The following is a 97,617-nucleotide window of genomic DNA, read 5'->3' on the forward strand; positions in this document are numbered from 1 at the left end:
AACGCCCGACTGCACCGCTCCGCGTCCACTGTCCTGCCGCCATTCCAATACCGGGCCTTCCGCGTCCGGCGTTGGCGGATGCTTACGCGGGGGCCGGTCCGTCGGCGTCGACTCGTTCGCCGCAAAATTTGTCGGTGCGCGCGGCGGACGCGGTTGTCCAGTCTCGAGGTCTGGCTGAGGGGGCAAGCCGGAAGCAGTCATGGTCGGTCGTCTTTCCCGTCAGAAGATCGAGGAGAAGAAGTGGCCAACTGAGTGCGCAGCACTGGACACGCCATGACCGATGTCGGACGCCGTGTTCTCGGCCCAGTGTGAAACCTCCGGCCAGTGATTCACCACTTCCCCAACTCCATACGCCACCCCCACGCCGACGCCGACTGCGGCCAGGGTCACTGGACCTCCCGCCAGACCGACTGCAGCGAATCCGGCGAGAGTACCTTCTGTGGCCAGGGATCCCGCGACGTAACCGCCAAGGTCCGCGCCCACGGCCTTTGCCACGTCGCCAGGGTTCTTTGCGTTCCGGCTGTCCCATGCCGTCTGGCCTAGCGCGATGACGCCACCTACGACTGGAAGCTTTTCGGCGATTTCCGGCAGCTTGGAGCCAATGCTTGGGATGTCTTTCAGACTTGCCGAAAGGACGTCGCCAACTTTTATTCCGGAGAGCCCTTCGGCCCACTTCAAGTTTCCGTCGAGTGCGGCTTGCGCTTTTGTCGCTCCTGGTTCAAAAACTCCAGCGGCGCGGGCTGCCGCCGCCTCTTCGAAGGGATCCTCCGCGTTCGCGGCGATGCGCTTGAACAGTTCAACCTGCGCGTTGCGCGCAGATGCGATCTTTCCCCACTTGTCGGCTTGGCTGATCGCTGTGCCGACCATGCCGGTGACGGTGCCGGCGGCGATCCAGCAACGCTGATCGGCGGCGTCTCTGAGCATGGTGTCCCATGCATTCATTTTTTGTTCAAGCGTGTTGTGCGCGTTCTGTTCCAGCTTGCGCGCGTCCGATGCGGTCTCTTGCGCTTGCTTGAACGCCGCCTGCTTGCGCTGATAATCCTGTTGCGCCTGGACGGCACCGGGGTTCGGCGCGGATGAATTGCCACCCGGCGCACTTGGTTGCGCCGGAGGTGACGGCGGGGCGACGGGATCGGCGATCGTATCGCCATTTACTGTCAACCCAGCGCTCGCTGCGATATTGCGCGCCTGAGCCATCCGCGCCTTGACCGTAGTCAAGTCATCCGCAAACGCGTGGAGATTCCGCGCAGCGGTGCGGCTGCTGTCGGCGACATCGTCGGTCTTCTCACCGGCCGGTTGCATCCGTTCGCGGAACGCGTCTCCTGCCTGGCCCGTCCACAAGGTCTCGGATTCGCTGCGAGCCGTGTGAAACGCTGTTCCGCCCTGCGTTATCCCGTCTGCGAGGCTCATTAGTTGATCGGCCGCGCTACGGCACGAGTTCTCGTCACCAACGACCTTCAAATCAATCGGCATCAGAGCGCCCTCCGTGTGCCGTTCATGGACTCACGGGCGTTGTCGTCAGCAGACTGATATTCCTTCGCTCCCGCCTGGGCGCGATCGGCAGCGCCGGCGGCCGTTTGTACGACCTTTGACATCACGTCGCCGAGAGCCGCCAGGCAACTTCCAACTGCGGCCGTCGATGTGCCGGCGTCGGGTATCGTCGGCGCTTTTCCTGCCAGACCTTCCAATTGTTCTGCCCCCTGAGCGAGCGTCCCGGCCAAGCGGTTCAGGTCCTTGATATCGAAGCCACCGCTCATCGGACGTCACCTTCTGCTGCAGAACCCGCCACGCGCCACTCTTCAGGTACGTCGACGTCGACAGCGACCACGTCAAAGCCGACCAACTGCTGCAAACCGACCAACTGCTCACTTGGGACGGCGATCCAGCCCTGTTCCGGTCCGCAGCCTGCCACGAGCAAGTCTTTCGAGCTGTACGCAAGAAGAGCCGTACGACCGTCCTGCATGTGTCGCAGCTGAACTTGCGCTTGGACATCGCCCGGCATCACGGGGTTGGTCGGGACAAACACGGCTCGGGCAAGTTCTTGAACTCCGGACGACTCCCCGCTCGACTCGTCTGTCATGTCGGTTCTCTCCCCGCAATCACAACCACCCCTGCCGCGAGTGGCCCACTCCTACCCTCAGTTCTCGAATGGCTTCGTCAGGTGACACTAACAGAGACATACCGTTAGCGAGCGCGATTCCTGAGCGGTCCGAAGTCGCCTGGGGAGGTCGGCGCCCATATCGTTGCCAGGCTGCTTGAACCACATGGTTGCACCATGGGGCAAATTGATCGCGGGTGCCCAACTTGGTGATGACTTTCCATACGTCTTTAAACCGCTCCAGCAAGTCGCGGATGGACATGCACCGCAAAGGCGACAGCCCGGCACCTCTGTTTCGCGCCGGGGCCGGACCCTCCTGGCAACTGCGACAATCGTGCCGCCGACAGGCGTGTTGATAGCGTGTGAATTTATGCAGAGCTATCATATTGCGCGCAATCTTAATTGCGCGGTGTGCTTCCCCGCTTGCCGAGAGGATCTTCACGGATTCAGCCGGCATCAACCCGCTGCGCGCCCGATCCCCGCTGATGGTCTTGTTGAGCAGGTCGGCAATGGTGTCCGCGGGGTTCAGCAGCGGGGATCAGGGTTCCGGGTTGACGCCGACCGAGCCTGTTAAGACGCAGCAAGGATCGCGGGAATGGCGGGCCCCGCAGCGCGACAACGGGGCTGCCCCGCTCACGCCGGGCCCGGTTCCAGCGCTCGATCAGCAACTCGAAGCCGCCAGGGCGTCGCCTGCACGCACCGAGCAACGAATCGACATATCGAGCGGGGCCGTCACACCAGGAGCGGCAGCGGCCTTCCCAGTGTCCGCTCCACGCCCCGAACTGCCACCCGGCTGCCGCAGCGTGCCACCGGCAGGCCGACCGCCTGGACGACCGTCAAAATCGACAGTGAATCGCCCCCGCTCCCGGGCAACGAAAAAAGCCCAGGTCTAAGACCTGGGCTTTGGCTCCCCCGCTTGGACTCGAACCAAGAACCCTCCGGTTAACAGCCGAATGCTCTGCCAGTTGAGCTACAGGGGATCGTGCTCTGCCGGTCCGGATCACTCCGGGCTGACAGGAAGAACTTTAGCCCATGCCGTTCCGCCCTCGCACAGGGGGGTGGGTTTTCGGCGGCTCCGCACGGGAGGCGGTTGTGTTGGACAATGGACAGTCGGAAGTCCTGCTGAGGAAGAGGTGTGGCCGTCGATGAAGAAGTTCCTGCTGGGCGTGGGCCTGGGATACGTGCTGGGCACCAAGGCCGGCCGGGGACGGTACGAGCAGATCGTGCGCACCTATCGCAAGCTGGCCGACCATCCGATGGTCCAGGGGGCCGCCGGGGTGGCGCGGGCGAAGCTCGGCGAGAGGTTCGGGCGCGGGAACGGCTGAGAGGTCCCGGTTCAGGCCGGTTTGCGCCAGGTGAGCGAGTACCGGCGCAGCACGTGTCTGCGGTAGCGCACTCCGGGCAGCACGCGCGCCGCGGACGTGCGGACTTCCCGGTAGCTCATGCTCGGCCGCATCGCCGGCATGCCTTCCGGGCCGCGGGCGCGGCGGAGCGTCTTCACGATGCGCACGATCGGTGCGGCCGCGATCGTCGCTGCCCGGTCCGCCGCGGTCGCGTCGCGGGCCAGGCCGACCACCACCAGGGCGCCGCCGGGGTTCAGGAGGTCTCGCATCCGGGTGAGGGCCGCTTCGAAGTCCAGGTGGTGGATGGTGGCCACTGAGCAGATGAAGTCGTAGGTGCCCAGGTCAGCGGAGAGAAAGTCGCCTTCGATGAAGGTGTCGGAGGACCGCGAACGAGCCTGGGCGACCATCTCCGGCGACTGGTCGATGCCGGTGACCTCGGCCGCCGCGAGAGCCAGTTTCCGTACCAGCAGACCGTCTCCGCAGCCGACGTCCAGCGCCGTCGAGCATCCGGCGGGCACCGCGCGCAGGATGCCGGGATGGCGGGCGACGTTAGTGTTCCAGTACGGCATCAGCCGGGGATCTTGGCGACGAAGAAGATCCGCCGGAATTCGAACCAGGTCGTGCCGTCCGGGCGCGGCGGGTAGGCCTCGTCCAGGAGCGGGGCGAGGTCGTCCTGGAAGGCCGCCCAGTCCTCGTCGCTCAGGGCCGCGCGAATCGGGCGCAGTGCGGTTCCGGTGATCCACTCCAGCACCGCGCGCGGGCCGGAAAGCCGTTGCACATAGGTGGTTTCCCAGGCGTCGACCACGCATCCGGCATCGGCGAGCAGGTTCGCGTAGTCGCGGGGTTCGCCGACGGCGTCTTCCGCCCGCAAAGTCACCGACGAGAGGCGCGAGGCCCAGGCCGGAGAGGCCGCCAGCTGACGGCTGATGGCGTGCGAAGGGGCCGAGAAATTGCCGGGGACCTGCACCGCCAGCACCGCGCCGGCGGGAAGTTCCGCGGCCCAGCGGCGCAGCAGGTCCTCGTGCCCGGGCACCCACTGCAGGACGGCGTTCGAGACGACCACGTCGGTGTCCGGTTTCGGCGTCCACGTCCGCACGTCGCCGACCTCGGCGGCCACCCCGCGTTCGCGGGCCGCGGCGACCATCTCCGGCGAGCTGTCCAGTGCCTCCAGGACCGCGTCGGGCCAGCGCAGCGCCAGGTCGAGGGTCAGGGTGCCGGGGCCGCAGCCCAGGTCGACCACCCGGCGGGGCGAGTCCGCCGAAATGCGCCCGATCAGGTCGTAGAACGGCCGGCCGCGCAGGTCGGAGTAGTCGAGATACTTCGCCGGATCCCACATGAGCAGCCTCCCGCCAGTAACAGTACAGACGTACTGAGTACGAGCGTACTGCTACTCCGCGCGCTTGGCCAGCTTCTCCGCGACCTCCGCCGCGACCGCCTCGACCAGCTCCGGATCGGTCCCCGGATCCGGGCGGACCTGCAGCTCCACGCCGTCGCGGCCGGGAACCTTGCGCTGCACGAACCACGCGCCGCCTTCGGGGAACTCGTGCCGGTGCCTTCCCCGCACCGAGCCGTCGACGCGCAGCCGCACCTGCTGCGGCACCTTCCCCGGCCGCGGCAGCCGGAACCGCACTGGCTGGCGGTCGGCCAGCACCGCGACCGCGCCGGCCCGCCCGGTCTCCTCCGATTCGGTCAGCGTGAACACGCCGTCGCCCCAGGTCGCCTTGCCCACCAGGTGCCAGCCGACCCGCCGCGCGCCGTCGCCGGACGGGATCCACAGGCCCAGCGACGTCACGACCAGGTGCCCGCCGGATTCGACCGGCGCGACCGCGACCGGCTCCTCGCCCTCGGCCAGCTCGCCGGGGAACCCCTCGGGCAGCCCGCGGCCGAAGAACCGGTTCAGCAGTCCCACGTCACTCCCACCCGCTCGCGGCCTGCTCGCGCAGCGACTTCCGGTACTGCTCCAGCGCGACCAGGTCGCCGAACAACGCCCGGTAGTCGTCCGGGGCCTCGACCGGCGACAGGCGCTGCAGCTTCGACTTGATCTCGCCGATCTGCCTGCCGACCAGGTTCTCCTGGACGCCCGCGAGCACGCCGGAGATGTAGCGCGAGTCCACTTCTCCCAAGGCGCGCAACGGTTCCACCGCCAGTTCGCTGAGCACGCGGCGGACCGTCCCTTCCGGACAGTGCGCCGACGCGGCGTCCAGCAGCGCGGGCCCGGTGAGCCCGGAAGCCGCCCCGCCCGCCTTCAGCACGGCCTGGTGCACCGCGATGTACACCGGGTGCGTGAACGCCTCTTCCGGCAGCGAGTCGTACTCCGGACCGGCGATCGCGGGCTGCTGCAGCGCGGCCTTGAGCGCTTCGCGCTGCCCGACGAACCGCGGGTCGTTCGGCGCGGGACGCGGCAGATCCTGCTTCTCCGGCTCGGGAGCCGGGGCTTCCTGCCGGGCCGCGGACCGCCGCGGCTGCGGTTCGACCGGGCCGCGCCGCGCCGCCGCCCCGGCCGCGCCGCGCACCCGGTTGACCACCTGCGCGACGTCCTGCCAGCCGACCCACCAGGCGAGCTTGGACGCGTACCCGTCCCGGCTCGCCCGGTCCTTGATCGCGGCGACCATCGGCACGGTCTTCTGCAGCGCGGCGACCTGTCCGTCGACCGAATCCAGGTCGAACTGCTTCAGCATGCTCTTGATCACGAACTCGAACAGCGGCGTGCGCCGGGCCACCAGGTCGCGCACCGCGGCGTCGCCCTTCGCGATGCGCAGCTCGCACGGGTCCATCCCGTCCGGCGCGACCGCGATGTAGGTCTGCCCGGCGAACGTCTGGTCGCCCTCGAACGCCTTGAGCGCGGCCTTCTGCCCCGCCTCGTCGCCGTCGAAGGTGAAGATCACTTCGCCGCGGAAGGCGTCGTCGTCCATCATCAGCCGGCGCAGGACCTTCATGTGGTCCTCGCCGAACGCGGTGCCCGAGGACGCGACCGCCGTCGGCACGCCCGCCGCGTGCATCGCCATCACGTCGGTGTAGCCCTCGACCACCACGACCTGGTGCCGTTGCGCGATCTCCCGCTTGGCCTGGTCGAGGCCGAACAGCACCTGCGACTTCTTGTAGATCTGCGTTTCGGACGTGTTGAGGTACTTCGCCGAGATCCGGTCGTCGTCGAACAGCCGCCGTGCGCCGAAGCCGACGACGTCGTTGCCGAGGTCGCGGATCGGCCACACCAGCCGCCGGTGGAACCGGTCCATCGGCCCGCGCTGGCCCTCTTTCGACAGGCCGGACGCGAGCAGTTCCTTCACCTCGAACCCGCGGCCCAGCAGGTGCTTGGTGAGCTTGTCCCAGCCGCCCGGCGCGAACCCGCAGCCGAACTGCTTGGCCGCCGCGGCGTCGAACCCGCGCTCGGTCAGGAAGTCCCGGGCCGCGCGCGCCTCCTCGGTGCCGAGCTGCTCGACGTAGAACTCGGCGGCCGCGCGGTGCGCCTCGATCAGCCGGGACCGGGTGCCGCGGTCGCGCTGCACCGACGCGCCGCCGCCCTCGTAGGTCAGCCGGATCCCGACCCGGTCGGCGAGCCGCTCGACCGCCTCCACGAACGACACGAGGTCGATCTTCTGAATGAACTTGATGACGTCGCCGCCCTCGCCACAGCCGAAGCAGTGGAAGGTCCCGTGAGTGGGGCGCACGTTGAACGACGGGGTCTTCTCGTTGTGGAACGGGCACAGGCCCTTCAGGCTGCCCCCGCCGGCACGGCGCAGCGCGACGTACTCCCCCACGACCTCGTCGATCCGGTTGCGCTCACGCACCTCCGCGATATCGCTCTCCCGAATCCGTCCTGCCACGCGACCACAATAGTTCTCCCTCCCGCCGCGCCGTGCGGCACACTCGGGACATGAGCACCACGACCGCGCTGGAGGACCTCGCCGCCGAGTTCGACGCGCACCGGCCGCACCTGATCGCCGCCGCCTACCGGCTCACCGGCACCCGCGCGGACGCCGAGGACGCGACGCAGGAGGCCTGGCTGCGGCTGTCCGGGCTCGACGACGCGGGCCGCGCCGGGATCCGCGACCTGCGCGGCTGGCTGACCGCCGTGGTCGGCCGGATCTGCCTCGACCGGCTGCGGTCGGCGGCCGTGCGCCGCGAGAAGTACGTGGGCGAATGGCTGCCCGAACCGATCGTCACGCCGTTCGGCGCGCCGGCGAGCGAGGATCCGCTCGAGGCGGCGGTGCGCGACGACGGCCTGCGCATGGCCGCGATGGTGGTGCTCGACCGGCTCACGCCCGAGCAGCGCGTGGCGTTCGTGCTGCACGACGCGTTCGCGGTGCCGTTCGCCGAGATCGCCGACGTCCTGGGCTGCAGCCCGGCGGCCGCGCGCCAGCACGCCTCCCGCGGCCGCCGCGCGGTCGAGGACGCCGACCCGCCCGCCCGGATCGACCTGGCGCAGCAGCAGCCGGTGCTGGAGAAATTCGTGGTGGCGCTGCTGGCGGGCGACCTCCGAGCGGTCACCGAACTGCTGCACCCGGACGTGGTGATGATCGGCGATTCCGACGGCCGCTCGCGCACCAGCCGCCGGATGATCGTCGGACCGGACAAGGTCGCCCGCTTCGTGCTCGGGGTGCTGGCGAAATACGCGCCGGGCACGATGGACCACGGGCGGCCGGTGCTCGTCAACGGCGACCTCGGCCTGTGGCTGCCGCGGCTGCCCGCGGTCGACGGCTATCTGGCCCTCGACGAGCGCGTGCAGACGTTCAGCGTGCGCGACGGCCGCATCGCCGGCGTCTACGACCAGGTCAACCCGGAGAAGCTCGCCCGGATCACCCGGCCGGAGCAGTAGTCTGTGAAGGGCTCCTTGAGGGAATCAGATTCCCTCAAGGAGCCCTTCACGGACCTTTCCGGGGTCAGGGAATCGGGACGCGGCAGGCGTCGCCGGAGGTGAAGCCCTGGTCGACGATGCCGAGCGCGCTGTTCATCCGCGCCCGCGAGTTCTCCAGGCCGATCTGGTAGGTCAGCTCGACGACGCCCTTCTCGCCGAATTCGGCCACCAGCTCGGCGATCTGCTCGTCGGTGACCGTGACGGTCGGGCCGGACATCGCGTCCGCCAGCGCCAGCGCCAGCCGCTCCTGGCGGGTGAACAGCGGCGACGTCGCGTACTCGTCGATGTGCTTGAGCCGGTCGATGTCGAGGCCGTCGTGGCGCTGCAGCATGGTGCCGAAGTCGACGCACCACGAGCAGCCGATCTGCGTGGCGACGCGGTACACCGCGAGCTCGCGCACGTTGGCGGGCAGGTGCTTGGACGCCTTCTCCGCCAGCAGCTCGTGCGCGATGCTGGTCCGCAGCAGCCCGCGGTGGTGCGCCACGACGGCCATCGGCTCCGGCACCGCGCCGTACCGCTTGCCGGCGATCCGGTAGAAGAGCTTGAGCACCGGGCCGCCGTCAGCGGCTCGTTTGACCGGGATACGAGGCATGTCGGGTCCTCCTTCTGAGTCGTTCGACAGGAGGAACGGGACAGCCGCGCGGGATGTGACAGCGTCAGCGATGCCCGGTGATCGGGCGCACATCCCAGATCCAGACGCCGTCGATGTACTGCGCGGGTTTGCGCAGCAGGAGGTCGACGGTGGCGCGGTAGGCGTCGCTGTGCTCGCGCGGGATCAGCACGAGCACGCTGGCGTTCCAGTAGCGCAGGTCCTCGATCGCCTGGTTCCGGTCGGCGTCGGTGACCGGCTGCGCCTCCTTGGTGTCGCGGACCCGGTCCAGCAGCGTCGAGGTCGGCCGCTGGTAGGAGCCGTAGCGGCCGCGTTTGTCGTTCGGGCCCTGCGGTCCGACGAAGTAGCCCTCGGGCATCGCGTACCGCAGGCCGGCGTCCATCTGCCAATGCAGCGGCTCCGACTCCCCCGAGCTCGGCAGCGGCACCGGCACCACGGTGCCGCCGGGCGCGACGTAGCTCTCCCAGGTGCCGTCGGCGAAGAACGCGGGCGTCGGCGGGCGTTGCTGCACGAGCAGCTGGGTCGGCGCGATCGGCAGCAGCACGGCCGCGACCGCACCGAGCCAGATCAGCCGCACCGGCAGTTTCGTCTCTCCCTTTTCGGCGGCGGTGAACACGCGGTCGGTGGCGATCGCCAGCAGCGCGCCGATCGCGGGCACGCACGCCATCGCCAGCCGGGATTCCAGCAGCGATTCGAACAACGGCAGGCCCGCCAGCAGTTTCCACGGACCGGGCACGCCGGTGTTCTCGTGCAGCACGGTGATTTCCGAGCCGAGCGAAAGCCAGGCCATCAGGAACATCGAGATCGCCAGCGAACGGGCCACGACCTCGCGCCACAGCCACGCCGTGACCACGACCATCAGCACGATCAGCGGCCAGCCGAAGAACGCGTTCTCCTCGGTGCGGTTCAGCGACACCGCGGCCGCCGCCTCCGGCTGCCCGGACACCGACTGGGTCGCGAACCGGGTCATCGCGGCGGTGTCGTTGCCGACCTGGCCGTGCTCCAGCCCGGTGTAGCTGTCCGGGCCGAAGAACTGCCACCACAACGGGAACGCGACGACCACCAGCGTCAGCGCGACCGCGATGCCGCCGCCGAGCAGCACCGGCCGCACCATCGCCTTGACCTCGCGTCGTCGCGAAACGCAATACGCGACCGCGAAGATCAGGAAGCCGAGCGCGAAGATCAGCAACGGCTCTTCGCCGAGGAAAATCTGGTACGCGGTGAGCACGCCGAGCCAGATCCCGTTGCGCACCGGGCGTTGGCCCTGCGCCAACTGGATCACTTTGAGCGCGATGAACGGCAGCAGGAACCACGCGACGAAGTTCGGATGCGCGTTGGCGTGCGAAATCATCGGCGGCGCGAACCCGGCGAAGGCGCCGCCGATCGCAGCGGACACCCGGTGCCGCACGAGGTGTCGCGAGAACACCCAGTACCAGGCCGCCGCGCTGCCGGCGAGGCTGCCGGTGAGCACGATCGTCCAGGTGACCGTGGGGCCGAAGGCGAGCGTGATCGGGGCGAGCGGGATGCCGACGCCCAGCATGGCCGTGTTGGCCATCATGTTCACGCCGAGCGGGTAGTTCTGCAGGCTGCTGGTGAGCGGGTTTTCCAGGTGCTGCACCGATTTCGCGGTGACCGCGAAGAACCATTCCCACAGGTTCTGGTCCGACGCGCTGTTCCACAGGTAGCCCTGGCCGAGGTCGGCCCACAGGCCGCCGAACAGGAGCACCGAGAACGCCAGGTACGCGCCGATGATCCCGGCGTCGGCCCAGGACTGGCGCATCCGCGGTTCGGCGGCGACCGCTGGTTCGCGCGGCGGTGCTTCGCGTTTCGCGTCGGGGTTTGCTTCGGGCCGGAACACGCTCACGCGGGGCGCACCACCCGGGCGAAGAAGTACACCGCGCCGGTTTCGGCGTGCCGCACCAGCAGCAGGAACGGCCGGTCGAACCGGACTTCCAGCGGTTCGCCGGAGATGAGCGACATCGTGCGCATCTGGACCGCGGTGGCGGCGGCACCCTCGAGGCCTTGTTCGTCCAGCCGGAGGACGGCCTGGTGCAGGATGCTGTCCACCCACAGCGGACGGTCCGGCGTCAGGCCGGTGAGATCCGCGTCCTCGGTGAACAGTTCGCGCACGCCGAGGCCCTGCAACGCCCGTTCGAGATCAGTGCGTACGTCGAGGGAGATCTTGGGCAGCGACAGCTTGATTTTGTGCTGCTTCGGGCTTTCCACGAGCGCTCGCAACGACGGTCCGTCGAGCGCGGATTCGGCGCTTTCGAGGTCGTCGTCGGGCAGCAGGAGCACGGTTTCGACGCCGCCCTCGGCCGCCAGCCGGACGACCTGCCAGCCGTCTTCGTGGGCGTAGCCGACGGATTCGTCCAGGTGCATCGTCGGCACCTGGCGCACGCCGTCGGGAGTGTGGAAGTCGGCGTCCGCGGTGGCGTGCTCGGGGAACGGGTGCCGCCAGGCGGTTTTCAGGTAGAGCGCGTTGACCAGGCTGGCCCGCGTGTTCGGGTGGATCGCGCCTTCGGGCAGCAGCTCCGGGATCAGCCCGTGAGTGGTCTGGTCCACGTCGGCGTTGATCCGCCCGCGCGAGCCCTCGGGATCGGTCTCGAACGGCGCGGTCTCGGCCTTGCCGCCGGGCCAGCGCAGAAGGGCTGTCCGGAAGCTGTCCTCGACGGTGATCCGGTCCGAAGCCCAGAGCGTGTTCGCGACGGCCAGCCGGACGTCGTCGCCCAGCTCCGAGGCGGCGTGCAGCAGCCCGCTCTGGTCCCGGCCCAGCACAGCGGCCAGCTCTTCCGCGGTGCGCCCGCGCGCGGCCTGCTCGGCGAGACCGAGCGCGCTGGCCGCCGAGTAGGGCGAGAAGCACGCGTCGCTTCCCGGGGTCGCGGTCGCACCGTGCAACGCCAGGGTGAAGGTCAGGTGGCTGTCCAGGGCCATGCGGCGACCGTACCGGAACGGGTGGTTCCCCTGCTCCCGGTTCGGCAGGTGCTGCTGTTTGGTGCCGTCGGGTGGGTCCGGTTCGGCACCACACGGGTCGCTGGACGGCACCACCACGCACGGCGTTGCGCGGCCCGGGCTCGGCGAGCAGCACCGCTCGACGCCGCCCACTTCCCCGGGCACCGCACCGCACCGATCACCGGACAGCACCGCGCCCGCCCCCAGGCTTCGCATCCACCTTCAGCAGGCGGCATCGCTCCACGCCACGTTCCGCCGCGCAGGCTCCGCAAGAAGCACCGCTCCACGCCGCCCACCTCCCCAGGCCCCGATCACAGGGCAGCACCGCGCCCGCCGCCAGGCTGCGCACCTACCGTTCAGCAGGCGGCACCGCTCCTACCGCCCGCCGCGCCGCGCTTCACACCGCACCGTTCGGCAGATGGCATCGCTGCACACCACGTTCCGCGGCCCCGTTCGGCAAGAAGCACCACTCCCAACACCTGCCGCACCAAGGCCCGTACCTCGCCCCGGTCGCCAGGCACCGCCCCTCGCACCCCGCCGTGCCCCAGCCGCACCCAGGTCCGTACCTCACCCAGCCACGAGGCTGTGCGCACCCCGCCGTTCCCCTAGGCGACCGTCCCGCGTCGCCTGCCGCGCCAGGCTCCGCGCGCAACCGTTCAACGGGCGGCGCCGCTCTAGACCACCCGCCGCAACCACGGCCCTCTCACCGCTCGGCAGGCGGTGCCGTGCCGTGGCGTCCGGTGTGCCAGCGATGCCATTCGTAGGCCTGCGCGTCGGTGAGCGAGGCCACCTGGTCGACCACGACCCGCAGCCGGGCCGCGTCGTCCGGGGCCGCGTTCCATGCCGGGGCCAGCAGCGGGTCGAGGGCATCCGGCGCGCGCCGGCACAGCGCCGCGACCAGTTCGGTGATCACCTCGCGTTGCCCGTCCTGCATCGCCAGCCGGCGGCGGTCGCTCATCACGTACCGCAACGCCAGCGCCTTGAGCAGCGCCACCTCCGCGCCGACCTGCTCCGGCACCGCCAGCCGCGCGGCGTACCGGGTGAGCGGGCCCTCGCCGTAGCCCGCGCGCGTGCCGGTGACCGCGGCCGAGGCGAACCGGCCGACCAGTTCGCTCGTGAGCCGTTTCAGCGCGACCTGGGCGCGCAGCGAACCGTCCGGCTCCGCCCGCACCAGTTCGGCGACCACCGGCAGGTCGAGCAGTTCCTTCGCCGCACCCTCCAAAGTGGACACCGACAGCGTGGAGAAATGCCGCGCCGCCGCCTCGGCGACCGCCGCGCGTTCCTCCGGATCGGCCAGCACCCGCAACCGGATCCGCCCGGCCAGCACCCCGTCCTCGACGTCGTGCACCGAGTACGCCACGTCGTCCGCCCAGTCCATGATCTGCGCTTCCAGACACCGGCGCAGGCCCGGCGCGCCCTCGCGGATCCAGCCGAACACGGGGAGGTCGTCCGGGTACACGCCGTATTTCGGCTCCCCGGACCGGCGCGGCCACGGGTACTTCGTGGCGGCGTCGAGACACGCCCGGGTGAGGTTGAGCCCGGCCGTCGCGCCGTCCGGCCCGACCGCCTTCGGCTCCAGCCTCGTGAGGATGCGCAGCGTCTGCGCGTTGCCCTCGAAGCCGCCGCACGCTTGCGCCGCCTGATCGAGCGCGCGCTCGCCGTTGTGGCCGAACGGCGGGTGCCCGATGTCGTGCGCCAGCCCCGCGGTGTCGACCAGGTCCGGGTCCGCGCCCAGCTCCTCGGCGATGCCGCGGCCGATCTGCGCGACCTCCAGCGAATGCGTGAGCCGCGTGCGCGGCGCACCGCTGACCTCCGCGCCCTCGCCCGGCCCGACCACCTGCGTCTTGCCCGCCAGCCGGCGCAGCGCGGCGGAATGCAGCACCCGCGCGCGGTCGCGGGCGAACGCGCTGCGCCCGTCCGGCCGCGCACCGGCCAGCGCCGCGCCCTTGGGTTCCTCGGCCAGCACGCGGGCGCGGTCGTGCTCGCGGTAGCCGTCGCTCACCCCGCCAGCTTAGGCGCGGGGACCGACAATTCAGCCCATCGTCGTGCCGAACAGGTCGTCCGCGGGCGACTTGGTGAGCTCGTAGAACAGCAGCGCGCCGGTTTCGCGGAAAATGTAGCGGACCTGCGTCGAGCGTTCCTGCACGATCGGTCCGCTGTGCGTCGGCGCGGTCCACGCCTCCAGCCCGAGGTCCTCGGACATCGTCCGCGACCGGTAGGAATGCCACGGATCGCTGACCAGCACCACCGAACGCCAGCCGCGCGCTTTCACCTGATCGGCGACCGCGCGGAGGCTGCGCAGGGTGTCGTTGCCCTCGCCGACCGGCAGCGTCGCGGCTTCCGGCACGCCGTGCTTGGTCAGCCAGCGCGCCCCCGCGGTCGCCTCGGTGTAGTTGTCGCGGCTCTTCTTGCCGCCCGCCGTGATGACGGTCTTGGCGACCCCTGCGGCGTAAAGCTGCCGCGCCTTCTCCAGCCGCGCGGTGAAAATCTCCGAGGGCTTGCCGTTGTACTGAGCGGCGCCCAGCACGACGATCGCGTCGGCCGGCGTCCGGTCGTTCTCGCGCGCGACCTGCCACACGCGGAACGCGGTGCCGCCGATGACCGCGACCAGGGCCAGCACCGCACCGAAAACGATGCGGCGCACCCAGTTTCCCGCAGCAGGACCTGTCCGCGCCTCCATGGCGGCCATCCTCCCAGAGCCGCCCTCCGGGGACGGGAAGGCACCCCGAAGCCGCTTTGGTTCTTCCACTCCGACGCGGCACGAAGTGCGTCCAGCGCTTCCTTCGCGGCCGCTGCCGACGGACCCGGCACGATCTCATCGGGTCCTGCGGCGCGGAACCCTTAGAGCCAACCGCGTTCCTCCGACAACCGCACCGCCTCCGCGCGCGTGCGCGCACCGGTCTTCCCGATCGCCGACGACAGGTGGTTGCGCACCGTTCCGTCCGACAGGAACAGGGCTTTCGCGATGTCCGCGACCGTGCTGCCGTCCTTGGCCGCGCTGAGCACGTCGCGTTCCCGGGCGGTCAGCGGGCTGGTTCCGGTGGCGAGCGATTCCGCGGCGAGCGCCGGATCGACCACCCGCAGTCCACTGTGGACTCGGCGCACCGCCTCGACGAGCTGTTCCGGCGGCGCGTCCTTCACGACGAACCCGGCCGCGCCCGCGGCCATCGCCCGGGCGAGGTAGCCGGGGCGGCCGAAGGTCGTGCAGATGATCACCCGGCACGCCGGAAGCGCGGTTTTCAGCTCGGCCGCCGCGGTGAGGCCGTCCATGCCGGGCATCTGCACGTCGAGCAGCGCGACGTCCGGCGCCGTTTCCTTCGCCGCGGCCACGACCTCGTCGCCGGTGCCGACCTGGGCCACCACCTCGATGTCGGCTTCCAGGCCGAGCACCGTGGCCAGCGCGCCGCGCACCATCGCCTGGTCGTCGGCCAGCAGCACCCGGATCACGCCAATCCTCCCGCGGGTTCGGCCCGCACCGCGACGGCGGACCCGTCCGGCTTCGGCTCCGGGACCTCGGCCCGGACCACCCATCCGCCCCCGGGCCTCGTCCGCGTGGTCAGCGTGCCCCCGATCGCGGCCAGCCGTTCGGACAAGCCGCGCAGGCCGTTGCCCGGCACGACGTCCCCCGCGGCGCGGCCGTTGTCCTCGATCTCCAGCCAGTCACGCCCCAGCCGGACCTTCACCTGTTTCGCCCCGGAATGCCGCAGCACGTTGGTGATCGCCTCGCGCAGCACGTAGCCGAACGTGCTCTGCAACTCCGTCCGGACGTTGTCCACCGCGTGCGGCAGATCGGCCTCGACCTCGGCCGCGCGCAACGCCGCCCGCGCCCCGGCGATCTCGGCGGGCAGCGAAACCTCGCGATACTCCGACACCGTGGCCCGCACATCCGACAGCGCCGACCGCGTGAGCCCCTCGACCTCGCGGATCTCCTGCACCGCGCGGTCGAGGTCGCCGGAGCTTTCCAGCACCCGCCGCGCCAGCCCCGCCTTGACCGTGATCGTGGTGAGACTGTGCCCCAGCAGGTCGTGCAGATCCCGGGCGACCCGCTCGCGTTCGTTGGCGACCGCCAGCGTCCCGATCTCCTGATTCGCCAGCTCCAGCCTGCGGATCACCCGGATCAGGTTGGACATGAAGAACATCGCCGACGTGACCGAGACGACCGTGATGACGTCGGAGACGTGCTCGGCCAGATCCCCGCGCAGCCACAGGACCAGCACGAGCACGCTCAACGCCGTCCCGTTGAAGATCAGCGACCAGGCGGCCGGGAACAGGAAGGCCAGCGTCGCGGTGGCGTAGAGCAGGATGTACGGGCTGGCACCGGCGATCAGCGCGCACAGCAGGCCCAGCGCCAGCATGACCCCGCCGAACCAGAACCGCACCGGCCGGGGCTTGCCGAAAACCACCGGAAACACGACATAACAGAGCGCGTAGACGGCGATCAGCGCGAAAAGCAGGATCCGGATCCACAGCGGCCCGGGGTCCTGAATCAGGCCGCGGGTCGCGGGGATCAGGTACGGCAGCAGGAAGCCCGCTGCGAAGATCGGCCACCCGACCCGGTGCGGACCGCGGCCCGGGCGCGCCGGCGGGTCCTCCCACCAGGACGCCCGGTCCTTCAGCCCGAACCGGTGCTCCGGGGCCCCGCCGGGCACGGCCTCCCGTCCGAGTGGCGACACGTCGTTCTTCCCTCCCCACCCGGTCAAACCCGGGCGCTGTCCTTACGGTATCGCCTGACCACGACAATCCCGAGCACGAGCGTCCAGGCGCCCAGCACCCCGAGCGCGGTCGGCATGCTCACCAGCAACTGGTTCGCCACGACCGGCCGGACAAGGCCGAGGACCCAGTAGGTCGGCATGAGCTGCGCGACGTCGTGCATCCAGGACGGCATGCCCTCCAGCGGAATCCAGAGCCCGCCGAGGAAACCCATGCCGAGGGTGACGATCATGCTGATCGGCTGCATCGACTCCGGAGTGCCGAACTGGCCCAGCAGCAGCCCGAGCAGCACCAGCGGAATGGTGCCGAGGAAAATGCCGAGGACGATGCGCAGCCAGCCGGCCGGGTCGAGGTGCACGCCCTGGGAGAACGCGGCGATGGCCGGCACGAGGATCAGCGCGGGAAGCCCGGCCAGCATCCCGGAGAGCGCTTTGCCGCCGAGGTAGCCCGCGCCGGACAGCGGGGTCAGCCGCAGCTGCCGCTGCCAGCCGCCGGCCCGCTCGATGGCGAGCCGGCCGCCGTTCGTGATGGCCGCCGCGAAGGAGCCGAACGTCATCATGTTGACCATGAGCACGCCCGCGACCGCGACATGGTCCGGCGCGGACGGGTTGGTGAACACCGTGGCCTGCAACAGGAACATGAGGACCGGGAAGGCCACGACGAAGATCAGGAACCGGGGCGAGCGGAACAGCCTGCGGGTTTCGACGACCAGGTAGGCGGGGTTCATCGGACTGCTCCTTCCGTTTCGTCGGAGGTCAGGGAAAGGAAGGCGCCTTCGAGGCCGACCGCGCCGATCTCGATGTCGCGCACGGCCGGAACGGCGGCGAGCAGGGCGCGCAAGGTGGTGTCGGAGTCCGAACTGGACAGTGCGACGCGTTCGCCGCGCAGTTCGAAGGAGGTGACCGCGGGCAGGGTCGAGACCAGGTGCTCGCTGACCCCGCCGGGCAGCACGGCGCGGATGGTGCGGCCGCCGGCGAGCGCGCGGACCTCCGCGACGGACCCGTCGGCGGCGATTTCCCCGGCCCGCATCAGCACGACCCGGTCGGCGAATTCCTCGGCTTCTTCCAGGTAATGCGTCGCGAACAGCACCGTCCGGCCGGTGTCGGTGAACGAGTACATCGACTTCCAGAACTCGCGCCGGCTGCCGACGTCCATCGCCGCGGTCGGCTCGTCCAGCACGAGCAGATCGGGATCCGACACCAGCGCGACCGCGAACCGCACGCGCTGTTTTTGCCCGCCGGAAAGCTTGTTCGCCCGCCGGTCGGCTATGTCCTCGACGCCCGCGCGGCGCAGCGCGTCGCGCACCGGCATCGGACGGCGGTGCAGTTTCGCGACGAGACCGACGGTTTCGCGCACGGTCAGGTCGTCCAGCAGCGTGCCGCCCTGCAGCATCGCGCCGATCATGCCCGCGCGCACGGCGTCGGCGGGCGTCCGGCCGAACACCGAAACGGTGCCCTCGTCCGGTGTGGTGAGCCCCAGAATCATGTCGACGGTGGTCGATTTGCCCGCCCCGTTCGGGCCGAGCAGCGCCACCACTTCCCCCGGCGCGATGGTCAGGTCGACGTGGCCGACCGCGCGCACGTCGCCGTAGCGCTTCGCGATGCCGCCCAGCCGGATCGCCGCCCCCGCCGCGATTTCCTGTGTGTTGTCCATGGCTTGAAGCGTGCCGCGCCGGGGCGGTCCGCACGCAGGCCGAGCGTCACGACCCGACCGTGACAGGTGTCAGGGGCGCCAAGGGCGGAAACGCCGGACGGCCCTCCCCGGCGAGGCGGGAAAGGGCCGTCCGGAACGGATCGCGCGGCGGTCAGCAGCCGAGCAGGCGACCGGCCAGGTACGACTCGACCTGGTCGATCGAGATGCGCTCCTGCTTCATGCTGTCGCGCTCGCGGATGGTCACCGCGTCGTCCTCGAGCGTGTCGAAGTCGACCGTGACGCAGTACGGCGTGCCGATCTCGTCCTGGCGGCGGTAGCGGCGGCCGATCGCCTGCGCGTCGTCGAAGTCGACGTTCCAGTGCTTGCGCAGCCGCGCGGCCAGGTCGCGCGCCTTCGGCGACAGGTCGGCGTTGCGCGACAGCGGCAGCACCGCGGCCTTGAACGGCGCCAGCCGCGGGTCGAGGTGCAGCACGGTCCGCTTGTCGGTGCCGCCCTTGGCGTTCGGCACCTCTTCCTCGTCGTACGCGTCGACCAGGAACGCCATCATCGAACGGCCGACGCCCGCGGCCGGCTCGATCACGAACGGCCGGTAGCGCTGGCCCGAGGCCTGGTCGAAGAACGACAGGTCCACGCCCGAGTGGTTCGAGTGCGTGGTCAGGTCGAAGTCGGTGCGGTTGGCGATGCCTTCCAGCTCGCCCCACTCCTGGCCGGCGTTGAAGGAGAACCGGTACTCGATGTCGACGGTGCGCTTCGCGTAGTGCGAGAGCTTTTCCTTCGGGTGCTCGTAGTGGCGCAGGTTCTCGGCCTTGATGCCGAGATCCTCGTACCACTCGGTGCGCGTGTCGATCCAGTACTGGTGCCAGTGCTCGTCCTCGCCCGGCTCGACGAAGAACTCCATCTCCATCTGCTCGAACTCGCGCGTGCGGAAGATGAAGTTGCCCGGCGTGATCTCGTTGCGGAAGGACTTGCCGATCTGGCCGATGCCGAACGGCGGCTTCTTGCGCGACGCGGTCTGCACGTTGAGGAAGTTCACGAAGATGCCCTGCGCGGTCTCCGGTCGGAGGTAGTGCAGGCCTTCCTCGGACTCGACCGGGCCGAGGTGCGTCTTCAGCATCATGTTGAAGTCGCGCGGCTCGGTGTACTTGCCCCGGGTGCCGCAGTTCGGGCACGGCACCTCGGACAGGTCGTCCTCGGTGGTGGTCTTGCCGGTGCGCGCCTCGAAGTCCTCGGCGAGCTGGTCGGCGCGGAACCGCTTGTGGCACGAGAGGCACTCGATCAGCGGGTCGGTGAACACGTTCACGTGCCCCGAGGCGACCCAGACCTGGCGCGGCAGGATGACCGAGGAGTCGATGCCGACCACGTCCTCGCGGCCCTGCACGACGGTCTTCCACCACTGGCGCTTGATGTTGTCCTTCAGCTCGACGCCGAGCGGCCCGTAGTCCCACGCCGACCTGGTGCCGCCGTAGATCTCTCCCGACGGGAAGACGAAGCCACGGCGCTTGCACAGACTGACGACGGTTTCGATGGTATTGGCGGGCACTCCACGCTCCGGACGCATGCGGGGACGGTTATCGGACTTGAAGGTCCAGCGTATCCGGCCCGTCCCCGGGGCCTCCGCGCAGGTCGGAGGTCACGAACGGGTGACCGGCGAGGCGGTCGCGACCCGGTTGTCGTCGTAGCCTTCCTGGCCGCCCACGTAGTCGCCGCCGCACGTGACGAGCACGAGCCGGTGCGGTCCGTCGGGGTCGAAGAGTTTCGCGGATTCGGCGGCCAGGTCCGTTTTGTGGATCGTGCGCACCTCGTCGACCCGGTACTGCCACTGCTTGCCCGTGGTGTCGGACACGGTGACGACCTGCCCGGGCTTCATCCGCCAGAGCTCCTGGAACGGCCCGGACCTGCCCGCCCAGTTGACGTGCCCGGACAGCAGCGCGACGCCCCGCGCGGCCCCGAGCCCGGAGCCCCACCAGGCCGCTTCGGAGAGACTCTTCGGGATCGGCAGCGCGCCGTCCGCGCCGACCTCCTCGGCGATCAGCTTCGCCTGCCCGCCGCCGGGCAGCTTGACGGTGCCGGGGGTCTGTCCGGGGTCCGGCTGGGCGTTCCCGGCTTGGCTGTTCCCGGCCTGGCCGGTGCCGGCCTGCGCGGTGCCGGTCGGCTGCTGCGGCTGCGCCGCGGTGTCCTTGCCGGCGAAGAAGATCAGCATCGCGGCGATGACGGCCGCGACTGCCGCGACGGCGGCCACGACGATCAGTGCGCCGCGTTTGCGTGCTGGTTGGGCTTGTGTCCCCTGCATCGTGCTCCCCTGGTCCGGAGGTTTCTCCAGGGAGACATGCCGCGGGGCGGCGGCGGGGTTGCACGGATTTCGCGCGGGCTCCCGTGGCTTGCCGGAGGAGGACCGGCCGGGTTCAGTCCGGCCGCGAGACCAGGTCCGCCGTGACGATCCGGTTCTCGTCGTAGCCCGCGGTGCCGCCGACGTAGTCGCCGCCGCAGGTGACCAGGACCAGCCGGTGCGGGCCGGTCTGGGCGAACCAGCCGGGGGCCTGCGCGGGCAGCTGGTCCTTCGGGATCGTGGTCGCGCCGGTGACGCGGTAGAGCCAGCGGCCGCCGGAAGAGTCGACGATGCTCACGTTGTCGCCGGTGCGGACGCGCCACAGGTCGTCGAAGGGCCCCTTCGTGCCGGCCCAGTTGACGTGTCCGGACAGCACCGCGGCGCCCTGTGGCGCGCCGAGCCGGGCGCCCCACCACGCGGCGTCGCCGAGGCCGCGCGGGATCGGCAGGATGCCGTTCTGGGTGATCTCGGTGCGTTTGAGCCGGGCCTCGGAGCCGTCCGGAAGCCGGATGCTGCCGGGGCGTTGCAGGCCGATCGCCTGGCCGTCGGAGGGCAGTTCGGCAGGAGCGCCGTCCTCGCCGGGAAGCGAACCGGGCGGCGGGTCGGCGACGGCGGCCGGCGACGGGGCGGGCACCCAGGTCAGGACGATCACGCCGGCCGCGATCGCCAGGACGGCGATCACCGCCGACGCGACCGTCAGCACGGTGCGCGGCACGGCCTAGTCGCCGCGGGTGCGAACGGCCCGCGCCGCCGCCCGGCGCCGGCCGAGAACGATCGCGACGGCCCCGAACAGCAGCCCGCCGCCGAGCAGGCCGAAGCCGAGCGGCAAGCGCACGTCGTCGGACGGCGCGGCGGCCTGCGGGCCGAGGTAGCCGGCCGGGACCTCGGTGGGCACCGACGGCTGCTGCACGGTGCCTCCGCTGCCCGAGCCGTTTCCGGCCGCGGCGACGAAGTTCTTCGGGATCGAGCAGCTGACGCCGCCGAGCACCATGCTGGTCTGCACGTCGCTCAGCTTGGCGTTGTTGGCGTCGCGCGCGTGCGTGGTGATCTCGACGCGCCAGCCCGCCTGGGCGGTGACGTCGCCGGAGCGCCAGCCGTCCTGCTTGATCAGCTGGTCGAACGACGAAACGCGGGACAGGGCGAGGTCCGAGGTGGTCTTGCCGGGGTCGCTCTGCGGCACGGAAGTGGGCGAGCCCATCTTGAGGCCGGTGATGTTCAGGGTCCCGCTGGCGGGCATCGGAACCTGCTTCAGCGCGTCGTCGTCGCCGCGCACCCAGACGCGCGCGGCCGTGGTGGTGCCAGTGGCCTTGCCGGGCCCGGAGCAGTCGACCGAGCTGCGCGCGCCTTCGAGGACCAGCATGGTGTTGTCGACCGGCTTCGGCTTGCCGCGGCTGTTGTCGCGCAGCGCGTAGTTGGTTTCCGCGACGGCGGTGGGCACGTGGGTGGTTTGCAGCGCGGCGACGACCTGGTGGTCGCGGCTCGCGATGCCCGCCGGGTACGGGCTGGCGGAGGCGTCCGCGTACTTGCCGAGGTCGATCTCGTAGTTGGGGCCGAAAGTGTTGCGCTCGCCCTGGTCCTTCGGCACGGCGACCCGGTCCGTGCCGAGCTGCGACTGGCCGGGGGTGAGCGGGGACCGCTGGGTCTCGGTGATCAGCGCGCCGCCGTGCTGCGGGTCGCCGCCGAGCCGGACCGAAGCCACGTTGGCGAACGAGACCGGACCGGTCTTCTCGTCGACCGCCTGCCCGGCCTGTGTCTGCGCCGCAGCGGCCGGGGCCAGCGCCGGCAGTGCCACCAGGGCCGCGACCGCGGCCTTCGTCACGAAACGAGTCATGTCTCCCCACTGCCCTCCGGCAACCCCGAGCGGCCCGCCACTGTCCGAGACGCGACGGAGCGCCCCCGCGACAACCTTGCACCGTCCGCCACGCCTTGCGAAGCCGACAAGCCAAATCTTCACGAACTCACCCGATCGGGTCAATCCGGATCGCCGGTCCCCCGCGCCCCGGCGATCACCGAGCCCGGCGATGGGAACACTACGATGGCGGCGAAGGTTATCGGCAATGACATCCGGCTTCGGAACCGCCACCCTCCTTGGTTCGCCGGCCTTGGGACCTTGGGACAGGGGCGGGACGAAGCGGGCGGCGGGACGCGAGTGGAGGCAACGATGACGTCGGCACCTTCGAGCGCCCTGTCCGACGGCCTGGGGACGGGATCCGCGGGCGAGGCCACGGCCGGGTCGGCTGGGGACTTCGCGTCGTCTGGGGGGAGTGCTGTGGCCAACGAGGCGGGTGCGATCGGTGGGGGCTCCGCGGCGGCCGGGAAGTTCGCCCCCTCCGGGAACAGCGTCGCGGCCACCGACACGGGTGCGACGGGACCGGCCAGTCCGGGTCGCGCGGCGGTCGGGAACGCTGAGGCATCCGCGGTGAATGACGTTCCTGCCGAGGCCAGCTCGGTGCCAGCCGGAGCCGCCGAGACGCCTGTGGTCGCGGCCGGGCACGTCGCTTCGGCTGAGTCGGACGAGGCAGTCGCCGGGCAGGCGGAGCTGCCCGCGGACCCGCCGCATCCCGTCGGCGCGGATAGCTCTGCTGGGGGGCCCGGACCTGCGGTTTTGCCGCCGGGCGTGCTGGCCGACGCGGGAGAACTGCTCCGGGCGCTCGCCGCTCCGGTGCGGATCGCTATCGTGCTGCAGTTGCGGGAGGCGGACCGGTGCGTGCACGAACTCGTGGACGAGCTCGACGTCGCCCAGCCGTTGATCAGCCAGCACCTCCGCGTTCTCAAGACCGCGGGCGTGGTCCAGGGCGAGCGGCGCGGCCGCGAGGTCGTCTACCGGCTGGTGGACGACCACTTGGCGCACATCGTCGTCGACGCGGTCGCCCACGTGCAGGAAGGGAAGTGACGATGTCCTCGGTCCCCAAACCGGCCCCGGTGCCCGGCCGCCGGTCCACGAAGCAGCGCGCGGCGGTGGTCGACCTGCTCAGCACCGTCGACGACTTCCGCTCGGCCCAGGAACTCCACGACGAACTTCGCAAGCGCGGCGACGGCATCGGCCTGACCACCGTCTACCGGACGCTGCAGTCGCTCTCCGAAGCGGGCGAGATCGACGTCCTGCGCACCGACTCCGGAGAGGCGATCTACCGCCGGTGCTCGTCCCACCACCACCATCACCTCGTGTGCCGCGTGTGCGGGCGCACGGTGGAGGTCGAGGGTCCCGCGGTGGAGCGCTGGGCGGAGAAAATCGCGGCGGAGCACGGGTTCACCGACATCAGTCACACGGTGGAAATCACCGGGACCTGCGCCGAGCACTCGAGCTGACCTGCGCCTGGCCAGCCCGCGCCGCGGCTGAGCGGAGGGCTGCCGAGCGTGCGCGCTGGCTGTCATTCCGGACGTCGGTCGCACCGTGCTTGGCCCGCGCACGCCAGGCTGGGCGAGCCCCGCGTTGCGGGTGAGCGGAGCGTTTCTGGCCGCCGAGCACGCGCGCTGACCGTCGTACTGACGTGGGCCGCCGGGTGCCAGGCCGCCGAACACGCGAGATGACTTGGGCTGGACGAGCGCCGCTGGCTGAGCGGAGCGCTCCCGGTCACCCAGCACGCGCACTGACCGTTGTCCAGACAACGGGCCACACGGTGTTTAGCCCGAGTGTCGGGCGCGCCGAACACCCGAGCTGACTTGGGCTGGACGAGCGCCGCTGGCTGAGCGGAGCGCTCCCGGTCACCCAGCACGCGCACTGACCGTTGTCCGGGCGTGGGCCGCACGGGCGTTTAGCCCCGGTGCCAGGCGGGCAGGGCACGCGAGATGACCTGCGCCAGGACGAGCCCCGCGCTGTGGCTGAGCGGAGCGCTCCGGGTCGCCAAGCACGCGCGCTGACCGTTGTCCGGGCGTGGGCCGCACGGGCGTTTAGCCCCGGTGCCAGGCGGGCCGGGCACGCGAGGTGGCCTCCGTCCGGCGCGACCTGCTGCGGGTGGGCCGAGCGGTTCCGGCTCGTCGAGCGGTTGGCTCCGGAATCTCGCGGGCTGCGGAGCGAGGAGCCACAACGCGCACAGCTGCCGGGCGGGCTTCGGCTCAGCCGGGGTCGTGGACCAGGACTGCGGTGCCAACGATGGCCTGCTCCGGCGGCGGCTGGAGCGGTCCGGTCTGTTGGACATCTGAACCGGGCTCGGTGTGTGGTGGCGGGCCGTTCCGAGCTGGCTGGCGGCGCGTGGTTCATCCAGGGTTCGACGGGCAAGCGGAGCTGCGGCGAGCGTCTGGCTGCGGGGTTTCGCAACTCTGAGCGGACTCGGGCCGATCGCGATCCAGGGGCGGTTCGGGCACGTCTCAAGCGACGGGCTTGAGCGGGCACGCGAAGCCGGGCTGCTTCGGGCGAGGGAGCTCAGGTGCACCGGGCGGGTTGGCTCGGCGGTCCGCGCTCCGAAGGGGTCGGGGCGTAGGGGTCGAGAGCGCCGGTCCGTTCAGTATTCATACGGGTCCTTCGGCGCGGTGATCCGCTCGACGGTCGCTGGGATCAGGTCCGGCGTGTAGCTGTTGGCTTCGGTCGCGGTGCCCGGCACGATCTGGCCGGCGACGCGCAGCCAGGTGTCGCTCGGGAAGCGGTCGGCACCACCGCCCTTTAGGTGCACGGTGACGGGGGCCGCGTCGGCGGCGCAGCAGCTGATCACCATGCGGGCCAACAAGGTTTGGCCTCCGGTGTGCACGACGAATCCGGAGATTTGAACCGTGCGTCCGTTCATGGTTCCGTTGGCGTCCCAGCCCGCGCGCGTGACGACCTCGTTCATCGCCATCGGCACCACTGCTCCGGCGGGGAGCGGCGGGAACGCGGCGGCGGACGTGGTCGCGGCGCTGGCGGGCAGGCGTGCTTCGGTGCGGGTGACCGAATCCGCGCCGAGTGCGGGCGGGGCGACCAGGAATACCGCCAGTACCGGAACGACCAGCAGCCAGGCCGAGCGCGCCGGGTGATGGTGGTGGCCGTGCGCGTCTGGATGTTCGGTGTGTGCTTCGGACTCGTGGACGGCTTTTGCCGCGGCGCGCGCGGTTGCGATGTCGCGGATGATGGCTGTCGCGCCCAGCAGCAGCATCACCGCACCGCCGGCGATGATCCATGGTTGCTGGGCTGGTTTTACGTAGCGCAAGTAGTCGCCGTTGAGCGCGATCTTCACGAGGGCACCGCCGAGGAGAATCAGCAGCACGTTCTGGGTTTCGCGCCTCATCGGACGCCTCCGAGGAAAATCACGCCCGCTACGGTGCCGCAGGCGATCGCCACCACGAAGGTGACCGGGGCGAACCGCGTGGCGAAGGAGCGGCCGAAAGTGCCTGTCTGCAAAGCGAAAAGCTTGACGTCGATAGCCGGGCCGACCACCAGGAACACCAGCTTCGGCAGCAACGGCACCGCGGTGAGCGAAGCGGCGACGAACGCGTCGGCCTCGCTGCACAACGCGAGGACAACAGCCAGGACCGCCATCACCACGACGCCGACGATGATCTGCCCGGACAACACTTCGAACCACTTCGCGGGCACGAGAACGTTGAGCGAGGCGGAAATCAGCGCGCCGAGGACGAGAAAACCGCCGGCTTCCACGAGATCGGTGCGAGCGGTTTCGGCGAAGACGCGCCATCGCTGTCCCGGTTGGACGTCGGGCAAACGGCGCAGCGCCCGCTCGGTGATCCAGGAGAGCTTGCCCCAGCGGGCCCAGATCCAGCCCATCGCCATCGCGGTGGCGAGCGAGCCGGCGAACCGGGCGAACACCATTTCCGGGCGGCCGGGGAACGCGACCGCGGTGGCCACCAGCACGACCGGGTTCACCGCGGGTGCGGCGAGCAGGAACGTGAGCGCGGCTGCAGGCGCGACGCCTTGGCCGATCAACCGGCGTGCCACCGGCACCGACGCGCATTCGCAACCGGGCAAGGCGACTCCGGCCAGCCCGGCGACTCCGACTGCGGCCGGCGCTTTCTTCGGCAGCACCCGTTCCAGCGCGCGGGCGGGCACGAACGCGGCGATCGCACCGCTGATCAGCACGCCGAGCACGAGAAACGGCAGCGCCTGCACGCACACCGCGACGAACACGGTGGATCCGGTGCGCAGCGCGGGCACGTCGAAGAGATCCTGAAGCTTGCTCTGGCCGAGGACGGCGACCAACAGCACGGCGCACAGGATTTCGACGGAGCTGATCCGGAACCGCCGCGTGCGGGGGCGCTTCTCGGCGGCGTTGCTGGAAAGAGTTTCCACGACGGCGATGATGCCAGCCGGGTCCGACAGAACCCCAGCCGCCGGTGTCGCGAAGGGTCCCCTCGCGCCGGTTTTGCGGAATGTCACCCGATTGGGAGGGAGAAACGGGGCGGAATCGGGCGCGGTGGAGAAGGGAACGCGGCGTGGATCTCTTGACTGGAAGAGGTTGGCGGCGCATCGAGGGAGACGAGCAGGCTCAGGCGCGAGCGTCGGAGGCGGTCACGAGAGGTCCTCGGCGATTCCGACGGCACATCACAAAACCGGACGGACCTCGCGCGGGGATTCCGCCGCAACAGCGAAGCTACCGACGAGACGCGCCCGACCAAGCGGGCCGCAGCAACCGCGCAGAAGCAACCGCCGCGAACTGCAGAGCCAGCAACGAGAGAGCCGCACGGGCCGTAATTAGAAGCCGAACGCACGCCGAGCAGAAGCATCCACTGCGAACTGCAGAGCCAGCAACGAGAGAGCCGCACGGGCCGTAGTCAGAAGCCAAACGCACGCCGCGCGGCAACACCCACCGCAATCGGAAGCGCCGACAGCGAGATGTCCACGGCGATGCAGGCGCAACCAAGCACCTACCGGACGGGGCTTTCGCCGCGAGCAGCAAAGGCGGTAACCAGAGGCCGCAGCCAAGCAGACCGCGATCAGCGGGGCGACGGCGAAACCGGAGACCCCCGAGCCGGTGCGGGAAGAAGAGCCGCTCGCGCCGCCGGAGCGGCCGCAGCCCAGCACGCCGCCGACCAACGAAACCGAACGCGCACCAACTGAACCAGACCCGAGAGGTCCCCAGCCAAGCAAGCGGCAAGACGGCGGAAGCGAGCGGCCGACCGGCCAAGAACGCGAAGCGAGCCCCAACCGGAAGCAACTGGCCAACTCGCGAAAACCCGGCCAACTGCACCGCAGGAAGCGAACCCCCACGAACAGCCTCAGGCCTCCACTCCCGGCAACTCCGTCCGAAGCTGCGAAGCAGTCGAAACCACCAGCATCAGCAACGTCCCCAGCGGCGAAGGATCCATCCCTTCCGCCGGGAACGCGTATCGCAGCGTCACGTCCATCCCGCGCTCCGTGTGGCCCACGCCCAGCGTCCCGAACAACCCCTGTCCGGCCCGCTCGGCGACCGCCGCGGCGAGGCCTGGGTCGTCGGGCTGGTCCCAGGCCACCACGCAGGTCAGGCTGAGCACCGTCAGGCCGTCGGCGAGGCGGGTGGCCTGGATGACGCACGGGACGTCCGCGTGGGAGAACGTGATCGCGCCGTCGTCGTCGACGTGGACTTCCAGGTAGCGTTCCAGTGCTTCGCGCGCCCGGGCGAGCAGTGCGCCGGTCTCGGCGGCTTCCGCGGTGCTCATTTCGCGCTCCCTGCCTGGTCCACCGCACCGCCGAACCGGCGATCGCGTTTCGCGAAGTCGAGGCACGCCTGCCACAGGTGGGTCCGGTCGAAGTCCGGGAACAGCGTGTCCTGGTACACCATCTCCGCGTATGCCGACTGCCACAGCAGGAAGTTCGAGGTCCGCTGTTCCCCGGACGGCCGCAGGAACAGGTCCACGTCCGGCATTTCCGGCTGGTACAGGTACTTCGCGACGGTGCGCTCGTCGATCTTGTCCGGGTTGATCTTCCCCGCCGCGACGTCCTGGCCGATCCGGCGCATCGCGTCGCCCAGTTCGGCGCGGCCGCCGTAGTTGACGCACATCGTCATGTTGAGCTTGGTGTTGTGCTTGGTTTTCTCTTCCGCGATCTGCAGTTCCTTGATCACGCTCGCCCACAGCTTCGGCCGCCGCCCGGCCCAGCGGATGCGCACGCCGATCGAGCCGAGGTAGTCGACCTGGCGGCGGATGGTGTCGCGGTTGAAGCCCATGAGGAACCGCACTTCCTCGGGGCTCCGCTTCCAGTTCTCCGTCGAGAAGGCGTACACCGACAGCCACTTCACGCCGATTTCGACCGCGCCGCTCGCGACGTCGATCATCACGGCCTCGCCGCGTTTGTGGCCCTCGATCCGCGGCAGGCCGCGCTGGTTGGCCCAGCGGCCGTTGCCGTCCATGACGAGCGCGACGTGCTTCGGCACCAGGTCCGGCGGGATTTCCGGCGGCTTCGCGCCGGAGGGATGCGGATCCGGCGCCCGCAGCTCGTACCCGGTCGAGCGGGTCTCCCGTCCCCTGCGCAGCACTCGCGGCCTCCTGAAGAATGGACTTCCTACCCGGCCGACCCTACTGGGCCCGGCCCGGCGGCCTCCCGGGCACGCCGCTCCACGAGCGGGAGCGACCGCAACTGCCGCTCCAGATGCCACTGCAGATGCGCCGCGACCAGGCCGGACGCGTCCCGGCGGGTGATCCCCGGCGCCGCTTCCGCGACCGCCCACTCCCCCTGCAGCAGCGCGTCCAGCAGAGTCAGCACCTCGGGTGCGGGATGCACCGAACCGGCGATGCGGCAGTCCGGGCACATCGAGCCGCCCGCGGCGACGTTGAACGCGGCGTGCGGGCCGGGCAGGCCGCAGCGGGCGCATTCGGTGATCGCCGGGGCCCAGCCGGCGTAGGCCATGGCCCGGAGGAAGAACGCGTCGAGCACCAGGGACGCGTCCCGCTGTCCGCCGGCCAGGGCCCGCAACGCGCCCACGACCAGCAGATACAGCTTCAGAACCGGTTCGCCCTCTTCAGCCGAGAGCCGGTCCGCGGTTTCCGCGATCGCGCTCGCCGCGGTGTAGCGCTGGTAGTCGGCCACCAGCGGCAGGGCGAACGCGTCGACGGTCTCGACCTGGGTGATGACGTCGAGCGACCGGCCCGGATAGAACTGCACGTCCACGTGCCCGAACGGCTCCAGCCGCGCCCCGAACCGCGACGACGTGCGCCGCACGCCCTTCGCGACGGCCCGGACCTTGCCGTGCCGCCTCGTGAGCAGGGTGACGATCCGGTCGGCCTCGCCCAGCTTGTGCGTGCGCAGCACCACCCCGGTGTCGCGGTAGAGGTTCACCACCCCGACATCGTCGCACTTCGCCGTCGATGCCGGGGCGGGACACCCTGGATCAGCAGTAGCTGCCGGTGCAGTAGTAGCTGTGCACCTCGGACGCGGCCGTGATGCCGATGATGATCATGATGATCGCGACGAGCCAGCCCAGCGCCCCGAGGATGGTGGCGATCAGGCACAGCGTCTTCGTCGTCTGCGACGCCTGCTGGGCCATCGCGTAGTTGCCCTGCATCTTGTACGACTGGACCTCGTTCGACTTCATGATCGCGAAGATCGCGAGGATCCACATCAGGAAGATGCAGCCGATCGCCCAGCCCTTGTAGTCCTTGATGGCGTTCAGGTCGCCGCCGGGCGCGCCGCCGAAACCAGGCTGGCCGTACGGCGCGGGCTGGCCGTAGGGCTGCTGCGGGTACGGCTGCGCGGGCGTCGGGCCGGACTGCGGGTACGGCTGCTGGCCGTAAGGCTGCTGCGGCTGGCCGCCGTAGGGCTGCTGGGGCTGGCCGTAGGGATTGGTCATCTGGGTTCCCCCGAGTTCCTCGTACTTACCGTGATCCGGTGCGGATCAGGACTGGGCCGGACCGGGCTTCGGCGTATCCGGCTTGATCATCTGCGTCGCTTCCGGCTCGCCGGCCGGCGGCACGACCTGGGTGCGCTCGGCGGAGCCGGGCGCTTCGGACGGTGGCTGGGGTGCGGGCGGGCGCACGACCTGCGTCGGCTCGGGCTGGTCGAACGGCGCGGGACCGGGCGGCTGCGGCGCGGCGGGCGGCTGCCCGAAACCCGGCTGCGGCTGACCGGGCTGGCTGAACGGCAGCTGCGGCTGGCCGGGCTGGCCGAACGCGGGCTGCGGCTGGCCGGGCTGCCCGAACGCGGGCTGCGGCTGGCCGAATCCTTGCTGCGGCGGGGTTCCCGGGACCGGCGGCTGGCCGAAGCCCGGCTGCGGGGCGGCGAATCCGGGCTGCGCGGCGGGAGAACCGGGGTGCGGCTGGGCGGGGAACCCGCCCGAGGCGGGCTGCCCGAATCCCGGCTGTCCCGGGAGTCCGCCCGGCTGGCCCGGCTGCCCGAATCCGCCGGGCTGACCGGGAAATCCACCGGGCTGACCGGGTTGGCCGGGCTGGCCGAAACCACCGGGCTGCCCCGGGAATCCGCCGGGCTGCCCCGGCTGACCGAACCCGCCAGGCTGGGCGGAATACCCGCCCGGCTGGCCGATGCCGCCCGGCGCGCCCGCGGGCTCGGCGGGCACCACGATCGTGCTGAGGATCTTGTCCGAGAACGTCTGCGCTTTGTCGTCCCACAGCGGCCACAGGTAGCCGAGGGCGAACGCCATGCTGTCCAGCGCGTGCGCGACGTCGCGGACGAACGCCATCCCGGCGCCGATCGGTTCGCCGGTGGCCTCGCTGACGAGTTTGATGCCGACGATCCTCTTGCCCAGCGACTGGCCGGTGTTGCCGCCGTTGATCCAGCGGTTGAAGACCGTCCAGGCGAGATTGCCGAGAATCGCGAGGGCGTAGACGATCGCGCCCGCGATGCCGGACGCGATCGACACGAGCAGTGCGACGATGATCCCGCCGAGGAGCGGGGCGAAGTCGATGAGGTAGGCGCCGGCGCGCTGGCCCCAGTCCGCGTAGACCCGGGCGGGACCGTACGGCTGGGGGTAGCCCGGCGGCTGCTGTCCCGGCGGCGCGCCGAACGACGGTCCGCTTTGCGGCGGGCCGCCGGGCTGGCCGTAGGGATAGGTCATCGAGTGTCCCCCTCGTCGCTGCGAACTGGGCCTGGCCGGGTCCACGGTGGACACGTCAGTGCGCGGGAGCGTACCTCGTGCGGCGACGCGAGGCCGAGCAGGTGTCCGCTTCGGGTGACTCGTTGGACGCGAAGACCGCCGAATCGGTTCCAGGGACAGCGAAAACGAGGCGAACTCACACGAACAGGCTGGTGAACGGCGCGAACGGAAGGTTGCGCACCACGAACCACACGACGAACACGACCGCGACGACGTGCGGTGTCCAGCGCCAGTGCAGCCACGACCGCACCATGCGGCCGCGCAGCCGTCCCGTCGTCCAAGCGAGGCCGCTCCACGCGAACAACGCGACGAACGCCAAGGCCACCGCGTTGTAGTGCAGCGCCGCGGAAAAATCGCCGTGCAGCACGCTGTAGGCCATGCGCAGGCCGCCGCAGCCGGGGCAGTCGATCCCGAAAAGCAGCTTCGTCGGGCACACCGGGAGCGGGCCGCCGGGAGTGGTCGGATCGCCGAACCACACCGCGACGCAGCCGAGGCCGATCCCGCCCGCCGCGGCCGCGGGACCGGCGAGAGCCCTTGCCACCGCACGGGTTCCGCGCGCCGGCAGTCCGGTGTAGACGGTGTTCAGTGCCACCAGAGCACGTTCCCGGCGACCAGCAGCACGATGAGCGCGACGAGCACGTACAGCCCGATCAGGATGGCGACGCTGAGCGCCGACCACATCGCCCACTTGCGCGCCTCGTCCGCCGCGCGGTGCGCTTCGGCCGCGTATCCCTGGTACCACAACGTGTTCACCTGGCTGGCCTTGACGATCGCCACGATGCCCAGCGGCAGGCAGCAGAACACCGTCGCCAGGATCGCCCACACCAGATTGCTGTCCGGCGGCGGCGGGTACTGCGGCGGATAGCCGTACGACGGAGGGTACGGGCCCTGCGGCGGATACGGGCCGGTCATGCGGTCCCCCTGGACAATTCGGGTGCGGTCCGGCCTGACGCTACCCGCCCGCGCCGCCGGGCACGATCACTACCGGTCAGAAACCCAGCCGGCGCAGCTGCTTCGGGTCCCGCTGCCAGTCCTTGGCCACCTTGATGTGCAGGTCGAGATAGACCTTCGTGCCCAGCAGCCGTTCGATGTGCTTGCGCGCGGTCGCGCCGACCTCGCGCAGCCGTTCGCCCTTGTGCCCGAGGATGATCCCCTTCTGGCTGGGGCGTTCCACGTACAGCAGCGCGTGGACGTCGATGAGGTCGTCGCGGTCCTCGCGCGGGAGCATTTCCTCGACGGTCACCGCGATGGAGTGCGGCAGTTCGTCGCGGACGCCTTCGAGCGCGGCTTCGCGGATCAGCTCGGCCACGAGGGTCTGCTCGGGCTCGTCGGTCAGTTCGCCGCCTGGGTACAGCTGCGGGCCCTCGGGAAGCCGCTGCACCAGCAGGTCGGCGACCGTCTGCACCTGGAAACCGTCCACAGCGGACACCGGCACGAGGTCGGCGAACTCCATCACGTCTTGCAGCGCGACCAGCTGCTCGGCGACCTGCTCCGGCTTCACCAGGTCGGTTTTGGTGACGATGCCGATCACCGGGGTGCGGCGGGCGATCTTCTTCAGCTCGGCGGCGATGAACCGGTCGCCGGGGCCGATTTTCTCGTTGGCCGGCACGCAGAACCCGACGACGTCCACTTCGGACCAGGTCTCGTGCACGATGTCGTTGAGCCGCTGGCCGAGCAGCGTGCGCGGGCGGTGCAGGCCCGGCGTGTCGATGATCACGAGCTGCGCGTCGTCGCGGTGCACGATGCCGCGGATGGCGTGCCGGGTGGTCTGCGGCTTGCTGGAGGTGATCGCGACCTTCGTGCCGACGAGCGCGTTCGTGAGCGTCGATTTGCCCGCGTTGGGGCGGCCGACGAAGCAGGCGAAACCGGAACGGTGCGGTTCGGTCACGAGTGCAGCACCTCGACCACGGCGCCGGACGGGTCGGCGAAGATGATCGGCGCGGCCTTGGAGACGTCGCGGACCGCGTGCACGGACGCCTCGGCGACCAGCGCGTCGGCGGTGACCACGGCGGCGGCTTCGAGGCCTTCCGCACCGCTGGACAGCGCGGCGGCCACGGCGGCCTGCACGGCGGTGAGCTTGAACGACGGCTGGTCGACGGTGGCCGCGGCGTAGGTGCGGCCGTCGCTGTCGCGGACCGCGGCGCCTTCGTCCGCGCCGGTGCGGGCGCGGGCCGAACGGGCCAGCGTGACGAGCTTCTGGTCCTCGGCGTCGAGGTCAGGCATGTTCGACTCTCCTGTCGTGTTCTTCGGGCTGGGGCGGGCGGGTGCGCGGGCGCGCCGACGACGGCCGGACGACCACGGACGTGATGCGCATCCGGCCGCGGCGGTCCTTGCCCCCTTCGGCGAACAGCCGAAGGCCGGCGACCTCGGCTTCGGCCCCCGGCAGCGGGACCCTACCCAGTCGCTCGGCGAGCAGCCCGCCGACGGTCTCCACGTCATGGTCTTCGAGGTCGATGCCGAACAGTTCGCCGAGGTCGTCGACGCCGAGCCGGGACGACACGCGGACCGAACCGTCCTCGAGCTCCTCGATTTCGGGGCGCTCGTCGGCGTCGGATTCGTCGGTGATCTCGCCGACGATCTCCTCGAGGATGTCCTCGATGGTGAGCAGGCCGGCGGTGCCGCCGTACTCGTCCACCGCGATCGCCATGTGGTTGTGCGTGCGCTGCATTTCCTTGAGCAGCTCGTCGAGCCGTTTGGAGTCGGGCACGAAGCTCGCCGGGTTCATCACCGCGCCGACGACCGTGCTCGGCCCGTCCGGGCTCATGTACTCGGGCATCAGGTCTTTGATGTTGACCACGCCGACGATGTCGTCCACCGAGTCGTCGATCACCGGGACGCGGGTAAAGCCGGTGCGCAGCGCGAGCGCGAGGGCCTGGCGCACGGTTTTGGTGCGTTCGATCCACACGATCTCGGTCCGCGGCACCATGACCTCGCGCGCGACGGTGTCGCCGAGTTCGAACACCGAGTGGATCATCTCGCGTTCGGAGTCCTCGACGACGCCGCGTTCCTGGGCGAGGTCGACCAGTTCGCGCAGTTCGACTTCGGACGTGAACGGGCCTTCGCGGAAGCCGCGGCCGGGGGTGATCGCGTTGCCGAGCACGATCAGCAGCCGCGACAGCGGGCCGAGGACGGTGCCGAGGGCGCGGACCGGTCCGGCGACGATCGTGCCGACGCGGTACGGGTGCTGGCGGCCGATGGTGCGCGGGCCGACGCCGATGAGGACGTAGCTGACCACGACCATGACGACCGCGGACACCAGGATCGCGAGCCACAGCCGGTCGAACCAGGCGACGAAGGACACGGTGACCAGCACCGTGGCGGTGAGTTCGCAGGCCAGCCGCAGCAGGAGCAGCAGGTTGATGTGCCTGCGGCGTTCGGCGACGACCGCGGCGAGCTGGCGGGCTCCGACGCGGCCGTTGCGGACGAGGCCGTCGACTCGGGCTTGCGACACCGTGCCGACCGCGGCGTCCGCGGCGGCGAACACGCCCGCGAGCAGCACCAGCGTCACCGCGACGACGACCTGTGCCGGGGGGTTTCCCATCGTCGGAGCCTAGGGCGTTTCCCCGGGCCGCGGCGCGTCGAGCCCGGCGATGCCGAGCACGCGGTCGTCGACGTCGCGCTGCACGTTGCGCGCCTCGTGCGCGGCGACCGCGGCCTGGAATTCGCCGAGGATCCGCTTCTGCAGCCCGAACATCTCGCGTTCCTCGGCGGGTTCGGCGTGGTCGTAGCCGAGCAGGTGGAGGCAGCCGTGGACGGTGAGCAGGTGCAGCTCGTCGATCAGCCGGTGGCCCGCGGTTTTCGCCTGGTCTTTGGCGAAGGCCGGGCAGAGCACGATGTCGCCGAGCAGCGCCGGGGAGGAGTCGGGCGCGTCGGGGCGGCGGGAGGAGTCGAGTTCGTCCATCGGGAAGGCCATGACGTCGGTGGGCCCGGGCAGGTCCATCCAGCGTTCGTGGAGGTCTTCCATCACCTCGAGGGTGACGCACAGGATGGACAGCTCGGCGAGCGGGCTGACCTCCATTTTCTCCAGGGTGTAGCGCGCGGCGGAGACGATCGACGCCTCGTCGACGTCGACGCCGGATTCGTTGGCGATCTCGATGCTCATCGGCGGCCGCCTTTCCAGCCGCCGGTCTGCTGCTCTTGCGCGTCCTGCACGGCCTGCCACTTCTCGTACGCGTCGACGATGTCGCCGACCAGTTTGTGCCGGACGACGTCCTGGCTGGTGAGCTCGGCGAAGTGCAGGTCCTCGACGCCGCCGAGGATGTCGCGCACGACGCGGAGCCCGCTGCGCTGCCCGCCGGGGAGGTCGATCTGGGTGATGTCGCCGGTGACGACGATCTTGGCGCCGAACCCGAGGCGGGTGAGGAACATCTTCATCTGCTCGGGCGTGGTGTTCTGCGCCTCGTCGAGGATGATGAAGGCGTCATTAAGCGTACGGCCGCGCATGTAGGCCAGCGGGGCGATTTCGATCGTGCCCGCCTGCATGAGCCGCGGAATCGACTCCGGTTCGACCATGTCGTGCAGCGCGTCGTAGAGCGGCCGCAGGTACGGGTCGATCTTCTCGTTCAGTGTGCCGGGCAGGTATCCGAGCCGCTCCCCCGCTTCGACCGCGGGGCGGGTGAGCACGATCCGGGTGACCTGCTTGGCCTGGAGCGCCTGGACGGCCTTCGCCATCGCGAGGTAGGTCTTGCCCGTGCCGGCGGGGCCGATGCCGAAAACGATCGTGTGCTTGTCGATCGCGTCCACGTATCGCTTCTGGTTGAGCGTCTTGGGCCGGATGGTCTTGCCGCGCCGCGACACGATGTTGAGGCTCAGCACCTCCGCGGGCGATCCGTCGCCGCTGGAGAGCATCCCGACGGTCCGCCGCACCGTGTCCGGGCCGACCTGCTGCCCGCCCTCGGCGAGCTGCACCAGTTCGGCGAAGACCCGTTCCGCGAACGCCACGTCCGCGGGGGTGCCGGTGAGCGTGACCTCGGTGCCGCGCACGTGCACGTCCGCGGCCAGCAGGTCCTCGGCCACCCGCAAGTTTTCGTCCCGGGACCCCAGCAGGCTCAGCTGAGCCGCCTCCGGGATCGGGAATCGAGCCTGTGCCTCGGCAGACACCCGATTGTCAGGTCGGGCGGCTCCGCCCGTCTCAGTTCCGGCCACGTGGCCTCGGTCCTGCTTTCTGCGCACTTCGCAAGTCGACGTACAGGGACTCTTGAATGCTACTTGCCCTGCTCCCCGGCCCGCAGCCCGGTTTCAGTGCACCCCGGCCTGCGGCCGCCCGAACAATCCGAGCTGTTCCCCGCCCAGGACGTGGGCGTGCACATGGAAGACCGTCTGCCCGGCGTCGGCGTCGGTGTTGAACACCACCCGATACCCGCTCTCGGCGATCCCCTCGAGCTCCGCCACCTTCCGCGCGGTCAGCAACACCGCGCTCAGCAGCTGCGGATCCGCCTCCGCCAGCTCCCCGACGTTCCGGTACCTCTTCCGCGGCACCACGAGCACATGCACCCGGGCCTGCGGATTGATGTCGCGGAACGCGAACGTGGCGTCGTCCTGGTACACCACGTCCGCCGGAATCTCCCCGGCAATGATCCGCTCGAACAACGTCTCGGAAGCCTCGCCATCGCTCATGCGCCCACCCTACAAACACCACCCAGCAAGCACCCAGGCGAGAGACGAACGAAACGCAACCACCCCACGCACCCACGCACCCACGCACCCACGCAACGGATGAACGAGACGCAGCCACCGCACCGTGGGGGTCCGGGGGGCTCGGCCCCCCGGGAGCAATAGCGAAACCAGCGGCGGCGAAGAATCGCGCCAGCGATTCGAAGACGCCGCGGCGCGGTGGAGCCTGGGGGTCGCTCCACCGCCGCCGCGGCTCCGCCGGACCGAGGGGGGAGGTGCCCGGCGGGGTTCGGGTTCGCGTACTCGAGGGTAATGCCCGGCTGCGGGCGGCCTGAAACCCTCGGGTTCGCACGTTGCGAAGCAGAGTAGCTGGCGGGGGTGCGGCGCGCCATCACCTGGCGTGGATGTTGGGGGTTTCGCGGGGTGCGGCGGTCAGTGCCAGCGGCCGGTGAGGACGCCCAGCGCGCCTAGTGCGACAGCGGCCGCGGTGGAGGTGCGCAGGACGGTGGGACCGAGGCGAACCGGTACGGCTCCGGCGGCTTCGAGGGTGGCGAGTTCGTCGTCGGTGATGCCGCCTTCGGGGCCGACGACGAGGAGGAGGTCGCCGCCGTCGGGCAGTTCGAGGTCGGTGAGTTTGCTGGTGACGCCGGATTCGAGGACGAGGGTCGCGGACATCGTGGCGGCGAGTTGCGCGAGTTCGCGGGTGCCTGCTGGTTCGGCGACGGCGGGCACGTGGGCCCGGCGGGCTTGTTTGGCGGCTGAGCGGGCGGTGGCGCGCCAGCGGGCGAGGGCTTTTTCGCCGCGGGGTCCGTCGTCCCAGCGGGCGACGCTGCGGGCGGCGCGCCAGGGCACGATCGCGTCCGCGCCGGCTTCGGTGGCGAGTTCGACGGCCAGTTCGCCGCGGTCGCCTTTGGCGAGCGCCTGGGCGACGTGGACGCGCAGCGCGGGCGGTTCTTCGTGCCAGCGTTCGAGAACGGTGAGGGTGACCGAGGCCGCGCGGCCCGCTTCGACGGCGTCGACGGCGCAGCGGGCCATCGCGCCGGCGCCGTCGGAGAGCACGAGCTGCTCGCCGACGCGCAGCCGGCGCACCGTGGCCGCGTGCCGGGCTTCCTCGCCGTCGAGCAGTGCTCGGCCTTCGGCGGGCACTTCCGGGGCGAGGAAGACCGGCAGGGTGGTGTCCGGCACAGTCAGCGGTTCTTCGCGCGCAGCTTGGAGAACAGGCCGCCGTGCTTGCTGCCGTTGGCGGCGAGCGTCGGGACCTCTTCGCCGCGCTGCTGGGCCAGGTCGACGAGCAGGTCGCGCTGGGCCTCGTCGAGTTTGGTCGGCACCACGACGTCGATGTGGACGTGCAGGTCGCCGCGGCCGTCGACGCGGCCGGACGAGCGCAGCCGCGGCATGCCCTTGCCGGTGAGCACCAGTTCGGTGTTGGGCTGGGTGCCGGGCTCGATGTCGAGTTCGTAGTCGCCGTCGACCAGGGTGGCGATCGGGACGGTCGCGCCGAGCGCCGCGGTGGTCATCGGGATGCGGAAGTTGCAGTGCAGGTCGTTGCCCTCGCGGACGAACACCTCGTGCGGGGCCTCGTCGATCTCGACGTAGAGGTCGCCCGCCGGGCCGCCGCCGGGGCCGACCTCGCCCTGGCCGGACAGCCGGATCCGCATGCCGTCGCCGACGCCCGGCGGGATCTTCGCGGTGACTCCGCGGCGCGACCGGATCCGGCCGTCGCCGCCGCACTGGCGGCAGGGGTCGGGGATGACCTCGCCGAAGCCGCGGCACACCGGGCAGGGGCGCGCGGTGACGACCTGGCCGAGGAACGACCGCTGCACGGACTGGACCTCGCCGGCCCCGCCGCAGGTGTCGCAGGTTTTGGTGCTCGTGCCCTCGGCGGTTCCCGCGCCGCGGCACAGGTCGCAGACGATCGCGGTGTCGACGGTGATCTCGCGGTCGACGCCGGTCGCGCATTCCTCGAGGGTGAGGCCGAGCCGGATCAGCGCGTCGGAGCCGGGCTGCACGCGGCTGCGCGGCCCGCGGCCGCGTCCGCCGCCTCCGCCTGCCGCGCCGAAGAAGGCGTCCATGATGTCGCCGAGCCCGCCGAAGCCGGCGAACGGGTCGCCGCCCCCGCCGCCGCGGCCGCCCGGGTCCATCGGGTCGCCGCCGAGGTCGACGATCTTGCGCTTCTGCGGATCGGAGAGCACCTCGTACGCGGTGGTCACCTCGCCGAAGCGGTGCTGGGCGTCCTCCGACGGGTTCACGTCGGGGTGGAGCTCGCGGGCCAGCTTGCGGTACGCGCGCTTGATCTCCTGATCGCTCGCGTTCTTGGCCACCCCGAGGATCCCGTAGTAGTCCCTCGCCACGTTGCTCTGCCTTCTCCTTCGTGTTCCGCCACGTCCCCGGCCTGCCGCCGGTCAGCGGCCGGACAGGATCTGCCCCACGTAGTTGGCGACCGCGCGGACCGCCGCGATCGTGCCGGGGTAGTCCATCCTGGTCGGCCCGACGACGCCCATTCCCCCGAGCAGCATGTCGTCCCGGCCGTAGCCGATCGACACGACCGAGGTGCTGCGCATCTGCTCGTCCTCATTTTCCTCGCCGATGAGCACGGTGACCGCACCGGGGTTGCGGGCCGCGGCGAGCAGCTTCAGCACCACCACCTGTTCCTCGAGCGCTTCGAGCACCTGGCGCAGCGACCCGGGGAAGTCCGCGACGTTGCGGGTGAGGTTCCCGGTGCCGCCGAGCACGATCCGCTCCTCCGGGTGCTCGACCAGCGATTCGACCAGTGTGGTGCAGATCCGGGTGAGGTGGTCGCGCAGGTCCGGCGGCGCGCCCTCGGGCAGTTCGGCCACGTTCGCCGCCGCGTCGGACAGCCGCCGCCCGGCGAGCGCGCCGTTGAGCACGGTGCGCAGGCGCAGCACGGTCTCCTCGGTGACCACGTCGCCGAGGTCGACGGTGCGCTGGTCGACCCGGCCGGAGTCGGTGATCAGCACGAGCATGAGCCGCGCCGGCGTGAGCGGGACCACTTCGAGGTGGCGCGCGACGGTGTTGGTGAGCATCGGGTACTGCACCACCGCGACCTGGCGGGTGAGCTGGGCGAGCAGCCGGACCGACCGGCGCAGCACGTCGTCGAGGTCGGTGCCCGAGTCGAGGAAGGTGGTGATCGCGCGCCGCTCGGCCGCGGACAGCGGCTTGATCTCCGACAGCCGGTCGACGAACAGCCGGTACCCCTTGTCGGTGGGGATCCTTCCGGCGCTGGTGTGCGGCTGGGCGATGTAGCCCTCTTCCTCCAGGGCGGCCATGTCGTTGCGCACAGTGGCGCTGGAAACACCGAGGTTGTGCCGCTCGACGATCGTCTTCGAGCCGACCGGCTCCTGATTGGCGACGTAATCGGCGACGATCGCGCGCAGCACCTCGAAGCGACGCTCTTCCGTGTTCGCCACCGGCACCTCCTTCGCGGTCCTCCTGCTCCTCACAACGAGTTTACGGACCCGTCAGTGCCCGGCGCGCCCTCCGGTCCCGCCGCCCCCGGGTAAAAGGGAGGCAAACAATTTTCAATAGCGACGAACCGGGCAACTCGGATCTTCGCTTGCACGGGGAACCGAGAGCCGGTTTTCTGCCTCGGAAAGACTATGAACCGCCCCAGCCGAAAGCAGTGGCCGACATGAACGCACTTTCTCCCGAAATCGCCGAAATCCGGCAGCGGGCCGCCGAGGCACAGGAACGGCTGAAGCACGTGTCGGCGACCGCGACGAGCCCGGACGGCGCGGTCACCGCGACCGTCAACACCGCCGGTGCGCTGCAGGAACTCCAGTTCGGCTCCCGCGCCGACGAGATGCCGCGCGCCGCCCTCGCGGCCGCCGTGCTGGCCACCGCCCGGCGCGCCCAGGCCCAGGCGGCGCAGCAGCTGACCGCGATCATGGCCCCGGTGATCGGCGAGCACAGCGACGCCATGAAATTCCTCGAGGAACAAATCCCGGAACCGGAGGTTCCGGAGGAAACGGCCCCGCCTTCGCCGCCGCAGCCGCAATTTTTCGACGCGCAGGACGATTCCGCTCCGCCCGCCCGGCCCGCTCCGCCGTCCCGGCCCGCCCGCCCGGCGCCGGACCCGACGGACGACGACTACTACGGCGGCGGCTCGATCCTGGGGAGGAACTGATGGCGGACGGGTACCAAGTCCACCTCGACGCGTTGCAGCAGCACAAGAGCGACGTGCAGGACATCGCGCAGGGCGTGCACACCGCGGCGCAGGCGTGCGCCGCGGGCCAGGCCGTGGGCGACCTTTCGTTCGGCATCATCGGGCAGCCCTTCGCCGCGGTGATGGAGACGTTCACCGGGTCCGCCGGCATCTTCATCGGCCAGGTCGCGGCCGCCGCGGACGACATCGCCGACCGGCTGCAGAGCGCGCACGACGCCTACGACACCCACGAGCAGCACGCGAAGAGCACGATCGACGGCTTCGGCAAGGAGATCCCGGCATGAGCGGCAACCCGCTGGTCGCGACGGCCGAAGCGCCGTCCGGGGCCACGACGAACATGGGTTCCTCGGACAACGAATGGAACAACCTCAACGCGCAGACCTCCGGGTCCGGGATCTTCAACGACGTGGCGGCGACGATCACCGACGCCCGCGCCGGGGACTGGGTCAACCTGGGGCTGGACGCCGTCACCGACGGCCTGGACCTGCTCGGGGTGGCGATGGACCCGCTCGGCGCGCTCGCCAGCGCGGGCGTGGGCTGGCTCATCGAGCACATCAGCTTCCTGAAGGACGGCCTGGACAAGCTCGCCGGCAATCCCGAAGCGGTCACGGCCAAGGCCACGACCTGGGAGAACATCGCCAAGCAGCTCGAGAAAAGCGCGGGCGAGTACGAGCAGGCCGCGGCGAAAGTCCGGCCGGACTTCCAGGGCCAGGGCGGTTCGGCCTACCAGAACACCGCCGCGGGGTACGTGGCGACGCTGAAGGGCGCGTCCGGGCAGGCCAAGGGCACCTCGGCAGGCATGCAGGTGGCCGCCGCGCTGGTCGGGACCGAGCGGGGCATCATCCGCGACATGATCTCGTCGTTCGTCGGCGAGCTGATCGTCAAGGGCCTCGCCGCGCTCGCTGCCTCGTGGTGCACCTTCGGCGGCACGATCGCCGCGTTCATCGCCGACACGGTCGTCGAGGGCGGGATCCTGGCCGAGAAGATCTCCAGCCGGATCGCGAAGGTGGTCGAGCAGCTCGACAAGCTCGCGCAGAAGGCGGGCAAGGCGAAGAGCGCGATCGAGGACGCGTCGAACGCGCTCAAGAAGATCGGCAAGGGCGCGGACAAGCTGACCGACAAGAGCGTGGACGTGGCCGCGCGCGCGGAGCAGAAGGGCCTCGACGCCAAGAGCGCCGCGCGCGACGCCGGGAAGTCGCATGTGGACGAGTCGGTGCCGGACAAGGCCGAACGGTGGCACGACGCGTGGAAGGACAAGATCCCGGGCCAGGAAAAGCTGGAGGACCACGTCAAGCCCTACACCGAGGACGGCAGGCACGCGCTCAGCCCCAACAGCTGGAACGACCCGGCGCAGGCCGGGAAGCCGGCCTGGAACCGGGCCGACACCATCGGCGTGGTCACCGAAGGACGCCGCCAGGAGAACGAGCAGATCGACCGCGCCCGCGAGTCCGCGGAGTCCTACGAGAAGGAGCGGGCGAAGGAAGAGCGCGGCGGCGAAGGCGAGCCGAAATGACGGTGGAGGCCGATCCTCGGGAAGTAGCCGCCGCGAACCTGAGCGGGCGGCTGCATCCCTCGCAGCGCGGCGAGATCCTCGACATCATGTTCTGGATCATGCTCGGCATCGTGGTGGTCTTCGTCGCGCTCGCGGTCGTCCTCCCGCTGACGACCGGCATGCTGAGCGGCCCCAATGCCGGCCAGAGCTGGGCGGCGGCCCCGTTCTGGCTCGCGCTCATCGTGGCCGGCGTGGTGCTGTGCGCCCGCCGGTACCGGGCGCTCAGCGACCCGGTCGTCGTGATCACCGGGTGGACCCACGATTTCGACAGCGAGAAGCCGCCTGACCGGCCGTACGTGATCGCTAAGGGCCTGGATAAGGACCGGTACGGCAACAAGACCAACCGGAAAATCGCCGTCGGCGGGAAGCAGTACTGGGTCAGCCGCGCGATGTACGCGCAGATCCAGGGCGACCGGAACAACACCGTCTGCGTCGTGCCCCGCGCGACGAAGCTGCTGAACGCCTTCCCTGCCGGGTAGGCGGCCCCGGGCTTTTCAGGAGTTCTTCGGGAAACCCAGGTTCACCCCGGCATGCGAGGTGTCCGGCCACCGCGAGGTGACCACTTTGGTGCGGGTGAAGAAGTGGAATCCTTCCGGCCCGTACGCGTGCGTGTCGCCGAACAGCGAATCCTTCCAGCCGCCGAACGAGTAGTAGCCGACTGGCACCGGGATGGGCACGTTGACGCCGACCATGCCGACTTCGACCTCGTTCTGGAAGCGGCGCGCCGCCCGTCCGTCGCCGGTGAAGACGGCCGTCCCGTTGCCGTACGGGTTGGCGTTGACGAGCGCGAGCGCGTCGTCGAAGCTGGTCGTTCGCGCGACGGACAGCACGGGGCCGAAGATTTCGTCGGTGTAGATCGACATACTGGGCGTGACGCGGTCGAAAAGCGTGGGGCCGAGCCAGAATCCCTCGTTCGCGCCGTCTGCTTCCACGCCCCGGCCGTCCATCACCAGTTCCGCGCCTCCGGCGACTCCGGCGTCCACATAGGACGAAACACGCTCGTGGTGCGCCCGGGTGACCAGCGGACCCATCTCCGACGACGGCTTGCGTCCGTCCCCGACGCGCAGTTTCCGCATCCGGTCGGCGATTTTGGAGACCAGTTCGTCCGCGATCGGCTCGACGGCGACCACCACCGAGACCGCCATGCACCGCTCCCCCGCGGAGCCGAAACCGGCAGATACGGCGGCGTCGGCGGCCAGGTCGAGGTCGGCGTCCGGCAGGACGACCATGTGGTTCTTCGCCCCGCCGAGCGCCTGGACGCGCTTGCCGCGGCTGGTGCCGGTTTCGTAGACGTAGCGGGCGATCGGCGTCGAACCGACGAACGAGATCGCCTTGACGTCCGGGTGCGCCAGCAGCCCGTCGACGGCGACCTTGTCGCCCTGCAGCACGTTGAACGCGCCGGGCGGCAGGCCCGCTTCGGCGAGCAGTTCGGCGATGAACAGCGCGGCGGACGGGTCCTTTTCGCTCGGCTTGAGCACCACGGTGTTGCCGCACGCCAACGCGTTCGGCACGAACCAGAGCGGCACCATCGCGGGGAAGTTGAACGGCGAGATCACGCCGACCACGCCGAGCGGCTGCAGGATCGAGTAGACGTCGACGCCGGTGGACGCGTTCTCGCTGAATCCGCCCTTGAGCAGTTGTGCCGCGCCGCACGCGTATTCGACGTTCTCGATCGCGCGCGCGACCTCGCCCGCGGCGTCCGATTCGACCTTGCCGTGCTCGCTCGTCACGATCTTGGCCAGTTCGTGTTTGCGCGCCTGAAGCAGCTCGCGGAAGGCGAACAGCACGCGCGTGCGCCCGGCGAGCGACGTGTCCCGCCAGCCCGGCAGGGCGGCGGCCGCGGCGGCTACGGCCTGGTCCACCTCGGCCGGTCCGGCGAAGTCCACCTGTGCGCTCACCTGGCCGGTAGCCGGGTCGTACACGTCGCCGGTGCGGCCGGAGCCGACGACCGGCTTGCCGTCGATCCAATGGCTGATGCGGTCGGTCACGACGTCCGCTCCTTCCGGTCGGGTGTCCCCGAGTCTCCGGGCGAGGCGCGGGGGTACGCCATCGACAACGTGTACGGACTACCCCTCTCCGCCGTACAGTCTGTGCCTGCCGGCCAGCAAGGGGGACCGATGTACCCGACCGTCGCCGAGACGCTCGCGCTGCCGGTGCTGCGCCAGGGCTGTCCGCGCGTCGTCGCGGGCAGCACCGGGCTCGAACGGCGGGTGCGCTGGGCGCACGCGGCCGAGGTGGCCGACATCGCGCACCTGCTGCGCGGCGGGGAACTCGTGCTCACCACCGGCGTCGCGCTCCCGGACGACGACGCGACACTGACCCGGTACGTCGCCGATCTCGCCGAGGTGGGCGTCGCGGGCCTGGTGGTCGAGCTGGTGCGGCACTGGAACGACCGGCTGCCGCAGGCGCTCGTCGCGGCGGCCGAGCAGCGCGGGTTGCCGCTGGTGACGCTGTCGCGCGAGACGCGTTATGTCGCGGTGACCGACGCAGTGAACGGGATGATCGTGGACGCGCAGCTCGCCGAGCTTCGGGCGGCGGAGCGGGTGCACGAAACGTTCACCTCGCTGACCGTCGCCGGCGCCGAACCGGCTGCGGTGCTGGCCGAGGTAGCGCGGCTGACCGAGCAGCCGGTCGTGCTGGAAACGCTGGAGCACGAAGTCCTCGCCTACGACACGGCGGGCACGGATCCGGGCGAGCTGCTGATCGGCTGGCCCGCACGGTCCCGCGTGGTGCAGGTCGGCGAGCGCACCGGCTACCACTCGGCGGCGGGCTGGCTGGTCACTGTGGTCGGCGCGCGCGGACACGACTGGGGACGGCTGGTGCTGGTGTGCGCCGAACCGCCGCCGCATCGGTACCAGGTGGTCGCCGAACGGGCGGCGTCCGCGCTCGCAGTGCACCGGCTCGTCACGCGCGACTCCGACACTCTCGAACGCCAAGCACACCGCGCGGTGCTGGCCGAGCTGCTGAATTCGCCCGCGCCCACCGCGGAAATCCTCGCGCGTTCTTCTGCGCTCGCGGTGCCGCTCACCGGACGACAGCTGGTCGGCCTCGCGGTACGGCCGCGCATCACTGCGACAACCCGACCGATGCTGTCCACGCCGCCGCTGTTGCGCGAGTTGGCCGAAGCGACCGCGCTCGCGACGCGCCGGGCGAAGGTGTCCGCGCTGGTTTCGACGGACGAAACTGCCGTACGCGCGCTTCTCGCGCTTTCGCCGGAAGCCAACGCCGACGCCGTACTTCAGCGCCTCGCTGCCGACATCCACGACGCGCGCGCTTCCGCTCCCGCCGCCATCGGCGTCGGCACGACCGTCACGGGACCTGCTGAGGCGCAACGCACCTTGGTCGAAGCCGCACATGTCGCTGCCGCAGCCCTCGACGAGGACGACGGACAACCGTTGCACCGTCTCAAAGATGTGCGGCTACGCGGCCTGCTGCACCTTCTCGCCGACGACGAGCGCGTACATGCCTTCGCTGCGCGCGAGTTGGGCCCGCTCCTCGAACGCGACGCGGCTTCCGGCAGCCGGCTCGTCTCGGCACTGCGGCACTACTGCGCACACGGCGGCAACAAGTCCGCCGCGGCCGTCGCTGCGCATACCTCGCGGACGGCGTACTACCAGCAACTCGCCCGCATCGAACAGGTGCTGGGAGTGCGACTGGAAGATCCGGAGTCGATGTTGTCGCTGTACGTGGCGTTGCTCGCGCACGACCTCGGCGCCGCCACCCGTCCGAGCGAGGAAAACCCACCCGGACGAGGAGCACAGTGATCGGGTTCGCCGTGCCGATATCCCTCGTATGGTGTTCTCTTCCTTCGCTCCGGTCGCGGCTGCCTTGATCGGATTCGGCGGCGTCGCCGCTCCGCACGTCCCGGAGTCCATGCTGCAGCTGACGATGCACGAGACTTCCGGGCGCGTCACAAGCGCGTCCCTCACCTGCGATCCCACCGGCGGCACGCACCGCCACCGCGACGCCGCCTGCGCCACGCTCGCCGCGGTCGACGGCGATTTCTCCCGCATCGCCCCGCGCCGGCAGAAGTGCACGATGATCTACTCGCCGGTGGACGTCACGGCGGTGGGCAGCTGGCGCGGCACCCCGGTGACGTACCGGGCGACGTACCCGAACAAGTGCGCGGCGGACAGTCAGTCGAACGGAGTGTTCGCGCTTTAGCGGCGAACCATTCGACGGGCATGGTCGCGCGATCCGTTCTTCGCCGAGACCGCGGGCGGCCCTGGAGGAGTCGTTCCTCCGCCGTGACTGCCTGACCTCAGGTGCCTGCCGGTTCCGCGTCGGCGCGAACGTGGGCCCCGCCGAGGAAACCCGTCCGGTACGGCCAACTGACCCGGTGCGACCTGGTTCCGTCGCTGCGCCGTGCCGAGCCCTTCCGGAGGGCGAAACGGCTCGCCGTGCCACGGGACTGAACCGTCACGCACACGGCTTCGCCTTGACGATCTCCCGAGCCCGGGAACGGCTCGCGTTCCAGGCGGGCCAAGGATCGTCGGCCAGCGAACCGGCGAGCGGGCGCAAGAGGCACGGCGCGTCGGGCCGGCGTTCCGCCACGACCGGGGCCACGTCGGCGGAAAACCGGCTCAGGTAACGGAGGTCGAGCGGCTTGCCCTGCGCCGCCCGGTCCAGGTTGGCGGTCGCGATGGCCGCCTCCGGGTTCGCCGCGGCCAGCCCCAGCAGCGCCAGGGCGGCGGTCGCGATCGCGGCGCGGGGCAGCCAGCTCGCGCGGAGCGTGCCCAGCGTCGCGCCGAGCAGGACGAACACCACGCCCAGCCAGATCTCGCACACCTCCACCAGCAGGCGCAGCACGGTGAATCCGTAGGCCTGCTGGTAAGTCCACATGCGACTCAGCGCGGACAGCACCACGACCAGGCTCAGCACGGTCAACACGCCGAGCAGCACTCGCAACACCGTCCGGTCGGCGCGGGTGGCGTTCGGCGCCCAGCGCAATGCCGCGGCGAGAATGCCGAGGGTCAGCACTGTGCAGACGCAGAGTTGCCAGAAACCGCCGCGCGCATAATTGGCCGAAGTGAGGCCGCCGGTGCGGAGGACGTAGTCCGTGCCGCCGAAAAGAGCACTCGCTTGCACCCCGACGTAGGCGGTGAACAGCACCGCCAAGGTGCCCAGCAAGGAAGTCCACGACAGCCGGTCGCCGACCGTGGTCTTCCGGTTTTCCCAAACCGGCAGGGGATCCGCGGAGATCAGGAAGACCGCGGCCATCGCCGCGAAGCCGACCACGAACGCCAGCGTGGCCTGGACGACCGAGACTGGACGCACCTCCGGGCCGAGATCGCGGACGAACTGCGCGAAGCGCGGATCCGCGCTGCTCAGCAACGGCAAGAACACCACCAGGACCAGCCCGGACAGCAGTACCGCCCCGAGCACCCGCCCCTGGCGCCGCCCGGGGCGCGGACTCCGGCGCAGCAGCCACGGCACCGCGCGGAACGTTTCGAGCGGCACGGCGAGAGCGTCGTAGGTCGTGCCGTGCACGGTTCGCTTTCCCACGACAGCGAGCGAGGCCGCGACTGCCGCCGCGACCGCACACAAGGCGAACAGCCATTCAGCCGCCCGCACGGCTCCGACCGCGAGCAGCGCGATCGCCAGCAAAGCCCACGCTGCCTGCCGCCAACGCCCTTTTCCTTGTCCTCCACCGGACAGCCGCGCGCACGCCAAGAGGACCGCGACCGCGATCACCAGCGCGAGCACCCAGCCGATCCCGGGCCGATCCACCGGCACGACGACCGCCCCGGCCAGCGCGACCGCCAGCGCGGCCGGCTTCGCGCCGCGAGGAACCGCGGATCCGGCCCGCTCGAACAACGGCCGCGGCCCCGGCTCCCGGACGACCTGCACCAGCCAAGGCGGAACCGCGTGCGCGGGACGCTTCTGGACCTGCTCGGACATGGCACTCCTCTTCGCGATAGCAAATCTCTGGTCTGGGGCTGATCCGGGGAAGAACTGGACGACGCGATGCGGATTTCTCCGCGGTGGCGCGGACCCGGCGAGCGCGGGATTCTCGCCGCCGTGGTGCCGAGCAGCGGCGCCAGGATCAGGAATCCCGCCCTCGAACAGACACCATCCGGATTCGCCGCCCGAGGCCCGGACCAACGACCGCACGGCCCGAAGCCCGCCGTCGAACAGGCAGCGTCAGCCTGTTCCGTCAAATCCGCGGCCCAGCCGGGCAATCGCCTGCCTGTCAAGCGGGAACATCGACCGGCTCCGGCAACAGCTCAAGCCGCGGCCGCGCCCGAAAGCCAAGCAGGCAACACCACCCGCCTCCGGCGACCCCACCGCCGCGCAGGCACCACCACCCCAACCCGCCACCCCCACCAAGCCGAACCACGACCCGCCCTCAAGCAGGCAGCGTCACCCGGATCCGGCACCCCGGCCCGCCGCCCCCGGTCGGCCGGTCTCCGCCGCCGGGCAGTGCCCCGGCCGGTTCCGGGTCGACCACCGCGACGGTTCCGCCGTGCAGTTCCACCACCCACCGCACGATCGCCAGGCCGAGTCCGGTCCCGCCGCCGCCGGCGCGTTCTCCCCGGGTGAACCGCTCGAACACCCGGTCGCGGTCGGGTACCGGGATGCCCGGGCCCTGGTCGTGCACCTCGATCCGCGCTTCCCCGCCCTCGACGCGCGCCCGCACCGCCACCTCTCCCCCGGCCGGGCCGTGCCGGGCGGCGTTCTCCAGCAGGTTCAGCACCACCTGGTAGAGCCGTTCCCGGTCGGCGGGCACGGTCGCGCCGGACGGGGTCACCGAGACCGCGAACCGGACTCCCCGCCCGGCCGCCGCGGCCATGGCTTCCGCCTCCGCGGCGACCTCGGCCAGCAGGTCCTCGAGGTCGACCGGCGAGCGGTCCAGCGGCAGCGTTCCGGCGTCGATCTGCGACAGATCCAGCAGTTCGGCGACCAGCCGGCCCAGGCGTTCGGTCTGGTGCAACGCCGTGCGGAGCGTCGCGGGGTCCGGCGATGCGACGCCGTCCACCAGGTTCTCCAGCACGGCGTTCAACGCGGTGATCGGCGTGCGCAGTTCGTGCGAGACGTTCGCGATCAGTTCCCGCCGCTGCCGGTCCGCGGTGGAGAGGTCGGCGGCCATCTGGTTGAACGCCGCGGCCAGCGAGCCGACCTCGTCCCGGGCGGTGGCGCGGATCCGGCGCGTGTAGTCGCCTTTCGCCATCGCCCGGGCGGCCGCCGTCATCTCGCGCAGCGGCCGGGTCATGCCGTGTGCCAGGAGCTGCGACGTCAGCAGCGCGATCACCACCGCGGTCACCGTCGTGCGCGGCGGCAGCCAGCCGATCTGGTAGCGGAAGAACGCGAACGCGATCCCGCCGGACGCGACCATCAGGATCGCCAGTTTCAGCTTGATCGACCGGATCCCGTCCAGCGGCCGCGGCAGCACCTCGACGGCCTTCGCGAAAAACGGCTTCACGCGGGCACCTCCAACGCGTACCCGACGCCGTGCACCGTCCGGATCAAATCGGCGCCCAGCTTCCGCCGCAACGCCTTGATGTGGCTGTCCACCGCGCGGGTGCCCGCCCCGGTCGCCTGCACGTCCCAGTCCCACACCTCGCTCAGCAGCCGTTCCCGCGGCTGCACCGCGCGCGGCCGGCGCGCGAAATGCACCAGCAGGTCGAATTCGATCGGCGTCAGCTGCGCGGGTTCGCCCCCTCGGCGCACCCGCCGTTCCGCGATGTCGATCTCCAGATCCCCCAGCACGATCCGCTCCTCCGCCGCGGCCGACGAACGCTCCACCCGCCGCAGCAGCGCCTGGATCCGCGCCGAAAGCACGCGCATCGAGAACGGTTTCGTCAGATAGTCGTCCGCGCCGACGCCGAGGCCGACCAGCAGATCGGTCTCGTCGGCGCGGGCGGTGAGCATCAGCACCGGCACCGGCCTCCGCGCCTGGATCCGGCGGCACACCTCGAGGCCGTCGAACCCGGGCAGCATCACGTCGAGAACCACCAGGTCCGGACTGGTCGCCGCCTCCGCCTCGACCGCGCTGGGGCCGTCGTGCGCGACCGTCACGGAGAACCCTTCCGCGCTCAGCCGGGCGTCGATCGACGCGGCGATGGTGAGGTCGTCCTCGACGACCAGCACCCGTCTTCCCCCGTTGTCCATGCCGCCGACTCTAAGCAATCGCCGTGGAGGCCATCCGGGTGAGATGTGGAGATCCGGTGGAGATGTTTCCGCCGTTTTGCCCCGCGATGACGACCGGGTTGTGACGCAGGTCATGCACCTCGGCGCGGTCCGGCGCAATCGACAGACTGCGCCAAGGGCGTCGCAACAGTGAACAGACTGTCTCTGCCCCCGGCCCCCGCCCGGCGCGCAGGATTCCGCAATGGAGCCGACGACACGTGAGCACAGCCGGGTGGACCTCGGCGACGTGCGGGCGCTGCGAGGCAGCCGGTTCTTCAACGACGAACTGGCCCCGGTCCCGGTCGAGAAGCGGACCTGGACGACTTACAACTATTTCGCGCTGTGGATGGGCATGGCGCACAACATCCCTTCGTACGCACTGGCCGCGTCGCTGATCGCGCTCGGCATGAACTGGCTGCAAGCCCTGATCACGATCACCATCGGCAACCTGATCGTGCTCGCGCCGATGCTGCTCAACAGCCACGCCGGCACCAAGTACGGCATCCCGTTCCCGGTGTTCGCCCGCGCGTTCTACGGCCTGCGCGGCGCGAACCTCGCCGCCCTGCTGCGCGCGTTCATCGCGTGCGGCTGGTTCGGCATCCAGACCTGGGTGGGCGGCGAGGCGATCTACGTGATCGTCGGGCGGCTCGCCGGGTCCGGCTGGCGCGATTCGGCGGTGATCGCCGGCCAGCACTGGACGCTGTGGCTGTCGTTCGCGGTGTTCTGGCTGGTCCAGATGCTGATCATCTGGCGCGGCATGGAGGCCGTCCGCAAGTTCGAGAACTGGACCGCGCCGCTGGTGTCGGTCGGGTTCCTGATCCTGCTCGGCTACGTGCTGGTGAAGGCCGGCGGGCTCGGGCCGATCCTGCACGACAGCGGGAAGCTCGGCTGGGGGCCGGGGTTCTGGAAGGTGTTCGCGCCGTCGCTGATGGCGATGATCGCGTTCTGGTCGACGCTGTCGCTCAACATGCCGGACTTCACCCGCTTCGGCGGCAGCCAGCGCAAGCAGATGCGCGGCCAGATCCTCGGGCTGCCGACGACGATGACGTTCATCGCGATCGTCGCCATCCTCACCACGTCCGGCGGGCACGTGCTCTACGGGCAGGACATCTGGGACCCGGCGCAGCTGGCGGACAAGTTCTCCAGCCCGATCGTGGTCGTCGTCGCGCTGATCGCGCTGGTTCTCGCGACGATCTCGGCCAACCTGGCGGCGAACGTCGTCAGCCCGTCCTACGACTTCTCCAACGCCTTCCCGAAGCGGATCACCTTCGCGCTCGGCGGCCTGATCACCGGCGTGATCGGCATCCTGATCCAGCCGTGGCGGCTCTACTCCGACCCGGACATCTACATTTTCGCCTGGCTCGGCTTCTACGGCGGCCTGCTCGGCGCGGTCGCCGGAGTGCTGGTCGCCGGGTACTGGGCGGTCAAGCGGACCCGGCTGAAGCTGGCCGACCTGTACCTGCCGAGCGGCGAGTACTGGTTCACCGCGGGCTGGCATTGGCGCGCGCTCGTCGCGACCCTGGTCGGCGCGGTGCTCGCGGTCGGCGGCGCCTACGGCGGTCCGTTCCCGGCGGACGGGCTGATTCCCGTCCTGAAGCCGTTGTACGACTACAACTGGGCAATGGGCTTTGTCGGCGCGTTCGTCGCCTACGTCCTGCTCAACCTTCCTGTGAACGCGAACCGGAACGAGGAGGAAACCAGTGTCTGACACGGTCCGAGCCGGCTTGATCCAGCAGCGGTGGACGGGCGACAAGGAGTCGATGATCGCCAACGCGGTCGACGCCATCGGCAAGGCGGCTTCGCAGGGCGCGCAGGTGGTGTGCCTGCAGGAACTGTTCTACGGCCCCTATTTCTGCCAGGTGCAGGACGCGGATTTCTACTCCTACACCGAGGCGATCCCGGACGGCCCCACCACAAAACTCATGCAGGAGGTCGCCGAGCGGCACGGCGTGGTGCTCGTGGTGCCGATGTACGAACAGGAACAGCCGGGCGTCTACTACAACACCGCGGCAGTCATCGACGCCGACGGGAAATACCTCGGCATGCACCGCAAGAACCACATTCCGCAGGTCAAAGGATTCTGGGAAAAGTTCTATTTCAAGCCGGGCAACCTCGGTTATCCGGTCTTCGACACCGCGGTCGGCCGGATCGGTGTGTACATCTGCTACGAACGGCACTTCCCGGAAGGCTGGCGCGCGCTCGGGCTCGCCGGGGCGCAGATCGTGTTCAACCCGTCGGCGACGAGCCGCGGCCTGTCGGAATACCTGTGGCGGCTGGAGCAGCCCGCCGCGGCAGTGGCGAACGAGTACTACGTGGGCACCATCAACCGCGTTGGCGTGGAACCGTTAGGCGACAACGACTTCTACGGTCAGTCGTACTTTGTGGACCCGCGCGGCCAGCTCGTCGGCGAGGCGGCTTCGGACACCGACGAGGAGATCGTGGTCCGCGATCTCGACATGGGCAAGCTCGCCGAAGTCCGGAACCTGTGGCAGTTCTACCGGGACCGTCGCCCGGACAGCTACGGTCCGCTCGCGGAGGCCTGATGACTACTCTGATCCAAGGCGGGGAAGTAGTTTCGCCGTCCGGCGCGATCACCGCCGACGTGCTGGTGGACGGCGAAACCATCGCGGCAGTCGGCGCCCCCGGCACGCTGACCGGCGACGAAACGATCGACGCGACCGGCAAGTACGTGCTGCCCGGCGGAATCGACGCGCACACGCACATGGAAATGCCGTTCGGCGGCACGCATTCCGTCGATACCTTCGAGACCGGCACCATCGCCGCCGCGTGGGGCGGGACGACGACGATCATCGACTTCGCCGTGCAGGCCAAGGGCACCTCCCTGCTGTCCACCCTGGACAAGTGGCATGCCAAAGCGGACGGCAACTGCGCGATCGACTACGGCTTCCACATGATCATGTCGGACGTCAACGACTCCACGCTCAAGGAAATGCGAGCGTGCCTCGACGGCGGCGTCGGCAGTTTCAAGATGTTCATGGCCTACCCCGGCGTTTTCTATTCCACTGACGGGGAGATCCTGCGCGCCATGCAACAGGCGCGCGAGATCGGCGCGACGATCATGATGCACGCGGAAAACGGCATCGCGATCGACGAACTGGCCGCGCAGGCGGTCGCCGCCGGGCACACCGAACCGGTGCAGCACGGCCTGACCCGGCCGCCCGAACTGGAAGGCGAGGCGACTTCGCGGGCGATCCGGCTCGCTCAGGTGACCGGATCCCCGCTGTACATCGTGCATTTGTCGGCCGCACAGGCGCTCGCCGCGGTCGCCGAGGCGCGGGACAACGGGCAGAACGTCTTCGCCGAGACCTGCCCGCAGTATCTGTATCTGTCCATTGAGGACCTGGCGAAACCCGACTTCGAGGGGGCCAAGTTCGTCGCCTCCCCGCCGCTGCGGGAGAAATCGCACCAGGCCGACCTGTGGCGCGGGCTGCGCACGAACGACCTGTCCGTGGTGTCCACCGACCATTGCCCGTTCTGCTTCAAGGACCAGAAAGAGCTGGGCCGCGGCGACTTCCGGGCGATCCCGAACGGGATGCCCGGCGTCGAGCACCGGATGGACCTGCTGCACCAGGGCGTCGTGGCGGGCGAAATCTCCCTGGGCCGCTGGGTCGAGACGTGCTCGGCGACGCCCGCGCGGATGTTCGGGCTGTATCCGCGCAAGGGGGTCATCGCGGCGGGCTCGGACGCGGACATCGTGGTGTACGACCCTTCCCCGCAGCAGACTCTGTCGGCCGCGACGCACCACATGAACGTGGATTACTCGGCATACGAAGGATTTTCGCTCACTGGGAAGGTCCACACGGTACTGTCACGCGGCCGCATTGTGGTGTCGCCGGACGGATTCCACGGCAGCCCGGGGCATGGCAAGTTCCTGTCTCGCGAACTCAATCAGTATTTGAATTGAGCCGGAAAGAACAGAGCGCGGCGAAGCCGCTCCGTTGAGGGCGGCGGAGGGGAAGAAGGTCGGATGGATTTCGGGATCGTGCTGCAGACCGACCCTCCCGCGGTGGAGGTCGTGCGGATGATGAAGGCCGCCGAGGACGCCGGGTTCCGGTACGGCTGGACGTTCGACTCGTGCGTGCTGTGGCAGGAGCCGTTCGTGATCTACTCGCGGATCCTCGAAGCGACTTCCGCGCTGGTCGTGGGGCCGATGGTGACCAGCCCGGGCACTCGGGACTGGTCGGTGATGGCGTCGACCTTCGCGACGCTGAACGACATGTTCGGCAACCGCACGGTGTGCGGCATCGGCCGCGGCGACTCCGCGCACCGGGTGGTCGGCCGTCCGCCGTCCACTTTGGCCACCGTGCGGGAGTGCATGCGCGTGGTGAAGGATCTCGCCGAGGGCCGCGAGGTCACGATGAACGACACCGCGGTCCGCATCCCGTGGATCCGCGGCGGGCGGCTGGAAATGTGGATGGCCGGGTACGGCCCGAAGGCGCTGCGGACCGTCGGCGAACACGCGGACGGCTTCATCCTGCAATGCGCCGACCCGGCGATCGCGCGCTGGACGATCGGCGCGGTCCGCGACGCGGCCCGGGCCGCCGGCCGCGATCCGGGCGGGATCACGATCTGCGTCGCGGCCCCGGCGTACGTCGGCGAAGACCTGGCGCACCAACGGGAACAGCTCAGATGGTTCGGCGGAATGGTCGGCAACCACGTCGCGGACCTGGTGGCCCGCTACGGCTCGTCCGGCCCGGTGCCGCACGAGCTGACCGACTACATCCGCGAGCGCGAAGGCTACGACTACTCCCACCACGGCCGCGCCGGCAACCCGTCGACCGCGTTCGTCCCGGACGAGATCGTCGACCGGTTCTGCCTGCTCGGCCCGGCGGCCGCGCATATCGCGCGGCTGGAGGAACTGGCGGAACTGGGGGTGGACCAGTTCGCGCTGTACCTGATGCACGACGAGCGGGAGGAGACGATGGCCGCGTACGGGACGCAGGTGATTCCTAAGCTGACTGCCTGATCAGTCCAGCATCGCCTGATATACGAGCTGCCGCAGCTGCTGCCGGATCGGATAGGTCGACGACGGCAGCAGCTGCGTGTAGAACGCCACCGTCAGATCCTCGTCCGGATCCACCCAGAACGCCGTCGAGGCCGCCCCGCCCCACGCGTATTCGCCTGGCGTGGCAAGGGTTTTCGCCTTCACCGAGTCGATCAGGACCGAGAAGCCCAGCCCGAAGCCGTACCCGTCGAACGGCATCTCCGCGAACAGCGGGCGGCCATAAGCCTCCAAGTCGACATGACCCGGCAGGTGGTTGGCCGTCATGAGGTCGACCGTGCGCGGGCTCAGCACCCGGACGCCGTCGAGTTCGCCGCGGCGCAGCAGCATCTGCGTGAACCGGTGGTAGTCGGCCGCCGTCGAGACCAGGCCGCCGCCGCCCGAAAGGCAGGTCGGGCGCGACCTGCCCAGTGCGCCGAAGACGTCGTTGCGCACCAGCTGTTTCGTTTTCGGCGCGGGCAGGTACAACGCCGCCAGCCGGTCGGTGTCCGACGTCCAGAACCCGGTGTCGGTCATGCCCAGCGGACCGAAGATCCGCTCGGCGAACACCTCGTCGAGCGGCTTGCCCGCGAGCACCTCGACCAACCGGCCGAGGACGTCGGTCGCCACCGAGTAGTTCCACTCCGCACCCGGCTGGAACACGAGCGGGAACCGCGCCCACGCCTGGGTGCACTCCGCCAGATCGAGGCCGCGCGGCGTCCCCCATTCGTACCCGGCGGCCCGGTAGATCGCGTCGACCGGGTGGGTGTGGTGGAAGCCGTAGGTGAGGCCCGCGGTGTGCGAGAGCAGGTGCCACAGCCGGATCGGTTCGGTCGCCGGCTCGGTGACCGGGGCCAGCGCCGAACCTTTCGCGTACACCCGCGGCTCGGCGAATTCCGGCAGCCACCGCGAGATCGGGTCAGTGAGGTCGATCAGGCCCTCCTCGACGAACGTCATCGCCGCCACCGAGGTGATCGGCTTCGTCATCGAGAAGATCCGCCAGATCGTGTCGGTCTCGACCGGGGCGCCGGCCTCGACGTCCCGCGCGCCGTGCGACGCGACGTGCACGATCCGGCCGTGCCTGCTCACCACCGCCAGGAATCCCGGCAGCAGGCCGTCGTCGACGTACCGGGCGAAATGCCGGTCGATCCGCCGCAATCGTGCCTCGTCGAAACCCGCGTCGGCCGGATCGGCCTCCACCTTCACCTCGGTCGCCATGGCGGCGACCTTACGCCGAACCGGCCGCTTTCCGCTCCGCTGCCTTTTCCTCGCGCCACGCCTCGTCGTTCTTGCCCTCGCGCCAGTATCCGGACAGCGACACCGCGTCCCGGTCGACGCCGCGCTCGTCGAACAGGTACCGCCGCAGCTCCCGCACGAACCCGGCCTCGCCGTGGACGAACGCGTGCACGTCCTGGTCCGGCCACGGCAGCGCCTTCACCGCCGCGACCAGATCGTCCGACGCCGAGCGGTGCAGCCACCTGACCTGCGCGTCGGCCTTCGTCGCGAGCGGCTGGTGCTCCGCTTCGTCCGCCACGAGCAGGAAGACGTGCGCCAGCGCCCCCGGCGGCAGCGCCTCCAGCGCGGCGGCGATGGCGAGCAACGCCGATTCGTCGCCCACCAGCAGGTGCCAGCCGGCGTCGGCGCGCGGCGCGTACGCCCCGCCCGGACCGGCCAGCAGCAGCTCGTCGCCCGGCTGCGCGCGCTGCGCCCACGGGCCGGCGAGCCCCTCGTCGCCGTGCACCACGAAATCGAGCACCAGTTCGCCCGCCGCCCGGTCGTACGAACGGACGGTGTACGTGCGCAGCCGCGGAGCGTGCTCGCGCGGCAATTCCTCGCGGATCCGGTTCAGGTCGAACGGCTCCGGATACTCCACCCCGGGCACCTTGAAGATCACTTTGACGTACGCGTCGGTGAACTCGTTCGGGCGGAACTCCGTCAACCCCTCGCCGCCGGCCACGATCCGGATCATGTGCGGCGTGAGGTGCTCCTTGCGCAGCACCTCCAGCCGCACCGCGGTCCTCCCCTTGCGCGCCGGACCTTCGGCCATCGAACACCCCTGTTTCAGTAAGGTCTACCTAAGTCGTGGCGTCCACGGTACGCGCCTTCCCCCGGTCCGCCCAGCGCCGCCGTCCCCGATTTCGGCGAGCAATGCCCGGAAACCCTGCCCGGCCCGGTCGCGGAACCCGACGAAGAACCGGTTCGCCAGCAGCACTCCCCACCCCAGTCCGGCGGCGGCGTTCCGGACGCGGTGCGTGACCCGGGAGCCGGCCGGATCGTCGGCGACCTCGTACTCGCCGCGGTACCACCAGCCGCCCTGCGCGGCGAGGAACCGGCGTTCGCGGTCCACTTCGAGTTTCACCGGATAGTCCGAAGCGGCCAACCGCTGCGCCAGCCGATCGAAGACGTCGGCCGGCGCGCCCGGAACGACGCCGGAGACCTCGACGATCGTCCTCATGCTTCCCACGGCTTCGACACCCGCGTGTTCTGGAAGGCGGTGATCCGCCAGCCCTCGTCACCGCGCACCAGCACATAGGTCAGCGAGCTCTCCCGGCCCTCGGCCGCCGGGTCGCTGCCCCCGGTCAGCGACGAACCGCCGCCGGCCACGACGACCGCGACGTCGTCGCGCAGGAAGCGCACCCGAGGGTCGCCGAAGCCGGTGAGTTTCGAGCCTTTCAGCGGCCCCTCGAACAGCTCGCGGTGCGAGTCCGCGATCGTCTGGCGGCCGACGGACCGGAGCCCGAAGAACGTCACGTAGTCGGCGTCTTCGGTGAACAGGTTCCCGTAGGCGGTGGCGTCGCCGCTGTTCCAGGCGTCGGCGAGCCGGTCGAGGACATCGAGGACTTCTTCGCGCTGCGACACGCTTTCCTCCTTAACGAACGTCGTTCGCGTACGGGTCAAGTTGTACTCACGAACACCGTTCGCGTCAAGCACGGTGGTGCTTTAGGCTTCGGGCATGACCGCACCGCCCCCGCCGTGGCGCCGCACGCCGAGCCCGCGCCGGCGCGCCGCGAAGCAGATGCTGTCGCAGGACCTGATCGTGAAAACCGCGCTCGAGATCCTGGCCGCCGAGGGCATCGACGCCGTCTCGATGCGCCGGGTCGCGCAGCAGCTGGAGACCGGCCCGGCGTCGCTGTACGCGTACGTGGCCAACAAGGAAGAACTCGACGAGCTGATGCTCGACGCGGCGCTGGGCGACGTGCCGTGCCCGGAACCGGATCCGCTGCGGTGGGCCGAACAGGTCAAAGAGCAAGTGCGGCACCAGATCCGGGCGATGATGGCGTATCCGGGCATCGCGAAGGTGGCGTGGCAGACGCCGATTCCGGTGACGCCGAATTCGTTGCGGCAGGGCGAAGTCATGCTTCAGCTGCTGCGCGCGGGCGGCTTGGATCTGAAGCAGGCCGTGTTCGCCGGGGACGCGTTGAGCACGTACGCCAAGGCATTCGCGTACGAGGCCAGCGGCTGGACGTTCGGCGACTACGACCCGGAAAAAATGAGCGAACGCGGGCGGCAGATGGCGGAGTACATGCGATCGCTGCCCACGAGTGCGTTCCCGAACCTGTTGCAGGCCGGAGAATTCTTCACCGCCGAGACCAGCCAGCCCCGCCTCGAATTCGCCTTGGATGCGTTCGTGGCGGGGCTGGCGGCGATGGTCAAACGGTGAGCACGATCTTTCCGCGGGTGTGGCCCTGCTCCAGCTCGCGGTAGGCGGCTTGAACCTCGGCGAGCGGATACGTCGCGGCGATCGGAACGTCGAGCAATCCCTTGTCCGCCAACGCGACGAGGTCGCGCATCACCTCCGCGCTGGCGCCGGCGAGGTTGCCGTCGGTCTTCACGCGGTACTTCTCGGCCGCGGCGAAATCGACCACCGTGTCGATCCGGCCGGGGTAAACGCCGAGCCGCAGGGCGAGTTCGACGTACCCGTCGCCGTAGGTGTCGATGAACGCGTGCACCTGGTCGCCGGTCAGCTCGCGGAGCCGCTCTTCGAGCCCCTCGCCGTAGGTGATCGGGACGATGTCGTGCTCGCGCAACCACTCGTGGTTCGCTTCGCTGGCGATGCCGATCACGGTCGCGCCGGTGAGCTTCGCCAGCTGCACGGCCAGCGAACCGACCCCGCCGGCAGCCCCGGACACGACCACCGTCTCGCCCTCGCGCGGGCACACCGCGGCAACCGCGGCGTACGCGGTCGTTCCGGCGACGAACAAGCCGCCCGCGACTTCCCAGGACAGCCCGCTCGGCTTCGGGACGAGATGCTCCGCCGGGACGAGCACGTACTCGGCGTGGCTGGAGCGGGTGTGCACGAAGCCGACGACCTCGTCTCCCACCTGGATTTCCTCGACGTCCGCGCCCAGTTCCGCCACCACTCCGGCCAGGTCGCTCCCCTGCCCGGACGGAAAGGTGGACGGCCAGCGCTGCGCGAGCGCCCCCACGCGGATTTTCGTTTCCCCCGGATTGATCCCCGCGGCGCGGACCCGCACGAGCACCTGCCCGGATTCCGGCGCCGGCCGGGGCACTTCGGCCAGCTGCAGCACTTCGATCCCGCCGTGTTCGCCGTATCTGACCGCTTGCGGCATACGCGTCTCCCTCGCTCGTATGGTTAGTCCAACAAACGATCGAGCGGCTTTATGCCCGGCGGGCGAAAATTCAGCCGGCGAGCCTCCGGACCACGGCGTCCGCGAGCAACCGGCCGCGATCGGTCAGCACCGCGCGGCCCCGACTGTCCAAATCGGACGCTTCGAGCAGGCCCTCCGCGGCGGCCGCGCGGGCCTGCGCGAGCCCCGCCTCGTCGAGCGCGGACACCGCCAGTCCGTCGGAGATCCGAAGCTCCAGCATGATCCGCTCCAGGTGCCGGTCTTCCTCGGTCAGCACCTCGCGGCCGGCTTCCGGGCTCTTCCCCTCCGCGAGCAGGCTGGAGTACTTGGCCGGATGCTTGACGTTCCACCACCGCACGCCGCCGACGTGACTGTGCGCGCCCGGACCGGCGCCCCACCAGTCGCCGCCCCGCCAGTAGCCGAGGTTGTGCCGGCACCGCGCTCCCTCGCTACTCGCCCAGTTCGACACCTCGTACCAGGTCAGACCCGCACCGGCGAGGACGGAGTCGATCAGCTCGTAGTAGCTGGCCAGCGTGTCGTCGTCGGGCGCGGGCAGCTCGCCGCGCCGCACCCGGCGGGCGAGCGCGGTGCCGTCCTCCACGATGAGCGCGTACGCCGACACGTGGTCGACGCCCGCGGAAAGCACCGCGTCGAGCGACGCGCGCAGATCTTCGACCCGCTCGCCCGGCGTGCCGTAAATCAGGTCGAGGTTGACGTGCTCGAACCCGGCGGCCCGGGCTTCGCGCGCGGCGTCGACCGGACGGCCGGGCGTGTGCACGCGGTCGAGCACTTTCAGCACGTGCCGGGCCGCGGACTGCATGCCCAGCGACACCCGGGTGTAACCAGCGTCACGGATGCCCGCGAAGAACTCCGGCGAAGTGGACTCCGGGTTCGATTCGGTCGTCACCTCCGCGCCCGGGGCGAGCCCGAACACCGACCGGACGCCGTCGAGCACCTCGGCCAGCCCGTCCGCGCCGAGCATGGACGGCGTCCCGCCGCCGACGAACACCGTCTCCGCCGGGGGTGCGCTGCCGAGGATCTCCGCGCCCAGCTCCAGCTCGCGCCGCAGCGCGTCCAGCCACGACCGCGGCGAGGCGGCCGAGCCGAGTTCGCCCGCGGTGTAGGTGTTGAAGTCGCAGTAACCGCAGCGGGTCGCGCAGAACGGCACGTGGACGTAGACGCCGAACGGACGGGCGCCGAGACCGGCGAGCGCGGTCTCGGGCAGTCCGGCGGGCGGACGGCGGGTGTCGGGAACAGGCACGACGTCCATTCTCCCCCGCCGGCCGCGGTCCCCCGCGCGCCCCCGCGCCGCCCGGAGGAAAGTTCGGCCGCCGAACGATGCGCCGCCCGCCGCGCACCCGGTCGACAAGCGCCCGCATCCGTCCCACGATGCGTCCGAAAGCCGGGAAAGACCTGGCAGATCGCCCGGCCAATGCACATCCGAGCCGGTTTCGCACCCCCGCAGTGAGCCTTCTCCCACCATCCGGACGCCCTTGGACGACGTTCGGCCCGCGTGGCAATCTGAGCCGGTGAGTCCTGCCGGTGTCCTTCTCGTGGCGCGCCGCCACGTCGACCTTCTGCGGGTCGCGAGCGCGCTCTGCCGGCCTGTTCGCTGACTCCCGCGCACCGCCTGCCCAGCCCACCACCTGGACCACCGGCCCCGCTCCCGCACCGACGCCGCGGCGGAGCCGCCTCGACCACCCCGCCCGGAGGATCTCCATGTCCGCACCCCCGCGTGAGACGCCCGCGAAGGCCCGCACGCCTCGGACTCGCCAGAAGCGCGGCGAGGGTCAGTGGGCGCTCGGCTACCGGGAGCCGCTGAACCCGAACGAGCGCTCGAAGAAGGACGACAGCCCGCTCAACGTCCGCGCCCGGATCGAGAACATCTACGCGCACCGCGGCTTCGACTCCATCGACCCGGGCGACCTGCGCGGCCGGTTCCGCTGGTTCGGCCTCTACACCCAGCGCAAGCCGGGCATCGACGGCGGCCGCACCGCGCAGCTGGAGCCCGAGGAACTGGACGACCGCTACTTCATGATGCGCGTCCGCATCGACGGCGGCGCGCTCACCACCGAGCAGCTGCGGGTGGTCGGCGAGATCTCGCGGGAGCACGCGCGCGACACCGCCGACATCAGCGACCGGCAGAACGTCCAGTACCACTGGATCCAGATCGAGGACGTGCCCTCCATCTGGTCCCGGCTGGAGAACGTGGGCCTGACCACGACCGAGGCGTGCGGCGACTGCCCGCGCGTCGTGCTCGGCTCCCCGGTCGCCGGCATCGCCGCGGACGAGGTGCTCGACGCGACCCCGGCGATCGACGAGATCCTCGGCCGCTACATCGGCGACCCGCGGTTCGCCAACCTGCCGCGCAAGTTCAAGACCGCGATCTCCGGGCTGCCGGACATCGTGCACGAGATCAACGACGTCGCGTTCGTCGGCGTGAACCACCCCGAGCACGGCCCCGGCCTCGACCTGTGGGTCGGCGGCGGGCTGTCCACGAACCCGATGCTCGCGCAGCGGCTCGGCGCGTGGGTCCCGCTCGACGAGGTGCCCGAGGTGTGGGCCGGCGTCGTCTCGATCTTCCGCGACTACGGCTACCGGCGGCTCCGTTCCCGGGCTCGGCTGAAGTTCCTGGTCAAGGACTGGGGCGTGGAAAAGTTCCGGGAAGTCCTCGAAACCGAGTACCTCAAGCGGAAGCTGATCGACGGCCCGCCGCCGGAGAACCCGGACACGCCGGTCGACCACGTCGGCGTGCACCCGCAGAAGGACGGGAACTACTACGTCGGAGCCGCGCCGGTCGCGGGGCGCGTGTCGGGCAGCACGCTGGTCGCGGTGGCCGACGCCGCCGAACGGGCCGGATCGCGGCGGGTGCGGCTGACCCCGCACCAGAAGCTCGTCGTGCTCGACGTGCCGAAGGACAAGGTCGCCGCGCTGGAGACGGAGCTGGCCGACCTGGGCCTGCAGTCCAACCCGTCGCCGTGGCGGCGCAGCGTGATGGCGTGCACCGGGCTGGAGTTCTGCAAGCTCGCGATCGTCGAGACGAAGGTGCGCGCGCAGCAGCTGGTCGCGGACCTGGAGAAGTCGCTCGCGGACATCAACTCCCAGCTGGACACGCCGGTGACGGTGCACCTCAACGGCTGCCCCAACTCGTGCGCCCGCGTGCAGACCGCGGACATCGGGCTCAAGGGCCAGATCGTCACCGACGCCGACGGCAACCAGGTCGAGGGCTTCCAGGTGCACCTCGGCGGCGGGCTCGGCCTCGACGCCGGGTTCGGCCGGAAGCTGCGCGGCCACAAGGTGACCGCGGGCGAACTGGTGGAGTACGTGGAACGCGTGGTGCGCGCGTACGTCGCGGGCCGCGAACCGGGCGAACGCTTCCCGCAGTGGGCGTTGCGGGCGGACGAAGGGGTGCTGCAGTGACCGCGACGACGGACTACCGGGCGCTGGCCGAGCGCGCCGAGAAGGAACTGGCCGAGGCGACCGCCGAGGAAGCGCTGCGCTGGACGGTCGAGACCTTCGGCGACGACTTCATCGTGGCGTCGAACATGCAGGACGCCGTGCTGATCGACCTCGCCGCGAAGGTCAAGCCCGCGGTGGACGTGCTGTTCCTGGAGACCGGCTACCACTTCGCCGAAACCCTCGGGGTGCGCGACGCGGTGCAGACGGTCTACCCGGAGGTCCGGATCATCAACGCCCAGGCCGAGCAGAGCGTGGCCGAGCAGGACGCGGAGTACGGGCCGAAGCTGCACGAACGCGACCCCGGCCAGTGCTGTTTCCTGCGCAAGGTGGTGCCGCTGCGGCAGACGCTCGCCAAGTACTCGGCATGGGTCACCGGCGTGCGCCGGGTGGACGCGCCGACCCGCGCGAACACGCCGATCGTCACCTGGGACGAGCGCAACGGCCTGGTGAAGATCAACCCGATCGCCGCGTGGACCGACGACGAGTTCAACGGCTACCTGCACGAGAACGGGATCCTGCAGAACCCGCTGGTGTCGATCGGCTATCTGTCGATCGGCTGCGCGCCGTGCACGGCGAAGGTCGAGCCGGGGCAGGACCCGCGCAGCGGCCGGTGGGCCGGGCAGAGCAAAACCGAGTGCGGACTGCACGGCTGAGGAAGGACGCATGACGACTTTGGAACCGGCGGCCGACGCGGCTGTCGACAACCTGGCCGCCCTTGAGTCCGAGGCCATCCACATCTTCCGCGAGGTCGCGGGCGAGTTCGACCGGCCGGTGATCCTGTTCTCCGGCGGCAAGGACTCGACGCTGATGCTGCACCTGGCGATCAAGGCGTTCTGGCCCGCGCCGGTGCCGTTCCCGCTGCTGCACGTGGACACCGGGCACAACTTCGACGAGGTCCTCGAGTTCCGCGACCGCGTCGTCGAAAAGCACGGGCTGCGGCTGGTCGTCGCGAAGGTGCAGGACTGGATCGACGACGGCAGGCTCGAGGAGCGCGCCGACGGCCTGCGCAACCCGCTGCAGACCACGCCGCTGCTGGAGACGATCGCGGAGAACAAGTTCGACGCGGTCTTCGGCGGCGGCCGCCGCGACGAGGAGCGGGCGCGGGCGAAGGAGCGGATCTTCAGCCTGCGCAACGCTTTCGGCCAGTGGGAGCCGCGCCGGCAGCGGCCGGAGCTGTGGAACCTCTACAACGGGCGGCACCGTCCGGGCGAGCAGGTCCGCGTCTTCCCGCTGTCCAACTGGACCGAAGCCGACGTGTGGAACTACATCGCGCGCGAGAAGGTCGAGCTGCCTTCGATTTACTACGCCCACCGGCGCGCGGTCTACCAGCGCGACGGCATGTGGCTCAGCGAAGGCCCGTGGGGCGGGCCGCGGCCCGGCGAGGAAGTGCGCGAGCTGAGCGTGCGCTACCGGACCGTCGGCGACGGTTCGTGCACCGGCGCGATCGAGTCCACCGCGTCCACGGTGGAAGAAGTGATCGCCGAGGTCCAGGCTTCGCGGCTGACCGAACGCGGCGCCACCCGCGCCGACGACCGGATGTCCGAGGCGGCCATGGAAGACCGCAAACGGGAGGGCTACTTCTGATGTCGAGCCTGCTGAGGCTGGCCACCGCGGGCAGCGTGGACGACGGGAAGTCCACGCTGGTCGGCCGGCTGCTGTACGACACCAAGTCCGTCCTCGCCGACCAGCTCGACGCGGTCACCCGCGCGTCTGTCGACAAAGGACTGTCCACTCCGGACCTGTCGCTGCTCGTCGACGGCCTGCGCTCGGAGCGCGAGCAGGGCATCACGATCGACGTCGCGTACCGGTACTTCGCCACACCGAAGCGGTCGTTCGTGCTCGCCGACACCCCGGGACACGTGCAGTACACCCGCAACACGGTCACCGGCGCGTCCACCGCGCAGCTCGCCGTGCTGCTGGTCGACGCGCGCAACGGCGTGGTCGAGCAGACCCGGCGGCACGCGGCGGTCCTCGCGCTGCTCGGCGTGCCGCAGCTGGTGCTGGCGGTGAACAAGATCGACCTCGTGGACTACGACGAGAACACCTTCGGCGTGATCGCCAAGGAGTTCACCGCGCACGCGGAATCGCTCGGCTACGACTCGGCGTCCGTCGTCGCGATCCCGGTTTCCGCGCTGGTCGGCGACAACGTGGCCACCCGGTCCGAGCGGACCCCGTGGTACGACGGGCCATCGCTGCTGGAGCACCTCGAAAACGTGCCGGCGGCCCCGGATCCGCACGATTCGGCGCTGCGGTTCCCGGTGCAGTACGTGATCCGCCCGCGCACCCCGGAGTACCCGGACTACCGCGGTTACGCCGGGCAGATCGCCGCGGGCACGGTGCGTCCGGGCGACGAGATCGTCGTGCAGCCGCACGGGATCCGCAGCCGGGTCGAGCGGATCGACACCGCGGACGGGCCGCTGGAAGAAGCGGGCGCCGGCACCTCGGTGACCCTGCTGCTGGCCGACGACATCGACATCAGCCGCGGCGACCTCATCGCGGCCGCCGAGGCGCCGCCCGCGGTCACCGACGAGATCACCGGCACGCTGTGCTGGCTGTCTTCGAAGCCGCTCAAGACCGGCGCGCGGGTGCTGATCAAGCACGGCACCCGGACCGTGCAGGGACTCGCCGCCGAGTTGCACGCCCGGTTCGACGAGCAGACCCTGTCCAGTGTGGACTCTCCGCAAAGCCTGGAGCTCAACGACATCGGCAGCGTCAGCCTGCAGCTGGCCGAGCCGCTGCCGGTCGACGACTACGGCGTGAGCCCGCGCACCGGCGCGTTCCTGGTGATCGACCCGAAGGACGGCGACACCCTCGCCGCCGGTCTCGTCGGAGAACGGTTCTCGTGACGCCTCCCCTGGTCGCCGTCGCGCACGGCAGTCGTGATCCCCGCTCCGCCGCGACGGTGCGAGCGCTGGTCGACGTCGTCCGTGCGCAGGCGCCGGGGCTGGACGTGCACGAGTCGTTCCTCGACCTGTCGGAGCCGCGCGTCACCGACGTGCTGCGCGGGCTTTACGCCGACGGGCATCGCTCCGCGGTCGTCGTGCCGTTGTTGCTGGGCAGCGCTTTCCACGCCCGCGTCGACCTGCCCGCGCTGGTCGACGAGGTGACCGCGGCGTGCCCCGGGTTCCGGATCCGGGTGTCGGACGTGCTGGGCGCCGACCCGGTGCTGCAAGCCGTCGCGCTCGAGCGGATCGCCGAAGCGCGCCGCGGCAGCGATACCGGCGTGCTGCTCAGCGCGGTCGGTTCCTCGAATCCCGAGGCCAACGCGGTCGTCGCCGGTTTGGCCGCCCGCTGGGAAAAGCAGCTCGGCCTGCCGGTGAGCGAGGCGTTCGCCAGCGCCGCCCAGCCGGACATCCCGGCCGCCGCGGCCCGGCTGCGCGACCGCGGCGCACGGCGTCTCGTGGTGGCGTCGTGGTTCCTGGCCCCCGGCCTGCTGCCGGATCGGATCGCTTCGCTGGCCCGCGAAGCCGACCCGCACGCGTTCATCGCCGAGCCGCTCGCGGACGACCCACGCGTCGCGGACGTCGTGATCGGCCGGTACGCCGCCGCGATCTCCGGCCTGCTGCGCGCCGCCGCCTGACCTTCGCACCGGGCAGCCCGCCCCGATCGCGCGCGACCGGCGCTCCGAGCCTTGGTCGCGCGCTCGCCTGACTCGCCCTCCCGGACCACCGTCGGTAGACCCGAACGGCCGATCGGACCACTCCTACCGCCACGAGGTGAGCGATATTCACATTTTCCGTCACGGTGCGCTGCTGTGAACGGTCAATCCTTGACGCGCTACTTAACTTGCCGGTAACTCTCTAATCGCTGCGCAGCTTTCTCTCTCCCCTCGTGAAACCCGCAGGTAGGAGCACACAGATGAAAGCACCTCACTTTTACCGGCTGGCCGCGCTGACGGCGGTCGCCGCGCTTCCTCTCGCTCTCGCGGCCCCGGCGTCCGCCGCGACCGCGATCACCTTCGACTGCCAGGCCGACGCGCCGGTGGTCGGCCCGCAGCAGGTGTCGCTGACCCAGAACGCCGACGTCACCGCGCCCGCGACGGTCGCGCCCGGCGCGGCGTTCGATGTCGTCATCGACCCCGCGCCCAACACCGTCCCGAGCGACGTGGGCGGCAACAAGGTCAAGAACATCAACACCTTCGCGCTGAAGTTCCCCGTACCGGCCAACTCGACCTACGTCGGCGCCGACCTCGCCGGCGGCTCCGGCCTCGGCGACACCCCGCCGACGATCAGCGTCGCCGACGGCGTCGCGACGCTGAGCTTCCCCGGCCCGATCGCCGGCGGCGCGACCTTCGAACTGCCGACCATCACCGCGCACCTCAAAGCCGGCGACTCCGGCACGATCGAGACGAAACTGTCCGGCACCAGCTACAGCGACCCCGGCCTGACCTTCAAGGCCGTGGCGAGCAGCATCATCGGCGACGTCACCGCGCCGACGGCGTGCTTCCCCAACCCGAGCCCGGTCTTCACCACGACGACCATCGGCTAACCCCGGATCGCGGCCACCCGCTGCGCCCGGGTGGCCGCGCCCGGTTCAGGGCAGCAGCAGTCCCCAGCAGACCGCCCACGGCACGAACACCAGCCCGGCCGCGAGCGGCGCGAGCACCTCGCGCCTCCGGTCCGGTTTCCGCAGTCCAGCCAGGGTCGCCGCCAGCGCCGCTACGGTCGCGACCGCCAGCACCTGCACCGCCAGCCACGGCAACGGCCGCCCGGCGAGCACCGGTCCGAGGTTCTTCATCCCGGACATCTGCGCCCAGCCGAGCATTCCGACGAACCCGGCGACGGTCGCCGTCCCCAATCCGGCGAGCCACCGGGACGACCTGGTCCCCCTTCGGCGCACCAGCGAAACCACTCCGCCGACAGCAAACCCGCCGAGCAGCAGAGCGAGCGCGATCCCTTGCGCCGCAATAGATTCCCACCAAGCGAGTGGCTTGAGCACCTCCGTCGGCCGCTGCGTGAAGGCCGCGGTTTCGACGTGCACACCCTGCCGATCCGCCAGCCACGCCCCGACTGCCTGCGGATATCCCGGCACGACCCGAGGCAGCCGGTCGAACCCGGCATCGCTGGTCGCGTACAGGTCCGGCCCGCCGCCCGCGACGAACCGGATCGCATGATTCGGGTTCGCCGCCAATGCGTCCGCGAAAATCCGGGAACTCTCGATTGGCGCGTGGTTGATGTCGAGGTCTCCCCACAACGCCAGAATCGGCTGTTTCAGCCGCCGCAGCACCGGCACCGGGTCGTAATCCGCCTCGGGAAACAACCCCGCGCCGATGGCGAACCGCGTTCCCTGAATCGGCAGCGCCGTCAGCAGCGCACCGGAAATCCCTTGATGGCGAAGGACATTCCCCCAATACCACGAGGTCTGCCGCGCACCGCCCATCCCGGAACCGCCGACTGTGATCACATACGAGATGTCCGCCGCCCGAGTCGCGGCGAGCGGCGCGACCCACGCACCCTCGCTGACTCCCCAGACCCCCACCTCGGCGGCTCCCGACGTCGCCCGCAACGCGCGGACCGCGGAGACGAGATCGTCCGCCAGCACGCCGTAATCGCGCTGAGTCTTGGAATAACCGCTGGAGCGCCGGTCGTAGACGAATGTCGTGACGCCGAGCCGGGTGAACATCTCGGCCTGCACCCGCAGATTGTCCCGCGTCCGCCAGTCCGACCCGCCCTGCAGGACGATCGCGGACTTCGCCGGTCCGCTCGGCCGGAATATCGTGCCGTGCAACGTGATTCCGCCAGCGCCAGGGAAACTGACGTCCGCGGACGGTTGTGCTTGTCCCGGCTGGGCGGTCGCCAAGAGCGAGCCCAGCACGAGGATCGCGGCGGCGAGCCGCGATTTGCCCCAGGGCAGCATGAAGTGTTCTCCTTGCTTCGGGAGATCGTGCGACGTTTTCCCTTGTTCCTGGGTGCCGAGTGGCCGCTCGGCACCCAGGGCCTTCCCGTTCAGTCCTGGCCGGCCTCCTCTCCGGCCGGCGCCGGGAACGCGAGCATCCGCGTCTCGACCCGGCGCGCCCCCTCCGGCGTTTCGCCGTCCGGCCGCTGATACCGCCGCAGCAAGGCGAGATACGCCTCGAAGAAATCCCCCAGCTCGTCCAGCGTCACGGTGATCGCGCCGCGCGAGTACGGAATCGCGTCCGCCCATTCCCCCAGGCGCGGCCGCTCGCGCTCGAACCGCTCGTACAGTTCGGTGTCGCCCGCGAGCCACAGCCGGTGCAGCTCGCCGATCGCGGCTTTCGCCGGATCGTCCCGCTCGTCCGCGGGCGGCAACCGCAGGTCCTGGGGCACCGCGCGCCACCAGCGCTCCCGGCCGCGCGCACGTTCGGGCAGCTCCTCGACGAACCCGTTCTCCGCCAGGACCCGCAGGTTGTAACTGGTCCCCCCGCTGGTCACGCCCAGCCGCTCGGCGAGCGTCGTGGAGGTCGCCGGCCCGGACGCGGAGAGCAGCTCGAGAATCCGCTGCCGCAACGGGTTCGCGAGCGCCTTGAGTGCCTTCAGATCAGCGGAGCGAGGTTCTGCCATGCCCCCACGGTAGCGATGCACGAGTTTCCGTGCACGGTTTTTCGTGCATCAACTTCGCCCCGGCTCTCGGCGAGGTGGTGTGCGAAAGTGTCAGGCATGGCTGACGAACTGGTGCACTACGAGGTGGCGGCCGGCATCGCCACGATCACCCTGGATTCCCCGCACAACCGCAACGCGCTGTCGGCGCAGCTGCGGCGCGAACTGAGCGAGTCGCTGGACAAGACCCGCGAGGACGACGCGGTGCGCGTGGTGCAGCTGACCCACACCGGACCGGTCTTCTGCGCGGGCATGGACCTGAAGGAAGCCCGCGGCGCCGGTTCGTCCGACCAGGGCGTGAACGAGTTCCCGAAGATCCTCGACCAGCTGTGGACGAGCCCGAAACCGGTCGTCGCCCGGCTGGCCGGCCCCGCTCGCGCGGGCGGCATCGGCATGGTCGCCGCGTGCGACATCGCGGTCGCGGTCCCGGAAGCGACGTTCGCCTTCTCCGAGGTCCGGATCGGCGTCGTCCCGGCGGTCATCAGCCTCACGGTGCTGCCGCGGCTGAACCCGCGCGCCGCGCACGAACTGTTCCTGACCGGCGACGTCTTCGACGCGAAGCGCGCGGTCGAGATCGGCCTCCTGAACGCTTGTGTCCCGGCCGAAGAGCTGGACAAGACGGTCGAGGGCTACCTCACGTCGTTGACCCTGGGCGGCCCGAAAGCCCTGGCCGCCACGAAGGAACTGCTGGCCCGGCCGCGCCCGGCGACCCCGGCCGAGGGCTTCGCCGACATGAACGCCCTGTCCGCGGGCTTCTTCGCCAGCGAGGAAGGACAGGAAGGCATCCTGGCCTTCGCGCAGAAGCGCAAGCCGAACTGGGTCCCGCAGGACTGACCCGGACCGGGAGGGGAGCCGAGCGGTTCCCCTCCCGGCTCGTCAGGAATCCACCAGCACCAAGGTCAGCCGCCGGTCGCCGGAGCCCATCGCCCGCTGCGCGTCCGACAGCACGCTCCGCACCGCCAGGTACGCCTTGGGCTCGGCGGCCTTCAACGCGTCCGACCCGGTCCAGATCAGCACGTGCTCGCCGGTCGGCAGCCACGACAAGTCCGTGAGCATGTCGTACAACGCGTCCAGGTTCCGCCCGAAATACGAGGGGAACGACAGCGCCTCGCCGATCGCGTCCAGGGTGGACAGCTTGTCCGTCGTCCGCGCGCCGTCGACCTGATGCGGATACGCACCCCGCGCGAAGGCCGCGTCCGCCGCGGTCCGCGCCGTTTCGCCGGCGCTCACCGCGCGGGATCCACAACGACGAACGACGCGTAATGATCCCCTGTGTAATACAACTCTTTCCCCGCTCCCGTGATCAGCCGCCGGGCCCCTCGGTCCGGGCTCCCCGGCGTCTTCACGGTGTACTCGTGGTAATAGCCGTTCTTCTCCGGGGGCAGCTTCTTCTCCCGGTTCTGGAAGACGACATCGTCATTGCGCGGATAAGGGTAAGGCCCGCCCTTTTGGATCAAGCTCCACGTGTCCTTCGCCTGGGGAGGCAGCGAGGACAGCGGTTTGACCGGCAGCTTGGAAGCCGCCCCCGGCACCTTCCCGGACGCGGCGGAAGTGCTCGACGAGGACGAGGGCGCCGGCGAATCCGAGGAGCCGGCGGTTTCCTTGACGAGCCATCCGCCGAGCACCAGCACGAGGAGACCGACGAGCGCAGCGGTGATCCGCCTACGGTTGACCATGGTGCGCCAGCTTAGGAGCGACCGGAACGCTCGTCGTCACGGGCCGTGCCGAACCAGCGGCCGAAGCGTTCGACCAGCTTGTCGATGGCCCACGCGGCGAGCAGGCACAGCGGCACGAGCACCGCCATCACCAGCACGAACTGCACCGGGAACCAGGCTTGGGCAAGCCACAGCTCGACCCCGTCCCACCAGTTGGCCAAGCCCTCGAACACGAGTGTGAGCCTACGCGCGCTCGCCTGCGTCGGGGCGGGCAGGGGAGGTAGGTTGCTGCCATGTTCGCCGTATACGCGCAGGAACCCAACGCCGAGTCCCCGCTCGATTCGCTGGTCGTCGGCGAGCGGCCGGAACCCGAGGTGCCCGAAGGCTGGGTCCGGGTGCACGTCAAAGCCGCCAGCCTGAACATGCACGACCTGTGGACCTTGCGCGGCGTCGGCATCAAGCCCGACCAGTTCCCGATGATCCTCGGCTGCGACGGAGCGGGAACGCTCGACGACGGCACCGAGGTCGTGCTGCATTCGGTGATCAACGCGCCGGGCTGGCAGGGCGACGACACGCTCGACCCGAAGCGCACCCTGCTCACCGAAAAGCACCAGGGCACGTTCGCCGACCAGGTCGTGGTCCCGGCCCGCAACGCGGTGCCGAAGCCGGCCGGCCTGACCTTCGCCGAGGGCGCGACGATGGGCACCGCGTGGCTCACCGCGTACCGGATGCTGTTCGTGAAGTCGGGTCTGCGGCCCGGCCAGACGATGCTGGTGCAGGGCGCGTCCGGCGGCGTGTCGACCGCGCTGATCGCGCTCGGCCGCGCGGCCGGGTTCCGCGTGTGGGTCACCGGGCGCACCGAGGAGAAGCGCGCGCTGGCCGAGAGCGTCGGCGCGCACCAGAGCTTCGAGTCCGGCGCGCGGCTGCCCGAGCGGGTGGACGCGGTGTTCGAGACCGTCGGCAAGGCCACCTGGGGCCACACGCTCAAGTCGCTGAAGCCGGGCGGCGTGGTCGTGGTGTCCGGTTCGACGAGCGGCCCCGACCCGTCGGCCGACCTGCAGCGGGTGTTCTTCCTGCAGCTGCGCGTCCTCGGCTCGACCATGGGCACCCGCGACGAGCTGGCCGACCTGCTCGCCTACCTCGATCTGAAGGGCATCAAGCCGCAGATCGGCGCCGAGCTCCCCCTCACGGAGGCCCCCGCGGGATTCGCCGCGATGGCCGCCGGGGAGACCGCGGGCAAGATCGTCTTCACCCGCTGATCGCGGCCGCACCGCGCTGGCCTGGGCTTTTCCTTCCCGAATGCGCCCGGGCCAGCGCTTTTACCCGTTCTCCAGTGAATCGTCAACACCCCAGCTTCGCAATCAGATAGTGACCCCCGAAGTTCCACCAGAAGTCGACCTTGGGCGGTTAACCTGGAGAACATGACCGCGACGCAGCGGCCCGCACCCGCCGACCGGGGCGGCCGGCCCCCCAGCGATCCGGCGCCCGTCCGGGAGTCGTTCCGGCGGTTCGCCGGGATCCGCACGCGCGTGCTCGAGGTCGGGCCGCCCGTCGCCGAGGCGCCCGCACCCAAGCGCACGCGCCGCAAGGGCGCCGAGAAGCCCCGCGCGCCCCGGCTCGTGCTGCTCCACGGGTATTGCGACAGTGCCGACACGTGGCGTCCGGTACTCGGAGAACTAGCGGCCGCGGGCATCGCCGCGGTCGCGGTCGACCTTCCCGGCTTCGGCGAGGCGCAACCGCTGCGCCCCGGTCCGATGCTCCCCCAGCTCGACGCGTTCACCGCCGCGGTGGTGCGCGAACAGGCCGTGCTCGGCCCGGTGGTGCTCGCGGGCAACTCGCTCGGCGGCACGATGAGCCTGCGCGCGGCGCAGAACCACCGGCTGCCGACCGCGGGCGTGGTGTCGATCGCCGCGCCCGGTTTCGTCGACTCGTGGCTGGTGCGCACGGTCGGGCGCAATCCGCTGCCGCTGCGGCTGTACTCCTCGCTTCCGTTGCCGGTGCCGGGCTTCCTGGTCCGCGCGGTGGCCGGACAGGTCGTGCCGCGGATCCTCTACGCCGACTCGAAGCACGCCGACGCGAGCCAGGTCGCGCGGTTCACCACCCTCTTCCCCGACTACCGGGCCACCACGTCCCGGCTCGAACAGGCGCGGCAGCTCGTCTCGGAGCTGGCCGACGCCTACCGGCTCGACCTGATCACGATCCCGCTGCTCGCGGTCGCGTGCGGCAAGGACAAGCTCGTGACCGCCGCGTCCGGGCGGAAGCTGCACACCCTGGTGCCGCACAGCAGGCTCGTCGTCCGGGAGGACTGGGGCCACTGCCCGCAGCTGGACGATCCGGCCGAGGTCGCGGAGCTGCTCGCGTTCTTCGCCGCGGGCGCGGTCCGCTCCGCCACGCGTCCGGCGCCCACGGTCAGAGACGTCGAGACCGGCTCCGCGACCGGGTGACCCGAGCCGCCGAGATCGTCACACTGCGGAGTCGGTGACAGGCGGAGCGCCTCCGGGTACGGTGCCCTGCCAGGGCCCGGAACCCGGGCCCGGCGAACCACCAGTCTGAGGAGACGTCGATGTCAGCTCCGCGCGGCCCTGACCTGGGCACCGGGACCGGGATCTTCCGGCGGAAGCCGATCGAAGCCATCGAGCAAACCGGCGAAAGCGGCCTGCAGCGCACGCTCGGCCTGCGGCAGCTGACCGCGATCGGCGTCGGCGGCATCATCGGCGCGGGCATCTTCTCGCTCGCCGGCGCGGTCGCGAACAAGACCGCGGGCCCGGCCGTGCTGATCTCGTTCCTGATCGCGGGCATCGCCAGCGCCGCGGCCGCGTTCTCCTACGCCGAGTTCGCCGGCCTCATCCCGCGCGCGGGCTCCGCCTACACCTACGGGTACGCGGTGCTCGGCGAGATCGTCGGCTGGTTCATCGGCTGGGACCTGCTGCTGGAGTACACCGCGATCGTGTCCGTGGTGGCGATCGGGATTTCCGGCTATTTCAACGATTTGCTGGGCTTCCTGCACGTGTCGCTGCCGCACTGGATGGCCGGCGCGCCCGGGACGGAACCGGCGGGCGTCGCGCCGGGGTCGTACAAGATCAACCTGTTCGCGGTGCTGCTCTGCCTGCTGATCGCGTTCATCCTCAACCAGGGCATGAAGAACGCGGCGCGCTTCGAGACGCTGCTGGTGTACTTGAAGGTCGGCCTGGTGCTGCTGGTGATCGTGGTCGGCGCCTTCCACATCCAAAGCGGCAACTACAGCAACTTCTTCCCGTTCGGCCTCAGCGGCGCTTTCACCGGCGCGGCAACGGTGTTCTTCGCGGTCTTCGGCTACGACGCGATGTCCACCGCGGCGGAAGAGTCGCAGGACTCGCAGAAGCACATGCCGAAGGCGATCATCTACTCGCTGGCGATCTCGATGGTGCTGTACGTGCTGGCCTGCCTGGTGCTGACCGGCATGGTGAAGTACACCGACATCAACCCGGAAGCCGCGTTCTCGAGCGCGTTCGCGAAGGTCGGCCTCGGCTGGCTGGGCGCGATCATCGCGGTGGGAGCCATCATCGGCATCCTGACGGTCCTCTTCACCTTCCTGCTGGGCGCGACGCGCGTGGGCTACTCGATGAGCCGGGACGGCCTGCTGCCGAAGTGGTTCTCGAAGACCCATCCGGTCCGCAAGGTCCCGTCGCGCATCACGTGGATCCTGGGCGTCGCTTCGGCTTTGATCGCGGGCGTGCTCCCCATCGGCGAGGCCGCGGAGCTGACGAACATCGGCATCCTGCTGGCCTTCGTGGTCGTCTGCGTCGCGGTGATCGTGCTGCGCTACAAGCGCCCCGACCTGCCGCGCACGTTCAAGACGCCGGGCATGCCGGTGGTCCCGGTCATCGGGGTCGTGTTCTCGGTCTGGCTGATCACGTTCCTGAAGCCGGAAACCTGGCTGCGCTTCGCGATCTGGTTCGTGATCGGCATGGTGATCTACTTCGCCTACGGCAAACGCCACTCCGCGATGGAACGCGGCGAGGGGACCGGCGAGTCCGGGCTCGAGTCCACTTCGGACTGATCGCGCGTTCGAGCGGGTTTCCTGCGGGGGACGCTGTGGCGGCGTCCCCCGCATTTTCTTGTGCGCCTGCCTGGCCTCGCCGGGAAAGTTCCGCGCAGGCCAACCTCCCGCCCCGCCTCAGCGCAACCGGTCGAGCCGTTCCGCCGCCGCCTTCGCCTCGGTGCGCAGCCGGGCCATGATCGAGGCCGCGGAACCGTCGCTGGCGAGCGGGTAGGTCTGCCCGGCCCACAGCGACATCGCCTCCGGATCGCCGGCCTTGGCGGCCGCCGCGCGGACTGGCTTGCTCAGGTGGTGCAGTTGCGGATACGCGGAGGGCGCGTCGGCGGAGAGGTCGCTCAGGACACGGTTCACCATGCCCCGCGCCGGGCGTCCGCTGAACGCGCGCGTGAACGCCGTGGTCCGGCCGGCTTCGGCGAGCGCGCGCCGCTGGGTCTCGCCGGTGCCCGCTTCCGTCGCGAGCAGGAAAGCCGTGCCCATCTGCGCCGCCGACGCGCCAGCAGCCAGCACCGCCGCGACGTCGGCGCCGTTGACCAGTCCTCCGGCCGCGATCAACGGCAGGCTCGTGCGCGCGCCGAGCAGCCGCAGCAGCGCGAGCAGGCCGTACTCCTCGCCGCCGGCCGGGTTGCCCGAGTCGTCGGTGAACACGCCGCGATGCCCGCCGGCTTCGAACCCCTGTACGACCAGCGCGTCCGCTCCGCGCGCGGCCGCGAGGTCGGCTTCCTCCGGGTTCGTGACGGTGACCGCGACCTTGCCGCCCGCCTCGTGGATCCGCTGCACCTCAGCGGACGTCGGCGCGCCGAAGGTGAACGACACCACCGGAACCCGGTGCCGCACGACGAGGTCGAGTTTCGCCGGGTACGCGTCGTCGTCCCAGACCGGGTCGCCGAGTTCGACGCCGTAACGCACGGCTTCGGCGAGCAGCCGTTCGCGGTGCGCGCTCAGGTCGGCCACCGACCGGCCGCCGGGGACGAACAGGTTGACGCCGAACCGCCCGCCGGTGAGGTCGGCGGCGTGCGCGAGCTGGGCGTCCAGCGTCTCCGGGCTGAGGTAGCCGGCGGCGAGGAAACCGAACCCGCCCGCGTCCGTGACGGCGCCGACCAGCTGCGGGGTCGTCGGCCCGCCCGCCATCGGCGCCACGATCACCGGGAACTCGAGATCATCGAACATGTCCCCGAGCCTAGTGCCGGACCGGAAATGCGCCGGGCAGCCGCCGCGTTGCACAGGACCATGACGGCAACCCTGGAACAGCTCCGCGCGCTGACGGTGCAGGAGAACGGCCTCGCCACCGTGGCCACGACCCGCGCCGACGGCACCGTGCACGCGTCCGTGGTGAACGCGGGCGTCCTGGACGACCCGGTGACCGGCAAGCCAAGCGTGGGCTTCGTCGCCGTCGGCGGTGCGCACAAGCTCATGCTGCTGCGCCGCAACGGCCACGCGACGGTGACCTTCCGCCGCGGCTGGCACTGGCTCTCGGTGACCGGCCCGGTCCGCCTGATCGGCCCGGACGACCCCGACCCGTCCTTCCCGGCCGACGGCCTGCCGCCCCTGCTGCGCGAGGTGTTCCGCGCCGCGACGGGCACCCACGACGACTGGGAGGAATACGACCGGGTGATGGCCGCCGAACGCCGGGTCGCGGTGTTCGTGGAGGTGGGCAAGATCATCGGGAACGCCTGAGCGCGCCCGGATAAACGCGCGAAGCCGTTCAACTCCTTCCGGCGAGCACTTCGGGCACTATCCGGACCGGGAACGGCCGCAGTGCCTCGAACGCCTCCGCTCCCGCGGCCTTGGCGACCTGGCGATAACTGCCGTCCTCGTCAAGTTCGAAGACCGTCAGTTCAGGTTCCGCCGGGTCGATCACCCAATAACTAGGTACGCGTAGCCGTTCGTAGAGCGCTTTCTTGGTGTTCAGGTCGTGAATCGACGTGCTCGGCGACAGGACCTCGACGGCGAGCACCGGCGGCACTGGGAGGTCTTTCGCGGTGAAGTCCTCGGTCCGGCCGACCAGCACATCCGGCTGCAGCTCGATCCGGTCGCCCACATGCACCGCGAACGGCGCACCGACCACGAACATGTCGTCCGGGCAGGCCGCGTAGAGCACGCCGTACAACTGATAGCTGATCGTCTGATGTCTCAAGCCAGGTGCGGGGCTCACGAGGAGCGTCCCGTCGATGAGTTCGTAACGGCGGCCATCATCCGGCATCCCCTCAAGGTCCCGCACCGTCATGGGACCGGACCCGGGCGGATTCTGGCTCTCCATCATGACCGTCATGGTGCTCTCCTTTCCCTGTTCGCGCCAGAGAATCCCTGTCGGCAATTGAGAACACCACTCGCCACCGACAAAAAACGGCGGCCCCGGAAACCCGGAGCCGCCATTCACCCGATGGTGGGCTACTTCTTGTTCTTCCCGTTGTCCTCAGTGGACAGTGCCGCGACGAAGGCTTCCTGCGGCACCTCCACCCGGCCGACGGTCTTCATCCGCTTCTTGCCTTCCTTCTGCTTCTCCAGCAGTTTCCGCTTCCGCGAGATGTCGCCGCCGTAGCACTTCGCCAGCACGTCCTTGCGGATGGCGCGGATCGTTTCGCGCGCGATGATGCGCGAGCCGATCGCGGCCTGGATCGGGACCTCGAACTGCTGGCGCGGAATCAGCTCGCGCAGCCGCGTCGCCATGCGGTTTCCGTAGTTGTACGCGGCGTCCTTGTGCACGATCGCGGAGAACGCGTCCACCGTCTCGCCCTGCAGCAAAATGTCGACCTTCACCAGGTCAGCCACCTGCTCGCCGGATTCCTCGTAGTCGAGCGACGCGTAGCCGCGCGTGCGCGACTTCAGCGTGTCGAAGAAGTCGAAGATGATCTCCGCCAGCGGGATCGTGTAGCGCAGTTCGACGCGGTCCTCGGACAGGTAGTCCATGCCCAGCAGCGTGCCGCGCTTCGCCTGGCACAGCTCCATGATCGTGCCCACGAATTCCGACGGCGCGAGGATGCTCACCTTTGACACCGGCTCGTGCACCTCGGAGATCTTGAGCCCGGTCGGCCAGTCCGACGGGTTCGTGACGACGACCTCGCTGCGGTCCTCCAGCACCACGCGATACACCACGTTCGGCGCGGTGGAGATCAGGTCGAGGCCGAACTCGCGCTCCAGCCGGTCCCGGGTGATCTCCAGGTGCAGCAGGCCGAGGAAGCCGCAGCGGAAGCCGAAGCCCAGCGCGACCGACGTCTCCGGCTCGTAGGTCAGCGCGGCGTCGTTGAGCTGCAGCTTCTCCAGCGCCTCGCGCAGTTCCGGATAGTCCGAGCCGTCCACCGGGTACAGCCCGGAGAACACCATCGGCTTCGGGTCGCGGTAGCCGGCCAGCGGCTCTTTCGCCCCGTTGCGCTCGGACGTCACGGTGTCGCCGACCTTCGACTGCCGCACGTCCTTCACGCCGGTGATCAGGTAGCCGACCTCGCCGACGCCGAGTCCCTTGCTGGCCTTCGGCTCCGGCGAGATGATCCCGACCTCGAGCAGTTCGTGCGTCGCGCCGGTGGACATCATCTTGATCTTCTCGCGCGGCGTGATCTTGCCGTCCACCACGCGGATGTAGGTGACCACGCCGCGGTAGGTGTCGTAGACCGAGTCGAAGATCATCGCGCGGGCGGGCGCGTCCGCGTCGCCGACCGGCGGCGGGACCTGGCGCACGCATTCGTCGAGCAGCTCGGTCACGCCCATGCCGGTCTTCGCCGACACGCGCAGCACGTCCGAGGGCTCGCAGCCGATGATGTGCGCGATCTCCGCCGCGTACTTCTCCGGGTCCGCCGAGGGCAGGTCGATCTTGTTCAGCACCGGGATGATGTGCAGGTCGTTCTCGAGCGCGAGGTACAGGTTCGCGAGCGTCTGCGCCTCGATCCCCTGCGCGGCGTCGACCAGCAGGATCGCGCCCTCGCACGCCTCGAGCGCCCGGGAGACCTCGTAGGTGAAGTCCACGTGGCCGGGCGTGTCGATCAGGTGCAGGACGTGGTCCTTGCCGTCCACCTGCCAGGGCAGCCGCACGTTCTGGGCCTTGATCGTGATGCCGCGTTCCCGCTCGATGTCCATGCGGTCGAGGTACTGCGCGCGCATGGCTCGCTCCTCGACGACGCCGGTGAGCTGCAGCATCCGGTCCGCCAGCGTCGACTTGCCGTGGTCGATGTGGGCGATGATGCAGAAGTTGCGGATCAACTCCGGCGGCGTGAAGGTGGTGTCGGCGAACGTCTTGGGCGCTGTCACTCGGGCTGTCCTCGGGATGGTGGGGGATGTCCGTACCCCATCGTCCCATGGACCTCCGGGTGCGGGTGGGGGTCATCCCCGATGCGGCCCCGCGCGTCTCGTGATGACCTCGAAGCATGAGCACTTCACCCTCCCCCTCGCCGCCCGGCCCCGGCGTCCTCGACGCCGCGCTCGACCGGGCGTTCGGCCATCCCAGCGGTCTGCTGGGCAGGCTCGGCGGCAAGCTGATGACGGTCGGCAACGCCGCGACCGAGCACCGGATCGTCGACCTGGCCCGCCTCGAACCCGACGAGACCGTCCTGGTCGTCGGCCCCGGTCCCGGGGTCGGCCTCGACGCGGCGAGCAGACTCGCCGGCGAGGTGATCGGCGTCGAACCCTCCCCGCAGATGCGCGAGCTCTGCACGGACCGCTGCGGCGACCGCGCCGAGGTGCGCGCGGGCGACGCGGCCCGGACCGGCTGCGAGGACGCGTCCGCGGACGTCGTGCTGACCGTGAACAACGTCCAGCTCTGGGAAGACCGCCCGGCGGCGTTCGCCGAGTTGTTCCGCGTGCTGCGGCCGGGTGGCCGCCTGCTGCTCTCGGCGCACGAGAAGTGGCTTCCGGTGACGCGGCACGAACTGGCCGGCGAAGCCGCCGCCGCGGGCTTCACCGACCTGCAGACCTGGACCTGGGACCCGCCGGGGTTCGCCGCGCTCGCCGCCCAGCTGCGGGCCGTGAAACCGGGCTAGCGCTGGTCTCGGCGCAGCGGGTGGTCCTCCGGGACCTCGACGAGCACGATCCGCAGCCCGTCCGGGTCGGCGATCCACGCCTCGTCGGTGCCCCACGGTTCGCGCCGGGCCTCGCGCACCGGCTCGACCCCGCGCCCGGCCAGTTCGGCCAGTGTCGCCGGGAGATCGCGGACCTGCAGGAACAGGTTGACGTCCGGACCGGGCCCAGCCTCGCCGGCGCCGACCACCTCGATCGACCCGCCGCCGGCGAAAAACCGAGTGCCGCCAGGGAACTCGCGCTCGATCGCGAGGCCGAGGACGTCGCGGTAGAACGCGGTGGACACCTCGTGGTCGCGGGGGTGGATCAGCACCCGGCTGCTCAGTACGTCCATGGCTCCTGCCTACCCGAGCCGCTCAGGCGACCGCAATCGCGGCGATCCCGGCCAGCACCACGAGCGATCCGGCGAGCCGGCGGACCGCGTTGCGCTCGCGGAGCACGAGCCAGGCGGCGACCCCGCCGAACACGATCGACAACTCCCGCGCCGGCGCGACGAGGCTGACCGGCGCGATCCGCAGGGCGTAGAGGACCAGCAGGTATCCGGCGGGCGACGCGAGTCCGACGATCAGCACCTCGCGCCGATGCTCCCGCCAGAGCCGCTTGATCTCGGACCGGCCGCGGGCCGCGGTCGGGGCCAGCAGAATGCTCTGTCCGAGCGCACCGCCGCCGAAGTAGACGAGCGGAGGGACCCCGAGCGAGGTCACTGAGTGCGCGTCCCAGAGCGTGTAAGCCGCGATGAACGTTCCGGTGGCGACGCCGTAGAACACGCCGGCGCGCCGGGCCTTCGCGTCGCCGGTGCTGCCGCCGAGGCTGATCACCAGGACGCCCGAGACGACCAGGAAAGCGCCGATCAGCCCGAGCACGCCGGGTCGTTCGCCCAGGACCAGCACGGCCACGAGCACCGACACCAGTGGCCCGGTGCCGCGGGCCAGCGGATAGACGATCGACAGGTCGCCGACCTCGTAGCCGCGCTGCAGCACGATCCCGTACCCCACGTGCAGCACCGCGGTGCCGAGCGCGGCGAACAGCCAGGTCCATTGTGGACGTTCGGGTTCGGCGGCCAGCGCGACCGCGATCACCGGGAGCATCCCCACGGCCGAAACCGTGTAGTACAGCCAGACGAAGCGCGGGCCGCCGCCGGAAACCTGTTTGGCGGCGAGGTTCCACGCGGCGTGCACGACCGCGGCGACGAGGACCATGGCGAGGGCTGTGGTGTTCATCCGGACCCTTTCAGGTTTTCAGCGCACGCTGAAGACCGGGTCCTCCAGGCTTTTGTCCCGTCAGATGAACGGCAGGGCTCGGTGTCCCGCCGAAGGTGCCGCTCGGACCAGTCCCGCCCGCCCTCGTTGTCTTCGCGACCCGCGGTGCGGGACCACGGGCAGGCGGCGGAACCCTAGGCACTACCGGAGCCCACCGTAACGGAGCCGCCGCCGGGGCGCCGGGCGATTTCCGGCTCCGGGGGCCTCATCGGGGCCCTCGCCGGGACTGCGAGCAGGGCTGTTAAGATTTTCGACTGTTGCCGTGCGGCATTCCGTCAGGGAGGAAACCCGGCAGTCCCCTCAGGACTGATCCGGAGCCACACGAACGCGGCAGCGACCTTCACCGAGTGAAAGAGGAACGCCTCCATGGCCAACATCAAGTCGCAGGTCAAGCGCATCACGACGAACGAGAAGGCGCGGCAGCGCAACCTGGCGATCCGGTCCTCGGTGAAGACCGCGATCCGCAAGTTCCGCGAGGCCGCCGAAGCCGGTGACAAGGACAAGGCCCTCGAACTGCAGCGCGACGCCGCTCGCAAGCTCGACAAGGCCGTCACCAAGGGCGTCATCCACGCCAACCAGGCCGCGAACAAGAAGTCGGCTCTCGCGAAGCGCGCGAACCAGCTCTGAGCGCAGTCTTCCCGGAAGGCCCGGCGGCTTCGGCTGCCGGGCCTTTTCCGTGTCCTGGATCGCAGGTCAGTTCGGTCGTTGGGGATGGTGCCGACGTTGGGGGTGGTGCCGTCGTTCGGAGCGGTGCCGTCGTTCAGCGCAACGCCGCCGTTCAGGGCCAGCACCGTCGTTCAGGGCAGCGCCGCCATTCGGGGCAGCGTCGTCGTTCAGGGCAGCACCGCCATTCAGGGCCAGCACCGTCGTTCAGGGCAGCGCCGCCATTCGGGGCAGCGTCGCCGTTCGGGCCAATGCCGCCGTTCGGGGCAGCGCCGTCGTTCGCGGCAGCGCCGTGATGCAGGGCGGTGATGCAGGGCGGTGCCGCTGTTCAGGGCCAGCACCGTCGGCGGGGCGGTGCCGTGGTTCGGGCCAGCAGCGTCGCGCTGCGCAGCACCGTCGCGTGAGCCAGCAGCGGATCGAACCCAGAACTCGGTGCCAGCCCATGGCCGCGGCTGCACCCCGCCCGGCGCAGCGGTCGCGAGGACATTCACCCCGGGCACCACAGCGGTCGAAGCTCCGCTGAGGCAGTCACGCCGATCGGGCGTCAGCGGTCCCCTTTGGCCGCGACCACGTCGAGGACCGCGCGCTGCAGGGCGTAGTTCGCATCGGCCGCGGCACCCTTGACCTCGGCGTTCAGCCGGGCCACGACGCGCATCGCGGTCGCCAGGCCGTCCTGCCCCCAGCCGCGCGACTGGCCTTGCGCCTTGCGGATCTTCCACGGCGGCATGCCCAGTTCGCCCGCCATCTGGTTCGGGTTTCCGCGCCCGGCCGCGGACACACGAGCGATCGTGCGGACCGCGTCGGCGAGCGCGTCGGCCACCAGCACATGCGGGACGCCCAGCTGCATCGCCCACTGCAGCGACTCCATCGCGGCGGCCCGGTCGCCGGCGACGGCCTTCTCCGCGACCGCGAAGCCGGTCACGTCGGCACGTCCGGTGTGGTAGCGGCGGACCGCCTGCTCGTCGACGACTCCCCCGGTGTCGGCGACCAGCTGGGTCGCCGCCGAGGACAGTTCGCGCAGGTCCGAGCCGACCGAGTCGAGCAGCGCCATCAGGCCCCCGGCATCGATCTTGCCGCCCGCGCGGCGCACCTCGTTGCGGACGAACGACTCGCGCTCGGCGGGCTTGGTGAGCTTCGGGCATTCGGTGATCTCCGCGCCCGCTTTTTTCAACGCGCCCGGCAGCGCCTTGGCCGCCTTGCTCCGCCCGCCGCCACTGTGCACGACCACGAGGACGATGCCGTCGGCCGGTGCCTTCGCGTACGCGAGGATCGCGTCGGACAGCTCCTGCGAGATGTCCTGCGCCGACTCCAGCACGATCACGCGCCCCTCGGCGAACAGCGACGGGCTCACCAGCTCGGCCAGCACCGGCGGTGTGAGATCGGACACCCGCATCCGCGTGAGGTCGGCCGTCGGGTCCGCGGCCCTGGCCGCGTCGAGGGACGCTCGCACAGCCCGTTCGATGAGCAGTTCTTCCTCGCCCGTGACGAGGTGCAGCGGCGCGGGTGCGGTGGTCACCCGGCCATCTTCTCACCCGGTCGGCGAGCCGTCCGCTCCGGTGATGTCGGCCGCCTCCGTGGCACGAGCTGATCGCGATGTCGTACGGTGTAGCCGAGGACGCGCCCGGCGGCGCTCCGACAACCGAATACCGCTCATCCAGAGGGGCAGAGGGAACGGCCCGACGAAGCCCCGGCAACCGGCGTGCAGCCTGTCATCCCGCGATCGCGGGGTAGCTGACGACCACGGTGCCAATTCCGGCCCGCTTCGGCGGGGCAGATGAGGAAAGGAACCTCGCGATGACTGCAGCCCTCAGCGCCACCTCCGCCAACAAGACGCTCGACCTCGGTCCGGCCGTCGAACTGGTGTCGAAGGAAGAAGGGCACCGGCAGCCGCTCGCTCCGGAATTCGTCTCCGTCGAAGACTTCTCGCCGCTTGAGGTCGCGTACGACTTCGGCCGCGTCCGCCGCGAGGACATCGAGGCGGGCCCGCGCAACATCTGGCGTTACAAGAAGCTCCTTCCCGTCCCCTCGACCGTCGAGGAGACTCCGAACACCGAACCCGGCTGTACCCGGCTCGTGCGCGCCGACCGGCTCGCGAAGGAGCTCGGCCTCAAGCGCGTGTGGGTCAAGGACGACACCGGCAACCCGACGCACTCGTTCAAGGACCGCGTGGTCGCCGTCGCGCTCGCGGCGGCCCGCGAGTTCGGCTTCGAGGTCCTCGCGTGTCCGTCGACCGGCAACCTGGCCAACGCGACGGCCGCCGCCGCGGCCCGCGCCGGCTGGCGGTCGGTCGTGCTGATCCCGAAGAGCCTCGAGCGCGCGAAGATCCTCACCACCGCGGTCTACGACGGCGACCTGATCGCCGTCGACGGCAACTACGACGACGTGAACCGGCTCGCCACCGAACTGGCCGCCGAGCACCCGAAGTGGGCGTTCGTGAACGTCAACGTCCGCCCGTACTACTCCGAGGGCTCGAAGACGCTCGCCTACGAGGTCGCCGAGCAGCTCGGCTGGCGCATCCCCGAGCAGATCGTCGTCCCGATCGCCTCCGGTTCCCAGCTCACCAAGGTGGACAAGGGTTTCCGCGAACTCGGCCAGCTCGGCCTCGTGGACGCCAGCCCGTACAAGGTGTTCGGCGCCCAGGCCACCGGCTGCTCGCCGGTCTCCACCGCGTTCCGCAACGGCCACGACGTGGTCCAGCCCGTCAAGCCGGACACGATCGCCCGCTCTCTCGCGATCGGCAACCCGGCCGACGGCCCGTACGTGCTCGACGTGGTCAACCGCACCGGCGGCGCGATCGAGGACGTCACCGACGAAGAGGTCGTCGAAGGCATCCGGCTGCTCGCGCGCACCGAAGGCATCTTCACCGAGACGGCCGGCGGCGTCACCGTGGCGACCGCGAAGAAGCTCGTCGAAACCGGCAAGCTCGACCCGGACGCCGAAACCGTCCTCCTCATCACCGGCGACGGCCTCAAGACCCTCGACGCGGTCGAGAACCACGTCGGCCCGAAGGCCACCGTGCCGCCGTCCGCCGAAGCCGTCGCCAAGGCGCTCGGCTACTGACGCACCGGCCCGGGGTCCGCCGCCCTACCGCGGCGGACCCCGCGGCTCGCCCCGGCGCACGACCGCCGGTCCGCTCCCTCCCGGCACGACCGCGGTGTCACCGTCCACGTCGGTCCGCGTGACCAGCACTCCCATCGTGCCGAGAACGTCCACTGTGGACTTGCTCGGGTGCCCGTATCCGTTTCCCGCGCCGACGCTGATCAGCGCCGTGCGCGGCCGCACCGCCGCGAGAAACTGCGGCAGCGAATACCTGGAGCCGTGGTGCGGCACCTTCAGGACGTCCGCCCGCACATCGACGCCTTCGGCGAGCAGATCCGCCTGCGCGGCCAGCTCGACGTCTCCAGTCAGCAGAACCCGGCCCGCTGAAGTGTCGGCGCGCAGGACGACCGAACTGTTGTTGATCATCGTGCCGTCCTGCAACGCCGGAGCCCGGGTGGTGGCGTAGCGCGGCCCGAGCACCTCCAGCGACAACCCCGGCCATTCCAGCCGCTGCCCTTCGCTCAACTGCGCCAACGGCACGCCACGACGCCGCGCCTCCCCGGCAACCGACTGCCACGCCCACGCCGGAGCACGCCCCGGCCCGACCGCGATCGCGCCGACTGCCCGTCCGTCGAATACCGACGCGAGACCGCCGATGTGATCCGCGTGGAGATGGCTCAGCACGAGCAGCGGCACCCGTTCGACACCCAGCCTCCGCAGGCATTCGTCGACCGGCCCTGGTTCCGGCCCGGTGTCGACGACCACGGCGCGGCCGGGCTCGGCGGTGGCCAGAACGACCGCGTCTCCTTGCCCGACATCGCATTCCACCATCGCCCAGCCGCCCGGCGGCCAGCCCGGCGCCAGGACTTTGGCCGGCACGACTGTCAGCAGCACGACGACCAATCCGATCGCCACGAGCAGCCGGAGCCTGCGAAACCGTGCTGCCACCACCACGACGACCAACACCGCCGCCGCGCACAGTCCGCCCCACCAGCCGCCGGGCCATGACAGCGCGGCGCCAGGCGCTCTCGCGCCATGCCGGGCGACGGTGATCAGCCATCGCGCTTCCGGATCCGCCAACCGGATCAGCAACTGCCCCGCACCCGGCCACCATGGCCCGACGACGGTAGCCAGCACACCCAGCACCGTGACCGGCGCGACCACCGGCGCGGCAAGGACGTTGGTGACGACCGAGACCAAGCTGACCGTGCCCGCCATCCCGGCGATCACCGGTGCGGTGACGACGAAGGCGGCCAGCGGCACCGCGAGGCCTTCGGCGTACCCGGGCGGAATTCCCCTCCGCACCAGCGAATCCGCCCAGCGCGGCGCGATCAGCACCAGCCCTGCCGTCGCGAGGACGGAGAGCGCGAAACCGAAGTTCCCCGCCATCGTCGGGTCCCAGGCCACCAGTACGCACACTGCGAAGGCCAATGCGGGCAACGCGGAACCGCGTCGTCCCAAGGCCAGCGCGAGCAAGCCGATGCCGCCCATGACGCCAGCCCGCACGACACTCGGTTCCGGCCCGACCAGGACGAGGAATCCCGCCAGACAGGCTCCGGCCGCCGCTGCGGAAAACCGCGGGCCTGCCCGGACCAACCGGCACAGCAGCAAGACAGCTCCGCCGATGATGACGAGGTTTCCACCGCTCACCGCCATCAAGTGGGTGAGCCCGGAGGCTTTGAACTCTCCCTCGACCCGTTGCGGCAACGCGCTCGTGTCACCCAGCACCAGTCCGGGCAGCAGGCCAGCTGGTTCCTCCGGCAGAATCGCGCACAGCGAATGCAGGCTGTTCCGCAGGGCCGCTGCTGCGCGCTGCCACCACGGTGCTGGCCCGACGTCGATTGGGGCGGCACGGACGGAGAGCACTGCGACGGTCAACTCGCCGCTGCGTGCGGGCATGAGCCGTCCGGACGTGGTCGCCTCCTGGCCGGGCAGCAAGCTGCTCCATCCGGCGACCGGCGCCAGCAAGAGGGCCCGTCCGGTCGATTCGACTGTGCGACCGTCGACTGTGGCCTTGAGGACTTGGGCGGGAATCGCCACTGACCGGGTGCCTGCTTGCTGGTCGGCGTAGCCAGCTTGGTGGATCGGGCGCGGGCGCTCGCTGATCTCAACGCGCAGCGTCGCTGTCCCGCCGCGGGCAGCAGCGGCTCCCAGCGAATCGGATGCTGCGTCGCGGATGCGCATGGCGGTCGGGACGGCAGCGACCAGCCCGATCAACAACAGCGCTCCCCCAGCACCGAGGTATCGGGAACGGCCGCGCGCCAGGAGCACTGCCGCGACGAGGACCGCTGCAGCTCCAACCAGGGTCGCGACCCACCAACCCCTTTGCAGTCCGGCGAGGGTGGCCGCCCATCCGGCGACGGCGGCGGGGACAAGCCGGAAATCGTGGTCACGCCGCGACCGGTCCTCGGTTTCCAGCTTCATCCGACGGTCACCTGCTCGCGGAGCTTCTCGAATTTGCTCTGGCCGATGCCGTCGACGTCGCGGAGTTGTTCGACGCTGGAGAAGCCTCCGTGCTGGGTGCGCCAGTCCGTGATGCGCCGGGCGGTGACCGCGCCGACGCCGGGGAGGCTGTCGAGTTGTTCAGGGGTCGCGGAGTTCAGGTCGATTTTGCTGGCCGCGGCTCCTGAGCCGGCCGGTGCGGTCTGGGCGGCAGGGACGCCGACTGCCAACTGCTCGCCGTCGGTGAGTTTGCGCGCGAGGTTCAGGGTGGTCAGGTCGACGCCCGGGTTGGCGCCACCTGCCGCGCGAAGGGCGTCGGCGACGCGGGACCCGGACGGTACGGTGACGAGTCCTGGCGAACGCACGTGGCCGACCACGCTGATGACCAGGTTCTCGTTGGCTTTGGACGCGTGCGGCACTTGTGCCCGGGCGGCCGGGAGCGGCGGGGCGATCTCGGCCGCGGGCGAGCGGCCGAAGACGGCGAAGCCGCCGGCGATGACCGCGGCGGCGGCCAGCAAGGCCAGGGCGAAGAGCACTCCTCGGCGGCCCAGGAAGCCGGGCAGGCCGGCGGAGCCCGGGAGCCAGCGGCGGATCAGGCGGTGTTCGGTGTGTTCGGGCAGCCAGCTGCGGACTAGTTTGCCGCCGGGCAGTTGGCTCTCCGGCGGGGGCGGGTTGTCGGCGAGCGCGGACAGCCGGGATGCCAGGCCAGTGGGCGGCATGAGTGGTGAGCTGCCCGCTTCGGACGTCGGCTGACCGTCCAGAAGTGGGGCGTTGTCGGCAATTGCAGACAGCCGGGGCTTCCGGCCCGTGGTTCGCGGGCGCGGCATCGAGTTCGGTGCGCTGCTTTCCGTGCCTGCGCCGCCCGCGAGTGCCGCCGACTGGCCTTCCAGAAGCGGCGAGCTGTCCGCAACTGCAGACAAGCGACCAGTGATTTCCGGGCTTGACATCGACTCGCGGGCCGCGTCACCCGTCCCTTCCCGCAGGCTGTCGACACCTGCGGACAGCCGGTGTGGTGCTCCCCCGCCCTGGGTCTGCGGCACGGGCTCTCCGCCAGGCACTTCCGTGCCCGCGAACGGCTGGCCGTCTGCAGGTGAAGACACACTCGCCCGGTCGCGCGCGGATCGGCCCGCGCGGCCGACGGACAGCCAGCGGCGGGCCGGCCGGCTGCCGGGTCCGGCGTGGTGCGAGACCGCGGCCAGCTGGTCGGCCAGCCAGGTGAGCCTGACGTTGACGGGGGTGCCCTGGTCTCGGGCGGACTGCTCGAACACACGATCGACGCTAGGCGTCGGCCGATCCGGCGGCGAGGGCGTTTCGCGCGATCTGTGGACAACCCGCCCCTTGGGGACAACTCTGCCGTCCCCGCCCGAAGCGCGCCGAGAATTGTCGGGGACCGCGGTCATACTGGCGGGTTCGGCCTGCGGCACCGGTGCTCGAAAAGGGTTCGCACCTGCCGCGATCATCCGCTAGACCTGGCAAGCAGCCGTCGAACGGGAGCATGCCGCAGCCTTGAACCACACCGACCTGACCTTGCGCGCGGTCTCCGGACCGGGAGAACTCGATCTCTTCTGCCAGCTCACCTACGCCCTCGACGATGAACTCGCCGACGACCTCGCCACTAGCCGACGCAGGCCCGAGTGGATGTGGGTCGCGCTTCGCGGAGGAGAACTCGTCGCCAGGGCCGCGTGGTGGGGCCGCCCCGGGCAGGCTGCGCCGTTTCTGCTGGACGTTTTCGATCTCGAAGACGTAGCAGCCGGCGCATCGCTGCTCCGGAGCGCGCTGGCGGCGATTCTGCCCGCCGGTGCCCGGCCTCCGGCCTACCACCGGATAGTCCCGACGGAATGGCGCGAAGAACCAGGAACCCGGAGCATGGTCGAAGACCGGATGAACGCGCTCGAACAGACCGGTGCGCGGTTGCTCGCGGAGCGACTGCGCTTCGAGTGGCAGCCAGGCACTTCAGTCGTCCCGACGGGAAACCGGTTGGTCTTCCGGAAGATCCGCGACGAGGACGAGGTTCTCGACTTGATGACCCGCGTCCTGGCCGGGACCCTCGACGCCCACAGCCGCGACAACCTGACCCGGATGTCCGCCCGTGCCGCGGCGATCCGGCACTACGAGGACGAACTGGCGCACTACCGCAGCCCCAGGGACGGGTGGCGGGTCGCCACGCTGCCCGACGGCACGCCGATCGGGTTCGTCACGCCAGCACGCAACGATTACCACCCCGTCATCGGGCACCTCGCCGTTGTCCCCGAGCATCGCGGCAACGGCTACCTCGACGACATTCTCGCCGAGGGCACCCGAATTCTTGCCGCGCAACAGGTGCCCCGCATCCGGGCGGCGACGGATCTCGGCAACGTCCCGATGGCGAACGCGTTCCGGCCTGCCGGGTATGTCAACTTCGAGCGCACGATCACCATGTCCTGGCCGTGATCCGAATGAAGCCATGGGAACGCGCGGTCGCCCACATCGCGACAATGGCCGCTGGTGAGCCAGCGGATCCGACCTGGCGGGTCACCTTGCATTTCCACCCGGACCGACTGGTCGGCGGGGTGCCGATCCTGGAACGCATGGCGCGAGACGGCCGGTATCGCTCGCAGTTCGAGACCGGCGTCAGCAACGGCGGGCTGACCGCGTATCCAGGAGGAGACCGCTCGCGCTGGGAAAGCCGGTTGTTCGGCGGCGCCTACGACGAGGCTGCCGCGGCGCACCGGCCGAAGTACGGGTCGCTGAACTTCCGCGCCCGCAAGACCGGCGGCTCACCGCGGTTCGGTTCGGCACATTTGCGGCTCGCCCGGCACACCCTGTCCCGAACGACTTTCACCTATCCGGACAGTGTCTTCGAGCCGACCTCCTTCGGCGTCGAAGCGCATCTGTCTGAGCTGGTGGCGATGGCCGAGGCGGACGACAAAGACCTGCTCGACGACTACATCGAAGCGCAGGTGCACGGAGAGGTGGACCTGGCTCGGGATGTCGAAGCGCTGGTGCTCGATCCGTCCTACCGAGGAACGGAAATCGAGGCGGCGGCCCGAAAACTCGGGCGAGTCGAATGGCACGCAGGCTTCCGGCTCACCACCGCGGAGCTGCTCCGGCACCCTGATTACCGAGGACCGGAGTACACCGCGCTCGGTGCCGAACTGGCCGAGAACGGACAACTCGACCCGCGGATACTCGGGAAAGCCACCGGCCAGGACATGCAAGATCTCAAGCGCGTCTGGCACCTTCTCGCGCGGTTCGGCAACCAGGAACTCGGCTAGGCGCGCTGCACCACCACACCGAGCACGCCAGGCCCGGTGTGCGCGCCGATGACCGCGCCGATTTCCGACACCACGCATCCCCCGGCGCACCCCGGAATCGCTTCCTCGAGCCGGTTGGCCAGTTCGACGGCCCGCTCCGGCGAGGCCAGGTGATGCACCGCCAGCTCGACCGGTCCGGTGCCCGCCGCCCGCACGGAAAGCTCGACCAACCGCGCGATCGCCCGGTTCATCGTGCGGACTTTCTCCAGCGGCAGGATCCGGCCGTCGGACATGTGCAGCACCGGTTTCACCGCCAGCGCGGTGCCGAGCAACGCCGCGGCCGAGCCGATCCGGCCGCCGCGGCGCAGGTGTTCCAGCGTCTCGACCACGAACAACGTCGACGACCGTTCCGCCGCTTTCGTCGCGGCCGCTTCGACTTCGGCCGGGCTCGCTCCAGAAGCGGCGGCGTCCGCGGCGTGCAGGGCGGCGAAGCCCAATCCCATCGCTGTGGTGCGGGAATCGACGACGCGGACCCGATCGGAACCGACTTCCTCCGCGGCCAGAACGGCGGCTTCCCAGGTGCCTGACAGTTCGCGCGACAGGTGCACGGACACGACCGCGTCGGCGCCCGCGTCGAGCGCGGCCCGGAATTCGGCGGCGAACTCGGCCGGCGTGGGCCGGGAAGTGGTGACGAGCTTGCGCTCCCCCAGCGCTTCCGCGAGCGCGGCGGGGCCCATTTCGACGCCGTCGAGCGAGCACACGCCTTCTACGAGGACATGCAGGGGCACCACCCGCACCGAGTGCCGCTCGGCGAAGCCTTCGGGCAGGTGCGCGGTGGAATCCGTGACCACGGCGACCGACACGTCGTCAGCCTACGTTGCCGAGGCCGAGGTGCGGGGCAACGAGTTTCGCCATCGCCGTGCCGACCGCTTCGTGTCCGGCCCATCCCCAGTGCATGCCGTCGGGATTTCCCGCGCCGCTCAAGACATGTTCGCCAACGACGCCGGGCGTGTCGAGCAAGGGCACTTCGCGTCGCGCGGCCCACGAAGCGAGCGCTTCGGCCGCTTCAGCGCGTCCTGTGTGTACGCGCCCGTACGCGTCAGCGCGGTGTACCGAAGGCAGCATCCCAAATATCGGCAACTCAGGCCGCAACGCACGCAACGCTTCGACGGACTGGTCGAGATAGCGCACGCTCAGCCGGGCGGGAAGGACGCGAGGACGACCGCGCATCACGACAGACAACCGTGGCTGCGCAGCAAGATAAGCGCCGCGTACAACGCGACGCACGCCGTCGGGGCGAAGGTAGCGAAGTCCCTGACGCAAGTACGTCGGCAACGGCGACGGCAGCGTGTCCATGTGACCGACAGCGAGCACGACAGCGTCAACGCGGCGCAGATCCGCCCACACGCGCGGGTCGCCGGTGAGGGACCACCACAGGTCGCGCGCGGTCCAGCCGATGCCAGCGACGAGATCGGCTTGCCCGGACAGCGCATTCGCGGCGACGTTCGGCCACAGGCGCGGATCGTCGGCCGCGCAAGGGCCCTCGGGGCCGTGGAAACAGAGGGAATCGCCGAAGACGAGCAGCTGCGGGCTCATCGGGTCAGCCGGTGATGCCCGCGTTGTACGCGTGCAACCGCCACTTCCCCTCGCGGTGGCCGAGGTCGACCCAGTGGCAGTTCATGATCCCGCCGAGCGACGGCCAGACCTCGACCGGGAGGCCGAGCAGCTTCGCGGTCAGCGCGAGGATCAGGCCGCCGTGCGAGGCGAGCAGGACCGATTCCCCGGCTCCGGAGTTCGGCTGCATCAAATCGTCGACCACCTCGGCGGCGCGTTCGGCCACCTCGACCCGGGACTCGCCGCCCGGCGGCGCCCAGGCGGCGTCGGAGCGCCACAGCTCGCGGTCGCCGGGGTAGGCCTCGTCGACCTCGGCCCCGGTCAGGCCCTGCCATTCGCCGAGATGCGTCTCGCGCAGCCGCTTGTCGATCTGCAGCGGCACGCCGATCGCCTCGGTGAGCACCGTCGCGGTGTCGGTGGCGCGGCGCAGGTCGGAGGCGATCACCAGCTCCGGCGCGAACCGCGCGAGCGCGGGCACGGCGAACCGCGCCTGGTTCCAGCCGACCGGGGTCAGCGCCGAATCGAGGTGTCCCTGCATGCGGCCGGCGGCGTTGTAGTCCGTCTCGCCGTGCCGCCAGAGCAGCAGCCGCCGCGGGCTCACGCCTCCGGACCGTCCGCGTCGCCGGTGTCGTCGGCGGGGACCGTCGCCAGCCCTTCGACCTCGATTCGCGGGCAGTCCTTCCACAGCCGCTCGAGGCCGTAGAACGAGCGCTCGTCCGCGTGCTGGACGTGCACGACGACGTCGACGTAGTCGAGCAGCACCCAGCGGCCCTCGCGGGCGCCTTCGCGCCGCACCGGCTTGTGCCCCTCGATGCGGAGCTTTTCCTCCACGTTGTCGACGATCGCGCCGACCTGCCGCTCGTTCGCCGCAGACGCGATCACGAACGCGTCGGTGATCACGAGCTGCTCGGACACGTCCAGGACGACCACGTCGCTGGCCAGCTTGTCCGCCGCCGCGTGCGCGGCCGCCACCGCCAGGTCCCGTGCCTCGGACGTCGCTGCCACAGTGCTCCTTCGGATTTCGGGTACGCCCGGACGAGGGTACCCGGTCAGGCGTCGGCGTCCTTGCGGTAGAGGTCCTTCTTGGCGATGTAGCGCACAACGCCGTCGGGCACGAGGTACCAGACCGGCTCGCCGCGCTCGACGCGTTCGCGGCAGCCGGTGGACGAGATGGCCATGGCGGTGACCTCGACCAGGCTCACCTTGCCGCTCGGCAGATGGTGCGAGTTGAGCCGGTAGCCCGGGCGGGTGACGCCGATGAAATGCGCGAAGTCGAACAGCTCGTCGGCCTTGTGCCAGGTGAGGATCTGCTCGAGGGCGTCGGCCCCGGTGATGAAGAACAGCTCGTCGTCCGGGTACTCCTCGTGCAGGTCCCGCAGCGTGTCGACGGTGTAGGTCTGGCCGCCGCGGTCGATGTCGACCCGGCTCACCGAGAAGACCGGGTTGGACGCGGTGGCGATGACCGTCATCAGGTAGCGGTCCTCGGCGCGCGTGACGCGGCGGCCGGACTTCTGCCACGGCTGCCCGGTCGGCACGAAGATGACCTCGTCGAGCGCGAACCGCGACTGGACCTCGCTGGCCGCGACGAGGTGGCCGTGGTGCACGGGGTCGAAGGTGCCGCCCATGACCCCGATCCGGCGTGGTGACATAGCCGGTGAGCCTATACGCGCGGGCACGCGAGGGCTTCCCGTCGCGGCTGCGACCTAGGTTACGGTTGTGACATGAGTCACATAACTCTGCGTCTCCGGCTGGAAACTGTCCGTTCGGACGCGGGCGGCTCCGGAATTGTCGGAGGCATGGGGTAGACCGGGGGACGTGGACACCACCGATACCACCCCAGACCTCCGGACCCGCGCGGAGACCCTGCTCCGCGCGCTCGCCGGAGACGACGCCGCCCTCCGAGAAGACCAGTGGACCGCCATCGAGGCACTGGTCGCGCACCACCGGCGCGCGCTCGTCGTGCAGCGCACCGGATGGGGGAAGTCGGCCGTGTACTTCCTGGCCACCGCGCTGCTGCGGGAACAGGGAGCGGGACCGACGGTCATCGTGTCGCCGCTGCTCGCCCTGATGCGCAACCAGATCTCCGCCGCCGCCCGGGCGGGCATCCACGCGGCCACCATCAACTCGGCGAACGCGCAGGAGTGGGACCAGGTCCAGGCGTCGGTTGCCGCGGGCGAGGTGGACGTGCTGCTGGTCAGCCCGGAGCGGTTGAACAACCCGGATTTCCGCGACAGCGTGCTGCCGAAGCTCACCGCCAGCGCCGGCCTGCTGGTGGTGGACGAGGCGCATTGCATTTCCGACTGGGGTCACGATTTCCGGCCGGACTACCGGCGGCTGCGCACGCTGCTGGGCGACCTGCCCGAAGGCGTGCCGGTGCTGGCCACCACCGCGACCGCGAACGACCGGGTGGCCACGGACGTCGCCGAGCAGCTCGGGATCGGCGGCGAGACGGACACGCTCGTCCTGCGCGGCCCGCTCGACCGGGAAAGCCTGCGGCTGGCCGTGGCCGAACTGCCCAGCGACGAGGCCCGGCTGGCCTGGCTCGCCGAGCACCTGGCGGAGCTGCCGGGGTCGGGCATCATCTACACGCTCACCGTCGCCGCCGCGCACGACGTCACCGCGCTGCTGTCCGACCGCGGCTATCCGGTGGCCGCCTACACCGGGAAAACCGATCCGGCCGACCGCCAGGCCGCGGAGGACGACCTGCTGGCCAACCGGGTCAAGGCGCTGGTGGCGACGTCGGCGCTCGGCATGGGGTTCGACAAGCCGGACCTCGGGTTCGTGGTGCACCTCGGCGCGCCGTCGTCGCCGATCGCCTACTACCAGCAGGTCGGCCGAGCCGGCCGCGGCGTCGAGCGGGCCGAGGTGGTGCTGCTTCCCGGGCGGGAGGACAAGGCGATCTGGGCGTATTTCGGGTCGCTGGCGTTCCCGGACGAACTGCGCGTCACGCAGGTGCTCAACGCGCTCGCGTACGCCGACCGTCCACTTTCGACAGCCGCGCTCGAGCCGTCGGTCGAGCTTTCCCGGTCGCGGCTGGAGATGGTGCTGAAGGTGCTCGATGTGGACGGTGCGGTGCGCCGGGTGCGCGGCGGCTGGGAAAGCACCGGGCAGCCGTGGGAGTACGACCGGGAACGGTACGAGCGCGTCGGTGTCGCACGGGCGGCCGAGCAGGAGGCGATGCTCGGGTACATCCGCACCGCCGGGTGCCGGATGGAGTATCTGCGGCGGCAGCTCGACGATCCGGAGGCAGCGCCGTGCGGCCGGTGCGACAACTGCACCGGGGAGCACTGGAGCACGGCGGTGTCCGAGGAAATCGCGGGTGCCACGCGGGAACGGCTGGACCGGCCCGGGGTCGAGGTGGCGCCGCGCAAGCAATGGCCGAGCGGGATGAAAGGGCTCGACGTGCCGCTGTCGGGCCGGATCAAGACGGAAGAGCAAGCCGAGCCGGGACAGGTGCTGGGCCGGCTCACGGACGTCGGCTGGGGCGGCCGGCTGCGCGAGTTGCTCGGCCCGGGCGCGCCGGACGCCGAGGTCCCCGACTCGGTGTTCGACGCGTGCGTGAAGGTGCTCGCGGGATGGCAGTGGGCGCGACGTCCGGTGGCGGTGGTGGCGATCCCGTCGGCGACGCGACCGCAACTGGTCGACAGCCTCGCACTGCGGCTGTCGGCGATCGGCCGGCTGGATTACCTGGGAGAGCTGGCGTCGGCCGGACCACCGCCGCGGCAAGCGAACAGCGCGCAACGACTGGCCGATTTGTGGCGGAGGCTGAGCCTCCCGGAGGACGTGGCGGCGAGCGTCGCGCAGACCCGCGGGCCGGTGCTGCTGGTGGACGACCTGATCGACACCGGCTGGACGATGACCCTGGCAGCCCGGCTGCTGCGCCGGGCCGGGGCGGAGGAGGTGCTGCCGTTCGCGTTGGCGACTACTGCTTGAGATGCGCTCGGGCCGGGTGGTCTCGCGGGGCTTCCGTGACTGGGCGGTCTAGCGAGCCACTGTGACTGGGCGGTCAGGTGAGGCCGGGGGCCGGGGGCCTGGGTGGTCTGGCGAGGCGAGCGGCCGGAGGCCTGGGTGGTCTGGCGAGGCGAGCGGCC

At 70.4% G+C, this 97,617-nt stretch carries 99 protein-coding genes, 1 tRNA gene and 1 riboswitch; of the genes, 33 read left to right on the plus strand and 67 right to left on the minus strand.

Going from position 1 to position 97,617, the window contains the following annotated elements; genetic code table 11:
- Positions 1-219: 219 nt before the first annotated feature.
- From L942_RS44335 to L942_RS19565, 4 genes are all read right to left on the minus strand, one after another.
- Positions 220-1,473 carry a WXG100 family type VII secretion target gene (locus L942_RS44335; RefSeq protein WP_158684497.1) on the minus strand — a complete coding sequence of 418 codons (1,254 nt, stop codon included), beginning with the start codon at positions 1,471-1,473 and terminating at the stop codon, positions 220-222.
- Positions 1,473-1,757 (minus strand): hypothetical protein, encoded by a 285-nt coding sequence (locus L942_RS44340; RefSeq protein WP_143271336.1) that lies wholly within the window; start codon positions 1,755-1,757, stop codon positions 1,473-1,475. Before L942_RS44340 ends, L942_RS44335 begins: the two co-directional genes overlap by 1 nt.
- On the minus strand, positions 1,754-2,080 hold the full coding sequence (locus L942_RS44345; protein WP_158684498.1) for an SAV_915 family protein: 327 nt from the start codon (positions 2,078-2,080) through the stop codon (positions 1,754-1,756). Before L942_RS44345 ends, L942_RS44340 begins: the two co-directional genes overlap by 4 nt.
- Before the next feature lie 922 nt (positions 2,081-3,002).
- Positions 3,003-3,078: transfer RNA gene (locus L942_RS19565), tRNA-Asn, on the minus strand.
- A gap of 165 nt (positions 3,079-3,243) precedes the next feature.
- Here L942_RS19565 and L942_RS19570 point away from each other — a divergent pair.
- Positions 3,244-3,423 carry a hypothetical protein gene (locus L942_RS19570; RefSeq protein ID WP_037362580.1) on the plus strand — a complete coding sequence of 60 codons (180 nt, stop codon included), beginning with the start codon at positions 3,244-3,246 and terminating at the stop codon, positions 3,421-3,423.
- Positions 3,424-3,434: 11 nt separating this feature from the next.
- On the opposite strand, the gene L942_RS19575 is transcribed toward L942_RS19570, so the two are convergent.
- Genes L942_RS19575 through dnaG form a run of 4 tightly spaced genes read right to left on the minus strand, consistent with a single transcriptional unit; the run spans position 3,435 to position 7,265 of the window.
- A complete protein-coding gene (locus L942_RS19575) occupies positions 3,435-4,010 on the minus strand; it encodes a class I SAM-dependent methyltransferase (protein ID WP_037362395.1) in 576 nt (191 codons plus the stop codon).
- The gene (locus tag L942_RS19580) at positions 4,010-4,777 is read right to left on the minus strand and encodes a trans-aconitate 2-methyltransferase (RefSeq protein WP_037362397.1); all 768 of its coding nucleotides are present in this window, start codon (positions 4,775-4,777) and stop codon (positions 4,010-4,012) included. Before L942_RS19580 ends, L942_RS19575 begins: the two co-directional genes overlap by 1 nt.
- Before the next feature lie 51 nt (positions 4,778-4,828).
- Positions 4,829-5,350, minus strand: a complete 522-nt coding sequence (locus tag L942_RS19585) for a hypothetical protein (protein WP_051166102.1) — start codon at positions 5,348-5,350, stop codon at positions 4,829-4,831.
- Between the two features lies 1 nt (position 5,351).
- Positions 5,352-7,265, minus strand: a complete 1,914-nt coding sequence (gene dnaG, locus L942_RS19590) for a DNA primase (RefSeq protein ID WP_037362399.1) — start codon at positions 7,263-7,265, stop codon at positions 5,352-5,354.
- Between the two features lie 50 nt (positions 7,266-7,315).
- Here dnaG and L942_RS19595 point away from each other — a divergent pair, with 50 nt between their 5' ends.
- Positions 7,316-8,257, plus strand: a complete 942-nt coding sequence (locus L942_RS19595; protein WP_037362401.1) for a sigma-70 family RNA polymerase sigma factor — start codon at positions 7,316-7,318, stop codon at positions 8,255-8,257.
- Positions 8,258-8,321: 64 nt separating this feature from the next.
- On the opposite strand, the gene L942_RS19600 is transcribed toward L942_RS19595, so the two are convergent.
- The 13 genes from L942_RS19600 to L942_RS19660 all read right to left on the minus strand — a co-directional run bounded on the left by L942_RS19600 (position 8,322) and on the right by L942_RS19660 (position 22,378).
- Positions 8,322-8,888, minus strand: a complete 567-nt coding sequence (locus tag L942_RS19600) for a carboxymuconolactone decarboxylase family protein (RefSeq protein WP_037362403.1) — start codon at positions 8,886-8,888, stop codon at positions 8,322-8,324.
- Between the two features lie 64 nt (positions 8,889-8,952).
- Positions 8,953-10,686 carry a glycosyl transferase gene (locus L942_RS19605; RefSeq protein ID WP_051166107.1) on the minus strand — a complete coding sequence of 578 codons (1,734 nt, stop codon included), beginning with the start codon at positions 10,684-10,686 and terminating at the stop codon, positions 8,953-8,955.
- An 80-nt stretch (positions 10,687-10,766) separates the two neighbouring features.
- The gene (locus L942_RS19610) at positions 10,767-11,840 is read right to left on the minus strand and encodes a serpin family protein (protein ID WP_037362584.1); all 1,074 of its coding nucleotides are present in this window, start codon (positions 11,838-11,840) and stop codon (positions 10,767-10,769) included.
- Positions 11,841-12,561: 721 nt separating this feature from the next.
- The gene (locus L942_RS19615) at positions 12,562-13,860 is read right to left on the minus strand and encodes a deoxyguanosinetriphosphate triphosphohydrolase (RefSeq protein WP_037362407.1); all 1,299 of its coding nucleotides are present in this window, start codon (positions 13,858-13,860) and stop codon (positions 12,562-12,564) included.
- Between the two features lie 30 nt (positions 13,861-13,890).
- Positions 13,891-14,538 carry a YdcF family protein gene (locus tag L942_RS19620; protein ID WP_440201330.1) on the minus strand — a complete coding sequence of 216 codons (648 nt, stop codon included), beginning with the start codon at positions 14,536-14,538 and terminating at the stop codon, positions 13,891-13,893.
- Positions 14,539-14,699: 161 nt separating this feature from the next.
- Positions 14,700-15,305 (minus strand): response regulator transcription factor, encoded by a 606-nt coding sequence (locus tag L942_RS19625; RefSeq protein ID WP_037362411.1) that lies wholly within the window; start codon positions 15,303-15,305, stop codon positions 14,700-14,702.
- Positions 15,302-16,531 (minus strand): sensor histidine kinase, encoded by a 1,230-nt coding sequence (locus L942_RS19630; protein WP_235079267.1) that lies wholly within the window; start codon positions 16,529-16,531, stop codon positions 15,302-15,304. The genes L942_RS19625 and L942_RS19630 overlap by 4 nt, the downstream gene beginning before the upstream one ends.
- Before the next feature lie 23 nt (positions 16,532-16,554).
- Positions 16,555-17,295, minus strand: coding sequence for an ABC transporter permease (locus L942_RS19635; RefSeq protein WP_037362413.1), 741 nt, complete (start codon positions 17,293-17,295; stop codon positions 16,555-16,557).
- Complete coding sequence (locus L942_RS19640; RefSeq protein ID WP_037362415.1) at positions 17,292-18,221, minus strand: ABC transporter ATP-binding protein; 930 nt, start codon at positions 18,219-18,221, stop codon at positions 17,292-17,294. The genes L942_RS19635 and L942_RS19640 overlap by 4 nt, the downstream gene beginning before the upstream one ends.
- A gap of 151 nt (positions 18,222-18,372) precedes the next feature.
- The gene (locus tag L942_RS19645; RefSeq protein WP_037362417.1) at positions 18,373-19,761 is read right to left on the minus strand and encodes a glycine--tRNA ligase; all 1,389 of its coding nucleotides are present in this window, start codon (positions 19,759-19,761) and stop codon (positions 18,373-18,375) included.
- Positions 19,762-19,851: 90 nt separating this feature from the next.
- A complete protein-coding gene (locus L942_RS19650) occupies positions 19,852-20,511 on the minus strand; it encodes a class F sortase (protein WP_037362419.1) in 660 nt (219 codons plus the stop codon).
- Between the two features lie 112 nt (positions 20,512-20,623).
- Positions 20,624-21,262 carry a class F sortase gene (locus L942_RS19655; protein WP_037362420.1) on the minus strand — a complete coding sequence of 213 codons (639 nt, stop codon included), beginning with the start codon at positions 21,260-21,262 and terminating at the stop codon, positions 20,624-20,626.
- Between the two features lie 3 nt (positions 21,263-21,265).
- Positions 21,266-22,378, minus strand: a complete 1,113-nt coding sequence (locus tag L942_RS19660) for a hypothetical protein (RefSeq protein WP_037362422.1) — start codon at positions 22,376-22,378, stop codon at positions 21,266-21,268.
- Positions 22,379-23,086: 708 nt separating this feature from the next.
- Between L942_RS19660 and L942_RS19665 the strand changes: the two genes are divergently transcribed.
- Both L942_RS19665 and L942_RS19670 read left to right on the plus strand, forming a co-directional pair.
- Entirely contained in the window at positions 23,087-23,440 is a 354-nt protein-coding gene (locus L942_RS19665) for an ArsR/SmtB family transcription factor (protein ID WP_037362588.1), read from the plus strand.
- Positions 23,441-23,442: 2 nt separating this feature from the next.
- The gene (locus L942_RS19670) at positions 23,443-23,856 is read left to right on the plus strand and encodes a Fur family transcriptional regulator (protein WP_106964947.1); all 414 of its coding nucleotides are present in this window, start codon (positions 23,443-23,445) and stop codon (positions 23,854-23,856) included.
- Between the two features lie 1,133 nt (positions 23,857-24,989).
- On the opposite strand, the gene L942_RS19675 is transcribed toward L942_RS19670, so the two are convergent.
- From L942_RS19675 to hrcA, 18 genes are all read right to left on the minus strand, one after another.
- Complete coding sequence (locus L942_RS19675) at positions 24,990-25,745, minus strand: TIGR03943 family putative permease subunit (protein WP_037362426.1); 756 nt, start codon at positions 25,743-25,745, stop codon at positions 24,990-24,992.
- Positions 25,742-26,761, minus strand: coding sequence for a permease (locus L942_RS19680; RefSeq protein ID WP_037362590.1), 1,020 nt, complete (start codon positions 26,759-26,761; stop codon positions 25,742-25,744). Before L942_RS19680 ends, L942_RS19675 begins: the two co-directional genes overlap by 4 nt.
- A 926-nt stretch (positions 26,762-27,687) precedes the next feature.
- Positions 27,688-28,107 (minus strand): YbjN domain-containing protein, encoded by a 420-nt coding sequence (locus tag L942_RS19685; RefSeq protein ID WP_037362428.1) that lies wholly within the window; start codon positions 28,105-28,107, stop codon positions 27,688-27,690.
- A complete protein-coding gene (locus L942_RS19690; protein ID WP_037362430.1) occupies positions 28,104-28,922 on the minus strand; it encodes an isoprenyl transferase in 819 nt (272 codons plus the stop codon). The genes L942_RS19685 and L942_RS19690 overlap by 4 nt, the downstream gene beginning before the upstream one ends.
- A 26-nt stretch (positions 28,923-28,948) precedes the next feature.
- Positions 28,949-29,725: a DNA repair protein RecO gene (gene recO / locus L942_RS19695; RefSeq protein ID WP_037362432.1), complete on the minus strand. Its 777-nt coding sequence runs from the start codon at positions 29,723-29,725 to the stop codon at positions 28,949-28,951.
- A 49-nt stretch (positions 29,726-29,774) separates the two neighbouring features.
- The gene (locus tag L942_RS19700) at positions 29,775-30,233 is read right to left on the minus strand and encodes a CD225/dispanin family protein (RefSeq protein WP_037362434.1); all 459 of its coding nucleotides are present in this window, start codon (positions 30,231-30,233) and stop codon (positions 29,775-29,777) included.
- Positions 30,234-30,278: 45 nt separating this feature from the next.
- Positions 30,279-31,454: an RDD family protein gene (locus tag L942_RS19705; protein WP_051166103.1), complete on the minus strand. Its 1,176-nt coding sequence runs from the start codon at positions 31,452-31,454 to the stop codon at positions 30,279-30,281.
- Positions 31,455-31,629: 175 nt separating this feature from the next.
- Complete coding sequence (locus L942_RS19710; protein ID WP_162472749.1) at positions 31,630-32,085, minus strand: DUF2752 domain-containing protein; 456 nt, start codon at positions 32,083-32,085, stop codon at positions 31,630-31,632.
- Positions 32,076-32,405, minus strand: coding sequence for a CD225/dispanin family protein (locus L942_RS19715; RefSeq protein WP_037362436.1), 330 nt, complete (start codon positions 32,403-32,405; stop codon positions 32,076-32,078). The genes L942_RS19710 and L942_RS19715 overlap by 10 nt, the downstream gene beginning before the upstream one ends.
- Positions 32,406-32,481: 76 nt before the next feature.
- On the minus strand, positions 32,482-33,381 hold the full coding sequence (gene era / locus L942_RS19720) for a GTPase Era (RefSeq protein WP_037362438.1): 900 nt from the start codon (positions 33,379-33,381) through the stop codon (positions 32,482-32,484).
- Positions 33,378-33,716 carry a hypothetical protein gene (locus tag L942_RS19725; protein ID WP_037362440.1) on the minus strand — a complete coding sequence of 113 codons (339 nt, stop codon included), beginning with the start codon at positions 33,714-33,716 and terminating at the stop codon, positions 33,378-33,380. Before L942_RS19725 ends, era begins: the two co-directional genes overlap by 4 nt.
- Positions 33,709-35,034: a hemolysin family protein gene (locus tag L942_RS19730; protein WP_037362442.1), complete on the minus strand. Its 1,326-nt coding sequence runs from the start codon at positions 35,032-35,034 to the stop codon at positions 33,709-33,711. Before L942_RS19730 ends, L942_RS19725 begins: the two co-directional genes overlap by 8 nt.
- 9 nt (positions 35,035-35,043) lie before the next feature.
- A complete protein-coding gene (gene ybeY / locus L942_RS19735) occupies positions 35,044-35,595 on the minus strand; it encodes an rRNA maturation RNase YbeY (protein WP_037362443.1) in 552 nt (183 codons plus the stop codon).
- Entirely contained in the window at positions 35,592-36,638 is a 1,047-nt protein-coding gene (locus L942_RS19740; RefSeq protein WP_037362446.1) for a PhoH family protein, read from the minus strand. The genes ybeY and L942_RS19740 overlap by 4 nt, the downstream gene beginning before the upstream one ends.
- 93 nt (positions 36,639-36,731) lie before the next feature.
- Positions 36,732-37,109 (minus strand): histidine triad nucleotide-binding protein, encoded by a 378-nt coding sequence (locus L942_RS19745; RefSeq protein ID WP_037362448.1) that lies wholly within the window; start codon positions 37,107-37,109, stop codon positions 36,732-36,734.
- Between the two features lie 429 nt (positions 37,110-37,538).
- On the minus strand, positions 37,539-38,291 hold the full coding sequence (locus L942_RS19750; RefSeq protein WP_037362449.1) for a 16S rRNA (uracil(1498)-N(3))-methyltransferase: 753 nt from the start codon (positions 38,289-38,291) through the stop codon (positions 37,539-37,541).
- Between the two features lie 2 nt (positions 38,292-38,293).
- On the minus strand, positions 38,294-39,457 hold the full coding sequence (gene dnaJ / locus L942_RS19755) for a molecular chaperone DnaJ (protein ID WP_037362451.1): 1,164 nt from the start codon (positions 39,455-39,457) through the stop codon (positions 38,294-38,296).
- Between the two features lie 51 nt (positions 39,458-39,508).
- Complete coding sequence (hrcA, locus tag L942_RS19760) at positions 39,509-40,534, minus strand: heat-inducible transcriptional repressor HrcA (protein ID WP_037362453.1); 1,026 nt, start codon at positions 40,532-40,534, stop codon at positions 39,509-39,511.
- A gap of 221 nt (positions 40,535-40,755) precedes the next feature.
- Between hrcA and L942_RS19765 the strand changes: the two genes are divergently transcribed.
- Genes L942_RS19765 through L942_RS19780 form a run of 4 tightly spaced genes read left to right on the plus strand, consistent with a single transcriptional unit; the run spans position 40,756 to position 43,320 of the window.
- Positions 40,756-41,250 (plus strand): YbaB/EbfC family nucleoid-associated protein, encoded by a 495-nt coding sequence (locus tag L942_RS19765; protein WP_037362597.1) that lies wholly within the window; start codon positions 40,756-40,758, stop codon positions 41,248-41,250.
- A complete protein-coding gene (locus L942_RS19770; protein ID WP_037362455.1) occupies positions 41,250-41,573 on the plus strand; it encodes a type VII secretion target in 324 nt (107 codons plus the stop codon). Before L942_RS19765 ends, L942_RS19770 begins: the two co-directional genes overlap by 1 nt.
- Positions 41,570-42,802 (plus strand): PPE domain-containing protein, encoded by a 1,233-nt coding sequence (locus L942_RS19775; protein WP_037362457.1) that lies wholly within the window; start codon positions 41,570-41,572, stop codon positions 42,800-42,802. Before L942_RS19770 ends, L942_RS19775 begins: the two co-directional genes overlap by 4 nt.
- Complete coding sequence (locus L942_RS19780; RefSeq protein ID WP_037362459.1) at positions 42,799-43,320, plus strand: hypothetical protein; 522 nt, start codon at positions 42,799-42,801, stop codon at positions 43,318-43,320. The genes L942_RS19775 and L942_RS19780 overlap by 4 nt, the downstream gene beginning before the upstream one ends.
- Positions 43,321-43,335: 15 nt before the next feature.
- Here the strand turns inward: L942_RS19780 and L942_RS19785 are convergent, their stop codons facing one another.
- Entirely contained in the window at positions 43,336-44,829 is a 1,494-nt protein-coding gene (locus L942_RS19785; protein WP_037362461.1) for a CoA-acylating methylmalonate-semialdehyde dehydrogenase, read from the minus strand.
- 129 nt (positions 44,830-44,958) lie between these two features.
- Here L942_RS19785 and L942_RS19790 point away from each other — a divergent pair, with 129 nt between their 5' ends.
- Both L942_RS19790 and L942_RS19795 read left to right on the plus strand, forming a co-directional pair.
- Positions 44,959-46,605 carry a PucR family transcriptional regulator gene (locus L942_RS19790; protein ID WP_037362463.1) on the plus strand — a complete coding sequence of 549 codons (1,647 nt, stop codon included), beginning with the start codon at positions 44,959-44,961 and terminating at the stop codon, positions 46,603-46,605.
- 28 nt (positions 46,606-46,633) lie between these two features.
- Positions 46,634-47,005 carry an SSI family serine proteinase inhibitor gene (locus L942_RS19795; protein WP_037362465.1) on the plus strand — a complete coding sequence of 124 codons (372 nt, stop codon included), beginning with the start codon at positions 46,634-46,636 and terminating at the stop codon, positions 47,003-47,005.
- A 255-nt stretch (positions 47,006-47,260) separates the two neighbouring features.
- Here L942_RS19795 and L942_RS19800 read toward each other — a convergent pair whose 3' ends face one another.
- The 3 genes from L942_RS19800 to L942_RS19810 all read right to left on the minus strand — a co-directional run bounded on the left by L942_RS19800 (position 47,261) and on the right by L942_RS19810 (position 50,932).
- The gene (locus L942_RS19800) at positions 47,261-48,742 is read right to left on the minus strand and encodes a DUF4153 domain-containing protein (RefSeq protein WP_037362467.1); all 1,482 of its coding nucleotides are present in this window, start codon (positions 48,740-48,742) and stop codon (positions 47,261-47,263) included.
- A gap of 448 nt (positions 48,743-49,190) precedes the next feature.
- Positions 49,191-50,264: a HAMP domain-containing sensor histidine kinase gene (locus tag L942_RS19805; RefSeq protein WP_037362470.1), complete on the minus strand. Its 1,074-nt coding sequence runs from the start codon at positions 50,262-50,264 to the stop codon at positions 49,191-49,193.
- Positions 50,261-50,932 carry a response regulator gene (locus tag L942_RS19810; RefSeq protein WP_037362472.1) on the minus strand — a complete coding sequence of 224 codons (672 nt, stop codon included), beginning with the start codon at positions 50,930-50,932 and terminating at the stop codon, positions 50,261-50,263. Before L942_RS19810 ends, L942_RS19805 begins: the two co-directional genes overlap by 4 nt.
- A 241-nt stretch (positions 50,933-51,173) precedes the next feature.
- Between L942_RS19810 and L942_RS19815 the strand changes: the two genes are divergently transcribed.
- The 4 genes from L942_RS19815 to L942_RS19830 all read left to right on the plus strand — a co-directional run bounded on the left by L942_RS19815 (position 51,174) and on the right by L942_RS19830 (position 55,958).
- Positions 51,174-52,679 (plus strand): NCS1 family nucleobase:cation symporter-1, encoded by a 1,506-nt coding sequence (locus L942_RS19815; protein ID WP_037362474.1) that lies wholly within the window; start codon positions 51,174-51,176, stop codon positions 52,677-52,679.
- On the plus strand, positions 52,672-53,514 hold the full coding sequence (locus L942_RS19820; RefSeq protein WP_037362476.1) for a nitrilase-related carbon-nitrogen hydrolase: 843 nt from the start codon (positions 52,672-52,674) through the stop codon (positions 53,512-53,514). The genes L942_RS19815 and L942_RS19820 overlap by 8 nt, the downstream gene beginning before the upstream one ends.
- The gene (hydA, locus tag L942_RS19825; RefSeq protein WP_037362478.1) at positions 53,514-54,896 is read left to right on the plus strand and encodes a dihydropyrimidinase; all 1,383 of its coding nucleotides are present in this window, start codon (positions 53,514-53,516) and stop codon (positions 54,894-54,896) included. The genes L942_RS19820 and hydA overlap by 1 nt, the downstream gene beginning before the upstream one ends.
- Before the next feature lie 63 nt (positions 54,897-54,959).
- Positions 54,960-55,958: a TIGR03842 family LLM class F420-dependent oxidoreductase gene (locus L942_RS19830; RefSeq protein ID WP_037362480.1), complete on the plus strand. Its 999-nt coding sequence runs from the start codon at positions 54,960-54,962 to the stop codon at positions 55,956-55,958.
- On the opposite strand, the gene L942_RS19835 is transcribed toward L942_RS19830, so the two are convergent.
- Genes L942_RS19835 through L942_RS19850 form a run of 4 tightly spaced genes read right to left on the minus strand, consistent with a single transcriptional unit; the run spans position 55,959 to position 58,832 of the window.
- On the minus strand, positions 55,959-57,191 hold the full coding sequence (locus tag L942_RS19835; RefSeq protein ID WP_037362481.1) for a serine hydrolase domain-containing protein: 1,233 nt from the start codon (positions 57,189-57,191) through the stop codon (positions 55,959-55,961).
- A 10-nt stretch (positions 57,192-57,201) separates the two neighbouring features.
- Complete coding sequence (locus L942_RS19840; protein WP_037362483.1) at positions 57,202-58,020, minus strand: siderophore-interacting protein; 819 nt, start codon at positions 58,018-58,020, stop codon at positions 57,202-57,204.
- Positions 58,021-58,044: 24 nt separating this feature from the next.
- Positions 58,045-58,428, minus strand: a complete 384-nt coding sequence (locus tag L942_RS19845; protein WP_051166104.1) for a hypothetical protein — start codon at positions 58,426-58,428, stop codon at positions 58,045-58,047.
- A complete protein-coding gene (locus L942_RS19850) occupies positions 58,425-58,832 on the minus strand; it encodes an SgcJ/EcaC family oxidoreductase (RefSeq protein ID WP_037362485.1) in 408 nt (135 codons plus the stop codon). The genes L942_RS19845 and L942_RS19850 overlap by 4 nt, the downstream gene beginning before the upstream one ends.
- Positions 58,833-58,926: 94 nt before the next feature.
- Between L942_RS19850 and L942_RS19855 the strand changes: the two genes are divergently transcribed.
- Positions 58,927-59,634 (plus strand): TetR/AcrR family transcriptional regulator, encoded by a 708-nt coding sequence (locus L942_RS19855; RefSeq protein WP_106964949.1) that lies wholly within the window; start codon positions 58,927-58,929, stop codon positions 59,632-59,634.
- On the opposite strand, the gene L942_RS19860 is transcribed toward L942_RS19855, so the two are convergent.
- Together L942_RS19860 and hemW are read right to left on the minus strand one after the other, a co-directional pair.
- A complete protein-coding gene (locus L942_RS19860) occupies positions 59,624-60,544 on the minus strand; it encodes an NADP-dependent oxidoreductase (RefSeq protein WP_037362489.1) in 921 nt (306 codons plus the stop codon). The two genes, L942_RS19855 and L942_RS19860, sit on opposite strands and share 11 nt — an antisense overlap.
- Before the next feature lie 70 nt (positions 60,545-60,614).
- A complete protein-coding gene (gene hemW, locus L942_RS19865; protein ID WP_037362490.1) occupies positions 60,615-61,832 on the minus strand; it encodes a radical SAM family heme chaperone HemW in 1,218 nt (405 codons plus the stop codon).
- Positions 61,833-62,091: 259 nt separating this feature from the next.
- Here hemW and L942_RS46185 point away from each other — a divergent pair, with 259 nt between their 5' ends.
- The 7 genes from L942_RS46185 to L942_RS19895 all read left to right on the plus strand — a co-directional run bounded on the left by L942_RS46185 (position 62,092) and on the right by L942_RS19895 (position 68,509).
- On the plus strand, positions 62,092-62,178 hold the full coding sequence (locus L942_RS46185) for a putative leader peptide (protein WP_350540000.1): 87 nt from the start codon (positions 62,092-62,094) through the stop codon (positions 62,176-62,178).
- Positions 62,179-62,281: 103 nt separating this feature from the next.
- Entirely contained in the window at positions 62,282-63,982 is a 1,701-nt protein-coding gene (locus L942_RS19870; protein WP_037362492.1) for a nitrite/sulfite reductase, read from the plus strand.
- Positions 63,979-64,674 carry a phosphoadenylyl-sulfate reductase gene (locus L942_RS19875; RefSeq protein WP_037362494.1) on the plus strand — a complete coding sequence of 232 codons (696 nt, stop codon included), beginning with the start codon at positions 63,979-63,981 and terminating at the stop codon, positions 64,672-64,674. Before L942_RS19870 ends, L942_RS19875 begins: the two co-directional genes overlap by 4 nt.
- A 10-nt stretch (positions 64,675-64,684) precedes the next feature.
- Positions 64,685-65,605 carry a sulfate adenylyltransferase subunit CysD gene (cysD, locus tag L942_RS19880; protein ID WP_037362495.1) on the plus strand — a complete coding sequence of 307 codons (921 nt, stop codon included), beginning with the start codon at positions 64,685-64,687 and terminating at the stop codon, positions 65,603-65,605.
- Positions 65,605-66,867, plus strand: a complete 1,263-nt coding sequence (locus tag L942_RS19885; RefSeq protein WP_037362497.1) for a sulfate adenylyltransferase subunit 1 — start codon at positions 65,605-65,607, stop codon at positions 66,865-66,867. The genes cysD and L942_RS19885 overlap by 1 nt, the downstream gene beginning before the upstream one ends.
- Complete coding sequence (locus L942_RS19890; RefSeq protein ID WP_037362499.1) at positions 66,864-67,601, plus strand: sirohydrochlorin chelatase; 738 nt, start codon at positions 66,864-66,866, stop codon at positions 67,599-67,601. Before L942_RS19885 ends, L942_RS19890 begins: the two co-directional genes overlap by 4 nt.
- A 278-nt stretch (positions 67,602-67,879) precedes the next feature.
- Positions 67,880-68,509 carry a hypothetical protein gene (locus L942_RS19895; protein ID WP_037362501.1) on the plus strand — a complete coding sequence of 210 codons (630 nt, stop codon included), beginning with the start codon at positions 67,880-67,882 and terminating at the stop codon, positions 68,507-68,509.
- 45 nt (positions 68,510-68,554) lie between these two features.
- On the opposite strand, the gene L942_RS19900 is transcribed toward L942_RS19895, so the two are convergent.
- Both L942_RS19900 and L942_RS19905 read right to left on the minus strand, forming a co-directional pair.
- A complete protein-coding gene (locus L942_RS19900; protein WP_051166105.1) occupies positions 68,555-69,877 on the minus strand; it encodes an alpha/beta hydrolase family protein in 1,323 nt (440 codons plus the stop codon).
- An 89-nt stretch (positions 69,878-69,966) separates the two neighbouring features.
- A complete protein-coding gene (locus L942_RS19905; protein WP_037362503.1) occupies positions 69,967-70,542 on the minus strand; it encodes an ArsR/SmtB family transcription factor in 576 nt (191 codons plus the stop codon).
- A 96-nt stretch (positions 70,543-70,638) separates the two neighbouring features.
- On the opposite strand from L942_RS19905, the gene L942_RS19910 reads away from it, so the two are divergent.
- Positions 70,639-71,412 carry an enoyl-CoA hydratase-related protein gene (locus L942_RS19910; RefSeq protein ID WP_037362505.1) on the plus strand — a complete coding sequence of 258 codons (774 nt, stop codon included), beginning with the start codon at positions 70,639-70,641 and terminating at the stop codon, positions 71,410-71,412.
- A 42-nt stretch (positions 71,413-71,454) separates the two neighbouring features.
- Here the strand turns inward: L942_RS19910 and L942_RS19915 are convergent, their stop codons facing one another.
- From L942_RS19915 to L942_RS19925, 3 genes are read right to left on the minus strand one after another with little or no spacing between them, the layout of a single operon-like run.
- Entirely contained in the window at positions 71,455-71,808 is a 354-nt protein-coding gene (locus L942_RS19915; RefSeq protein WP_037362506.1) for a barstar family protein, read from the minus strand.
- Positions 71,805-72,254, minus strand: coding sequence for a ribonuclease domain-containing protein (locus tag L942_RS19920; protein ID WP_037362508.1), 450 nt, complete (start codon positions 72,252-72,254; stop codon positions 71,805-71,807). The genes L942_RS19915 and L942_RS19920 overlap by 4 nt, the downstream gene beginning before the upstream one ends.
- 11 nt (positions 72,255-72,265) lie before the next feature.
- A complete protein-coding gene (locus L942_RS19925; RefSeq protein ID WP_037362510.1) occupies positions 72,266-72,466 on the minus strand; it encodes a hypothetical protein in 201 nt (66 codons plus the stop codon).
- Positions 72,467-72,526: 60 nt separating this feature from the next.
- Between L942_RS19925 and L942_RS19930 the strand changes: the two genes are divergently transcribed.
- The 3 genes from L942_RS19930 to L942_RS19940 all read left to right on the plus strand — a co-directional run bounded on the left by L942_RS19930 (position 72,527) and on the right by L942_RS19940 (position 76,272).
- Positions 72,527-73,492 (plus strand): zinc-binding dehydrogenase, encoded by a 966-nt coding sequence (locus tag L942_RS19930; RefSeq protein ID WP_037362512.1) that lies wholly within the window; start codon positions 72,527-72,529, stop codon positions 73,490-73,492.
- 162 nt (positions 73,493-73,654) lie between these two features.
- Positions 73,655-74,677, plus strand: a complete 1,023-nt coding sequence (locus tag L942_RS19935) for an alpha/beta fold hydrolase (protein WP_037362513.1) — start codon at positions 73,655-73,657, stop codon at positions 74,675-74,677.
- A 119-nt stretch (positions 74,678-74,796) separates the two neighbouring features.
- Positions 74,797-76,272: an amino acid permease gene (locus L942_RS19940; RefSeq protein WP_037362515.1), complete on the plus strand. Its 1,476-nt coding sequence runs from the start codon at positions 74,797-74,799 to the stop codon at positions 76,270-76,272.
- 117 nt (positions 76,273-76,389) lie between these two features.
- Here L942_RS19940 and L942_RS19945 read toward each other — a convergent pair whose 3' ends face one another.
- Complete coding sequence (locus L942_RS19945; protein WP_037362517.1) at positions 76,390-77,439, minus strand: NAD(P)H-dependent flavin oxidoreductase; 1,050 nt, start codon at positions 77,437-77,439, stop codon at positions 76,390-76,392.
- A 60-nt stretch (positions 77,440-77,499) separates the two neighbouring features.
- On the opposite strand from L942_RS19945, the gene L942_RS19950 reads away from it, so the two are divergent.
- On the plus strand, positions 77,500-77,946 hold the full coding sequence (locus L942_RS19950; RefSeq protein ID WP_037362519.1) for a pyridoxamine 5'-phosphate oxidase family protein: 447 nt from the start codon (positions 77,500-77,502) through the stop codon (positions 77,944-77,946).
- 28 nt (positions 77,947-77,974) lie between these two features.
- On the opposite strand, the gene L942_RS19955 is transcribed toward L942_RS19950, so the two are convergent.
- Both L942_RS19955 and lepA read right to left on the minus strand, forming a co-directional pair.
- A complete protein-coding gene (locus L942_RS19955) occupies positions 77,975-78,541 on the minus strand; it encodes a Uma2 family endonuclease (protein ID WP_037362521.1) in 567 nt (188 codons plus the stop codon).
- Between the two features lie 119 nt (positions 78,542-78,660).
- On the minus strand, positions 78,661-80,511 hold the full coding sequence (gene lepA / locus L942_RS19960; RefSeq protein WP_037362523.1) for a translation elongation factor 4: 1,851 nt from the start codon (positions 80,509-80,511) through the stop codon (positions 78,661-78,663).
- Between the two features lie 116 nt (positions 80,512-80,627).
- Here lepA and L942_RS19965 point away from each other — a divergent pair, with 116 nt between their 5' ends.
- Positions 80,628-81,239 (plus strand): class I SAM-dependent methyltransferase, encoded by a 612-nt coding sequence (locus tag L942_RS19965; protein ID WP_037362524.1) that lies wholly within the window; start codon positions 80,628-80,630, stop codon positions 81,237-81,239.
- Here L942_RS19965 and L942_RS19970 read toward each other — a convergent pair.
- A complete protein-coding gene (locus L942_RS19970; RefSeq protein WP_037362526.1) occupies positions 81,236-81,610 on the minus strand; it encodes a VOC family protein in 375 nt (124 codons plus the stop codon). The two genes, L942_RS19965 and L942_RS19970, sit on opposite strands and share 4 nt — an antisense overlap.
- A 22-nt stretch (positions 81,611-81,632) precedes the next feature.
- Complete coding sequence (locus L942_RS19975; RefSeq protein WP_037362528.1) at positions 81,633-82,496, minus strand: DMT family transporter; 864 nt, start codon at positions 82,494-82,496, stop codon at positions 81,633-81,635.
- Between the two features lie 405 nt (positions 82,497-82,901).
- Between L942_RS19975 and rpsT the strand changes: the two genes are divergently transcribed.
- Entirely contained in the window at positions 82,902-83,162 is a 261-nt protein-coding gene (gene rpsT / locus L942_RS19980) for a 30S ribosomal protein S20 (protein ID WP_009081037.1), read from the plus strand.
- 580 nt (positions 83,163-83,742) lie between these two features.
- On the opposite strand, the gene holA is transcribed toward rpsT, so the two are convergent.
- Positions 83,743-84,714, minus strand: a complete 972-nt coding sequence (gene holA / locus L942_RS19985; RefSeq protein WP_037362530.1) for a DNA polymerase III subunit delta — start codon at positions 84,712-84,714, stop codon at positions 83,743-83,745.
- Positions 84,715-84,845: 131 nt separating this feature from the next.
- Positions 84,846-84,979, plus strand: a riboswitch (SAM riboswitch).
- Positions 84,980-84,992: 13 nt separating this feature from the next.
- Between holA and thrC the strand changes: the two genes are divergently transcribed.
- Positions 84,993-86,258 carry a threonine synthase gene (gene thrC, locus L942_RS19990; RefSeq protein WP_037362532.1) on the plus strand — a complete coding sequence of 422 codons (1,266 nt, stop codon included), beginning with the start codon at positions 84,993-84,995 and terminating at the stop codon, positions 86,256-86,258.
- A 24-nt stretch (positions 86,259-86,282) separates the two neighbouring features.
- Here the strand turns inward: thrC and L942_RS19995 are convergent, their stop codons facing one another.
- Positions 86,283-88,661, minus strand: a complete 2,379-nt coding sequence (locus tag L942_RS19995) for a ComEC/Rec2 family competence protein (protein WP_037362534.1) — start codon at positions 88,659-88,661, stop codon at positions 86,283-86,285.
- Positions 88,658-89,398 carry a ComEA family DNA-binding protein gene (locus L942_RS20000; RefSeq protein WP_037362536.1) on the minus strand — a complete coding sequence of 247 codons (741 nt, stop codon included), beginning with the start codon at positions 89,396-89,398 and terminating at the stop codon, positions 88,658-88,660. Before L942_RS20000 ends, L942_RS19995 begins: the two co-directional genes overlap by 4 nt.
- A gap of 787 nt (positions 89,399-90,185) precedes the next feature.
- Here L942_RS20000 and L942_RS20005 point away from each other — a divergent pair.
- Both L942_RS20005 and L942_RS20010 read left to right on the plus strand, forming a co-directional pair.
- Entirely contained in the window at positions 90,186-91,109 is a 924-nt protein-coding gene (locus tag L942_RS20005) for a GNAT family N-acetyltransferase (protein ID WP_037362538.1), read from the plus strand.
- Between the two features lie 5 nt (positions 91,110-91,114).
- A complete protein-coding gene (locus tag L942_RS20010; RefSeq protein ID WP_081655138.1) occupies positions 91,115-91,933 on the plus strand; it encodes a DUF3626 domain-containing protein in 819 nt (272 codons plus the stop codon).
- On the opposite strand, the gene L942_RS20015 is transcribed toward L942_RS20010, so the two are convergent.
- Genes L942_RS20015 through nadD form a run of 5 tightly spaced genes read right to left on the minus strand, consistent with a single transcriptional unit; the run spans position 91,930 to position 95,175 of the window.
- Positions 91,930-92,775: a DegV family protein gene (locus L942_RS20015; RefSeq protein WP_037362540.1), complete on the minus strand. Its 846-nt coding sequence runs from the start codon at positions 92,773-92,775 to the stop codon at positions 91,930-91,932. The two genes, L942_RS20010 and L942_RS20015, sit on opposite strands and share 4 nt — an antisense overlap.
- 4 nt (positions 92,776-92,779) lie before the next feature.
- Complete coding sequence (gene octT, locus L942_RS20020) at positions 92,780-93,508, minus strand: diglucosylglycerate octanoyltransferase (protein ID WP_037362542.1); 729 nt, start codon at positions 93,506-93,508, stop codon at positions 92,780-92,782.
- Between the two features lie 4 nt (positions 93,509-93,512).
- Positions 93,513-94,127, minus strand: coding sequence for a histidine phosphatase family protein (locus L942_RS20025; protein ID WP_037362544.1), 615 nt, complete (start codon positions 94,125-94,127; stop codon positions 93,513-93,515).
- A complete protein-coding gene (gene rsfS / locus L942_RS20030) occupies positions 94,124-94,531 on the minus strand; it encodes a ribosome silencing factor (protein ID WP_037362547.1) in 408 nt (135 codons plus the stop codon). The genes L942_RS20025 and rsfS overlap by 4 nt, the downstream gene beginning before the upstream one ends.
- A gap of 44 nt (positions 94,532-94,575) precedes the next feature.
- Positions 94,576-95,175: a nicotinate-nucleotide adenylyltransferase gene (nadD, locus tag L942_RS20035; RefSeq protein ID WP_081655139.1), complete on the minus strand. Its 600-nt coding sequence runs from the start codon at positions 95,173-95,175 to the stop codon at positions 94,576-94,578.
- A gap of 166 nt (positions 95,176-95,341) precedes the next feature.
- On the opposite strand from nadD, the gene L942_RS20040 reads away from it, so the two are divergent.
- Positions 95,342-97,459 (plus strand): RecQ family ATP-dependent DNA helicase, encoded by a 2,118-nt coding sequence (locus L942_RS20040; RefSeq protein ID WP_037362551.1) that lies wholly within the window; start codon positions 95,342-95,344, stop codon positions 97,457-97,459.
- Positions 97,460-97,617 lie beyond the last annotated feature (158 nt).

The sequence above is a fragment of the Amycolatopsis orientalis DSM 43388 genome, assembly GCF_000411975.1.
Lineage (GTDB): Bacteria > Actinomycetota > Actinomycetes > Mycobacteriales > Pseudonocardiaceae > Amycolatopsis > Amycolatopsis orientalis_D.

Coding starts and splice junctions, on each gene's coding strand:
- cysD (WP_037362495.1), top strand. CDS start 64,685: ATGACGACTTTGGAACCGGCGGCCGACGCGGCTGTCGACAACCTGGCC.
- L942_RS19870 (WP_037362492.1), top strand. CDS start 62,282: ATGTCCGCACCCCCGCGTGAGACGCCCGCGAAGGCCCGCACGCCTCGG.
- L942_RS19765 (WP_037362597.1), top strand. CDS start 40,756: ATGAACGCACTTTCTCCCGAAATCGCCGAAATCCGGCAGCGGGCCGCC.
- L942_RS44345 (WP_158684498.1), bottom strand. CDS start 2,080: ATGACAGACGAGTCGAGCGGGGAGTCGTCCGGAGTTCAAGAACTTGCC.
- L942_RS19790 (WP_037362463.1), top strand. CDS start 44,959: ATGTACCCGACCGTCGCCGAGACGCTCGCGCTGCCGGTGCTGCGCCAG.
- L942_RS19730 (WP_037362442.1), bottom strand. CDS start 35,034: ATGGGAAACCCCCCGGCACAGGTCGTCGTCGCGGTGACGCTGGTGCTG.
- L942_RS19945 (WP_037362517.1), bottom strand. CDS start 77,439: ATGTTCGATGATCTCGAGTTCCCGGTGATCGTGGCGCCGATGGCGGGC.
- L942_RS44340 (WP_143271336.1), bottom strand. CDS start 1,757: ATGAGCGGTGGCTTCGATATCAAGGACCTGAACCGCTTGGCCGGGACG.
- L942_RS19600 (WP_037362403.1), bottom strand. CDS start 8,888: ATGCCTCGTATCCCGGTCAAACGAGCCGCTGACGGCGGCCCGGTGCTC.
- L942_RS44335 (WP_158684497.1), bottom strand. CDS start 1,473: ATGCCGATTGATTTGAAGGTCGTTGGTGACGAGAACTCGTGCCGTAGC.
- L942_RS19930 (WP_037362512.1), top strand. CDS start 72,527: ATGTTCGCCGTATACGCGCAGGAACCCAACGCCGAGTCCCCGCTCGAT.
- L942_RS19575 (WP_037362395.1), bottom strand. CDS start 4,010: ATGCCGTACTGGAACACTAACGTCGCCCGCCATCCCGGCATCCTGCGC.
- L942_RS19895 (WP_037362501.1), top strand. CDS start 67,880: ATGAAAGCACCTCACTTTTACCGGCTGGCCGCGCTGACGGCGGTCGCC.
- L942_RS19835 (WP_037362481.1), bottom strand. CDS start 57,191: ATGGCGACCGAGGTGAAGGTGGAGGCCGATCCGGCCGACGCGGGTTTC.
- L942_RS19905 (WP_037362503.1), bottom strand. CDS start 70,542: ATGGCAGAACCTCGCTCCGCTGATCTGAAGGCACTCAAGGCGCTCGCG.
- hydA (WP_037362478.1), top strand. CDS start 53,514: ATGACTACTCTGATCCAAGGCGGGGAAGTAGTTTCGCCGTCCGGCGCG.
- L942_RS19970 (WP_037362526.1), bottom strand. CDS start 81,610: ATGGACGTACTGAGCAGCCGGGTGCTGATCCACCCCCGCGACCACGAG.
- L942_RS19685 (WP_037362428.1), bottom strand. CDS start 28,107: ATGAGCACCGCGGAAGCCGCCGAGACCGGCGCACTGCTCGCCCGGGCG.
- L942_RS19855 (WP_106964949.1), top strand. CDS start 58,927: ATGACCGCACCGCCCCCGCCGTGGCGCCGCACGCCGAGCCCGCGCCGG.
- L942_RS19635 (WP_037362413.1), bottom strand. CDS start 17,295: ATGAACCCCGCCTACCTGGTCGTCGAAACCCGCAGGCTGTTCCGCTCG.
- L942_RS19605 (WP_051166107.1), bottom strand. CDS start 10,686: ATGCGCCAGTCCTGGGCCGACGCCGGGATCATCGGCGCGTACCTGGCG.
- thrC (WP_037362532.1), top strand. CDS start 84,993: ATGACTGCAGCCCTCAGCGCCACCTCCGCCAACAAGACGCTCGACCTC.
- L942_RS19815 (WP_037362474.1), top strand. CDS start 51,174: ATGGAGCCGACGACACGTGAGCACAGCCGGGTGGACCTCGGCGACGTG.
- L942_RS19795 (WP_037362465.1), top strand. CDS start 46,634: ATGGTGTTCTCTTCCTTCGCTCCGGTCGCGGCTGCCTTGATCGGATTC.
- ybeY (WP_037362443.1), bottom strand. CDS start 35,595: ATGAGCATCGAGATCGCCAACGAATCCGGCGTCGACGTCGACGAGGCG.
- nadD (WP_081655139.1), bottom strand. CDS start 95,175: ATGTCACCACGCCGGATCGGGGTCATGGGCGGCACCTTCGACCCCGTG.
- L942_RS19950 (WP_037362519.1), top strand. CDS start 77,500: ATGACGGCAACCCTGGAACAGCTCCGCGCGCTGACGGTGCAGGAGAAC.
- octT (WP_037362542.1), bottom strand. CDS start 93,508: ATGAGCCCGCAGCTGCTCGTCTTCGGCGATTCCCTCTGTTTCCACGGC.
- L942_RS19975 (WP_037362528.1), bottom strand. CDS start 82,496: ATGAACACCACAGCCCTCGCCATGGTCCTCGTCGCCGCGGTCGTGCAC.
- L942_RS19995 (WP_037362534.1), bottom strand. CDS start 88,661: ATGAAGCTGGAAACCGAGGACCGGTCGCGGCGTGACCACGATTTCCGG.
- L942_RS19570 (WP_037362580.1), top strand. CDS start 3,244: ATGAAGAAGTTCCTGCTGGGCGTGGGCCTGGGATACGTGCTGGGCACC.
- rpsT (WP_009081037.1), top strand. CDS start 82,902: ATGGCCAACATCAAGTCGCAGGTCAAGCGCATCACGACGAACGAGAAG.
- L942_RS19910 (WP_037362505.1), top strand. CDS start 70,639: ATGGCTGACGAACTGGTGCACTACGAGGTGGCGGCCGGCATCGCCACG.
- L942_RS19900 (WP_051166105.1), bottom strand. CDS start 69,877: ATGCTGCCCTGGGGCAAATCGCGGCTCGCCGCCGCGATCCTCGTGCTG.
- L942_RS19935 (WP_037362513.1), top strand. CDS start 73,655: ATGACCGCGACGCAGCGGCCCGCACCCGCCGACCGGGGCGGCCGGCCC.
- L942_RS19745 (WP_037362448.1), bottom strand. CDS start 37,109: ATGAGCGATGGCGAGGCTTCCGAGACGTTGTTCGAGCGGATCATTGCC.
- L942_RS19775 (WP_037362457.1), top strand. CDS start 41,570: ATGAGCGGCAACCCGCTGGTCGCGACGGCCGAAGCGCCGTCCGGGGCC.
- L942_RS19675 (WP_037362426.1), bottom strand. CDS start 25,745: ATGAGGCGCGAAACCCAGAACGTGCTGCTGATTCTCCTCGGCGGTGCC.
- L942_RS19705 (WP_051166103.1), bottom strand. CDS start 31,454: ATGACCTATCCCTACGGCCAGCCCGGCGGCCCGCCGCAAAGCGGACCG.
- L942_RS19660 (WP_037362422.1), bottom strand. CDS start 22,378: ATGACTCGTTTCGTGACGAAGGCCGCGGTCGCGGCCCTGGTGGCACTG.
- L942_RS19955 (WP_037362521.1), bottom strand. CDS start 78,541: ATGACGGTCATGATGGAGAGCCAGAATCCGCCCGGGTCCGGTCCCATG.
- hemW (WP_037362490.1), bottom strand. CDS start 61,832: ATGGACGTCGTGCCTGTTCCCGACACCCGCCGTCCGCCCGCCGGACTG.
- L942_RS19860 (WP_037362489.1), bottom strand. CDS start 60,544: ATGCCGCAAGCGGTCAGATACGGCGAACACGGCGGGATCGAAGTGCTG.
- L942_RS19780 (WP_037362459.1), top strand. CDS start 42,799: ATGACGGTGGAGGCCGATCCTCGGGAAGTAGCCGCCGCGAACCTGAGC.
- L942_RS19670 (WP_106964947.1), top strand. CDS start 23,443: ATGTCCTCGGTCCCCAAACCGGCCCCGGTGCCCGGCCGCCGGTCCACG.
- L942_RS19725 (WP_037362440.1), bottom strand. CDS start 33,716: ATGCCTGACCTCGACGCCGAGGACCAGAAGCTCGTCACGCTGGCCCGT.
- L942_RS19580 (WP_037362397.1), bottom strand. CDS start 4,777: ATGTGGGATCCGGCGAAGTATCTCGACTACTCCGACCTGCGCGGCCGG.
- L942_RS19620 (WP_440201330.1), bottom strand. CDS start 14,538: ATGGAGGCGCGGACAGGTCCTGCTGCGGGAAACTGGGTGCGCCGCATC.
- L942_RS19640 (WP_037362415.1), bottom strand. CDS start 18,221: ATGGACAACACACAGGAAATCGCGGCGGGGGCGGCGATCCGGCTGGGC.
- L942_RS19830 (WP_037362480.1), top strand. CDS start 54,960: ATGGATTTCGGGATCGTGCTGCAGACCGACCCTCCCGCGGTGGAGGTC.
- L942_RS19715 (WP_037362436.1), bottom strand. CDS start 32,405: ATGACCGGCCCGTATCCGCCGCAGGGCCCGTACCCTCCGTCGTACGGC.
- L942_RS19650 (WP_037362419.1), bottom strand. CDS start 20,511: ATGCAGGGGACACAAGCCCAACCAGCACGCAAACGCGGCGCACTGATC.
- L942_RS19840 (WP_037362483.1), bottom strand. CDS start 58,020: ATGGCCGAAGGTCCGGCGCGCAAGGGGAGGACCGCGGTGCGGCTGGAG.
- L942_RS19700 (WP_037362434.1), bottom strand. CDS start 30,233: ATGACCAATCCCTACGGCCAGCCCCAGCAGCCCTACGGCGGCCAGCCG.
- L942_RS19845 (WP_051166104.1), bottom strand. CDS start 58,428: ATGAGGACGATCGTCGAGGTCTCCGGCGTCGTTCCGGGCGCGCCGGCC.
- L942_RS19940 (WP_037362515.1), top strand. CDS start 74,797: ATGTCAGCTCCGCGCGGCCCTGACCTGGGCACCGGGACCGGGATCTTC.
- L942_RS19920 (WP_037362508.1), bottom strand. CDS start 72,254: ATGGTCAACCGTAGGCGGATCACCGCTGCGCTCGTCGGTCTCCTCGTG.
- L942_RS19965 (WP_037362524.1), top strand. CDS start 80,628: ATGAGCACTTCACCCTCCCCCTCGCCGCCCGGCCCCGGCGTCCTCGAC.
- L942_RS19610 (WP_037362584.1), bottom strand. CDS start 11,840: ATGGCCCTGGACAGCCACCTGACCTTCACCCTGGCGTTGCACGGTGCG.
- L942_RS19885 (WP_037362497.1), top strand. CDS start 65,605: ATGTCGAGCCTGCTGAGGCTGGCCACCGCGGGCAGCGTGGACGACGGG.
- L942_RS19595 (WP_037362401.1), top strand. CDS start 7,316: ATGAGCACCACGACCGCGCTGGAGGACCTCGCCGCCGAGTTCGACGCG.
- L942_RS19770 (WP_037362455.1), top strand. CDS start 41,250: ATGGCGGACGGGTACCAAGTCCACCTCGACGCGTTGCAGCAGCACAAG.
- L942_RS20010 (WP_081655138.1), top strand. CDS start 91,115: ATGAAGCCATGGGAACGCGCGGTCGCCCACATCGCGACAATGGCCGCT.
- L942_RS19800 (WP_037362467.1), bottom strand. CDS start 48,742: ATGTCCGAGCAGGTCCAGAAGCGTCCCGCGCACGCGGTTCCGCCTTGG.
- L942_RS20000 (WP_037362536.1), bottom strand. CDS start 89,398: ATGCCGCCCACTGGCCTGGCATCCCGGCTGTCCGCGCTCGCCGACAAC.